This is a genomic window from Streptomyces sp. NPDC041108, from assembly GCF_055592645.1.
Map to the genome: position 1 here is coordinate 1 of NZ_JBVIYK010000012.1, position 115,343 is coordinate 115,343.

The window sequence follows — 115,343 nt, forward strand, 5'->3', positions numbered from 1 at the left end:
TGCGTTTCCGACTCTATCAGACCGTTTCCCGATCCGATTTCCTCGGTGCTTTCCAGGTTTCCGCTTTCGCGTTTCCCTTTCCGGCGGTTCCGACTTTATCAGAAGTTCTGAGTCGGAATTTCCACCCGGTCCGGGCGGCTCCTGACGCGTAGTTGCGTCGGGTTCCCCCCTGGGCGGAGCCGTAAACGTACTGGAGCGGGGCGCCCCGATGCAAATCGAGGGGCCCCGCCCCGGTCGAGCACTGACGGAGGGTCAGACCTCAACCACCACAGGCAGGATCATCGGCCTGCGCCGGTAGGTGTCGGAGACCCACTTGCCGAGGGTCCGGCGGATGAGCTGCTGCAGCTGGTGGGGCTCGACGACACCGTCCTGGGCCGAACGCTCCAGGACCTCGGTGATCCGCGGGACGACCGCGCCGAACGCGGAGTCATCGATACCGGAGCCACGGGCCTGGATGTGCGGACCCCCGGTGATCTTGCCGGTGGAGGAGTCCACGACGAGGAAGACCGAGATGATGCCCTCGTCGCCCAGGATCTTCCGGTCCTTGAGGGCGGGTTCGCCCACATCGCCGACCGAGAGGCCGTCCACGTAGACGTAACCGGCCTGGACCTTGCCGGAGATCCTGGCCTTGCCCTCGATGAGGTCGACGACCACGCCGTCCTCGGCGATGACGATGCGGTCGTGCGGTACGCCTGTCAGGGCGCCCAGTTCGGCGTTGGCACGCAGGTGCCGCCATTCGCCGTGCACCGGCATCAGGTTCTTCGGGCGGCAGATGTTGTAGAAGTACAGCAGCTCGCCGGCCGAGGCGTGTCCGGAGACATGGACCTTGGCGTTGCCCTTGTGGACGACGTTGGCGCCCCAGCGGGTCAGCCCGTTGATGACGCGGTAGACCGCGTTCTCGTTGCCGGGGATCAGGGACGAGGCCAGGATCACCGTGTCGCCCTGGACGATGCGGATCTGGTGGTCCCGGTTGGCCATGCGGGACAGGGCGGCCATCGGTTCGCCCTGCGAGCCGGTGCAGACGAGGACGATCTCGTGCTGCGGCAGGTCGTCCAGCGTCTTGACGTCCACGACCAGGCCCGGCGGAACCTTGAGATAGCCGAGGTCCCTGGCGATGCCCATGTTCCGGACCATCGAGCGGCCGACGAAGGCGACCCGGCGGCCGTACTCGTGGGCGGCGTCGAGGATCTGCTGGATGCGGTGGATGTGGCTGGCGAAGCTGGCCACGATGATCCGCTTGCTGGCGCCCGCGAAGACCTGGCGCAACACGTTGGAGATGTCGCGCTCGGGCGGAACGAACCCCGGCACCTCCGCGTTCGTGGAGTCGGAGAGGAGGAGATCGATGCCTTCCTCGCTCAGCCGGGCGAACGCGTGTAGATCCGTGAGGCGGTTGTCCAGCGGGAGCTGGTCCATCTTGAAGTCGCCCGTGTGGACGACCATGCCCGCGGGCGTGCGGATGGCCACGGCCAGGGCGTCCGGGATGGAGTGGTTGACCGCGACGAACTCGCAGTCGAAGGGGCCGATACGCTCGCGGTTCCCCTCGGCCACCTCAAGGGTGTACGGACGGATGCGGTGCTCCTGGAGCTTGGCCTCGATGAGCGCGAGGGTCAGCTTGGAGCCGATCAGCGGGATGTCGGGCTTCTCGCGGAGCAGGTACGGGACCGCGCCGATGTGGTCCTCGTGGCCGTGCGTGAGGACGATGCCCTCGATGTCGTCGAGGCGGTCCCTGATGGACGAGAAGTCCGGCAGGATCAGGTCGATTCCGGGCTGCTCCTCCTCGGGGAAGAGCACCCCGCAGTCCACGATGAGCAGTCGGCCGCCGTACTCGAAGACGGTCATGTTCCGGCCGATCTCGCCGAGGCCGCCGAGCGGGGTGACCCGCAGGCCGCCCTCCGGGAGCGCCGGCGGCGGGCCGAGTTCAGGATGCGGATGACTCAAAAGACTCTCCTCACCATGCGCGCCACGTACCTGGGGCACGTGGCGCGCATGACGTTCGTGCAGAAGCAGTTGTGGATGGGAACGCAGGCGCTTTCGTCCTGCCTATTCAGTTGTGAAGTCTGGTTGTCGCGTCGTGCGCGGTGCGGTGTTAGAGCTGTACCCCGCCGGCGCCGAGATCGAGCTTGAGCTGGGCCGTCTCCTCGGGCGAGAGCTCGACCATGGGGGCGCGCAGTGGTCCGGCGGGCAGCCCCTGGAGGGCGAGCGCCGCCTTGGTGGTCATCACGCCCTGGGTGCGGAACATGCCGGTGAAGACGGGGAGCAGCTTCTGGTGGATCTCGGTGGCCTTCTGGACGTCACCGGAGACGTACGCGTCGACGAGGGCGCGCAGCTCGGGGGTGACGACGTGGCCGACGACCGAGACGAAGCCGACGGCGCCGACCGAGAGCAGCGGGAGGTTCAGCATGTCGTCGCCGGAGTACCAGGCGAGGCCGGAGCGGGCGATGGCCCAGCTGGCGCGGCCGAGGTCACCCTTGGCGTCCTTGTTGGCGACGATACGGGGGTGCTCGGCGAGCCGGACGATCGTCTCGGTGTCGATCGGCACGCCGCTGCGGCCCGGGATGTCGTACAGCATCACCGGCAGCCCGGAGGCGTCGGCGATCGCCTTGAAGTGGCGGTACAGGCCCTCCTGCGGGGGCTTGTTGTAGTACGGCGTGACGACGAGGAGGCCGTGCGCGCCGGTCTTCTCCGCGGCGCGGGCCAGCTCCATGCTGTGGCGGGTGTCGTTCGTGCCGACGCCGGCGATGACGTGGGCGCGGTCGCCGACGGCTTCGAGGACGGCTCGTACCAGGTCCGATTTCTCCGCGTCACCGGTGGTGGGGGACTCGCCGGTGGTGCCGTTGATGACCAGGCCGTCGTTGCCTGCGTCCACCAGGTGGGTGGCGAGCCGCTGCGCGCCGTCGAGGTCGAGTGCGCCGTCCGCCGTGAAGGGCGTGACCATGGCGGTGAGGACCCGCCCGAAGGGGGTCTGCGGAGTCGAGGTCGGAGCCATGGGTAACACGCTACTCGCTGCTCAGGGCACGGTCTGCCCTCGGGGGGCGGGAAAAGTCAGGACAAATGCGGAGCCCGGCACTGCCTGCTCGGGGGTTCAAGCAGTGCCGGGTCCGTTTGATCAGGCTAGATGAACTTCTCGAAATGCCGCAATACGGACACTTCGCTCGGCTGACCCGTACATCTGTGCCTGGCCGAAAGTCCACGGCCCGCTAGGGCGCGACACGGCCGTTCGCGTTGAAGGCGGCGTGGGTGAGCGGCATCAGCTTCGCCCACTCCGCCTCCATCCTCTCGCCGACCATCTCGATCTCCCGCTGGGGGAAGGACGGCACCTTCGCGAGTTCGTGCTGGGTGCGCAGACCGAGGAAGTGCATCAGCGAGCGGGCGTTGCAGGTGGCGTACATCGAGGAGAAGAGGCCGACCGGCAGCACCGCGCGCGCGACCTCCCGGGCCACTCCGGCGGCGAGCATCTCCTGGTACGCCTCGTACGCGTGGACGTAGGAGTCCTCCATGACCCGCCCGACCAGCTCCTGCTGCGCCTGTGTGCCCTCCACGAAGACGTACTTGCCGGGCCGGCCCTCCTGGACGAGCTTGCGAGCCTCGTCGGGGACGTAGAAGTGGGGCTGGAGTTCCCGGTAGCGCCCCGACTCCTCGTTGTACGAGTTGTGCACGACGATCCCGTTGGCGAGGAAGTTGTGCCAGGGGCCTTCGACGGAGAGGTCGTACGTCATCTCCTCGCCGTCCTGTTCGATGGCGACGATCCGGTCCGCAACCGCTTCGGCGATCTTGCCGCCGCGCTGGGCCAGGGCCTGTTCACCGGCGCTCTTGACCGCATGGCAGGGCTCGCACGCGGGCGCGAGGTTCCTCTCGTCGAGGGCCTGGGTCAGGTCACCAGCCACCGGAACCACGTGGTCCAGGGCGAGTTCCGTGCGGGGGAAGTCCTGACCACAGAGGTGACAGCTGTCGGTCTCCTTGATCAGTCGCTCTCGCTGCATGGACGTCCACACACCGATGCCGCGCCGCAGGCTCGGCGGGACCAGTTCCTCCGATGGACGAGGGACGCTCCCCGCCGCCATGACCGCGTCACCGACGGTCAGTTCCCCGGCCTTGCACCACCCCTCGGGCGTGAGCACCGCGTGATCGACCGTGGAGCGGAGCGTCTTCCCGGACTCCGTGGTGATCCTGATGAGTGGCTTCACCCCGGACTCGATGACATCGACGATCCTGGCCCGCTGGGCGAGCAGCGTCTCCTCGTCGTAGCAGCGCACGTGGTTGCGACGGACCGATTCGAGCTTGCGCAGGCGGGTGCTGGGGTGCAGTTCCCTGAATTCCGCCACTGCCGACTCCGCTGCCTCACGGTTCTCGTACAGGCCGAGGTAGTGGTTCTTCTCGCCGCGCCGGACCTGGGCCATCCACTTTCCGGCCCTGCCGTGCCACGTCACTCCCCCGGCGGAATGCGGAAGCCGGTCCTCGACGCCGAGGTGCCAGAGCTTGTACAGCTCCGCGATGGTGCGCCGACGGAGCTGGCCGGCCTCGCTCTCCAGGGTGATCTCGGTGTCGCCGGCGATGCACCAGCCGACCCGGTGCCGCATGAACTCGCGGAAGACGAAGATGGGGGCGCTGATGAAGAAGGTCATCGAGTTGTGCTCGAAGGGGCTGCCGTGCCGGTCCCGCATGAGGTAGTTGATGAGGCCCTTGGAGCGCTCGGGGTCCTTCTGCAGTTCCTCCAGGGACTGTTCGCCGGCGGTGGAGACTCGGGCGGCCCACAGCACGTCCGAGTCGGCCGCGCTGTGCTTCACCAGGTCGACGGTGACATCACTGCGGAAGCTGGGCTTGAGATCGTCGGCGGGAGTGTCGGTCACGGCTCGGAGGGTCCTTCCCATGGCTGCTCTCGGGCGGCGCCCACTCTACGGCCCGAGATCGATGAGACGCCGGATGCCCCGAGTTGCGCCCATTGTGCCCCTGTTGGACCCCCGAAAGTGGTGGGCAGGAGGCCGGCTCGGTAGCCTCACCCGGCGAAACCTGTGCGTGGATCGAGTGAGGACCAGCCGTGCCCCTGCCCTTCCTGACCGCCGACCGCGCCTTCGACCAGGTGGCGGACGAAGCGCTGCCGTTCGAGGACCGCGACCGCTGGCGGCGCCCCTACCGGCCCGGCCCCTGGCGGGTCGGCGCGGCCGCGCTCCTGCTGCTGCTCACCTCGTACATGCTGGTGGCGGCGGTCATCATCGCGGTGGCCGAGACACCGCGGGCCGGTGCGATCTGCTTCGGGGCGGCCCTGCTGGTCATCGCCTGCGCCCTGCGGCTGCTGCGGGTCGGCATCTGGGTGAGTGCGCGGGGAGTGCGTCAGGTGGGGTTCTTCCGCACGCGTACGGCGTCCTGGGAGCCCAGCGTCTCGGTGCGCACCGTGCAGCAGCCGGTGCGGTGGCTCGGGCTGCCCCGGTCCGTGCAGGGGCAGGCGCTGCTCCTCGTCCGCACGGACCGTGTGCAGGAGTACGTGACACCGCTGATGACCACGCACAACGCCGATTTCCTGGCGCGTACGGAAGCCTTCGACCGGGCGGCCGACCGGATCGAGGCGTGGGCCGCGGAGCACCGGCGCGCCGCGTAGCGAACATACGTCTGAGGGGCCGGTCCGCGGGTGCGGGCCGGCCCCTCGGACGTGCGCGTCCGTCGTGCCTCGCCGTGTGCGGGCGGCGGGAAGGTCAGGCGGTCGGTGCCGGTCTGCCGTCGTGCAGGGCGATCGCGTGTTGCATGGCCTTGCGGGCCCGGGGGGTGTCGCGGGCGTCGTGGTAGGCGACGGCGAGACGGAACCAGGTGCGCCAGTCGTCGGGGGCGTCCTCGGTCTCCTCCTTGCGCCGCGCGAAGACCTCGTCGGCCGAGTCGCGATCGATGCGTCCGCTCGGGGTCCGCTTCAACTCGTCGACGGGGAGGCCCCCTTCGGCGTCGAGTTCGGCGGCGAGCTGGTTGGCCCTGCGGACGAACTGGGTGTTCTTCCAGAGGAACCAGAGGCCGATCGCGGGCAGCACGAGCACGGCGACACCGAAGGCGACCGTGATCGGTGTGCCGGTCTCAATGAGCAGGATCCCGCGGCTGCCGACCAGGACGAAGTAGACGACCAGGACGGCTGCCGTGACGGCGTAGGTGAGCTTGGCGCGCATGACGTCTCCCGGCCCGATCAGCCCAGGTCGAGGAAGTGTTCGAGGCCGAAGGTGAGACCCGGGGTCGTTACCACCCGTCGGGCCCCGAGCAGGATGCCCGGCATGAAGCTGCTGTGGTGGAGGGAGTCGTGGCGGATGGTGAGGGTCTCGCCCTCGCCTCCGAGGAGGACCTCCTGGTGGGCCAGCAGGCCGCGCAGGCGGACGGAGTGGACGGGGACGCCGTCGACGTCCGCGCCGCGCGCGCCGTCCAGAGCCGTCTCCGTGGCGTCCGGAGCCTGGGCCGTGCCTGCCGCGCGCCGCGCCTCGGCGATGAGCTGGGCCGTGCGTGTGGCGGTGCCCGAGGGGGCGTCGACCTTCTTCGGGTGGTGCAGCTCGACGACCTCCACCGACTCGAAGTAGGGGGCGGCGAGTTGCGCGAACCTCATGTTCAGGACGGCTCCGATGGAGAAGTTGGGCGCGATGAGCACGCCCGTCTCCGGGGACCGTGCCAGCCAGCCGTTGAGCAGCGCGAGGCGCTCGTCGGTCCAGCCCGTCGTACCGACGACCGCGTGGATGCCGTGGCGTACGCAGTAGTCCAGGTTCTCCATGACCGAGGCGGGGGTGGTCAGTTCGACGGCGACCTGGGCGCCGGTCTCGGCCAGGGTCTCCAGCTTGTCGCCCCGGCTCAGGGCGGCGACCAGCTCCATGTCCTCGGCGGCCTCGACGGCCCGTACGGCCTCGGAGCCGATACGGCCCCGGGCACCGATGACCGCCACGCGCAGCTTGCTCATTGCTTGGTTCCTTAACTGGGGTGTCAGGCGACGGCTTCGTGGAGACGGGACGCCTGTTTGTCCTTGAGCGGGCCTATCACCGACAGGGAGGGGCGTCGGCCCAGGACCTCGCGGGCCACCTCACGGACTTCGTCCGGGGTCACCATCGCCATACGGGTCAGCATCTCGTCGACGGACATCTGTTCGCCCCAGCACAGCTCGCTCTTGCCGATGCGGTTCATGATCGCGCCGGTGTCCTCCAGGCCGAGGACCGTGGAGCCGCGGAGCTGGCCGATGGCGCGCTCGATCTCGTCGTCCGGCAGCCCGTGCTGGGCGACCTGGTCGAGTTCGTCGCGGCAGATCTTCAGTACGTCGTGCACCTGGGACGGGCGGCAGCCGGCGTAGACACCGAAGAGGCCGCAGTCGGCGAAGCCGGAGGTGTACGAGTACACGCTGTAGGCGAGACCGCGTTTCTCCCGGACCTCCTGGAAGAGGCGGGAGGACATGCCGCCGCCGAGGGCGGTGTTGAGGACGCCGAGGGCCCAGCGGCGTTCGTCGGTGCGGGCGAGGCCGGGCATGCCGAGGACGACGTGCGCCTGCTCGGTCCGGCGGCCGATCAGCTCGACCCGGCCGGCCGTACGCAGGCCGCGGCGTCCTTCGCGCGGGGCGATCGGGGTGGCGTCGGCGCGGGTCAGGGCGCCGGCTTTCTCGAAGGCCGCGCGGACCTGCCGGACGACCTTGTTGTGGTCGACGTTCCCCGCGCAGGCGACCACGAGGTGGGTCGGATCGTAGTGCTTGCGGTAGAAGCGGCGGATGCGGTCGGCGGTGAGGGCGTTGACGGTGTCGACCGTGCCGAGGACGGGGCGGCCGAGCGGGGTGTCGCCGAACATGGTGTGAGCGAACAGGTCGTGCACACAGTCGCCCGGGTCGTCCTCGGTCATCGCGATCTCTTCGAGGATGGCGCCGCGCTCCACGTCGACGTCCTCCTCGCGGATGAGGGAGCCGGTGAGCATGTCGCAGACCGTGTCGATGGCGAGCGGCAGGTCGGTGTCGAGCACGCGCGCGTAGTAGCACGTGTACTCCTTCGCCGTGAACGCGTTCATCTCGCCGCCGACCGCGTCGATCGCGGAGGAGATGTCGAGCGCGCTGCGGCGGGTGGTGCCCTTGAAGAGCAGGTGCTCCAGGTAGTGGGTGGCGCCGTTCAGCGCGGGAGTCTCGTCGCGGGAGCCGACGTGCGCCCAGATGCCGAAGGTGGCGGAGCGCACGGACGGCAGGGTCTCGGTGACGATGCGCAGCCCGCCCGGGAGGGTGGTCTTGCGGACCGTACCGATGCCGTCTCTGCCCTTGATCAGGGTTTGGGTACGGGCGACGGCCCGCGCCTCCGTGGAGGTGCGGGCCGTCGCCTTGGAGCTACGGGACGTCACTTGTCGCCGTCGTCCTTCTTGTCCTCGGAACCGTCTTCGCCCTCGATCACGGGGATGAGGGAGAGCTTCCCGCGGGAGTCGATCTCGGCGATCTCGACCTGGACCTTGGAGCCCACGCCGACGACGTCCTCGACGTTCTCCACGCGCTTGCCACCGGCGAGCTTGCGGATCTGCGAGATGTGCAGCAGACCGTCCTTGCCCGGGAGCAGCGACACGAACGCGCCGAAGGTCGTCGTCTTCACGACGGTGCCCAGGTAGCGCTCGCCGACCTCCGGCATGGTCGGGTTGGCGATGCCGTTGATCGTGGCGCGGGCGGCCTCGGCCTGCGAGCCCTGCTGGGCACCGATGTAGATGGTGCCGTCGTCCTCGATCGTGATCTCGGCGCCGGTGTCCTCCTGGATCTGGTTGATCATCTTGCCCTTCGGGCCGATGACCTCACCGATCTTGTCCACGGGGATCTTGACGGTGATGATCCGCGGGGCGTTGGGGGACATCTCGTCCGGCGTGTCGATCGCTTCCATCATCACGTCGAGGATGTGGAGGCGGGCGTCACGGGCCTGCTTGAGGGCGGCGGCCAGGACGGAGGCGGGGATGCCGTCCAGCTTGGTGTCGAGCTGGAGGGCGGTGACGAACTCCTTGGTGCCTGCGACCTTGAAGTCCATGTCGCCGAAGGCGTCCTCCGCACCGAGGATGTCGGTGAGGGCGACGTAGTGCGTCTCGCCGTTGATCTCCTGCGAGATCAGGCCCATGGCGATACCGGCGACGGGGGCCTTCAGCGGCACACCGGCGTTCAGCAGCGACATGGTGGAGGCGCAGACCGAGCCCATGGACGTCGAGCCGTTGGAGCCGAGGGCCTCGGACACCTGACGGATCGCGTAGGGGAACTCCTCGCGCGTCGGCAGGACCGGCACGATCGCGCGCTCGGCGAGCGCGCCGTGGCCGATCTCGCGGCGCTTGGGGGAGCCGACGCGGCCGGTCTCGCCGACGGAGTACGGCGGGAAGTTGTAGTTGTGCATGTAGCGCTTGCGGGTCACCGGGGAGAGGGTGTCCAGCTGCTGCTCCATCCGGAGCATGTTGAGGGTGGTGACGCCCAGGATCTGGGTCTCGCCACGCTCGAACAGCGCCGAGCCGTGCACGCGCGGGATGGCCTCGACCTCGGCGGCCAGCGTACGGATGTCCGTGACGCCGCGGCCGTCGATGCGGACCTTGTCCTTGATGACGCGCTCACGGACCAGGGACTTGGTCAGCGAGCGGTACGCGGCGGAGATCTCCTTCTCGCGGCCCTCGAACTGCGGGAGCAGCTTCTCGGCGGCCAGACCCTTGACGCGGTCCAGCTCGGCCTCGCGCTCCTGCTTGCCCGCGATGGTGAGGGCCTGCGTCAGCTCGTCCTTGACCGCGGCGGTGAGCGCCTCCAGGACGTCGTCCTGGTAGTCGAGGAAGACCGGGAACTCGCCGGTCGGCTTGGCGGCCTTCGACGCGAGGTCGGCCTGGGCCTTGCAGAGGACCTTGATGAAGGGCTTCGCGGCGTCCAGACCGGCGGCGACGACCTCCTCGGTCGGCGCCTCGGCGCCGCCCTGGACCAGCTGGATCGTCTTCTCGGTGGCCTCGGCCTCGACCATCATGATCGCGACGTCGCCGTCCTCCAGGACACGGCCGGCGACGACCATGTCGAAGACGGCGTCCTCCAGCTCGGTGTGCGTCGGGAAGGCCACCCACTGGTTGTTGATCAGCGCGACGCGGACGCCGCCGATCGGACCGGAGAAGGGCAGACCGGCCAGCTGCGTGGACGCGGACGCGGCGTTGATCGCGACGACGTCGTACAGGTGGTCGGGGTTGAGCGCCATGATCGTGGCGACGACCTGGATCTCGTTGCGCAGGCCCTTCTTGAAGGACGGGCGCAGCGGGCGGTCGATCAGGCGGCAGGTGAGGATGGCGTCCTCGGAGGGACGGCCCTCACGGCGGAAGAAGCTGCCGGGGATCTTGCCGGCGGCGTACATCCGCTCCTCGACGTCCACCGTGAGGGGGAAGAAGTCGAGCTGGTCCTTGGGGTTCTTGGAAGCCGTGGTGGCCGACAGCACCATGGTGTCGTCGTCCAGGTAGGCCACGGCGGAGCCGGCGGCCTGGCGGGCCAGACGGCCCGTCTCGAAACGGATGGTGCGGGTGCCGAAGGAGCCGTTGTCGATGACGGCCTCGGCGTAGTGGGTCTCGTTCTCCACTAGCAAATTCTCCGATACTTTTCGTCTTTCGTCCCTGGGCCTGCCCGTGTGGCAGGGGGACGGTGGCGGAGAAGCGCGCCGTCTGGTGCGGGCCGGTCTTCGATCGAAGCCCTCGGGTTCGCAATCTCCCGGGGGCCACTACCGAGGACCGGCGGCGGCGAGGTGCGCTTCTCCTCGTACGTGTGCGTGCGTCGCCCTCCGGGCGCCTCACGCTGTGTCGTGCCTCTTGCGTTGTGCTACCACACTACAAAGGGGTGGTGACACTCCGCACGTTTCCACCCGTACGTCCCGCGTGCGTCGGGGCCGCGCGCCCCCCTCCAGGGGGCCGGCGGCGGTCCGGTGCGCGGTCGTGCCGGTGCCTACAGCAAAGGGAGCGGTCCCCCGATCTCCCGGGAACCGCTCCCCTCACGGCGTCCTACTTGGCGCCCGCCGCACCGCGGCGGATGCCGAGGCGGTCGACCAGCGCACGGAAGCGCTGGATGTCCTTCTTGGCGAGGTACTGCAGCAGGCGGCGACGCTGACCGACCAGGATCAGCAGACCACGGCGGGAGTGGTGGTCGTGCTTGTGGGTCTTGAGGTGCTCGGTCAGGTCCGAGATACGGCGGGAGAGCATCGCGACCTGGACCTCGGGGGAGCCGGTGTCGCCCTCCTTGGTACCGAACTCGGTGATGATCTGCTTCTTCGTAGCGGCGTCGAGCGACACGCGATACTCCTCATGAGTCTCGTTGATGCCACCGAGTGCCCCTGGTCTGCGTCTCAGGGGGGCTTCTGTGACTCGGGTGGCGGGGTCCGCTGGGGGCTACCTCCGGAGTCCGGGGGTGCGCACACAAACGGCCACGGGACAGAGTACCAGCCTGGAGGGATACGTCCGACCGCGCCCGGTGACGCGGGAGGAGAAACCTTCATCCCGAAGGGGCGGGCGGAAATCGGCCGGACGCGGGTCCGCGTGAGCCTCGATGCCGCGATGTGTGGACATCGGCAAACCCCTGACCAGGGCGAACAAGGACAAGTAGGGTGACCTGACAGCTTGTTGACACGAAGCTCGTCGACATGACGCAGCTCGTCGGCACGGACGAAGGGACCCAGCCGCGATGGCCGAGGACAAGGAACTCAAGGCGCGCAAGGAGCGGGAGAGGGACGAGCTGTACGCCCTCGACATCTCCGGCGTCGAGTGGCACAGCGCGCCGGGGACCGAGGATCAGGAGGAGCGGGTCGAGATCGCCTACCTCCCGGAGGGTGCGGTCGCCATGAGGTCCTCGCTCGACCCCGACACCGTGCTGCGGTACACGGAGGGGGAATGGCGGGCCTTCGTGCTGGGGGCGCGCGACGGGGAGTTCGATCTGGAGCCGGCTCCGGGGGGCGCCGGGTCGGATGCGTAGAGGGCCGGGCGTGTAGTCGGGCACGTCGGTCGGATGCGTGGCCGGACGTGTGGCCGGACGCATGGCCACAGGCACGCCCCGAGGCATCGGGTCGGGCGCGCCGCTCCGGCGGTGCTGTGAGGGGCAGGAGCCGGGACCGGCTGCCTGCCCCTTGTATTTCACGGGCCGCGCGTCCGCAGATGTCGATGGGCCCCGTCGACCGTCGGACAAGCCGGCGCCGAAGATCCATTGTGGGAAACATGCCCAAGTTTCTTCTCTTTCAGGGTGGTTGGGCGCTTCGTCTCCGCCGGTCGGGAGAGACGGGCCTGCCGGGCCCGGGGTGGTGATGATTAGGCTGGGGTGCAGCACGTCGCGAGTTGCCCGCACGCGGGTGGTACGGGCTGTGTGACTTGGCCCGGGGCCCGAGGGGGGACCAGCCCGGCGACATCGGACGACAGCAACGGTCGCCCCAGCACGCCATGAGGGTGCTCGACCACACCAGGAGGAACTGTGAGCAGCGATCGGGACGGGACACGCGGGGGCTGGGCCACACCCGACGATGACCAGCCCGACGCGGAGTCCGCCATCGAGATGACGGGCGAGTTCACCATCGACTACGCGCCGCCTGCCTGGTACACGCAGAACGCCTCTTCGGGAGCCGGGTGGGTGCCGGGCGCGGGTACGGGTACGGACGCGGGTTCGGGTTCTGGTGCGGGTACGGACGCTGGTGCTGGTGCTGCCGCGGGGGGCGCTCCTCCGGCCGGCGGTTCCGTGACGCCGCCGCCCGGGCTGCCGTTCGCGCCGCCCGTCGGTGCCCCTCTCGACATGTCCGGCGTGCCCGGGTCGTATCCGCCTCCCTGGCCTCCGTCGACCGCCGCGCCCGCGCCCGCGGCTGACGCCGAGGGCGGGGGCGCAGGCGAGGGCGACATCGAGAGCGGGGCGACCATGCGGATCTCCGCCGCCGCGATGAAGCGTGAGATCGGGGACGCCGCTCCTGTCCAGGGTGCCGCCGGGGCCGGGGCTGGTGAGAGGGCCGGACCGAGTGCGGATGCCGGTGCTGCGGCCGGTGCCGGACCGGACGCAGGTACCGCTCCTGGTGCAGCCGGTGCCGGTGACTTCCCGTTGCACGCGCCGCAGGCCGCGGCCGGGGAGCCGGAGGGTGCCGCGTCCTCCGACACCGGGGTCGCCGCCGGTGGTGGCGAGGGCGACGGTGGCGGGGTGCCTGCCGCCGTAGACGTGAGTGCGTCCGGTACGGCCGCGCAGGCGGGGCCCCAGGTGGTGGGCGGCGCCGATGCGGTTGCAGAAGGTTCGGTTGCAGCCGGTGTCGGTGACGCCGGTGGTGCTGGTGACTCCGGTGGTGCTGGTGATCCCGGTGTCGCGCAGCCCGCCGAGGCCGTGGTGTCGCCCGCCGAGGGGCAGAACGCCCAGGGTGGAGAAGGCGATGGCGGTGCGGGCGTCGAGGCTTCGGCCGCCGCGGATGCGTCCGGCGAGGCCGGGGCCACCGAGGCCGGTGTCGTAGAGGCTGACGTCGTGGCGGCCGGAGCCGCTGCCGGTGCGGCCGGTGTCGATGCCGCCGGGGGTGATCAGCCCGGCGGTGCCCTGCGCCCCGATGTCGTGCCCGGCGGGGCCGAGACGGCTGATGTCGTCGAGCACGGTGCCGTGTCGCCGGGTTCCGCCCCGCAGGATGCTCCCGCTCAGGGCGCCGCCCCCCAGTCAGCCGCTCCGCATGACCTCGCTGCACAGGGCCTCCCTCCGCAGTCAACAGCTCCACAGGACCTCGCTCCACAGAACGCTGGTTCTCACGGCGCCGCCCCCGTCGAACCCGCCGACGGCTCCCCCGACACCGCCGGGTTCCAGGCCCCGGCGTCGCAGCCCGCCGGGCCCCGGGCCGCCGCACCTCAGCCGGTTGCGCCTCAGGCCGCCGCGCCCGCAGCGGGCGCCCCCGGTGACGCTCCGCAGACACCTCCCTCCTGGACGCCTCCGGCGCCGCAGGGTGCGCTTCCTCCGCTGCCGCCCGCGTATCAGCCGGCCGCACCGTCAGCGCCTGGCGCGGGAGCTCAGTGGCCGCCGGTCGCGCCGGCAGCGTCGGCGGCGGCGTCGGAACAGCCCGAGGTGCCCGCTCGGCAGCCCGCAGCAGCGCAGGGCGAGCCGCCCGTGCCGTCGCAGCAGCCCTTCCCCCCGCAGGTACCGCAAGGCGCGCCGCCCGCGGCCTGGGGCACCCCGGTGACTGCTTCGTCCGGCGCTTCCGATGGGCCCGGCGCACCTGTCGCACCCGGTACGCCCGCTCCCCCCGAGGTCCCCTTGTCCTCCGGTGAGCCCAGCACCCCTTGCGCCTCCGTGCCACCGGTCCCCCATGCCCCCGGCACGCCGGTCGCCCCGGGCACGCCCCTGGCCCCCGACAACCCCGGCGCTTCCGGCTTCCCCGCAGCTCCCGGCACCCCTGACGCTCCCGGCGCACCCGTGCCACTCGGCGCCCCTCATGCTTTCGGCCCACCGGTCACCCCCGGTGCACCCCTGCCTCCCCACCACCCCGGCGCTTCCGGCTTCCCCACGGCTCCCGGCACCCCTGACGCTCCCGGCGCACCCGTGGCACCCGGTACCCCGGGCGCCTCCGCCACGCCGGTATCTCCGGCCCCGGTGCCCGCCCCCCACCAGCAGCCGCCGGCCCCGACGCCCGCACCCGCACCTGACCAGCAGCAGCCGGCTCCCCAGGCCCCCAACCTCCCTCCCGCCCCCGCCGGTTACGGCTTCCCCCAGACTCCTGGTGCGCCCGTCCCGCCACAGGCGCCCGTCCCTCAGCAAGGCGGCTACGGCTTCCCCCAGCAGGCGGCGTCACCGGCTCAGCAGCCCGGGGGTCAGCCCGGCGGCCCCGCGCCCACCCCGCCGCCGGCCCAGCCCGCCCCGGGTTACGGTTTCCCGCAGCCCGGCGCGTCCGTACCCCCGCAGGCACCCGTCCCGCCGCAGGCCGGCTACGGCTTCCCCCAGCAGCCGGAGCGGCCGGGGCCGCCGGCCGAACAGCACGCACCTCAGCCCGGCTACGGCTTCCCGCCAGGCGCCCCGGCCCCCCAGGGCCCGCCCGACGCCCCCACTCCCCCGAGCGGGTACGGCTTCCCCCAGCCCGGCCAGCCGGAGCACACCGGCCACCCCGGTGGGCAGGTTCACCCCTCCGCCCCCGTGGACCCCCGCACGGGCACGGCCTGGCCGCAGCCCGTGCAGCACGACCAGCGGCAGCCCACCAACCCCGGTGTGGCGCCCCTCGGTTACACGGCCGCGGTGGAGCTGTCGTCCGACCGGCTGCTGAACAGCAAGAAGCAGAAGACGAAGAGTTCCCGCCCGGCGTCCGGGGGCGGGCGGTTCAGGCTGGGCGGGAAGAAGGAGGAGGCCGAGCGGCAGCGGAAGCTGGAGCTGATCAGGACGCCGGTGCTGTCCTGCTACCGCATCGCGGTCATCAGCCTCAAGGGCGGCGTCGGCAAGACGACGACCACCACCGCCCTCGGCTCGACACTCGCCACCGAGCGGCAGGACAAGATCCTCGCGATCGACGCCAACCCGGACGCCGGAACGCTCGGCCGCCGTGTGCGGCGCGAGACCGGGGCGACCATCCGTGACCTCGTCCAGGCGATCCCGTACCTCAACTCGTACATGGACATCCGGCGGTTCACCTCGCAGGCGGCCTCCGGGCTGGAGATCATCGCCAACGACGTCGACCCCGCCGTCTCCACGACGTTCAACGACGAGGACTACCGTCGCGCGATCGACATCCTCGGCAAGCAGTACCCGATCATCCTCACCGACTCCGGTACCGGTCTGCTCTACAGCGCCATGCGCGGGGTGCTCGACCTCGCGGACCAGCTCATCATCATCTCGACACCGTCCGTGGACGGGGCGAGCAGCGCCAGTACGACGCTGGACTGGCTGTCCGCGCACGGCTACCAGGACCTGGTGGCGCGTTCCCTGACGGTCATCTCGGGGGTGCGCGAGACCGGAAAGATGATCAAGGTGGACGACATCGTCTCCCACTTCGAGACGCGCTGCCGCGGTGTGGTGGTCGTGCCCTTCGACGAACACCTGTCGGCCGGCGCCGAGTTGGACCTCGACATGATGCGGCCGAAGGTGCGGGAGGCGTACTTCACGCTCGCCGCGATGGTCGCCGAGGACATCGCCAGGCACCAGCAGTCGCACGGCCTGTGGACATCGGACGGCAACCCGCCGCCGGTGGTCGCCCCGCCCCTGCCCGGTCAGCAGATCCCCGGTCAGCAGCCGTACCCGCCGCAGCAGGGCCAGCCCTACCCGGGTCAGCCCTACCCGGGTCAGCCCTACCCGGGTCAGCCGGCCCCCGGCCAGGCCCCGCAGCCCTACGGCCACCCGTATCCGCCTCAACAACCACAGCAGCCGCAGCCGGGCCAGCCCTACCCGCCGGCTCCGCCGCAGCAGTAGACGCGGCAGTCGGGCAAGCGAGAGGGCCCGTACCGTTCACGATCCACGAACGGTACGGGCCCTCTGTCCGCCTGCTCCGGCTTCAGCTCCTGACAGCCGGTCCGGCTACTTCGGCCGGTACGAGCCGATCAGTTCCCGGCACCTCTTCACGTCCTCGCCCATCGCCACGAGCAGCGCGTCCAGCGAGTCGAACTTCGCCTGGCCGCGCACGAAGGAGAGGAAGTCGACGGCGACGTGGAGGCCGTAGAGGTCGAGTCCGACGCGGTCGATGGCGTACGCCTCGACCGTGCGCTCGGTCCCGTCGAACTGCGGGTTCGTGCCGACGGAGATCGCGGCGGGCATGGCCTCGCCGTCGACGTGCAGCCAGCCGGCGTAGACGCCGTCGGCCGGGATCGCGGTGTGCGGGAGCGTCTCCACATTGGCCGTGGGGAAGCCCAGTTCGCGACCGCGCTGCGCACCGCGTACGACGACGCCCTCGACGCGGTGGGGGCGGCCGAGGATCTCGTGCGCCCCCTCGACGTCGCCCTCGGCGACCAGTCGCCGGGTCAGGGTCGAGGAGAACGGCTGTCCGCCGCCCGCCTCGCCGCTGACGAACAGGTCGACGACCTCGACGTCGAAGTCGTAGGTCTTGCCCTGCTCGGCCAGGAACGCCACGTCTCCGGCGGCCTTGTGGCCGAAGCGGAAGTTGGGACCCTCGACGACGGCCTTGGCGTGCAGCTTGTCGACCAGGACCTTGACGACGAAGTCGGCCGGGGACAGCCGCGAGAACTCGGTCGTGAACGGCAGGACCAGCACCGCGTCCACGCCCAGGTCGGCCATGAGTTCGGCACGGCGGTGGTGCGGGGCGAGCAGCGGAGGGTGGGAGCCGGGCCGCACGACCTCGCTGGGGTGCGGGTCGAAGGTCACGGCGACGACGGGAACGCCCCGTTCACGGGCGCGTTCCACGGCGTGCCGGAGGATCAGCTGGTGCCCACGGTGCACCCCGTCGTAGGAACCGATGGTGACGACGCTGCGCCCCCAGTCCTCGGGGATGTCCTCCAAGCCACGCCAGCGCTGCACTGTGACCGCTCCTCGTCGAACCCGTGTCCGTATTGATGCCTGTCCCTTACGCAGGTCTAAGGGTGCCATGCCCGGTGCCCTCGCCCCGCATCGGCATCCTGGCTGTGACCTGGAGCACGGGAAGCCGTGATCCGGACCACAGGTGGACGGACCGGTTCACGCGGGCACCCGCACCCCCCGTACCCCCGCCAGATTCTCGATCATCCGGCGGGTGCTCGGTCCGACCACCGCCGCCCACTCCTGGGGTGTGCCGTTGAGCCAGCCGGCCACGAGCCCCGCGAAACCGGGCACATGACGGGCCAGGTCGACGAGCGCCCAGTCGAACCGGGTTGCCCCTTCCGGTGTACGGACGAGCAGCATCCCGACCTGGTGGACCAGCGAACGGGTGGCCGCGACGTCCCCCGTCACCTCCGTGCCCTGCGTATCCGTGGTCACGCCGCGCGAGGCGGCCGCCCGCAGGAGGGCGTCGAGGACGGACGGGTCCCGCTCGGTCGCCATCACCAGGTCGAGCAGTTCGCGCCGCAACGGGCCGGAGGCAGGGGTGCCCGGCTCGGCGAAGACCGCCGCGAGGGCCGCGCGGACCTGTACGGGCCCGTCGACGATCAGACCGCTCACCAGCGGGAACAGTGCGGCGCGGGTGCCCGGACCGTGCTCCAGCCTGCGGTCGACGTACGCGGCCACGTGCCCGGCCACCTCCGGACGCAGTTCGACGACCTCGCGCACCAGGACGGTGACGCGGCGCGCGAGGCCGGGTGTGGTGACCTCGGCGAGGGTGCGCAGGGCCTCCCCGTCCGAGCCCTCGGCACCCGGAGTCCGCAGCCGGGTGCGGAAGGCGTCGAGCACCGTCTCCGGGTGGGTGGCGAGCGCGCCGACCAGGGCACTCGCGGGCAGTTGCGGGTCCCCGGCCGCGAAACGCTCCAGCGCCTGCGGCAGATACCGCGGCCTGGTCAGCGGGTCCCGTACGAGCAGGGCGAGGGCGCCGCTGTGCAGGGTGACGTCGGCGGGGCGTCCCAGCAGGGCGAGCGCCGCGTGGCGGAGCAGCCCGCGGTCGGCCTCGGTGCGCACGTGCGCGGCGGTCCGCAGCCCGTAGGCGAGTCCGGCGACCCGGCGAGCCGGGCGGTCGTCGTGCGCCCAGCGGTTGACGGCCCGGCAGACCGCCGAGGGCTCCTCCTCGGACAGCACGGCGAGCAGTTCGTCGCCGCGCCGGTGCGCGCTGTCGACCAGTGCCTCGGTGAGGTCGTCCAGGGCGCACCGCCGATGCGTGTGGAGCAGCGCCTGCGCGGCCGTCGCCACGGTGGCGTCGGGGGTCGCGACCAGCGGGGTGTCGTCGAGGAACCAGCGGGTGAGCAGCGGCTGTACGGCGGCGGGGCGGGCCGCGAGGAGCCGGGAGACCACGTCGAGATAGCGGGGCCCCTCGCCGGTGGCAGGGTCGGCGACGACCAGGCGACGCAGCAGGTCGAACCGTTCCGCCTCGGGCAGCGGCAGCTCCGCCCAGAAGTCCGGCCCGAACTCCCCCGGTACGCCCCGGCCCTGGGCACGCCAGGCCCCGATCCGCTCGGTGAGAAAACGCAGCACCCGGGTGTAGGGCGTCGCGTCGGGCACCCGGAGCAGCACCTCGGACAGGAGGCGGGCGGCCCACCAGGTGGGGTCGTCGGGGGCGTGGGCACCGGGCGGCAGTAGTGCGTCCAGGGCGTCGAGCAGCTCCTCCAGGCGTCCGGCGAGTTCGGTGGCGCCCTGCTGCCGGCCGAGGAGGAGCAGGGCGTGGACGACGGGGCCCACGCGGTGGCGGGGCACGGGGAGGTTGCGGGTGGCCCGGCGGGCGTGGCGGCGGACACGGGCCTGGGACGGCATCGTGGCCCAGCCGCGCCGTGCCTCGTCCTGCGCGATCCAGCCCCGGTGCACCAGCGCGTGCAGAGCCGCGTCGAGGTCCAGGTGGGCGCCCTGGATCCAGTCGGCCAGCTCCTCGTGGGCGAAGCGGTAGCCGTCGCCCGCCGGGACGAGCAGCCCCTCGGTGAGCACGGCGGAGGCCCAGCCGGTGGTGCCGCCGAGTCGCCTGCCCGGCACCGGGCCCCAGGGGAACACCGCCTCGAACGCCGCCCGGTCCAGCTCTCCCTGCCCGGGGCCCAGACACCGCCGGGCCGCTTCGTGCACCTGCCCGGAGACCTGTGCCGCGAGCCGCCGCACGGCCGTCCCCCGGACGCCGTTCACCGCGGCGAGCCGCACGGCGACGCGCAGACACATCAGATCCAGGTAGGCACCCAGCACCTCGTCCCGGCCGGGCCGCCCCGAGGAGGCGAAGGAGGCCCACGGGCCCGAGGAGGGTGCCGTCGAACCGGCGGAGGACGCCCCCGCGTCGGGCGGTCCGGCGGAGGCGCCATCCTCGCCGGGCCGCCCGCCCGGGGTGTCCGGCAGCGCCGCCCGTACCTCGGCCAGGAGCCGCAGGGTGAGCGGATGCCGGGCGTCGGGCCGGGCCAGCGCGTCCTCGGGGAGCCCGTACCGGAACCGGGCCCGCCGGGCCTCGTCCTGCGTCAGGTCACCCAGCCGTACGCAGGCGGGCAGCGCCTGCCCCTCCGCGCCGGACGCCTCTCCGTGCAGCAGTTCCGCCGGGAAGTGCGCCCCGGCCCGCTCCCAGTACTCGGCACGGCAGGCGACCACGAGCCGGGCCCCGTTCTCCCGCAGCCACTGAGCCGTCCCGGCGGTCCACTCGGCCAGCCGGTGCGCGAGCGCCGGCGGCATCTCCTCGGGCCCGTCGAGAAGCAGTAGCAGGGGCCGCCCCCGCGCCGCGGCGAGCCGGGCGAGCCGCTCGGGACGGATGTCCCCCAGCTCACCGCCGTACCGGCCGGAGGGAGAGCGCTCCGCCTCGACGGACCGGCCGTCCGGAACACCTGAAGCGCCCGCCGTCCCGGGTGTCCCCGACGGCGCCGAAGCCCCGGCCCCGTCCGACCTCTCGGCCGACGCCGACGCCGACGCCGCCACGATCCGCCCCGCCCGTTCCAGCGCGCGTCGCGCCGCGTCCGCCACGGAGTCGTCCTCGGAGAGGAGATCGGCGCCGCGCAGCCAGAGCGTGGGCGCGGGCTCGGGGCCCCGGCCGCGTCGGGCGGCGAGGGCGGCCAGCTCGGTCGTACGGCCGCTGCCGGGGGCGCCGACGAGGCCGAGGACCCTGGCCGGGCCGTCGACGAAGGCGGTGAACTCCCGCACGACACCGACGCGTTCGACAGGGTCGGCGCCGGTCGCCGCGACGGCCCCGGCACTCGCCCCCGGCCCGTCCGACCCCACGGTGGTGGCCGTCAGCTCCAGTACCCCGGCCAGATTCAGATCGGTGCCGTACGCGGCCACGGTCGCCGCGTTGCGTGCGAGCAGTTCGGCCAGGGGCCGCTCGGAGCGCCAGTCGCGCAGGGGCACGGCGAAGCCGGCGGTCCGGTGCGCCGCCTCCAGTGCCGTGCCGAGCACGCCCACCACGGTTCCGGTGCTCGCGTCGAGGACCGGTCCGCCGGCCGCGCCCCCGCCCAGCCGCAGCGCCTCGCTCCCGGCCGTGCCGATCGCCAGCTCCAGGGCGCCGCGCAGCAGATGGAAACCGTCGGTCGCCGTGTACGTGACGTCCGCGGTGCCCAGCACCCGTGCCTCGCGCCAGCCGCCGGCCGCGATGCGGACGTACGCGCCCGTCGCGACCTCGTCCCGCAGGGCGAAGGGCAGCGGGTCCACGCACAGCCCCTCGGTGCGGATGAGCGCGAGATCGAGGGCGGGCAACGCGGTCACCGCGTCGGAGCTCACCACGCAGACGCGGTCGCCGGTGGCGTGCACCACGATGCGGGCCAGTCCGTCCACCGCCTCGTGGCTGGTGACGACCGTGCCGTGGTGATCGGCCACGAAGCCCGTGCCGCGTGGTCGTCCCGCCAGATCGCCGACCCGCACGAGGACTTCGTCCCGCGCCGCAGGGCGGCCGTCGTCTGTCGCCCGACGGCCCCGTACCGCCATGTCCTGACCTCCCCGTCGTACCTGTGTTCCGACGGTAGGCACGTGAAGATCAGCGGAACAGATCGCATGGCGAACGCGCCCCCTTCCGCTCCCTCGGTTCACTCCGAGCGCCTGCACGAAGGGGTGAATAACCCCGGGTGGATGGATACACCTCTGGGTGGGGGAACCGAGGGGGGACCGTGGAGCGGCGGGAACGGCAGTCCCCGTGACCGCCGCTCCACGTTTCGCCGGCCGTTCCCCGTCCCCCTCGGGGGCCGTCCGTCAGCCGAAGACGGCGAGGCTCCTGGCCTTGCCCTTCTGGCTCTCCACCAGGGCCAGGAAGCGGCCGGCGGGGTCGAAGACGGCGACGGCCCCGCGCTCGGCGTACTCCTCGGGCATCTCCAGCCGCACCCCGTTCAGCAAAAGTCGCGCCCGCTTGTCGTCCACGTCCCAGCGGGGGAACGCGGCATCGGCGGCCTCGGCCACCGGCATCACGGTCAGCTCCTGCTGGAGCTGGTCCAGGGTCCGCGCGGAGTCCAGCTTGTACGGCCCCACACGGGTCCGGCGCAGCGCGGTGAGGTGGCCGCCGACGCCGAGTCCGGCGCCCAGGTCGCGGGCGAGGGCGCGGATGTACGTCCCGGAGGAGCACACCACCGACACCACCAGGTCGAGAACGGGGGTGCCGTCCTCGGCGACGGCCTCACGGACGTCGTACACGGCGAAGGAGGAGATGGTGACGGGCCGGGCGGGAATCTCGAAGTCCTCGCCGTCCCGGGCCCGCTTGTACGACCGCACGCCGTCGATCTTGATGGCGCTGACCTTGGACGGCACCTGCATGATCCGGCCGGTCAGCTCGGCCACACCGGCGTCGACCGCGTCCCGGGTGACCTTCGACGCGTCGACCGACGCCGTGATCTCGCCCTCGGCGTCGTCGGTGAGTGTGGTCTGCCCGAGCCGGACGGTCCCGAGGTACTCCTTCTCGGTGAGCGCGAGGTGACCGAGCAGCTTGGTCGCCTTCTCCACCCCCAGGACGAGCACTCCGGTGGCCATGGGGTCGAGCGTCCCCGCGTGCCCGACCCGGCGGGTCCGGGCGATGCCGCGCATCTTCGCGACGACGTCGTGCGAAGTGAAGCCCGACGGCTTGTCGACGATGACAAGGCCGTCGGGCGTGGTGTTCTTCTGGCGCTGCTCAGTCATTCGGCGGCGGCGTCCTCGTCGGCGTCGTCATCGGCGTCCTCGTCCGGCTTGCGGTACGGGTCGGCCTCACCGGCGTACTTCGCGCCCGACGCGGTCTCACGCACCTGTGCGTCCGAGGCCCGCGCCTTGTCGAGGAGGTCGTCGATGGTCTTGGCGGTGTCCGGGAGGGCGTCGGCCACGAAGGTGAGGGTCGGCGTGAACTTCACACCGGCGGCACGGCCGACCTCGGAGCGGAGGATGCCCTTGGCGCTCTCCAGCCCCGCGGCGGCGGCGGCCCGCTCCTCGTCGTCCCCGTACACCGTGTAGAAGACGGTCGCCTCCCGCAGGTCACCGGTCACCCGGGTGTCCGTGATGGTGACGTGTGAGCCGAGCCGCGGGTCCTTGATCCCGCGCAGCAGCTTCTGGGCCACCACCTCTCGGATGAGGTCCGCCAGCCTCTTGGCACGCGCGTTGTCGGCCACTGGTCCGTCTCCTAGCTCGTTCTGCGTTACTGCTGGTTGTCGAATTGTCTGTGCGACCGCGACCGTTCAGTCGTCGTCACCGTGCAACCGCCGTCTGACCGAGAGCAGTTCGACCTCGGGACGCCCCGCGACCAGCCGCTCGCACCGGTCGAGTACGTCCGTCAGGTGCCCCGTGTCACCCGACACCACCGCCAGCCCGATCACGGCCCGGCGGTGCAGATCCATATGGTCGACCTCCGCCACGCTCACCGCGAACCTGCGGTGCAGCTCGGCCACGATCGGACGGACGACGGAGCGCTTCTCCTTCAGCGACCGTACGTCGCCGAGCAGGAGATCGAAGGACAGAGTCCCCACGTACATGTGTGTGTCCGGTTCACCCGCCGGTACGGGATAGACGGCCTGCCCCTGTGTCGGGCAGGAACATCAGAACCGTACATCGAAAGGCGGACACCCTCGACGGGATTGTTCGCCGGGGCCGGGGCCCGGGGGCAAAGCCCCCAGGAACGGCCACACCGGCCGGGGGTGAACAGGTCACCCCCGGCCGGCATGGACCACCGCTGGTTACGACCGCGGCTTCTCGCGCATCTCGTACGTCGCGATGACGTCGTCGACCTTGATGTCGTTGAAGTTGCCGAGGTTGATACCGCCCTCGAACCCTTCGCGGATCTCGGTGACGTCGTCCTTGAAGCGACGCAGACCGGAGATGGTGAGGTTCTCCGCGATGACCTTGCCGTCGCGGACGAGTCGAGCCTTCGTGTTGCGCTTGACCTCGCCCGAGCGGACCAGGACACCGGCGATGTTGCCGAGCTTGGACGACTTGAAGACCTCGCGGATCTCCGCCGTGCCGAGCTCGACCTCCTCGTACTCCGGCTTGAGCATGCCCTTGAGGGCCGCCTCGATCTCCTCGATGGCCTGGTAGATCACCGAGTAGTACCGGACGTCGACGCCCTCGCGCTCCGCCATCTGCTGTGCGCGGCCCGCGGCGCGGACGTTGAAGCCGATGACGATGGCGTCGGAGCCGGTCGCCAGGTCGATGTCCGACTCGGTGACCGCACCCACGCCGCGGTGCAGGACGCGGATGTCGACCTCTTCGCCGACGTCGAGCTGGAGCAGCGAGGACTCGAGGGCCTCCACCGAACCGGACGCGTCGCCCTTGATGATGAGGTTGAGTTCCTGCACCAGACCGGCCTTGAGGGCCTCGTCCAGGTTCTCCAGGGAGAACCGGACGCCCCGGCGGGCGAAGTTGGCGTTCCGCTCGCGGGCGGCACGCTTCTCGGCGATCTGACGGGCCGTACGGTCCTCGTCGACGACGAGGAAGTTGTCGCCGGCGCCGGGGACGTTGGTGAGACCCAGGACCAGGACGGGGGTCGAGGGACCCGCTTCCTCGACGTTGTTGCCGTTGTCGTCGAGCATCGCCCGGACACGGCCGTACGCGTCGCCGACCACCATCGTGTCGCCGATGCGCAGCGTGCCGCGCTGGACCAGGACGGTCGAGACCGCACCGCGGCCGCGGTCGAGGTGGGACTCGATCGCGATGCCCTGCGCGTCCTGCTGGGGGTTGGCCCGCAGGTCGAGCGAGGCATCCGCGGTCAGGACCACGGCCTCCAGCAGGGAGTCGATGTTCAGACCCTGCTTGGCGGAGATGTCGACGAACATCGTGTCGCCGCCGTACTCCTCGGCCACCAGACCGAACTCGGTGAGCTGACCGCGCACCTTGGTCGGGTCGGCGCCCTCGACGTCGATCTTGTTGACCGCGACCACGATCGGCACGTCGGCCGCCTTGGCGTGGTTCAGCGCCTCGATCGTCTGGGGCATCACACCGTCGTTGGCCGCCACCACGAGGATCGCGATGTCGGTCGACTTCGCACCACGGGCACGCATGGCGGTGAACGCCTCGTGACCCGGGGTGTCGATGAAGGTGATCCTGCGCTCTTCGTCGTTGACCTGGGTCGCGACCTGGTACGCGCCGATGTGCTGCGTGATGCCGCCGGCCTCGCCCGCGACGACGTTCGTCTTGCGGATGGTGTCGAGCAGGCGGGTCTTACCGTGGTCGACGTGACCCATGACGGTCACGACCGGCGGACGCGCGACGAGGAACTCCTCGCCACCCTCGTCCTCGCCGAACTCGATGTCGAAGGACTCGAGCAGCTCGCGGTCCTCCTCCTCCGGGCTGACGATCTCGACGACGTAGTTCATCTCGCCGGCGAGCAGCTGGAGGGTCTCGTCGGAGACGGACTGCGTGGCGGTGACCATCTCGCCGAGGTTCATCATCACCGCGACGAGCGACGCCGGGTTGGCGCCGATCTTCTCGGCGAAGTCGGTGAGCGACGCACCGCGCGACAGGCGGACGGACTGTCCGTTGCCGCGAGGCAGCATCACGCCGCCGACCGACGGGGCCTGCATGGCCTCGTACTCCTGGCGCCTCTGCCGCTTCGACTTGCGACCGCGACGCGCGGGACCGCCGGGACGGCCGAAGGCGCCCTGCGTGCCACCACGGGCACCGGGACCGCCGGGACGGCCACCGAAACCGGGACGACCGCCGCCGCCACCGGGACCTCCGGGACGGCCGGCGAAGCCGCCACCGCCACCGGCGCCACCGGGACCGCCCGGACGACCGGCGAAGCCGCCGCCGCCACCGGGACGACCGGCGAAGCCGCCGCCACCGGGACGACCGGCGCCGCCACCGGGGCCACCCGGACGACCGCCGCCACCGGGACCGCGGCCACCGGGGCCACCGCCGCCGGGACGCGGGCCGGCAGCCGGACGCTGCGGCATCATGCCGGGGTTGGGACGGTTGCCGCCGGGGCCGCCGCCGGGACGGGGCGCCTGCGGACGGGGCATGCCGCCCGGAGTGGGACGGGCACCGCCCGGACCGCCCTGGGGACGCGGAGCGCCACCGGGACCGCCCTGCGGACGGGGAGCCTGGCCGGGGGCCTGCGGACGCGGACCGCCGCCCTGGGCGCCGCCGGGGCCGCCGGGACGAGGCGCGCCGCCGCCGGGACGGGGCGCCTGCGGGCGTCCCATGCCGGTGGAGCCGCCGGAGGTGAAGGGGTTGTTGCCCGGACGCGGACCGGCCGGACGGGCACCGCCCGGCTTGGGCGCGCCGGCGCCACCGGGGCGCTCGGAACGCTGGCCGCCGGGACGCGGACCCTGGCCGCGGTCGCCGCGGTCCTGGCCGGGACCACCCGGACGCTGACCACCGGGACGCGGCGCGGCCGGGCCGGGACGGGCGCCCGGACGCGGTGCGGACGGGGCGGAGGAGGCGGCCGGAGCCGACGGGGGTGCCTGGAACTCGGGCACGCTCGGGGCCGGGGAGGCCGGAGCGGGCTTCGGCGTCGGCGGCTTGGGACCGGGCGTCGGGCGCGGACCCGGGGCCGGGGCGGCGGGCCGCTCGGCGACGGGCGGCTTCGGCGCGGCCGGGCCGGGACGGGGCGCGGCCGGACGTGCGGCCTGCGCGGGAGAGGGGGCCGCCGGACGCGCCGGGCCGGCCTTGCGCGGGGCGGGCTTGCCGCCACCGCTGCCCTGCTGGAGGGCGTCTGTCAGTTTGCGTACAACGGGCGCCTCGATCGTCGAGGACGCCGAACGGACGAATTCACCGAGCTCTTGGAGCTTGGCCATGACGACCTTGCTCTCAACCCCGAACTCCTTGGCGAGTTCGTATACCCGGACCTTAGCCACTTCGCTCCTTTTTAGGTCCGGGTGCGTCCGGACCGTCGCTACTTCATGGGCGTACTCATCGCGTGCTCATCGAGTGCTCATCGCAATCTCGACCTACTTCCAACTCGCGGGGTACCAGGGCCGTACGGAGGTTCCGTACGACGCGTCTTACGGTGTCGCCTGTTCGGCAACTGTCGTCTGCTCCACGTATCGGCGCAACGCCTTTGTGTCGAGCGCTCCCGGGGCACGCAGCGCCCGCGTGAACGCCCGGCGGCGTACCGCCAGGTCGAGACAGACCTGGGCGGGGTGCAGATACGCACCCCGGCCGGGCAGCGTACCGCGAGGATCGGGGACGCATTCGTCCTCGATCGCCACGACCCGCAGCAGTTCGGTCTTCGCCGTTCGCTGCCTGCACCCCACACAGGTGCGTTCAGGGCATGCGCGGGCACGCGTCCGGCCAGACACTGTTAAGTCTACCTCCCCGCACCGACCTCACCCCTTCGGGGCAAGAATCGAACGGTTGTTGTCGTGATCCAAACGACGTGCGGCTTGGATCTATTCCCCGGCCGCCGGGACGAGCCCGGACGACTCGTTCGGACGACCTGTTCGGACGTCCGATCGGGTGATCACTCCGACGGCTGCTCGGTGTCCGGGCGGATGTCGATCCGCCAGCCGGTGAGGCGGGCGGCGAGGCGGGCGTTCTGGCCCTCCTTGCCGATCGCCAGTGACAGCTGGTAGTCGGGCACCGTCACCCGCGCGGAGCGGGCCGCGAGGTCCACCACCTCGACCTTGGAGACCCGGGCCGGGGAGAGCGCGTTCGCCACCATCTCGGCCGGGTCGTCCGACCAGTCGACGATGTCGATCTTCTCGCCGTTCAGCTCGCCCATGACGTTGCGCACCCGGCCGCCCATCGGGCCGATGCAGGCGCCCTTGGCGTTCAGGCCGCTGCGGGTGGAGCGGACGGCGATCTTCGTGCGGTGGCCGGCCTCACGCGCGATGGCGGCGATCTCGACGGACCCGTCGGCGATCTCCGGCACCTCCAGCGCGAAGAGCTTCTTCACCAGGCTGGGGTGGGTGCGGGAGAGCGTCACGGAGGGACCGCGCACCCCCTTCGCCACCCGCACGACGTACGAGCGCAGCCGCATGCCGTGCTGGTACGCCTCGCCCGGGACCTGTTCCTGCACGGGCAGGATGGCCTCCAGCTTGCCGATGTCGACGAGGACGTTCTTCGGGTCGCGGCCCTGCTGGACCACGCCGGTGACGATGTCGCCCTCGCGCCCCGCGTACTCGCCGAGCGTCGCGTCGTCCTCCGCGTCCCGCAGGCGCTGCAGGATCACCTGTTTGGCGGTGGTGGCGGCGATCCGCCCGAAGTCCGACGGGGTGTCGTCGAACGCGCGCGCCTCCTGCCCCTCCTCCAGGTCCTCGGGGTCCTCCTTCGCCCACACGGTCACATGGCCGGTCTCCCGGTTGAGCTCCACGCGCGCGTGCCGGCGGCTTCCCTCGGTGCGGTGGTAGGCGATGAGGAGGGCCGCCTCGATCGCCTCGACGAGCAGGTCGAAGGAGATCTCCTTCTCCCGTACCAAGCCCCGCAGGGCGCTCATGTCGATGTCCACGGCTACGCCTCCTCCTCTTGCGTCATGTCCTTCTTGTCCTTGCGGTTGAACTCGACCTGGACACGGGCCCTGTCGATCTGGTCGAAGGCGAGCCGGCGGGTGGTGGCCTTGCGGCCCTTCACGCCGGGCACTTCGAGATCGAGGCCGTCGTCGTCCACGGTCAGGATTCTGGCGATCAGTTCCCCGTCCTCATGGAGCGCGAACTTCACCAGTCGGTCCACGGCGCGCCGGTAGTGGCGCTGCTCGGTGAGGGCGCGCTCGGCACCCGGCGTCCCGACCTCCAGGGTGTACTCCGACTGGCCCATCGCGTCCGTCTCGTCCAGCTTGGCCGAGAGCGCGCGGCTGACGTCGGCGACCGCGTCCAGATCCGCGCCCTCGTCCGAGTCGACCACCACGCGCAGCACCCGCCTGCGTCCGACCGAGTCCACTGCGATCTCTTCGAGATCGAGGCCCTGGGAGCGTACGAGCGGTTCCAGCAGTTCTCGCAGCCTCTCGCTCTGGGTGGTGCTCATCCGGGTGACTCCTCGGCCGCGTGTGCTGTTGTGGGTAGGGCGCGTGTCAGGTCAAAGGGTAGCCGCTCCGCTGGGGTGTTGCCGTCCGCCTCCGCGCTCGGACGGCCGTCGCGGAACGGCGGACACGGGTGGTGCGCGGCTCGCCGCGCGGTTCCCCGCGCCGCTTCGGGGCGCGGTGGTGGCGGCCTTGGATCACCTGCGCGGGTACCGTGATCGCACCGCTTCTTTGTTCGTACGACCTCTCTAGGACGTCTGCTGTGTCGTTCAGCCTGCCGTCGCGTGCCCGGTCGGGGCCGCGCAGAAGGAGTTTGCTCGTCGGGGCCGCCGGCGCGGGCCTGCTCGCGGGGTGCTCGTCCGGGGGTGAGGGTTCGGACGTCGCCGGGGGCGGCCCGTCGGCCGTGGAGCGGGCACGCGCGCGTGCCGCCCGGGACAGCGAGGCGCTCGTCGAGCGGTACGACGCCGTCATCGCCGGGCATCCCGGTCTGGCCGTGCTGCTGACCCCGCTGCGGGCGGAGGTCGTCCGGCACGCCGAGGCGTTCGGGGGCGGGAAGGCGGCGCACGCCGGGAGGAGCGGCGCGAACAGGGCCTCCGCGTCGCCGTCCGTCTCTCCTTCGGGCTCGCCCTCCGCGTCGGCGTCCCCCTCCCCCGTGCCGGACAGCCCCGAGGCCGCCCTCGGCGAGCTGGCCGCCGCCGAACGGAAGCTCGCCGACCGGCGGGCCAAGGCACTGCTGGAGGTGCCGGGCGAGGTGGCGCGGCTGATGGCTTCGGTGGCGGCGGCGGGGGCCGGGCACGCGTACATGCTGACGGAGGGTGCGAAGTGAGCAGCGGTGAGCTGCAGGCGGTCCAGGCGGCGCTCGGGGCCGAGCACGCCGCCGTGTACGGGTACGGCGTCGTGGGCGGGAAGATCGGCGAGGCACGGCAGAGCGAGGCACGCACGGCGTACGACGCGCACCGGGCCCGCCGGGACCAGCTCGTCCGGGCCGTGCGCGATCTGGGCGGCGAGCCCGCCGCGGCGGCGGCCGGATACGCGCTGCCCTTCCAGGTGACCGATGCAGGCTCCGCCGAACGGCTCGCCGCCGAGCTGGAGGAGCGGGTGGCCGGCGTGTACTCCGACCTCGTCCGGGCATCCGAGGGTGACCGGCGCGGCGCGGCGGCCGAGGCACTGCGGGAAGCGGCGGTGCGTGCGGTGCGGTGGCGGGGCGAAAGCGTAGCCTTCCCTGGTCTCGCCGAGCGGACGGCCGCCGCCGGCCCGTCGGCGACACCGCACACCTGATCACGGTCCGGAAGGGAACGACTCGCACATGGCGCGCAGGGTTTTCGAGGACTTCGAACCGCCGCGGCGGCTGGTGCGAGCGCTCGCCGAGACCCGACGGCCGGACGGCGGTGACGGGATCGGCGATTGGCTGGAAATGCTCCCCGAGCTGCTGCAACAGGCCGTCGATCTACGCGAGTTGACCGTCGAGCGGGTGCAGGCTCCCGGCGGCCGCAGCAGTCTGGTGCTCCTCGTCCGGCTGATCGACGACACCCCCGCCGTGCTCAAGGTGGCGCCCGAGCGGGCCCGGCCGGAGAGCGAGCGGGCGGCCCTCGCGCACTGGGACGGACGGGGCGCGGTGCAGCTGCTCGACCCCGGCGCCGGGCACGGCGTGCTGCTGCTGGAGCGGCTGCGGCCCGATCTGTCGGTGCGGTCGCTGCCCGAGGCGAAGGCGTCGCTGGAGGCCGCGGCGACCCTGCGGCGGCTGTGGGTCGAACCGCCCGCGGCGCATGTCTTCGAGACCGTGGCGGAACGGACGCAGCGGCAGGCCGGGCTGATGCGTTCCGGCTCCGAAGGCGACGGGGAGACCGGAGCTCTGGTCGACGCCGCTCTCGCCGTGCGGGAGGAGCTGCTCGCGGACGCGCCCGAGGAACGGTTGCTGCACGGGACGTTCCGGCAGAGCAAGGTGCTGGCCGGGGAGCGGTTGCCGTGGCTGGCGGTGGGGCCGGACCCGGTGGTGGGTGAGTGCGCGTTCGACCTGGCCCGGCTGGTGCGGGACCGGGTGGAGGATCTGATCGCCTCGCCGTCGGGGGCGGCGATCACCCGGCGGCGGATCAGGAAACTGGCCGAGTCGCTGGATGTGGATCAGGAGCGGCTGCGGGGGTGGACGCTGTTCCGGGCAGTCGAGTCGGGGGTGCGGGCGCTGCGCGTGGGGCGGCCGAGGGACGCGGAGCTGCTGCTCGAGTTCGCCGGCTGGCTCTGACCGGCCCGGACGCCGAGCTGTCGGCGCGGTGACGTGGCACAGGCTCGTACCGAGGGCGTGCGGGTCCGGGGTGACAGCCGGGCGCCCGTGCGGGATCCCGCGTCGGCACCGGCTCACAACGACGCCTCGACCGTTCCCGTCCCGCGGTGACGTTCGGTCACGCCCTACGGTCGGGGAACGGTCGGATGCGGCTCAGGCGCCGGTCAGGCGGTCAGGCGGTCAGACGGGCGATCGCCTCGTCGACCGTCAGCTCCTCGCGCTCACCGGTACGGCGGTCCTTCAGCTCCAGGACGCCCTCGGCGGAGCGGCGGCCGGCGACCAGGATCTTCGGTACGCCGATCAGCTCGGAGTCGGTGAACTTCACGCCCGGGGAGACCCCGGCACGGTCGTCGACCAGCACGCGCAGACCGGCGGCCCGCAGCTTCTCGGAGACGTCGAGGGCGAGTTCGGTCTGCAGGGCCTTGCCGGCGGCGACGACGTGCACGTCGGCCGGGGCGACCTCGGCGGGCCAGCACAGGCCCTTGTCGTCGGCGCTCTGCTCGGCGAGGGCGGCGACCGCGCGGGAGACGCCGATGCCGTAGGAGCCCATGGTGACGCGGACGGGCTTGCCGTGCCGGCCGAGGACGTCGAGCTTGAGAGCGTCGGCGTACTTGCGGCCGAGCTGGAAGATGTGGCCGATCTCGATGGCGCGGTCCAGCTTCAGGCCGGTGCCGCAGTTCGGGCAGGGGTCGCCCTCCTGGACGACCACGACGTCGACGTACTCGCCGACCTCGAAGTCACGGCCCGCGACGACGTTCTTCGCGTGGGTGCCCGGCTTGTTGGCGCCGGTGATCCAGGCGGTGCCCGGCGCGACGCGCGGGTCGGCGACGTAGGTGACCTTCTCGCCGAGGCCCTGCGGGCCGACATAGCCGCGGACCAGGTCGGGGCGGCCCGCGAAGTCCGCCTCGGTGACCATCTCGACGACCGCCGGGGCGAAGTGCGCCTCGACCTTGCCCATGTCGACCTCGCGGTCGCCGGGGACACCGACGGCGACGATCTCGCCGTCGACCTTGACGAGGAGGTTCTTCAGGGTGGCGGAGGCCTCGACGCCGAGGTACGCGGCGAGGGTCTCGATCGTCGGGGTGTCCGGGGTCGGGATCTCTTCGAGGGCGGGCACATCACCGGCGTCCACCGGCTTCAGCTCGAAGGTGATCGCCTCGGTGTTCGCCGCGAAGTCGCAGGCGGGACAGTCCGCGAAGGTGTCCTCGCCGGCGCCCGCCGGGGCCAGGAACTCCTCCGACTTGGAGCCGCCCATCGCGCCCGCCGTGGCGGCGCAGATGCGGTAGTCGAGGCCCAGACGCTCGAACACCTTCTGGTACGCCTCGCGGTGCAGGGCGTACGACTGGGCGAGACCCTCGTCCTCGGTGTCGAAGGAGTACGAGTCCTTCATCAGGAACTCGCGGCCGCGCAGGATGCCGGCACGGGGGCGGGCCTCGTCCCGGAACTTCGTCTGGATCTGGTAGAGGATCACCGGCAGGTCCTTGTAGGAGGACGCCTGGTCCTTCACGATCAGCGTGAAGATCTCCTCGTGGGTGGGGCCGAGGAGGTAGTCGCCGCCCTTGCGGTCCTTCAGCCGGAACAGCTCGGGGCCGTACTCGTCCCAGCGCCCGGTCGCCTCGTACGGCTCCTTCGGCAGCAGGGCGGGGAGCAGCACCTCCTGGGCGCCGATCGCGTCCATCTCCTCGCGGACGATGCGCTCCACGTTGGCGAGGACCTTCTTGCCGAGCGGCAGCCAGGTCCACACGCCGGCCGCCGTGCGGCGGACGTACCCGGCGCGGACGAGGAGCTTGTGGCTGAGCACCTCGGCGTCCGCCGGGTCGTCGCGCAGCGTCTTCGCCATCAACTGGGACATGCGCTGGACCGGTGGGTTCGCCATGATTCTCGTACTCCTGCTGCGGATCGGGTGATGGCAGGAGGTTAGCGGGGGTACACGGGCCCGTGGAAATCCGGCGGCGGGGGCGGGGCGCTACCTGCGGCGCAGGGGCAGGGGGGCGCCCATCACCGCGTACGGCTTGGGGGCGCTGGGGAAGACGACCCGGCGGGCGAGGTCCGTGTAGCCGAGGGAGCGGTACAGGCCGCGGGCCGGGCTGTCGACGTCGATCGCGGAGAGGATCGAGCGGGGTTCGGCCGCGCTGTCGGTGATGGCGGTGATGAGGGCGCGGCCGACGCCGTGGTTCTGGTGGTGGGGGTGGACGTGCAGTTCGGTGATCACGAAGGAGTCGTCGAGCCAGTGCTCGTGGTGCAGGGCGCGGAGGTAGGGCTCGACGACGGTGGACCACCAGTGGGAGCGGTCGTTGGGCATGCCGTAGACGAAGCCCACGAGCCGTCCGGCGGTGGTGGCACCGAGGGCACGGGCGCCGGGGTACGTCATGTGGCGGAGGACGATCTGGCGGCGGACGGCCACCTCGTCGGGGGCGAGGCCGAATGCGATCGCCTGGACGGCCAGGGCCTCGTCTACGTGGGCTGAGAGGTCCAGGGGGCCGATGACGAGGCTCATGTTGCGGATGCTACAGGGGGGTTCGGGTCCGCTGCGGGGCGCGGGGCGGATGTGGCCGGCGGCGTGCCCGGGCCGGGCCCGGCGGCTTCTCAGAACAGCACGCTCATGAAGGCGCCCACCTCTTGGAAGCCCACCCTCTGGTAGGTGCGCCTCGCCGCCGTGTTGAAGTCGTTGACGTAGAGGCTGACCACGGGGGCCACGTCGGCCAGGGCGTAGCGGAGGACCGCTGCCATGCCGGGGGCGGCCAGGCCCTGGCCCCGGAACTCGGGGGCCACCCAGACGCCCTGGATCTGGCAGGCCCGGGCGGTCGCCGCGCCGATCTCGGCCTTGAACAGGACGCGGCCGTCCGGGGCGAGGCGGGCGAAGGAGCGGCCGGAGCCCACGAGTTCGGCGACCCGGGCCTGGTAGAGGAGGCCGCCGTCGCCGGCCAGCGGGGAGACACCGACCTCCTCGGTGAACATCGCCACGCACGCCGGCATGATCGTGTCCATCTCGTCCTTGCGGATGCGGCGGACGTACGGGTCGGGGACGACGTCGGCGGGGTCGGGGAGCCGGTCGGTGACCATGAGGGGCTGGTGGGAGCGGACCTCACGGGCCGGACCCCAGCTGGGTTCGAGCAGCCGCCACAGCTGAGCGGTGGGTTCGGCGGGGCCGACGACCGAGGAGCAGCGGCGGCCGGCCCGGCGGGCGCGGTCGGCGAAGGCGCGCACGGCGCGGGGGGTGGCGCAGATGGGGACGAGGTTGGCGCCGGCGTAGCAGAGGGAGGTCAGGGCGCCTTCCTCGTACCAGCCCCACATCTCGCCGCCGAGCCGCCACGGGTCCAGCCCGGCGACCTGGACGCGGGACGTCACGAAGGCGTTCGCGACGGGGTCTCGGTCCAGGACGGCGAGTGCGGCGTCCAGGTCACTCGGTTCGAGGACCCTGGTGGTGGTCTGGGTCAACACGTGGGGGGGCCTCACCCTGGGGTCTGCGCTGGTCTCCGCACGATACCTTGCCGGGCTGTGCCGGTCGCCCTGTGGCTGCGCCACGGCCGAGCGCCCAGTGACTCGGGGGGCCTGTGCGTTGACGGGTGCGGGTGCGTCGTGGCTCGTCGCGCAGTTCCCCGCGCCCCTGAGGACGGCCCTGCCGGGCCAGTCCTCGGAAGACACCGAGTCCTCCTCAGCCCGCCACCGCCACGGTGGGTTCGCCCGAGGTGATGCCGTCCGCCTCCATCTGTTCGGCGATCTTCATCGCCTCCTCGATGAGGGTCTCGACGATCTTGGATTCGGGGACGGTCTTGATGACCTCGCCCTTGACGAAGATCTGGCCCTTGCCGTTGCCGGAGGCGACGCCGAGGTCGGCCTCGCGGGCCTCGCCGGGGCCGTTGACGACGCAGCCCATGACGGCGACGCGGAGGGGCACCTCCATGCCGGTGAGGCCGGCGGTGACTTCCTCGGCGAGCTTGTAGACGTCGACCTGGGCGCGGCCGCAGGAGGGGCAGGAGACGATCTCGAGGCGGCGCGGCTTCAGGTTCAGCGACTCCAGGATCTGGTTGCCGACCTTGATCTCCTCGACCGGCGGGGCCGAGAGGGAGACACGGATCGTGTCGCCGATGCCCTCGGAGAGCAGCGCGCCGAAGGCGACGGCCGACTTGATGGTGCCCTGGAAGGCGGGGCCGGCCTCGGTGACGCCGAGGTGGAGGGGGTAGTCGCACTGGGCGGCGAGCTGCCGGTAGGCGTTGACCATGACGACCGGGTCGTTGTGCTTGACCGAGATCTTGATGTCCCGGAAGCCGTGCTCCTCGAAGAGGGACGCTTCCCAGAGGGCGGACTCGACCAGGGCCTCGGGGGTGGCCTTGCCGTACTTCTGCAGGAGGCGGCGGTCCAGGGAGCCGGCGTTGACGCCGATGCGGATCGGGGTGCCGTGGTCGTTCGCCGCCTGGGCGATCTCCTTGACCTTGTCGTCGAACTGCTTGATGTTGCCCGGGTTGACGCGGACGGCGGCGCAGCCGGCCTCGATCGCCGCGAAGACGTACTTCGGCTGGAAGTGGATGTCGGCGATGACCGGGATCTGCGACTTCCTGGCGATCACCGGGAGGGCGTCGGCGTCGTCCTGCGTGGGGCAGGCGACCCGGACGATCTGGCAGCCGGACGCCGTCAGCTCGGCGATCTGCTGCAGCGTGGCGCCGATGTCCGACGTGCGCGTGGTGGTCATCGACTGGACCGACACCGGGGCGTCTCCGCCGACCGCCACGGACCCGACCTGGATCTGCCGGCTCTTCCGGCGCTCGGCGAGCTTGGTCGGAACGGACGGCATGCCGAGAGAAATCGCAGTAGTCATCTGCTGTGCAACCCCAAGTTGTGGATCAGGATCGGGTCCCGGTACGCGCGGGCTCCGGGCTTCGAGATTACGGCACGGGCACGAGCCGGGGCACATCACGGTCCGTAAACCCACCCGTTGGGGATGCTCGCCGCGATGTTCGGGGGCAGGTGACCGGTTTCGTACACGGACGACGGCGGCCGGGCCCACTCGGTGAGTGTGCCCGGCCGCCGTGAACCGCGGGTGACTACGAGATGCGTACCGGGTTCACGAGGTCCGCGATCAGCACCAGGAGCGTGAAGCAGACGAAGATGCCGGCCACCACGTACGCGACGGGCATCAGCTTGGCCACGTCGAACGGGCCGGGGTCGGGCCGACGCAGCACCTTGGCCGCGTTGCGGCGCAGCGACTCCCACAGGGCGCCCGCGATGTGCCCGCCGTCGAGCGGGAGCAGCGGGAGCATGTTGAACAGGAACAGGGAGAGGTTGAAGCCGGCCAGCAGGATCAGGAAGCTGGCGAGCTGCTGGGTGGCGGGGATGTCCATGGTGAAGATCTCGCCGCCGACCCGGGCCGCGCCGACCACGCCCATGGGCGAGTCGGCCTCGCGCTCGCCGTCGCCGAAGGTGGCGTCCCACAGGGCGGGGACCTTGGCGGGCAGGGAGAGCAGGGACTCGACGCCGTTCTCCATCATGTCGCCCATGCGGTCCACGGACTGGCCGAAGGAGAGCGGGAGGATGTCGGAGGCGGGGGTGAAGCCAAGCCAGCCGGCGTACACGTACTTGTCCTTGACGTAGCCGCCCTGGCCGTCGGTCTGGCTGACCTTGTTCTTGATGAGGGTGGGGGTCAGGTCGACCTTCTCGCCTCCCCGGTCCACGGTGAGCGTGACCTGCTTGCCGGGGTTGTCGCGGATGTCGGCCTGCAGGGCGGACCAGTCCTCGACGGGGGTGCCGTCGAAGGCGACGATCTTGTCGCCGGGCTTCAGGCCCGCCGCCTTGGCGGGGGCCTCCTTGTCGCTGTCCTTGCACTTCGAGCGGTTCTCACTGGCGGAGATGACGCAGTCCGAGACCTTGCTGACCGTGGTCGTCGAGGTCTGGGCGCCGAAGGTCATCATCACGCCGAGGAAGATCACGAAGGCCAGGATCAGGTTCATGAAGGGCCCGGCGAACATCACGATGACCCGCTTCCACGGCTTGCGCGTGTAGAAGAGACGGTCCTCGTCGCCGGGCTGGAGCTCCTCGAAGGAGGCCGCGCGGGCGTCCTCGATCATGACGCGCCACGGGGAGGTCGAGCGGCTCTCGATCCGGCCGTCCGGGCCGGGCGGGATCATGCCGATCATGCGGATGTAGCCGCCGAGCGGGATCGCCTTGACGCCGTACTCGGTCTCGCCCTTCCTCTTCGACCAGATGGTCGGGCCGAAGCCCACCATGAACTGGGGCACGCGGACGCCGAAGAGCTTGGCGGTCGAGAAGTGGCCCAGCTCGTGCCACGCGATCGAGAACGCGAGACCGATCACGAAGACCACTATGCCGAGGATGAACATCAGGGTCGTCATGCACGGGCCTCCGCGGTCGTCCGCTCGGTGGGTTTGCCGGTCGAGGTGGTCGAGGTGGTCAGTTCGCGGGCCCTGGCACGGGCCCAGGTCTCCGCTTCGAGGACGTCCGCCACGGTCAGGGAAGTTCCCGAGGCGGGGGTGCCGTGCTCCTCGACCACCCGTGTGACGGTCTCCATGATCGCGTCGAACCGGAGACCCCCGTACAGGAACGCGTCGACGCACTCCTCGTTCGCCGCATTGAACACCGCCGGGGCGGTGCCCGCGAGCTGCCCCACGTGCCGGGCGAGCCCGACCGACGGGAACGCGTCGTCGTCGAGGGGGAAGAACTCCCAGCTGGACGCCTTGGTCCAGTCGAAGGCGGGCGCGGCGTCCGGGACGCGCTGCGGCCAGCCGAGGCCGATGGCGATGGGCCCGCGCATGTCGGGGGGCGTCGCCTGGGCCATCGTCGATCCGTCCGTGAACTCAACCATCGAGTGGACATACGACTGGGGGTGCACGACGACCTCAATGCGGTCGAAGGGAATGTCGTAGAGCAGGTGCGCCTCGATGACCTCCAGGCCCTTGTTGACCAGGGTCGCGGAGTTCACGGTGATGACCGGGCCCATGGCCCAGGTGGGGTGCGCGAGGGCGTCGGCGGGCGTCACGTCCGCCAGCTCCGCCTTCGTACGGCCGCGGAACGGGCCGCCGGAGGCGGTGACGACGAGCTTGCGCACGTCGGCCCGGGTGCCGGAGGCGAGGGCCTGGAAGAGGGCGGCGTGCTCGGAGTCGACCGGGATGATCTGGCCGGGCTTCGCCACCGCCTTCACCAGCGGGCCGCCGACGATGAGCGACTCCTTGTTGGCGAGCGCGAGGGTGCGGCCCGCCTCCAGGGCGGCGAGGGTCGGGGCGAGGCCGATGGAGCCGGTGATGCCGTTCAGCACCGTGTGGCAGTCGGAGGCGGCCAGGGCCGTGGCCGCGTCGGGGCCGGCCAGGATCTCGGGGAGGGCCTCCCCGGCACCGTAGGTTTCGGCCAGGGCCTCGCGCAGGGCCGGTACGACGTCCTCGCGGGCGACGGCGACGGTCCGCACGCGCAGCCGGTGCGCCTGCTCGGCCAGGAGCTGCACCCGCCCTCCGGCGGCGGAGAGCCCGGTGACGCGGAAGCGGTCCGGGTTGCGCAGGACGAGGTCGATGGCCTGGGTGCCGATCGAGCCGGTCGATCCGAGGATCACTACGTCCCGTGCGCCGTCGACCGGGTCGAAGACGAGATGCGGATCGGCGAGAGGGGCTGGACTGTCGCTCATCCCTCCATTGTGGCCGCATCCGGTGTCCGGCAGGACCGCGCGCCCCCTGGTTGACCCACTTCGTGCCGTGTGCGGTTGACGAGCGCATTTCTCCGTTTGTGAAGCACACGTGAAGGCGGGAGTGATATGACTTCTCCCTTGCTGATCCGATTGTCGTATCAGTCGATCATGGACGAGGATCCTGGGGGGATTCATGCGCAAGCCCATACGCGCCGCCGTGCCCGCGCTCGCCGGAGCGGTTGCCCTGACCGGCACCCTGCTGAGCAGCCCGGCCGAGGCCGCGGGGGGTGTGGTCATCTACCGCGTGTACTTCGACAGCCCCGGCAAGGACACGCGGACGAACGCGCAGTACAACGCGGAGTGGGTGCAGATCAAGAACACGAGCTCGTCGGCGATCTCGCTGAAGGGCTGGGTGCTGAAGGACCTCGACAACCACAAGTACACGTTCCCGAACATCAAGATCGGGGCGAAGAAGTACATCAAGGTCCGCACGGGGTCGGGCACGGACACCACCGCCACCAAGTACCAGAACCGCAGGGCGTACGTCTGGAACAACACCAGCGACACGGCGAAGCTGACGAAGGCGGACGGTTCGAAGGTGGACTCCTGCTCCTGGACCACTCGGGACGCCAGCGACAAGTACTGCTAGCGGGATCACGCACGCCCGCGCCCCCGGACAACCGGGGGCGCGGGTGCTGCGGCGAAGCTCAGCGGACGCGGCGGTGGACGTTCTCCTTCTCGCTCGGGCCCGGGGTCGCGTCCGCGATCCAGGGGCCCTCGCCGGACGGGTCGATCACACCCTGCTCCAGCCACTCGTAGGCGCCGCCGAGGACGCCCTTGACCACCTTGCGGTCGAGGTCGTCGGTGTTGCTCCAGAGTCGGCCGAAGAGTTCCTCGACCCGGATGCGGGACTGACGGCAGAACACGTCGGCGAGCTGGTAGGCCTCACGGCCGTGATCGCCCTGGGAACGGAGCAGTTCGGCGCGGACGACGGCCGCGCTCATGGCGAACAGTTCGGCGCCGATGTCCACGATCCGGCCCAGGAAGCCCTGCTTGGTCTCCATCCGGCCCTGCCAGCGGGACATGGCGTAGAAGGTGGAGCGGGCGAGCTTGCGGGCGCTGCGTTCCACGTAGCGCAGGTGGGTGGAGAGGTCGGGGTGGCCCGCCGGGTGGAAGTCGCCGTAGGTGCGCGGGAGTTGGCCGGGACCCGCGACCAGCTTGGGCAGCCACTTGGCGTAGAAGACGCCCGCGTTCGCGCCCGCCTTCGCCTTGTCGGAGAGGGACTTCTCCGGGTCGATGAGGTCGCCGGCCACCGTGAGGTGGGCGTCGACGGCCTCGCGGGCGATCAGCAGGTGCATGATCTCCGTGGAACCCTCGAAGATCCGGTTGATGCGCAGGTCGCGCAGCATCTGCTCGGCGGGGACGGCCCGTTCGCCGCGCGCCCGGAGCGAGTCCGCGGTCTCGAAGCCCCGGCCGCCGCGGATCTGGACCAGTTCGTCGGCGATCCTCCAGCCCATCTCGGAGGCGAAGAGTTTCGCGAGGGCGCCTTCGATACGGATGTCGTTGCGGTCCTCGTCGGCCATCTGCGAGGACAGGTCGAGCACCGCTTCGAGGGCGAAGGTGGTGGCGGCGATGAAGGAGATCTTCTGCCCCACCGCCTCGTGGTGGGCGACCGGCTTGCCCCACTGCTCACGCGCGGCCGACCACTCACGGGCGATCTTCAGGCACCACTTGCCGGCGGCCACGCAGGACGCCGGGAGCGAGAGGCGGCCGGTGTTGAGGGTGGTGAGCGCGATCTTCAGGCCCGCGCCCTCGGGGCCGATGCGGTTGGCCGCGGGGACCCGGACCTGGTGGAGGCGGGTGACGCCGTTCTCGATGCCGCGCAGTCCCATGAAGGCGTTGCGGTTCTCGACGGTGACACCGGGCGAGTCGGTCTCCACGACGAAGGCGGTGATACCGCCCTTGTGCCCCTCGGACTTCGGCACCCGCGCCATGACGACGAGGAGGTCGGCGACCACGCCGTTCGTCGTCCAGAGCTTCACGCCGTCGAGGAGGTAGTCGTCCCCGTCGGGGACGGCGGTGGTGGCGAGGCGGGCCGGGTCGGAGCCGACGTCGGGCTCGGTGAGGAGGAAGGCGCTGATGTCGGTGCGGGCGCAGCGCGGCAGGAACTTCTCCTTCTGCTCGGGGGTGCCGAACAGCTTGAGCGGCTGCGGTACGCCGATCGACTGATGCGCCGAGAGCAGGACGCCGATGGCCGGGCTGGCGGAGCCGACCAGGGCCAGCGCCTTGTTGTAGTACACCTGGGTGAGGCCGAGACCGCCGTACTTCGGGTCGATCTTCATACCGAGGGCGCCGAGTTCCTTGAGGCCGTCGATGACCTCGTCGGGGATGCGGGCCTCGCGCTCGATCAGCGCGCCGTCGACCTTCGTCTCGCAGAAGGCGCGGAGCTTGGTCAGGAACTGCTCGCCGCGCCGGACGGCCTCGTCCGTGGGCAGGGGGTGGGGGTGGATGAGGTCGAGGCGGAACCGGCCGAGGAACAGTTCCTTGGCGAAGCTGGGCTTGCGCCAGGCCTGCTCCCGGGCGGCCTCCGCCACCTGGCGGGCCTCACGTTCTGTGACGACGGGCTTCTTGAGGGGTGGGGCGGACATGAGGCTCACCTCGCCGCGAATCGGGATCTCGTACCGGATGGGTACCTGAATGGTTACCGATGGGTGCTACTCGATCGTTGGTACCCGATTCGGGGTGACCCCGCCACCCCTCGCGTGCGCCGTCGGCCGCTTCGGCCGGGTCGTGCGGGGTGGAGCCGTCGGAGACCGGCCGGTTCTAGACTGTGGCCGACGAGAGCGCCCACCGGCGCGCGGGGAGCCGCGCGAGAAGCCCCACGGACCCGCGGCCGCACCCCACACACCCCCACCTCTCCCTCGGGTGCCCGACGAATTATCGAAGCGCTTCGACAACCTATGGACACCCATCCGGCGCCGGGCTACTGTCGAGCCACCCTCACACGCCTTTGTTCCGCAACAGTGCGCTGTCGAAGCGCTTAAACACGCTTGGAGAGCCGGATGGTCACCCTCGCCGAGGTCGCCCAGCACGCCGGAGTCTCGGCGAGCACGGTGAGCTATGTCCTCAGCGGCAAGCGGTCCATCTCCGCGGGCACCCGGCAGCGGGTGGAGCGGAGCATCCAGGAGCTCGGCTACCACCCGAACGCGGGGGCCCGTGCCCTGGCGAGCAGCAGGTCGAACATCGTCGCCCTGATGGTCCCGCTGCGCACCGACATGTACGTCCCGGTGATGATGGAGATCGCCATCGCCGTGGCCACCACGGCCCGCACCTACGGCTACGACGTGCTGCTGCTCACCGGCGAGGAGGGTCCGGACGCGGTGCGCCGGGTCACCGGCAGCGGGCTCGCCGACGCGATGATCCTGATGGACGTGGAGCTGGACGACGAGCGGCTGCCGCTGCTGCGCGGCACCGACCAGCCCTCGGTGCTCATCGGGCTGCCGGCCGACACCAGCGGCCTGACCTGCGTCGACCTCGACTTCGGGGCCACGGGGGCGCTGTGCGTGGAGCATCTGGCGATGCTCGGCCACCGTGACATCGCGGTCGTCGGCGAGGCGCCCGCGGTGTACGAACGGCACACCGGTTTCGCCGAGCGCACCCTCGACGGACTCCGCGGCCGGGCACGGGAGCTGGGGCTGCGTGTGCTGCACCGCCCCTGTGAGGGCGGCTACGACGCGATGGCCGCGACCCTGGCCCGGATCTTCGACGAGCGGCCGGGCACCACGGGGATCGTCGTGCAGAACGAGTCTGCGGTGGAGCCGCTGCTCGCGCTGCTGCGGCAGCAGGGGCGCGCGGTCCCGGAGGACGTCTCGGTGATCGCGGTCTGCCCGGACCAGGTCGCCGTGCAGGCCTCGGTACGGCTGACGTCCGTCGCCATCCCCGCCCAGGAGATGGGCCGTCGGGCGGTGGAGCAGCTGATCGCCAAGCTGGAGGGCCGGGACGCCGACGAAGTGGTGCTCCTCGCCCCCGAGTTGACGGTCCGGGCGAGCACGGGACCGCTGTCCACGACCGGCTGAGGCGGTCGGCTCGCCGCACCCGCCCTCGACGGTCCCTCTCCCCCCTCACCCTGTCCTGCGCACACCGACCGCCGTGCCCTACGGAAGCCCCGTACGGCCCTCTCTCCTCCCCACCGCCCGCGCCCGCCGGAGCCGAGCCGGGTGTGCCGCCACTCCTCCCTTCCAGGAGATCCCGTGAATCTGTCTGCCGAGAACCAGACCCCGACGGGCGCGGTCAGCCTCGCCCAGTCCTCCCCCACCGTCGGCACGTTCCGTGAGCGGGACGGCGCCCTGGAGTGGAGCGGGCGCCAGGAGACCCTGCGGATCGAGCCCTGGGGCCCGGACGCGGTCCGGGTCCGCGCCCGCCTGGGCGGCCCGGTCCTCGACGGGCTGCCGGGCGCCCTGCTCGACGAGGCGGAGAGCACCGAGAGCACCGTCAAGATCGAGGACGGGCTGGGGCGGCTGACCGTCGGCGCGCTCACCGTCGAGGTCGACTCCGAGGGCCTGGTCCGGTACACGCGCACCGCCGACGGCACCGAACTGCTGTCGGAGGCCCGCGCCCACTTCTGGTGGCCCGGCTCCCGTCTCTACACGGCCGTCGGCAACGGCCACCACCGCCTGGAACAGCGCTTCGCCGCGTACGACGACGAGAAGCTGTACGGCCTGGGTCAGCACCAGCACGGGCGGCTCGACCAGAAGGGGCTGGTGCTCGACCTGGTGCAGCGCAACGCGGAGGTCGGCATCCCGGTGCTCACCTCCAGCCGCGGCTACACCCTGCTGTGGAACAACCCGGCGATCGGCCGCGTCGAGCTGGCGGGCAACGGCACGCGCTGGGTCGCGGACTCGGCCCGGCAGATCGACTACTGGATCACCGCCGGCGAGCCGGCCGACGCGCAGCGCCGCTACAGCGCGGCGACGGGCCGTGCGCCGATGCTGCCCGAGTGGGCGGCCGGGTTCTGGCAGTGCAAGCTGCGCTACCGCACGCAGGACGAACTCCTGGCCGTGGCACGGGAGTACAAGCGGCGGGGCCTGCCCATCGACGTCATCGTGTGCGACTTCTTCCACTGGACGCACCTCGGCGAGTGGAAGTTCGACCCCGCCGAGTGGCCCGACCCGGCGGCGATGGTCCGGGAGCTGGAGGAGCTGGGCATCAGGCTGGTGGTGTCCGTGTGGCCGTCGGTGTCGCCGCTGAGCGAGAACCACCACCTGATGGAACAGCGCGGCTACTTCATCGGCACCCAGTACGGCCCGATGGCGCACGCCGACTGGCCGGACAAGGAGGTCGCCTCGACGGTTCAGGTCGCCTTCTACGACGCGACGAACCCGGAGGCCCGGGAGTTCGTGTGGTCGCGGGTGCGGGAGAACTATCTGGAGCCGTACGGCATCAAGGCGTTCTGGCTGGACGCCTGCGAGCCGGAGATCAAGCCGGGCTTCCAGGAGAACCTGCGCTACTGGGCGGGTCCCGGCCTGGAGGTCGGCAACATCTACCCGGCCGAGGTCGCCCGCACCTTCTACGAGGGGCTGCGGGCGGCCGGTGAGGAGGAGATCGTCTCCCTCAACCGTTCGGCGTGGGCGGGCAGTCAGCGGTGGGGGGCCGCGCTGTGGTCCGGTGACATCGGGACCGATTTCCCGACCCTGCGGCGGCAGATCGCGGCGGGCCTCAACACCGCGCTGTCCGGCATCCCCTGGTGGAACACCGACATCGGCGGCTTCCACGGCGGTGACCCGGACGATCCGGCCTACCGCGAGGTGATGGTGCGCTGGTTCCAGTTCGGGACGTTCTCGCCGCTGATGCGGCTGCACGGGTTCCGTGAGCCCGGGATGCCGCTGGGGCCGGCCATGACCGGCGGGCCCAACGAGGTGTGGTCGTACGGGGAGGAGGCGGGGGCGATCCTGGAGGACTGCCTGCGGCTGCGGGAGCGGTTGAAGCCGTATGTGCTGCGGGTGATGCGCGAGGCCCATGAGGAGGGGCTGCCGGTGATGCGGCCGCTGTTCCTGGAGTTCCCCGGCGACGAGCGGGCCTGGTCGGTGGACGACGCGTACCTGTTCGGGCGGGACCTGCTGGTCGCGCCGGTGCTGGAGGCGGGGGTGACGCGCTGGAGCACCTATCTGCCGGCGGGGGCGCGGTGGACCGACGCGTGGACCGGCCGGACGTACGAGGGAGGCCGGTCGGTGACGGTGGACGCGCCGCTGGAGCGGATTCCGGTCTTCCTGCGGGACGGGGCCTCGGTGCCGGTCGCCGGGTAGGCGCCCGTCGCCCGCCCGTCGGCCGGGTCTACGCTGTGGCGCCACGGCCATCCCATGATCCTCAGGGGTGCGCGCGACCTTGAGTGAGTGGAGATGGCGAGGATGAACAGCCGTACGGGAGACTCCCGCGCAGTGCGCGGGGGACGGCCGGGCCGGGGCGGCGGGTCCGCACGCAGACCTGTCCACCGGACGCGCACGACGATACGCACCACCGGCGGGTATGCGGTGGCGCCGAGGGCGGCCGTGCCGTCGGGCGAGGACGCTCCCCGGGGTTTCCTGCCGGGGCCCGCGCGGCACATCGCCGTGTGGAGCGCGCTCACGCTGCTGGTGACCGGTGTCGTCTACGTGGGCGTGTGGGTCTGCGTGACGTTCCAGACGGCGGTCACGCCGGTGCTGATCGCCCTGCTGGGTACGGCGCTGCTCGGCCCGTTCTACCGGCGGCTGGTCGCGATGAGGTTCAACAAGTCCCTTGCCGCCGGGCTCACCTGTGCCGCCGTGGTGGTGGTGATGGGCGGGGCCGCGTACATCGTGGTGGCCGCGCTGATCGACACCGGTGACCAGATCATCTCCTCGCTCCGGCAGGCGGCGAAGTCGCTCAGCGACGAGTTCGGGCTGGCCGGGACGTCGCTGGACGACCTCGCGAAGAACGCGAGGGAGCTGCTGCCGAAGTTCGGCGGCACGGCGGCCTCCGGGGTGCTCACCGGCGTCAGCGCGGTCAGCGAGTTCCTCGCGGCGGCCGTGCTGGCGATGCTGCTGATGTTCTTCTTCCTGCGCGACTCCGACCGGGCGGTCGCGTCCCTGCACTCGCTCGCGCCGCGCGGCACCGGCGACACCCTGGAGGTGATGGCCCGGCGCGCGTTCCGGGCGATCGAGGGCTATATGCGGGGCACGACGCTCATCGCCTTCATCGACGGCGTCTGTATCGCCGTCGGTCTGCTGATACTCCAGGTTCCGGGGGCCGTCGGCCTCGGCGCGCTCGTCTTCGTCGGCGCGTACATCCCGTATCTGGGCGCGTTCCTGTCGGGTGCGGTGGCGATCCTCGTCGCGTTCGCGGACCGCGGTCTGGTGACCGCGCTGTGGGCGGTCGGCGTCGTCTTCGCGGTGCAGCTCCTCGAAGGCAACGTGCTCCAGCCGATGATCCACAGCCGGACCGTGCAGATGCATCCGGCGGCGATCCTGCTGGCCCTCACGGCGGGCGCCTCCCTCGCCGGCATCCTCGGCATGCTCCTCGCGGTGCCGCTGACGGCTGCGGTCTCGGGTGTGCTGTCGGAGCTGCGGTCGCGGTACGGGGACGGGGCGGACCCGGTCGAACCCCCGGCGGCGCGGGAGATCGCCCGCGCGGGAGGATGATCACCGGCGGCCGCTCCACCCGGACGGCCGCCGGGGCAGGCGCCCGGACCGGGATCGCGCCCGGAACCGGACCGGCGCCCGCCCTCACCCGTCCGCACCGAAGGGAAGTCCCGTGATGGCGTCCACTCCCCTGCCCCTCACCCTGGCCAACCTGTTACTCCGGCCCACGCTCGGCTCCCGTCGCGACCCGGACCGGGTCTTCGACCGGATCGTCGCCGGGGCCGGAGGGGCGGACGGGGACGAGGAGTTCGCCGAGAACTTCCGGTTCCTGCTGCGGGAGTGGGCGAAGGACGAGGATCTCGGGCCGGTGGGCTGGCAGTCCGCGCAGGCGCACGTCCGCCGGCATCTCACCAACCGGGCCCGGATCAGGCGGCTGATCGCCGAGAACCCGGCCATCGGTCAGGAGCCCGTCGAGAAACCGGTGTTCGTGGTCGGCCTGCCGCGCACGGCGAGCACGCTCACCCACGGGGTGCTCTCCGTCTCGGACGACCACCGCTGTCCGCTGCTGTGGGAGCTGCTGGCTCCCGGCCTCGAACCGTCGCCCCGGGAACGGCGGAAGCGGGTCACCGCCGCGCGCCGCGTCCTGGACGCGAGCCATCTGCTCAGCCCGCGCTTCCGCGACATCCACCCCATGGCCGCCGAGGGCCCCGAGGAGTGCACGTTCCTCCTGCCGCACGCCCTGGTGCCGCTCGCCCAGGCCCGCATACCCGCCTATCACGCCTGGCACTTCGAGCACGACTTCACCCCCGACTACCGTCACCTCAGGCAGGCCCTGCAGGTCCTGCAGTACGGCCGGCCGCGCCGCCGCTGGATCCTGAAGTCCCCCTTCCACACCGGGAACCTGGACGCGCTGGCCAAGGTCTTCCCCGACGCCACGCTCGTGTGGACCCACCGCGACCCGGCCGCCGCCGTCGCCTCCTTCTGCAGCCTGGTCGAGGTCGGCATGGTCACCTCGCTGCGCCGGTTCGATCCGCGTGAGCTGGGCGCCACCTGGCTCGACCTGCTGAGCCGGTCGGTCCGGCGCGGCCTCGCGGCCCGGACCGGCATCGCCCCCGAGGCGCTGGTGGACGTGCCCTACTCCTCGCTCGGCTCCGACCCGGCCGCCGGCGCCCCGAAGCTCTACGACGCCGTCGGCGCCCGCTGGACCGAGGCCGACGCCGCCCGGCTTCCCAAGGCCGCCGCCCACGCCCGGGGTGGCCGGCCCCACCGCTACGACCTGGCCCGCTACGGGCTGACCCCGGCGGACGTCGAGTCCGCGTTCGCCGACTACAACGCCCTGCGCGCCGAGGTCGACCGGGCCTGACGGGGCTCGGAACGCCCCGGACCCCGGTCACCGGCGGGCGTGCCGGTGACCGTCGTCCGTCGTCCGTCGTCCGGTACGGCCTAGCCGACGACCCGGCCCACCTCGATCCGGTCGATGTTCGGCGCCCAGGCGCCGGCGTTGCCGATGGTCACCTTGTTGGCGCCCTTCCTCAGGTCGACCGGGACGCCGACGGTCCAGTAGTCGTCCCAGCCCCAGGTGTTCTTGAAGGTGACCGTGCGCGGCCCGGCCGTCCCGACCGTGATGTCCGCCGTACGGGACATGATGTCGGTGTTGTAGGCGTGGCCGTTGTCGCGGCGGTCGTTGTGCGCGTAGTGGACGACCAGGATGTGGCGGCCCGCGGTCGGAGCGTTCACCGTGAACTCGGCGGTGCTGTCGGCGCTGTTGCCGAGCCGTCCGATGTAGGAGCCGGACGGGGCGTGCGCGGAGTCGACGAGCCCGGCTCCGCCGGTGAGCGTGGCCGCGGCGCCCTCGTAGGAGAGGGTGCCGGTGGTCGATCCGGCGCCGGTGACGTCGAGGGAGCGCAGGCCGGTGTGCCTGGCGGTCGCGGTGATCCGGTTGTTGCCCGCCACCAGGTACAGCCGCAGCGGCCGGTCGGGCACGGCGGCCACCGACTGCCCGTGCAGGGCGAGCGTCACCGGCGCCGACGCCCGGGGGACGACCCGGTAGTAGCCGTCGCGGGGTGCGTACACGTCGAAGACGGCCCTGTCCCCGGAGCGCAGCACCAGCTCGCCGGTGCCGACGCCCTTCGAGGAGGAGTAGTCGTACGACGGCCTGCCGCTGATGTCGGCGAGGGTGGCCTCGTAGGAGGCGGCGGGCTCGCCGGTGCGGGCGGTGAGGTCGATCCGGTCGAGGGTGACCTCGGCATCCCCCTTGGCGAGGGTCAGCCGGTGTGTTCCGGCCGTGAGCCGGACGGTGAGGTCCTTCTTGGCGCGGTAGGTCCAGTTCTCGGTGGACGGGTAGGTGACGGTGACCGGGTGGCCGTCGTCGACCGTCAGCTTCTGGGTGGCCGGGGTCCCGGACTGGTTGCCGTACAGGATCGCCAGGTCGTAGGTGCCGTCCTTCGGGACCGAGACCGTGAAGTCGACCTTGCTGCCGGGCTGGTTGAGGGAGCCGACGTCCTTGGTGCCGGAGGCGGCGTAGCCGTTGGCGTTGCTCACCGTGCCCTGGGTGTAGACCTTGCCGTCGGTGATCGCCGCGTCCTCGGCCTCGTAGGAGGCGGTCCAGGGGACGGACGGGGTGGTGGGGGTGCCGTGGCCGCCCGGGGTGAGGACGATGCGGTAGGCCGACATGCGGTGCAGGCCGCGCAGCGGGACGGTCACCGTGCCGTCGTCCGCGATGCGTGTCCTGGTCCGGGACAGGACGCGCGGGGCGGCGTGCTGACCCTCGTAGCCGGACCAGGCGGCCTCCGCGACGGTCGCGGTGACCGTGCGCCCGAAGAGGGAGCGGGGGATCTTCCGGACCACGACGTCGGTGTCGCCGTCGGAGCCGCCGAGCAGTACCTGGGCCTGGCGGCGCGAGGTGTCGAGGGAGGCGAGGCCCTGGAGGGTGTCGACGGTGTCGGCCTGCGGCGGGGTGACCTCGACGGTGTCTCCGGTCAGGCCCGCGTACCAGCGGAAGAACCACCAGCCGCCGTTGGGGATGTTGGAGCGGACGACGTTGCCGTCCATGTTGCCGGCCGCGTCCCAGTAGGCCTGGTTGGCGTACACCTTGTTCCGCTCGAACATCGAGACCCACTGGACGAGCTGACCGGGGACGGAGAGATCGCGGCGGTTGGCGTACTCGTCGATGTTGATCTTCAGCGGGGCTATGCCCGCCGCCCGCTCCAGGGCGCGGTAGTCGTCGTGGTGGGCCTGGAAGTCCCTGAGGGAGCCGGAGCCCAGCTCGTGCCAGGTCATCACCTGGGGCAGGACGTTCTCGCGCTTGGCGAAGGCGAGGAAGTCCCGCAGCAGACGGGTGTGGTAGGCGGCCTCGTTGGGGCCGGCGATCCGCGCGTCGGGGTCGATGGCGCGGATGCGCCGGTAGACCGTCTTCCAGTCGCGGAAGAAGCGGTCGCGGTTGATCTCGTACTGGGCCTGGTCGGCGACGTCGAGCTCGTACCAGATCTGGTCCGGCTCGTTGAACGGGATGTAGACGAAGCGGTCGCCGTTCGGGTCGGCCGAGACCTCCTTGACGATCTTGTCGACCTTGGGGAGGTAGTCGTCGATGCCGAGGTCCTCGTAGGGCCACTTGGCATAGATGTCCTGCATCATCACGTTGATCTCGCCGCCGCCGTTGCGGAAGAACGACCTGGAGACGGTGAGGGCGTCGCCGTTGGGGTGCTGGGCGCCGCCCTCCGGCTTCTGCGAGATGCTGGTGATCTTCAGGGGGGCGAGGGCCGCGTCGCTGGGCACCCCGTCGTCGCTCAGCCCGTAGAGCGCGCCGTTGGCGCCGAGCATCACCGGGCCCTCGGAGGCGGAGAGGTCGACGGAGAGGCGCCGCGGGGCGGCTGCCGTGGCCGTTCCGGTGGCGGGGAGGGGGCTGCCTGCCATGGCGGTGACTCCTAGCACTGCTGTGACCAGGGCGGTTCTGGGGCGGGATCGCATGGGGGTGCTCGTACCGGTGGGGGGGGCTCACGCTGCTGGACCTCCGGTCATGTGACGGCTCCACTGGTGATTCCGGACACGATCTTTCGCCGGCCGCCGAGGACGACGGCGACCATCGGCAGGCTCGTCACCACGACGTCGGCGGCGACGAGATGCCAGGTGTTGGGGCGGGGCGCTGAGCGCTCGCGACCTCGGGGAAGCCCAGCGGGGGGAGGCCGGTTCTGTCCGGGGCGGCGCTCGCCTCGGCCTGGAACCGGAACAGAGGTGCGCGTCCGGGTGGGCGAGGCCTTCAGCGGCTGTCCGGCGGTGGGCCCGCGCTCTCCCGCACCACCAGTTCGGGCACGGAGACGCGGTGCGGGGCGATCTGCGCGGACTGCTCCACGACCCCGTGCAGCAGGGCGAACGCGGCCCGCCCGAGGCCGGTGAAGTCCAGGCGTACGGTCGTCAGCGACGGGGTCAGATAGGCGGAGTGCGGGGCGTCGTCGAACCCGGCGACGCTCACCTCCCCGGGCACGGACCGCCCGGCCTCGTGCAGCGCGCGCAGCACGCCGAGCGCGAGGTCGTCGTTGCCGCAGAGGACCGCGGTGACCGACGGGTCCCCCGCCAGCCTGAGCCCGGCCGCGTGACCGCCCGCCGGGCCCCAGTTCCCTTGCAGCGGACGGGGTACCGGCGCCCCGGCGTCCTTGAGCGCCTGCCGCCAGCCGGTGGTCCGGGCCGCGCCGCCGCGCCGGGTGCTGGACGGGATGGCGACGTAGTGCACGGTCTCGTGGCCGAGGGAGAGCAGATGACGGGTGGCCTCGTAGGCGGCCTCGCGGTCGTCGGTCCACACCCAGGGGCGGTCGCCGCCGGGCGGGGTCGCGGGGGTCTCGACGACGCCGACGACCGGCAGCGCGGCGGGGACCGCGCCGAGGGCCGCCACACCGGGCGGATCGTAGGCGATCACGATGAGGCCGCCGCCGGCGTCCGCCGCCCGCCGCACCTCGGCGGCGACCGCGGCCTCGTCCGCCGACTCCAGGACAGCGATCCCGACCGTGTAGGACGCCGCCCGCGCCGCCTCCTCGATGCCCTGGAGGATCGAGGCGTAGCCGTAGTGCGTGGTGTTGGCGGTCAGCACGGTCACGGCCCGGGTGCGCCCGCTGGCCAGCGCGTGCGCGGTGGCGTTCCGCCGGAAGCCCAGTTCGTCGATGGCCGCCTGCACCCGCTCCCGCGTGGTGTGCTTGACGCTGGGGTGGTTGTTGATCACCCGGGAGACGGTCTGGTACGAGACCCCGGCAGCTGTCGCGACGTCCCGGATACTCGCCGGGCGCCTTGTCTGACCGGCCACATTCATGCCTGAATTGTGACCGGTCACACTGGAGTCGTCAAGAGAAAGGCAGAGTCCGCGCCGGCCGCCGGCGGAACGCCGCGGCTGCTCCGGCTCGGCCCGTTCGGCGACACCGCCGAACCCGGTGCCGCGCTTCACCGGTACGGCGTTCGGTACGCGGCGCCGGGGTGCGCGGCGCCGCCGGTGACGGTCCACGCACCCCGGGGTGCCGCTGATCCGGCTGACGCCGGAGGGCCGGGCCGGGGCCCAGGACGGCCCGGGCCGGTGCCGCGCGAGGGTGCGGCACCGGCCCGGGCTCGTCCGCGGATCAGTGGCGGCGGTGCGTCAACTGCTGCTGACCGTCAGGTTGTTGGCGGTGAAGTTCAGACCGCCGGAGGACGAGGTGACCTCGAAACCGAACTGCACGTCGCCGATGGTCTCGTTGCCCATCCAGCCCTTGGTGTCCTTGATCCACTTGAGGACGGGGAGGATCTGGACCGTGCCGGAGGTCGAGTCCGAGGTGCGCAGGAAGGAGATGACGTCCCAGTACGTGCCGTCGGACCGGTAGGCCCGGCCCTTGTAGACGTTCCAGTTGTGGCCGCCGACCGACACGCTCTGCTGGAAGCTGCCGAGGGCGCCGACGGCCCCGTTGTAGTTGACCCAGAGCATGATCTCGTAGTCGTGGTCCGTGTCCCAGACGTCGTACGAGGTGTTGTACGCGCCCGAGGACGGGACGGTGACGTTGTAGCTGCTGTTGAGCGAACCGAGCGAGGTGATCGACTTGTTGATCACCTTCTTGGAGTTGGGGTACGACTTGATGCCGCCGGTGTTGGGGTGGTTGGCCCAGACCCCCCAGTTGGTACCGGAGTTGGCCCAGACGCACTGGCTGCCGGCGCCGGAACCCCAGATGTTGTTGTAGAGGGTGTAGCCGTTGAGGCTCGTGTTGCCCCACTGGTCGCAGGTGTTCCAGACGGCGGCCGAGGCGGGGGCGGAGGCGAGGCCGACGGTGGCGCCGAGGGCGAGGGCGGGGGCCAGCAGGCCCTTGCCGATCCGGCCCAGGGTGCGCGAGCGGGTGCGGGTGCGTGTTGCCATGGGTGTCGTTCCTTCCATGGGTGGGGGGGATGGGGTGGGGAGCCACCGCGCCCCCGGGGTGAGGACGCGGTCTTCTCCGGCGACGAGGTCGATCGCCACGCATGTTCCGGCGCCGGAGGAAGTCCGGGTTACCTCAGCACCGCCACGCCGTACCGGCCGAGGGACAGCGTGCCGGTGACGACCGCCCCCGTGAGCAGGTCGCGGGGGGTGCCCGGCACCTCGACGGTGACCGCGTCGCGGCCGTGGTTCAGCACGAAGAGCACATCGCCGCGCCGGACCGCCTCGACCCCGTCGGGCAGCCCGTCCAGCACGGGCCGCACCCCGGCGTCGGCCGCGGCGCGCGCCAACAGGTCCCGCAGCGCGGCCGGTTCGGGCAGCGTGGAGACGTACCAGGCCCGTCCCCTGCGCAACACCGCCGGGTGGCCGTCGAGTTCACCGCCCTTGTAGGCGAAGGTCTCGTCCGCGTCCGCCGCCTCGATCTCCTCGGACCACAGCGTCCCCCGGAACACCCCCCGGGGGCCCTCGCACCCGACCTCCTCCCCGGCGTCCAGCGGCCACCACTCGTGCAGGGTGCGGATGCCGAAGAGGTCGCGGAGCCGCGCGTCCATGCCGCCGGGGCGTACGCGGTCGTCCTCGTCGGCGATGCCGGTCAGGAAGCCGCTGACGAGGGTGCCGCCGCCCCGTACGTACGTGAGGAGGTTCTCGACGGCCGTGTCGGTGAGCAGGTAGAGCTGCGGCACGACGACCAGCCGGTAGGCGGAGAGGTCGTGCTCGGGGTGGGCGAAGGCGGTCGTGAGGTTCGACTCCCACAGGGCGCGGTGCCAGGACCGGACGACCTGGGCGAGGTCGACCTCGGACGACAGCCGGCCGTCGTGGGCACCGGCCCACCAGGAGTGCCAGTCGAACAGGATCGCCACCTCGGCGTGGAGGGGCCGGCCCGCCACCGCCGCTCCCACGGCCGCCAGTTCGGCCCCGATCCGCTTGACCTCCTGGAACGTGCGCCCCTGTTCGCCCGCGTGGCTCACCATGCCGGAGTGGAACTTCTCGGCGCCCTGCCTGGACTGCCGCCACTGGAAGTAGCAGACGGCGTCCGCGCCCCGGGCGACGGCCTGAAGGGACCACAGCCGGTTGAGGCCACGTGGCTTGGGGTGGTTGACACCGCGCCAGTTGACCGGGCCGGCCGCCTGCTCCATGAGCATCCACGGGCCGCCGCCCGCCTGGGAGCGCGTCATGTCCTGGACCAGCGCCCCGTCCTGCGCGCCGAGCGGGTCCCTCGGGTCCGGGTAGATGTCGACCGAGACGACGTCCTCCTCCTCGGCCCAGCGCCACGCGTCCTGGCCCGCCCACATCGGCATGAAATTGGTGGTGACCGGGATGTGCGGGGTGTGCCGGCGGACGATGTCGCGCTCGATGGCGTAGCACTCCAGGAGCATGTCGCTCGTGAAGCGCTTGAAGTCGAGCAGGTGCGTGGGGTTGCGCAGGTAGTGGGCGCGGCGCGGGGGGATGATCTCGTGCCAGCCGTCGTAGCCCTGGCTCCAGAAGGCCGTGCCCCAGGCCCGGTTGAGCGCGTCGAGGGTGCCGTACCTGCGCCGGAGCCAGGCACGGAAGGCGGCCGCCGCCTCGTCGCCCCAGTCGTAGGTGCAGTACTCGTTGTTGATGTGCCACAGGGTGAGGGCCGGGTGGCCGCCGTAGCGGGCGGCGAGGTCCTCGGTGATCGCGGCGGCGTAGCGGCGGTAGGTGGCGGAGGAGTGGGAGAAGTGCTGGCGGGAGCCCCACCACTCGACCTGCCCGTTCTCGTCGCGCGGGAGGGTCTCGGGGTGGAGGCGGCCCATCCACGGCGGCGGGGAGGAGGTGGGGGTGGCCAGGACGACGCCGATGCCGTTCGCGTGCATCAGGTCCATCAGCGTGTCCAGCCAGCCGAACTCCCGTGCTCCCGGCCGGGGTTCGAGCTTCGCCCAGGAGAAGACGCCGAGGGTGACGGTGGTGACGCCGGCCTCCCGCATGAGGCGGACGTCCTCGTGCCACACCTCCTCGGGCCACTGCTCGGGGTTGTAGTCGCCGCCGAACAGGACCCGTCCGCGTGTGACGTCGGCCAGGGACGGCCGTGTCGCCCCGGACATCAGACCGGGTCCCCGTACTGGATGCCGCGCCCGTTCGTGGCCAGGTACACACGGCCGTACACACGCGGATCGCCGGTGACGACCTCGCCGGTCCAGCCCCACTGGTGGGCGTCGTCGTTGATGCGGGTCCAGGTCTTCGCGCCGTCGTCGGAGCGGTGGACGGCGGTGCCGGCATCCGTGGTGCCGACCAGGTAGATCGCCGGGTACCGGACGCCCTTGGCGGCCTTGCCGAAGCCGAGGGTGTACGCGGCCCGGCAGCTGTCGACCTTCGCGAAGGTCACCCCGCCGTCGGTGGAGCGGTGCAGCCCGTACCCCTTCACGCTCAGCCACAGGTCGCCGGAGCGTCCGGGGGCCGCGACCAGCTCGAACTGGCTGTCCCCCTGCGGCAGTCCGGTCGCGCGCGCCACGAACGAACGGCCGCTGTCGGTGCTGGCGTACAGCGTTCCCGCATCGGTGTCGTAGGCGTAGAAGAGGGCCGGGTCGGCCGGGTCGGCGACCGGCGTGGCGCCCTTGGGGAAGGAGGGGACCTCGCTCCAGGTGGCGCCGTTGTCGGCGGAGCGGTGGGCGGCGTACTTCGTGCCGTCCCAGTGCACGAAGGACCACAGCAGCGCGGTGCCGTCGGTGTTGGTGGTGATCGGCCCCGGTGCGTCCTTGGCGATGGCGGGCTGGGCCGCGAAGGGGGCCCAGGTCCGCCCGCCGTCGCGGGAGTAGGCACCGTTGCCGTGGTCGCCCCAGCCGGTGCGGACCACGTACGACGGCTTCGCCGCGGCCTGCGCGAGTCCCGTCGCCGACCCGAACACCGGGTTGGACGCCATGCCGCGCGAGGGGGACGCCGTGAGCCGCTCGTGGTACATCGTGCCGATGTCCCCGCTGCCGCTGATCAGGTGCGCCTCGCCGGTCGGCGGCGAGATCAGCTGGCGTACGGACGTCTCCTCCAGGCCACGGATCTGCGGCGCCCAGCGCTTCAGGTCGCGGGTGCCGTAGAGGGTCGCGCCGGTGCCGTACACGAGGTGCTCGGAGTCGTACGGGTCGAGGGCGAGCGCCTGGATCCACCAGCCGAACTTCGGTTTGTCGGCGCCCCACTTGAGATAGGGGGTCTCGGACACGTCGAGGACGGCGGAGTCCTTCAGGGACGTCCAGGTGCGGCCGCCGTCGGTGGACCGGAACACGGTGTCGATCTCGGCCCAGCGGTTGTTGGTCGACACGACCACCGTGCCGGGGCGCCGGGCGTCGACGGCGACCCCGCCGTAGGCGAAGGAGTCGGTGCCGCCGTCGCTCGTGGTGCCGCCCGGCTCCACCGGGGTCACGTCGGTCCATGTGCCGGTGGTGGTGCGGAGCTTGTGCACACTGCCGTCGGACTGGCCGTTGGGGCCGGGCGCGTCGGCGTACGTCACGTACAGCTCGCGGGAGTGCCGGTCGTAGGCGGCGCGGATCGGGACCTTGGCGGAGGTGCCGGCGGGGCGGCCGGGGACGGCTTCCCAGGTGGTGCCGTCGCCGGTCCGGTAGAGGTTGGCGGTGCCGTCGCCGTCGCCCCAGCCGGCGTAGACGGTGCGTCCGGCGGCGACGAGCAGGGTGACGCCCTGGCCGGAGGCGCTGGGGGTCGCCGGGAAGCCGGTCGCCGGCGCCCAGGTGGCGCCCCGGTCGGTCGACCTGAGCAGACCGTCGTGCCGGGTGCCCAGCCACAGGGTGTCGCTGTCGCGGGGGTCGACGAGCAGGCGCTCGCCCGTGCCCCGGCCGTCCTCGTTGGCCCCGAGTCGGACGGTGAGGTCGGTACGGGCCCAGGTGGCGCCGCGGTCCTCGGAGCGCAGGACGGCGCCGTTGCCGGCCCAGGACTGGGTGTAGGTGCCGAGGGCGAGGTAGAGGCGGTCCGGATGGGCGGGGTCGACGGCGATGGCCTCCACGCCGAGGAGGTTCCAGTCGTCCCAGCCGAGGTGGTCGGTCAGGGGGGTCCAGCGGGCCTTGTGGTCGTCCCAGCGGTAGGCGCCGCCGATGTCGGTGCGGGCGTAGGCGAGGCCGCGCATCGCCGGGTGGAAGAGGACGCCGGTGACGAAGCCGGTGCCGCCGATGACGGCGGTGCGCCAGCGGTAGCGTCCGGCGGTCGGGCCGGTCCGGGCCCCGGTGGCGTGGGCCGGGGTGCCCAGGGCGGGGAGGGCGGGGAGGGCTGCTGCGGCTGCCGTCCCGGCGAGTACGGTGCGGCGGCTCGGCTGTGGGGTGCGCATGGCATACCTCGTTTTGCGGGGAGGGGTGGTGAGTGGGCGCCTGAGGGCTTGGGGGTTCGGTGTGTCGTCGGGTGCGGGTGAGCGGGGCCGGTCGCGCGGTTCCCGGCGCCCATGAGAAGCAGGGGCTGCGCCCCGTGCTCTTTGAGAGGCGAAGGGCCGTAGGCCCTTGAGAGGGCGCGGGGAACTGCGCGACCCGCCCCCACACCACCCTCAGCCGCCGACGGACCCGCGCCCCCGAGCCCTCGGGCGCCCCGGTCAGCCCTTGACCGCGCCCGTGAGCATCCCCTTCTTGAAGTGCTTCTGGACGAAGGGGGACAGGACGGCGACGGGGAGCAGGGCCATGACCATGACCGCCATCTGGATGGCCAGCCCCGACAGCTGGCCGGTCCTGATGGCCTGGCTCAGTCCGACCGGGGCTTCCTGCTTCTGCACGAGCTGGATCATGACGTTCTGCAGCGGCATCATGTCCTGTTCGTTCAGGTAGATCGACGCGTTGAACCAGGCGCTCCAGTACCCGACGGCGTAGAACAGCGTGATCACGGCGAGGACCGCCCGGGACAGCGGCATGACGATCTGCCAGAGGATCCGGAAGTCACCGGCGCCGTCGATGCGCGCGCTGTCGATGAGTTCCTGCGAGATCCCCATGAAGAAGCCGCGCAGCACCAGGATGTTGAAGATGCTCACCGCACTCGGCAGGATCAGCGCGAGGTAGCTGTCCATCAGACCGAGGGACTGCACCAGCAGATAGGTGGGGATGAGCCCCGCGCTGAAGAACATGGTCGCCAGCAGCGTCATCAGGATCCAGCGGTGGCCGAAGGATCCGGTGCGCGACAGGCCGTAGGCGCACAGGACGGACACCGCCATGGAGAACAGCGTGCCGACCAGGGTGATGAGGACGCTGATGACCGCGGCACGGGTGACCTGGCCGCCGCTGAGCAGTTCCGTGTAGGCGATGAAGGTGATGCCCTTGGGCACGATCACCAGGCCGCCCGCCTCGTCGATGGTCTTCCGCGGCGACAGACTGGTGACGATCACGATCCACAGCGGGAAGAGGACCGCCAGACAGGCGAACGACAGGGCGATCCCCTTGCCCGCCAGGCCGGCCTTCGAGGGGGGCTCCTCCCAGGACGGCCGGGGCGGGGCCTGCCACCAGCGGGGCGTCCTCTCCCGCCGGTCCGGCCCGGTGTCCTGACGCGGCTGAGCCATCACGGATGTCATTTCTTGTACACCCCCGCTTCGCCCATGAGATGGGCCACCTTGTTCGCGGCGAGGACCAGGCCGATGCTGACCACGCCCTTGACGAGACCGGCGGCGGCCGCGTATCCGAAGTCCTGGTTGCGCACGCCGTTCCACCACACGAAGGTGTCGAGGACCTCCCCCGCGCCCGGTCCGACGCCGTCGCGTTGCAGCAGGATCTGTTCGAACCCGACGGTCAGGGCGTCGCCGACGCGCAGCACGAGAAGAAGAGCGATCACCGGACGCAGGGCGGGCAGCGTGACGTGCCACATACGGCGCCATCGTCCGGCGCCGTCCATCGCGGCGGCCTCGTAGTGGTCCGAGGGCACCGAGGCCAGTGCGGCGAGGAAGACGATGATCCCCCACCCGGCGTCCTTCCACACGCTCTGCGCGGTGATCAGGAACGGGAAGGTGTCCGGGTTGGTCATGATGTCGAGGCCGTCGTACCCGTTCTGACGCAACAACTGGGACAGCATGCCCGCGCCGCCGAACATCTGCTGGAAGACGGCGATGACGAGCACCCAGGAGAAGAAGTGCGGCAGGTAGAGCACGGCCTGTGCGACGGCCCGCACCCGGGGCCGGACCACGCTGTTGATGAGCAGCGCGAGCAGGATCGGGATCGGGAAGAACAGCACGAGCTGGACGATGAACAGCACCAGGGTGTTCTGGACGGCGTTCCAGAAGGCCGAGTCCTCGAAGATCCGCTGGAAGTTCTCCAGGCCCGTGAAGGGACTGTTCAGCATGGACACGATGCCGTTGTCGCTGATGTAGGGGTCGTAGTCCTGGAAGGCGACGATGTTGCCGAGGACCGGCAGGTAGTTGAAGACCAGGACCAGCACGACGGCCGGCAGCGTCATCAGGAGCAGGACGCGGTCGCGTCGGAACCTGAGCCGCCGGCTCAGCTGCTCCGGGGGGCGTTTCCCGGGCGAGCCGGAGGGGCCGCCGGACGCCACCCGGGTCTTCTCCGGCGTGCTGGCCTCGGCTCTGCTGCGAGGCACCGTGCTGTGGGACACAGCCGTTCTCCTTGCCTCAGGGCCTGGTCAGCTCGCCGCCGAGCCGTTCTCGTCGAGGAGCTTCTTGTACCAGTCGCGCAGCTTGTCGCCGCCCTTGCTCTTCCAGTCGGACACGGCCTGCTGCATGTCGCCGATCTTCTTGTGCCCGCGGATGATGTCGTCCTCGAGCTGCTCGAAGTCGTTGGCGAGGTTGGTGTAGCGGGAGGGCTCGGTGATCTGCAGGCCCCAGAAGGGCGTCTTCGTGGTGAAGGCGCCCATCCGCTGCTCCCACTCGACCATGGCCTTGGTGTAGTCCGGCATGTCGGGGTGGGCGGTGGTCGCGGCGGGGCTCGCCACCATGACGTAGGCGTTGAGAACCTCGTTGTTGCCCTTGTCGTTCTTGACGGGCACGCCGTCCTTGATCGTGTAGTGCGTGCCCTCGACGCCGTAGTTGGTCATCATCCACTCCTTGGTGCCGTACGGCGCCGCGGTGACGTTGGCGATCGCCAGCGCGTCCCGGATGACGGACTCGGATGCCTTCTTGCTGACGAAGGAGAAGATGCCGGCCGGGTTCACGGCGTACAGCACCGGATCACCGCCGTCGTGACCCCAGATGTCCATGCCCCAGATCTTGAAGTCGGGGTTCTGGGTGATCTGGGACGCCTGCTGGCCGTACCAGTTGACGATGTTGTTGTTCCAGATCAGGAACTCGCCGGCGGCGAACTTGGGTGCAGGGTCGGCGATCTGGCTCTTGCCCAGCTTGAAGTTGGGATGGACGACCCCTGCGGCGAACAGCTTGCGCGTCCACTCGATGGCTTCCAGGTACTCCGGGGTCTCGATGCGGTTGATCAGCTTGCCGTCGACCATGTTCCACCAGAGCGGCTTCTCCCCGCCCCCGATCACCCCGAAGTTGTTCATCGCGGTCCACTTCATGTCACCGCACGCCCACCGCTTGGCCCGGGCGTTGGTGATGTCCTTGCACAGGGCCATGAACTCCTCGGCGGACCGCGGGACTTCGTAGCCCTCCTCGTCGAAGATGTCCTGGCGGTAGAGGGGCACGATGTTCGGGACGGACGGGGCGGGCATCGGCAGGCCCATCAGCTTGCCGCCGAAGATGGAGCGCTGCCAGGCGCCGCTGGGGATCGCCGCGAGGTTGGGGTACTCCTCGGCCTTGTCCCCGGAGAGGTACGGGCCGAGGTCGGCGAACTTGCCGATGATGGCGCTGGGTATCTTGCCCATCATGTTCCAGCCGGGGATGACGACCATGTCCGGGACGTCGCTGGAGGCGAGGACCGCGCCGAGCTTCTGGTCGTAGGTGTTGCCGTCCTGGTTCCGCCACTGGACGTCCACGCCGATCAGGTCGTTCATCGCCGTGTAGTAGGAGTTGTCGCCCTTCGGCGGCGAGCCCCAGAACGGCGACATGACGGTGACCTTGCCGCCCTTGCCGAGCTTCTTGGCGACCGAGGTCTGGAGCGCGGCGCCGTCGAGCGGGGCGGTGAAGCCCATCGACGAACCGTACTTCGCCGGGATGTCCGGCTTCACCACGTTGCTGGCCACGTACGCCGGAAGGATCTTCTTGGCGTCCTTGCCCGAGGTGGTGCCCTCACGCGAGCCGCTGTCCGAGCCGCCGCAGGCGGACAGCAGCGGCAGCCCCCCGGCCACCGCTGCGGTGGCGACCGCCGTGGAAGCGAGGAAGCTTCTCCGGCTGGGGGAGGAGGGGGCGGAGTTCGGCGTCATTGCGTCAACCCTTCATGGCGCACACCAGGACACCCGGCGGTGGCCGTCGGCTGCGGTGTCTTCGACAGAACTGGCTGTGCAGAAGCGATGCGCGTCGCAGGGAGAGGGAGCGCGAGAAGCGGTGCTCTCCACAGTCGAAGCGCTTCGATGTTGCTGCGAGGTTAAGTGAACGACCGGGGGTGCACAAGGGTCGATTCGCAGATTCCTCGGAGGTGCCGGGGACTGGAGCACCCCCTTCCGATCTTCGCTCTCCACGGCCTGAATGACGGTGGGGATACGGATCTGTTGCGCCTCGGTCTCTTGACACCCACCCCACCGTCGAACCAGCATCGAAGCGCTTCGAAAGCGCCTCGTCGCTCCATCGCAAAGGGATCCCCACGTGACCGTAGAGACGACTCCCACGCCACCTTTCCGCGATCCGCAGCTGCCGGTCGCGAAGCGCATCGACGATCTGCTCCAGCGGCTCACCCCGGACGAGAGGATCGCGTTCCTGCACCAGTTCGCGCCCGCCGTCGACCGTCTCGGGGTGGCCGCGTTCCGTACCGGCCAGGAGGCGCTGCACGGGGTGGCATGGATGGGGCCGGCGACGGTGTTCCCGCAGGCCGTCGGCCTCGGCGCGACCTGGAACGAGGACCTCGTGCGCCGTGTCGGCGAGGCCGTGTCCAGCGAGGTCCGCGCGATGCGGGCCCGTGACGACCGGGTCGGCCTCAACGTCTGGTCCCCCACGGTCAACCTGCTGCGCCACCCCCTGTGGGGCCGCAACGAGGAGGGCTACTCCGAGGACCCGCGGCTGACCTCGGCGATCGCGACCGCGTACACCCGCGGCCTGCGCGGCGACCACCCCACGTACTGGCGCACGGCCCCGGTCCTCAAGCACTGGCTGGCGCACAACAACGAGACCGACCGCTCCACCACCTCCTCCTCGGTCCGCCCCCGGGTCCTGCACGAGTACGACCTGCGCGCCTTCCGCGAGACCGTCGAGGCGGGCGCGGTGGCCGGCGTGATGCCCGCCTACAACCTGGTCAACGGTCGCCCCAACCACGTCTCGCCCCTGCTGGCCGAGCAGCTGCGGACCTGGACCGACGAGCCTCTGCTGGTCTGCTCGGACGCGGGCGCGCCGTCGAACCTGGTCGACTCCGAGCACTACTTCGACACCCACGAGGAGGCGACCGCCGCCTCGTTGCGCGCCGGCGTCGACAGCTTCACCGACCACGGCACCGACGGTTCGACGATCACCGGACGCGTCCGGGACGCCCTGACCCGGTCGCTGCTGACCATGGACGACATCGACGAGGCGGTCCGCCGCCAGCTCTCCGTCCGCTTCCGCCTCGGGGAGTTCGACCCCGGCCGCGACCCGTACGCCGACGTCAAGGACTTCGACACCCCGGCCCACCGCGCTCTCGCCCAGGAGGCCGCGGAACAGGCGGTCGTCCTGCTCAGGAACGAGGGCGGCCTGCTGCCGCTCGCGGCCGACACCCGCCTCGCCGTCGTCGGTCCGCTCGCCGACGAGTGCAAGCTCGACTGGTACAGCGGCACCCTGCTGCACCGCTCCACCCCGCTCGAAGGTCTGTACGACCGCTTCGGCGCGGAGCGCGTGACGTTCGCGGAGGGCGTGGACCGCGTACGCCTGCGTGCGCACTCCACCGGCGCGTTCGTGTCCGTCCCCGAGGCCCCGGAGGCCGCCGACGAGGTGCGCGGCGCGCAGGGGGCGCTCGACCCGGCGCTGCTGGCCGGCCGCACCGACCTGTCGCCGCTGACCACGGACCCGGACGGCAGCGAACTGGCCCTCGTCGACTGGGGCGAGGGCGTGCTCACCCTCCGCGCGCCGGACGGCCGCTATCTCTCGGTCGCCGACGACGGATTCCTGCGCGCCTCCGCCGACCAGCCGGGGGGCTGGTTCGTCCAGGAGACGTTCCGCCTGGAGCCCTGCGAACCCCACGGAACGGGCCACCTCCTCAAACACCTGGGAACAGGCCGGTACGTCACTGTCGGCGCCGACGGAGTGAAGGTTGCCGACGGTGATCCGGAAACCTTCGACGTGGTCGTGACCGAACGCGGCGAGGCCGCCGTCGCGCGGGTGGCCGCCGAGGCCGACGTCGTCCTCGTGGTCGCGGGCAACGACCCGCACATCAACGGCCGCGAGACCGAGGACCGTACGACCCTCGCCCTCCCCGCCCACCAGGAACGGCTGCTGCGCGCGGCCCGCACGGCCAACCCGAACACGGCCCTGGTCCTGGTCTCGGCCTATCCCTACGCCGTCGACCTCACCGGTGTGCCCGCCGCCCTGTGGACCGCGCACGGCGGCCAGGCCGCGGGCACCGCCCTGGCCCGGGTCCTCGCCGGCGACGTCTCCCCCGCGGGCCGCCTCCCGCAGACCTGGTACGCGGCCGACGCCGACCTCCCCGACCTCCTCGACTACGACGTGGTCGGCTCCCGCCAGACGTACCTCTACTTCGAGGGCACCCCGCTGTTCCCGTTCGGCCACGGCCTGTCCTACGCGGAGTTCGCCTACGGGAACCTGACCGCCCGCGTGGACGACGGCTGCCTGACGGTCTCCTTCACCGTCACCAACACGGGCGCGGTGAGCGCCGACGAGGTCGCCCAGCTCTACGTCCGTGCCGAGGAGCCGTCGGTCCCGCGCCCGCGCCGCGAGCTGGCCGGCCACCGCCGCGTCACCCTCGCCCCCGGCGCCTCCACGGAGCTGACGTTCCGGCTCCCGCTCTCCGTACTGGAGTTCTGGGACGTGGCCCACGGCGCCTGGCATCGGGAGCCGGGCGCCTACGAACTGCTGGCCGGCGCGTCCAGCGAGGACATCCGCCTCCGCACGACCGTCACCGTCGACGGAGACCCGCTCGCCCCGCGCCCGGTCCCGACCCACGGCCTGGACGCGGCGGACTTCGACGAACAGCGCGGCACGGAGATCGTCGACCGCACCAGGGTGTCCGGCGACGCGGTGACGCCGGCGGGCGACGGCCCCGGTGAACTGCTGTACCGCGCCTGCGACTTCGGGGCGGGGGTCACCGAGGTGACGGTCGAGGTGGCGGGCACGGGGAGTGTCGAGTTCGCGCTCGTCGACGGCCCGGAGCCGGTGACCCTGACGCTCGACCGGCCCACCGCGGGCCCGTACGCGTACACGACCCTGCGCGCCGCCGTCTCGGCGGCGGGGACGCACGACGTCCGGCTGGTGCTGCGCGGCCCGCTGCGGCTGGCGCACGTCGGCTTCTCCGGTTGAGGGTCCGGAGCGAGCCGGCACACAGAAGGGGCCCGGCACCGGAAGGCATCGGTGCCGGGCCCCTTCGTCCCGGGATCTGACCCGAGACTACATGAAAATGATTGTCACAAGCTAGGGGTGGCCGGGGATTGCGGGCCGCCCGGCCGTTCCGAGGGCGCTCAGAGCTGGAGCCCCGTCAGCACCATCACCCGCTCGTAGGTGTAGTCGTCCATGGCGAAGCGCACACCCTCCCGCCCGACGCCGGACTGCTTCACCCCGCCGTACGGCATCTGGTCGGCGCGGTAGGACGGCACGTCACCGATGACCACGCCGCCCACCTCCAGCGTGCGGTGGGCGCGGAAGGCGGTCTGCAGGTCGTGGGTGAAGACACCCGCCTGCAGGCCGTACTTGGAGTCGTTGACGGCGGCGAAGGCCGCGGCCTCCCCCTCCACCTTCCGTACGGTGAGGACGGGCCCGAAGACCTCCTCGCAGGCGACGCTCACGTCGGCGGGCACGTCGGCGAGGACGGTCGGCGCGTACGAGGCGCCGTCGCGCTTGCCGCCGGTGAGCAGCGTGGCGCCGGCGTCGACCGCCTCCTGGACCCATGCCTCGACCCGCTCGGCTGCGTCCTCGCTGACCAGCGGTCCCACATCGGTCGCCCCGTCGGACGGGTCGCCGGTGACCTGCGCCTCGACCGCGGCGACGATGCGCGGCAGCAGCCGGTCGTACACGGACGCGTCCGCAATCACCCGCTGCACGGAGATGCAGGACTGGCCGCCCTGGTAGTTCGAGAAGGTCGCGATGCGGCCGGCGGCCCAGTCGAGGTCCTCGTCGCTCGCGTAGTCGGCGAGCACGACCGCCGCGCCGTTGCCGCCCAGCTCCAGGGTGCAGTGCTTGCGCGGCGCCGAGTCCATGATCGCGTAGCCGACCTTCTCGGACCCGGTGAAGGAGATCACGGGCAGCCGCTCGTCCTGGACGAGGGCGGGCATACGGTCGTTCGCGACCGGCAGGATGCTCCAGGACCCGGCGGGGAGCGCGGTGGCCGCGTCCGCGAGCAGGTCACCGATGATCAGCCCGGACAGGGGGGTGGCCGGCGCCGGCTTCAGGATGATCGGCACACCCGCCGCGATCGCCGGGGCGATCTTGTGGGCGCAGAGGTTGAGCGGGAAGTTGAAGGGCGCGATCCCGAGGACGACACCCTTGGGGAAACGGCGCGTGAGGGCGAGCCGCCCCTGTCCGCCCAGGTCGGTGTCGAGCCGCTGCGCCTCACCGCCGTTGAACCGCCGGGCCTCCTCGGCGGCGAACCGGAACACCGAGACCGCCCGGCCGACCTCGCCGCGCGCCCACTTGATCGGCTTGCCGTTCTCGGCGGAGATCAGCTGCGCGATCTCCTCGGTCCGCTCGACGAGACTCCTGCTGACATGGTCGAGCACGGCGGCCCGCACATGCGCGGGCGTCGCCGCGAACTCGTCGCGTACGGCGTAGGCGGCGGCCACGGCCTCTTCGACCTGCTCGTCCGTCGGCACGCTCACCGTGCCGACCAGACGGCCGTCCCAGGGCGACGTCACATCGAACGTGGTCGCACCGGTGGCCCGACGGCCGGCGAGCCAGAAGGCGTGAGTGGCGGTCATAGTCGATCCCGGCCCTTCGGTGGGTACACATGTCGTCTTCCGGCACCACGGTAGGCCCGCGACGCCAGCGGGTGGCTTGTCCGGCACGTATGAGTACGGCCGGGGGGTGTGCCGGATTGGAGGGGTGGGGCGGGTGTGGGTGCGTGGGGCTGGTCGCGCAGTTCCCCGCATCCCCGGAAGACCATGCCCCCGAGGCCCTGAAAGCGGCCGGTACCGGCCTGGAAAGCAGTGGGCGCGACCCCTGCTTCTCAGGGGCGCGGGGAACTGCCCCTTCTCAGGGGCGCGGGGAACTGCGCGAGAAGCCCCACCGGACCCGCGGCCGGGGGGCGCAGGGGCGCAGCCCCTGGAGGAGGGACGGGTAAGGGCAGCGGGGGCGAAAAGGACCCCCTACTCCCCCGCGGCAGCGGTCGCCTTCAACGCCAGCCACAGCTCCATCCGCACATCGGGATCGTCCAGCGACCGCCCCACGATCTCCTCCACCCTCCGCATCCGGTACCGCAACGTATGCCGATGCACCCCCAGATCGGCGGCAGCCGCATCCCACTGCCCGTGCCGGGACAACCACGCCCGCAACGAGGCCACGAGATCCCCCCGCCCGGTCGCGTCGTGCTCGCGCAGCGGCCGGAGCAGACTGTCCGCGAACGCCCGCACCGCGTCGTCACCGAGCAGCGGCAGCACGGACCCCGCGGCCAGCTCCTCGTGCTCGACGAGACACCGCCCGCGCCGCCGGGCCACGGACAGCGCCTGCTCGGCCTGCTTGTACGCGGAGGCGGCCGCGATCGGCCCGGCGGGCGCGGACAACCCGACGACGAGTTCCTCCTCCTCCACGGAGACGGGGACGGGGACACCGGCTGAGACGGAGCCGCCGGCCCCGGCCCCCGGATCCCGCCCGTCCGCCCGAGCCGTCTCCAACGCCACCGCGAACGCCCCGCACGCCGCGACCGCCGCACCTCCGTCCACGGCGAGCACCACCAGCCGCTCCCCGTCCGGCACGACGAGCACGGACTCCCCGGCCCGCGCGGCGGCGGCCTCCACCACCTCGACGAGCTGTCCGAGCAGATCACCGCCCGCCCGCCGGGCCCCGGCCTCGCCCGCCGCCCCCTCCACCCGTGCCCGCGCCGCCGACGCGGACTCCGCGAGGATCAACCGGAACGGGGCGTCCAGCAGCCCTCCGTACAGATCCCCGGCGACGGCGCGCGCGTGGTCGCACTCCCCGGCCAGCAGCATGCGCAACACCGCCGCGCCGATCCGCTGCTCGGCGGCGTGCAGCGAGCGCGAGCGTTCCGTGGTGAGCGTCAGCAGGGCGATCGCGGAGTGGACGGCGTACCGCTCGGCCGTGCCGAGGGCCGCCGCCGTGCCGACGGCGAGGGCGGCACGGGCCCGGCGCCCGGTGCCGAGGGAGTGCAGTTCGACGCGGTCCTCGCCGCCGACGACCGCGCTGGCCGGCGCGGGCCGGTCGCGCAGCCGTTCGACGTCGGCGGTGAGCCGGCCGGCCCGCCGCTCCGCCCACTCGGGCGCCACCGCGACGACCGCGCCGGAGGCGTCGTACAGGGCGGCCCACCCGTCGACCTGCCCGGCGAGCGCGCCGAGCAGCCCCTCGGGACCGTCGGTCAGCGCCTGCCGGGTGAGTTCCCGCTGGGCGGCGAACCCCGCCGTCACCGCCCGGTACTGCTCGGCGGCGATGGCCGCCGACACCGCCTTGCTGATGGCGAGGAAGGGCGTACGCCGGGGCACCTCCAGCAGGGGCAGCCCCTCTCCCCGGGCCGCGGCGACGAGGGCCTCGGGGACGTCCTCGTAGTGCACCCCGACGGCGAACCCGAGCCCGACGACGCCCGCGCCCACCAGTCGCCGTACATAGCGCCGCATCGCCTCCGGATCCTCCGCGTCCAGTTTCAGCGCGGTGATCAGCAGCAGCTCCCCGCCCTCCATGTACGGCACGGGATCGGCCAGCTCGCTGGCGTGCGCCCAGCGCACGGGCACGTCCAGGCGGTCCTCGCCCGCCCGCACGGTCAGCTTGAGCGTGGAGTGGTGGACGAGCGAGGCGAGCGTGGGGGGCATGAGACCTTCAGGTCGACGTGGGCTTGCGGCCACCGGAGTGACCTTTTGGCCGCGGTGTATGAACGACCTGTCCCGATTCTGCCTCACCGTACGGTCACAGGCCCCCCACACCGCCCACCGAATGGCTCGAACTGAGCGGCCCCGGGCCCCGCCGCTCAGCCGCGCAGATCCACCAGCAGCGGGGGCGCGTGCTCGCCCCGCACGGTCGTCAGCGACAGCACCGCGTGACCCGGCGGCACGCCGTGCGCGAGCTCGGAGGCGGACCAGCGTTCCCGTTCGACCTGGCGCACGGTCACGGCCCGTGCGGTGGGCGCGTGGCCGGTGATCATCCGGCGCAGCGCGTGCCAGGCCTTCCCGGCCGGGGAGTCGGCGATGATCTGCCGGTCGGTGACGTCCCGCGCCTCGGTCCACTCCTTGCCCCAGACCTCGGCGAAGTCCTGCCCGTCCCACGGGGTGAGCCCGGACAGCGCCATCCGGCAGCCGGTGGCGCCGAGGAGCGGCCCGCGCAGCGGCCGGGGCACGTCGTCGAGGGTGCGCAGGGTGAGGACGGCGCCCGCGTTGGTCGAGCGCAGCCGCTGGATCCCGCGGACGGCCTCCGGTGTGACGACCCCGGTCGCGTCGTCCAGCACGAGGCAGGCGAACAGCGACCGGTCGTCCCGTACGGCGACGCTCGCCGTGAACTGCGCGAGCACCAGCCGGGCCAGGATGCGCGAGGCGTCGGCGTGGCCGCGTTCGGGAAGGTCGATACGGACCCGTACCGGGTGGTCGAGGGCGCGCAGGGAGAAGGGCCGGGACTGGCCCGAGGTGTCGAAGAACGTGGCGAAGGCGGGCCGGTCGAGGAGGGCGACCCGGTCGGCCAGCACCCCGCCGACATCGCCGGGATGCCCGAGCTGGCGCTCCCGCGCGTCCAGTTCCCGCAGCAGGGACTCCTGCCCGGCGTCCTGGAGGGCCCGGCGCAGCTCGCCCAGCGGACCCGGCGAGCCGTCCAGCAGCTGGCGCAGCTGCGGCACCGACGGGAACCGCCCGTGCACCGCCCGGTACGGGCCGAGCAGCTGGGCGAGGACGGTGGTGGAGCGCCGGCTGTCGCCGCCGGGGTGCGGGTCGGCCAGGTCGCCGACGAGCGCCTCCGCGAGGACGGCGGCGGCCTCGTCGGGGTCCGTGGTCCCCCCGTAGAGGTCGAGATCGTAGACGGACTCAGGGTTCCCGATGCGCACGACGACGTCGTAGGCGTCGGCGGGTCCGAGTCCCGCCCCGGCCGCCCCCACGACCACCACCGCGGCCCGCCCGGCGAGCGCGTGCAGGCACAGCGACTCGGCGACGGGCCAGACCACGCTGCCGGTCTTGCCCGATCCGGCGGGTCCGACGGCCAGCAGGGACGTGCCGAGCAGGTCGGGGCCCAGGGCGAGGCCCGTGCCCCGGTAGGCGTAGGGGTTGCGAGGGTCGTCGACGGTGCCGCCCAGTCGGACCTGGCCGGTGACCAGGTCGTGCCGGGCGAGCCGGGCAGGCAGGTCCCGCTCCCCGGAGGGGTGCAGACACGCCGCCGCGCCGTCCTTCAGCACCGCGCCGGTGAACGTCGCCAGACTGTGCCGCCCGCTGCGCACGCCCTGCCACGCCCGCATGATCCGCGCGTGGTCCACGTCCCGCATGAGCCCGGCTGCGGCCTCCGCCACGAGCCGCTCTGCGGCATCCCCGGCCCCGGCCTCGCGGAGCGGGTTCCATCGGGCGGGGTCGTCCTGGGCGGCAGGGACCGCTTCCTCCGGTGACCGACCGCGAAGACGGGGGCCGACGAAACGGCGCCAGACCTCGCCCCAGCGGCCCAGTCTGGCCACTGCGACAAGGATCAACAGGGCCACGAGCAGCTCATAGCCCCGGTACAGAATGAACGTGCCGACCTGACCACCCTCGCCGGATCCGCCCTGCCAGGAGTCGGGAGCGATCAGATCGAGCGGGATCCACCACCAGTAACCGAGGTAACCGTTCTGCAGCAATGACCAGACGAGCCAGCCCACCAGGAAGGCGATGAGGGCCCCGCCGATGAGCTGACGTTTGGGAATCTCCTCGGGTTCTTCGTCAGGGCGGGGTGTGTGCCCGTACCGCCACACGCCTGGTGCCGCGTCCGGCCGCGGCACCCGCAGCCAGGCGAGAAAGGAAGACCCGTCCGGCATCGGCGGAACCCCTGGTGTGTGCGCGGGGCGAGGGGGCGTCAAGGGCCCCTCGGGTGGCCCCGCCGGGCGCGGCACAGGATTCGCATGCGTGCCCCGCACGTCCCGCGTCCCGTCGCTGTCCATCGCGCTTGCCCCCTGACCAGCCGTTCCGTCCACCATCAGCGAGCCAATCTAACGCCCTCGCAAGGGGAGTTCACCGCTTACGCGGCCGGGCGGGCCGTGAAGCGGCCCGTCCGTGACCCTCGGCCGCCGATTCACCCCCGGCGACGCGCCATGTCCATCAAGGACAAGCCGTGCCGTCAACAACGCCCACATGGAGCATGCCCAGTGTTCCTTCCCGGTCCTAGCCTGCGAGTAAAAGAAGACAAGCGTCCGCAAGAGCCCCAGGAGCCCCACATGAGCGCACTTCCCCAGGAGCGCCGCGTAGTCACCGCCATCCCCGGACCGAAGTCCCAGGAACTGCAGGCTCGTCGTGTCGCCGCCGTCGCGGCGGGCGTGGGGTCCGTGCTGCCCGTGTTCACCGCGCGCGCGGGCGGCGGCATCATCGAGGACGTCGACGGCAACCGGCTGATCGACTTCGGTTCGGGTATCGCCGTCACCAGCGTCGGCGCCAGCGCCGAGGCCGTCGTCCGCCGGGCCACCGCCCAGCTCCAGGACTTCACGCACACCTGTTTCATGGTCACCCCGTACGAGGGCTACGTCGCCGTCGCCGAGGCCCTCGCCGAGCTGACCCCGGGCGACCACGCCAAGAAGTCCGCGTTGTTCAACAGCGGCGCCGAGGCCGTCGAGAACGCGGTGAAGATCGCCCGGTCGTACACCAAGCGACAGGCCGTGGTCGTGTTCGACCACGGCTACCACGGCCGCACCAACCTCACGATGGCGCTGACCGCCAAGAACATGCCGTACAAGCACGGCTTCGGCCCGTTCGCGCCCGAGGTGTACCGCGTGCCCGTCGCGTACGGCTACCGCTGGCCGACCGGCCCGGAGAACGCCGGCCCCGAGGCCGCCGCGCAGGCCGTCGACCAGATCGCCAAGCAGGTCGGCGCCGAGAACGTGGCCGCGATCATCATCGAGCCGGTGCTCGGCGAGGGCGGCTTCATCGAGCCGGCCAAGGGCTTCCTTCCCGCGATCCGGAAGTTCGCCGCCGACAACGGCATCGTCTTCGTCGCCGACGAGATCCAGTCGGGCTTCTGCCGCACCGGCCAGTGGTTCGCCTGCGAGGACGAGGGCATCGTCCCGGACCTGATCACCACCGCCAAGGGCATCGCCGGCGGCCTCCCGCTCGCCGCCGTCACCGGCCGCGCGGAGATCATGGACGCGGCGCACGCGGGCGGCCTGGGCGGCACCTACGGCGGCAACCCCGTCGCCTGCGCGGGCGCCCTCGGCTCGATCGAGACGATGAAGGAGCTGGACCTCAACGCCCGGGCGAAGAGCATCGAGGCGACGATGAAGGCCCGCCTCAGCGCGATGGCCGAGAAGTTCGACATCATCGGCGACATCCGCGGCCGCGGCGCCATGATCGCCGTCGAGCTGGTCAAGGACCGTGCGACGAAGGAGCCGAACCCGGAGGCGACCGCCGCGCTGGCGAAGGCCTGCCACCAGGAGGGTCTGCTCGTCCTGACCTGCGGCACCTACGGCAACGTGCTGCGTTTCCTGCCGCCGCTCGTCATCGGCGAGGACCTGCTGAACGAGGGCCTCGACATCATCGAGCAGGCGTTCGCCGGCGTCTGACGCACCCCAGGACGGCGCCGCCACGGACGGCGCCGTCCGCGCATGGCGCCGTCCGTGCACGGCATCACCCGCGTCCGGCGCCGTCCGTGCCGGCGCACCGTGCCCGGGCGCCCCTGCATGTGGGGCGCCCGCATACGGAAATCCCCCACCCGCCTCCGACGTCCCACGCTTCCCGGAACCGGAATCCGATGCCGGGGCCGATCCGGATTCCGGTCCCTGTGGACAGGCGTCGGAGCGCGTGAAGAAGGTGTGCAAGGTGCATGAGGGGTCGCGATTCCGGCTGTCCCGGCCGCATTCCCTGCCGTAGGTTCTTGTGCAGATGAGAGATACACCCCGCCCACAGGGGACTGTGGGTGACACCGGGTCGGGGCCTCCCCAGCTTCGCCCTGGTCGTGCCCTCGCGCACACACACGGAGCTTCCGGCTCCGGATCTCCTCACGGATCGGACGGCCGCCCGCCCCAAACCCCCCGGGGCGTGCGGCACACCGATCCGGACGGCCGTCCTCGAACCACCCCCCCTGTTCGAGGACGGCCGATCATCCTCTCCGGCCGGCCCGCCGCCCTCCTCCTTCTCGGCGCCCCGGCCCTCCTCTTCACGCTGATCACCTGGCAGGTCCTCGCGCACGGCCCGCTGGCCCGCGCGGACGAACGCCTCAGCGACCTGCTCGTCCACCGGGGCGCGCCCACCCAGTTCCTCGCCGACCTCGGCAGCGTCTCGGTCGCCGTCCCGGTCCTCGCCCTCGTGCTGCTGTACGTCGCGTGGCGCGCGCGGGCCGACGGCCGGCGGTACGCGTGGCGGCCGTCCGCCGCGGCGGCGCTCCTCCTGGCCGCCGTGCCGCTCTGGGTGATCCCGCTGAAGGAGCTGATCGCCCGGCCGGGTCCGCCGGTCATGGGTCCGGGCACGGGTTTCTACCCCTCCGGCCACACCGCGACGGCCTGCGTCGCGTACGGCGCCGCCGTCCTGCTCCTGCTGCCCCTGCTGCGCGGCGCCCCCGCGCGCCGCGCGGTCGTGGTGCTCGCGGTCGTGCTGAACCTCGGGGTCGGCTTCGGTCTGGTGCGCCAGGGGTATCACTGGCCGCTCGACGTGGTGGCGAGCTGGTGCGTGTGCGTTCTGCTGCTGTCCTCGCCGTGGTCGCGAGGACTCCGGAGCCCTCGCGGGTGACGTCCGCGTCGGCCGCACGGGCGGCCGACGAGAGCGCGAAGCGGCCGGGGAGGGCCGCCGTCACCACATCCGGACGGCCGGGGGACGGCCGCCGTCGGCTGTGGTCCTCAGCTCCCCGACTGCCGGTCCTCGTCCCTGGCCAGGCTCGCCGCCGCCTCGTGCATCGCCAGTTCGAGCAGGGCCGGATCGGTGAGGGTGCCGCTGCCGTCCGGCGGGATCAGCCAGCGGACTCCGCCGGTCTGCCGTCCCGGGTACGGCACCACGATCCAGGTGCCGCCGCCCGCGCTGCGCACCCCCGTGCCGAGCCACCGCGACGCCGTGCCCGGCGGTACGAAGAAACCCATGCGGTCGTCGCCGAAGTCGGCGAGCACGGGTCCGGGCCGGTCGATGATGCGGGTGAGGACATCGAGTGTGGGATAGCCGAGCAGGCCCGGCAGGATCAGCACGTCCCAGGCCCTGCCCGCCGGAAGCAGGGCGACCCCCAGGGGGTTGCGCTCCCACTCCCGGCGACAGGCCTCGGGATCCGGTGATACGGATGCCAGCCACTCGGCCGCCGTCTTGGCCCCAGTCATGACAGGGACCTTCCTCTCTCTAGAGCTCCGTCGGACGCGGTTTTCGCGTCAGGAGCACAGACAGAGGTTCCGGCCGGGCATTACGCGGGTTCCGACCACTTCTTGGTGGTGAATGGAGTAGCCCGCCACAGCGGGGCGTACGCCTGTTGATCACGCGCGCGCCGTCACGCCCCGCCGACCGCCGGATTCCGGTCCCGGTGCCTCAGCTGTCGAAGCCCAGTCCCAGCCGGTCCATGGCCTTCAGCCACAGGTTGCGGCGCCCCGCATGGGAGTCGGCGCGGGCCAGGGACCACTTGGTGAGGGCGATACCGGTCCAGGCGAACGGCTCCGGCGGGAACGGCAGCGGCTTCCTGCGGACCATCTCCAGTGCCGTGCGCTCCGTGCGCTCGCCCGCGAGCAGGTCGAGCATGACGTCGGCACCGAACCGGGTGGCGCCCACCCCCAGCCCCGTATAGCCGGCCGCGTAGGCGACTCTGGCCTGGTGGGCGGTGCCGAAGAACGCCGAGAAGCGGGAGCAGGTGTCGATCGCGCCGCCCCAGGCATGGGTGAAGCGCAGGCCCTCCAGCTGCGGGAAGCAGGTGAAGAAGTGTCCGGCGAGTTTGGCGTACGTCTCCGGCCGGTCGTCGTACTCGGCGCGCACCCGGCCGCCGTAGGGGTACACCGCGTCGTAGCCGCCCCAGAGGATGCGGTTGTCGGCGCTGAGCCGGAAGTAGTGGAACTGGTTGGCCGAGTCCCCGAGCCCCTGCCGGTTCTTCCAGCCGACCGACGCCAGCTGGTCGGCGGTGAGCGGCTCGGTCATCAGGGCGTAGTCGTAGACGGGGACGGTGTACGCGCGGACGCGCCGGACCAGGCTGGGGAAGATGTTCGTGCCGAGCGCCACCTGCCGGGTACGGACCTGGCCGTAGGGGGTGCGGACGGCCATGCCGGCGCCGCACGCCTTGAGGTTCAGCGCGGGGGTGTGCTCGTGGACGCGGACGCCGAGGGCCAGGCACGCCCGCTTGAGACCCCAGGCGAGCTTGGCCGGGTGCAGCATGGCGACGCCCCGGCGGTCGTGCAGGCCCGCCCGGAAGGTCGGTGAGGCGACCTGGTCGCGGACGGCCTCGGCGTCCAGGAACTCGATGCCGTCGGCGAGGCCCTTGCCGGCGATCTCGTCGTACCACTCACGCAGTTCCCGGGCCTGGTAGGTCTCGGTGGCGACGTCGATCTCGCCGGTGCGTTCGAAGTCGCAGTCCAGGCCGTGGCGGGCGACCGCCGCCTCGATCTCGTCGAGGTTGCGGGCGCCCAGCTCCTCCAGTGTGTGGATCTCGTCCGGCCAGCGGGCGAGGCCGTTGGCCAGGCCGTGGGTGAGCGAGGCGGCGCAGAAGCCGCCGTTGCGGCCGGAGGCGGCCCAGCCCACCTCACGGCCTTCCAGCAGGACCACGTCCCGCCCCGGGTCGCGCTCCTTGGCGTTCAGCGCGGTCCACAGCCCGCTGTAGCCACCGCCGACGACCAGCAGGTCGCAGGTCTCGGCGCCGGTGAGCGCGGGCTCGGGGTGGGGTTTGCCCGGGTCTTCGAGCCAGTACGGGACCGGCCGGGCTTCGGAGAGCGACTTCGTCCAACGGCTCATGGCGCTCGGGGCCATGATTTCAACTCCCTACGGAAGGTGCGCGAAAGGCTTATGCCTTCTGCTTGTTTCGGCGGTTGCCGATGACCATGGAGACCAGCACCAGCAGGACGGCGACCAGGAACATGGCCGTACCGATGACATTGATCTGGACGGGCGTCCCGCGCTGCGCCGAACCCCAGACGAACATGGGAAAGGTGACGGTCGAGCCCGCGTTGAAATTGGTGATGATGAAATCGTCGAAGGAGAGCGCGAAGGCGAGCATCGCTCCCGCGGCGATTCCGGGGGCGGCGATCGGCAGGGTGACCCTGATGAAGGTCTGGAAGGGCCCGGCGTAGAGGTCCTGGGCGGCCTGTTCCAGGCGCGGGTCCATCGACATCACGCGCGCCTTGACCGCCGTGACGACGAAGCTGAGGCAGAACATGATGTGCGCGATGAGGACGGTCCAGAAGCCCAGCTGGGCGCCCATGTTGAGGAACAGGGTGAGCAGCGAGGCCGCCATGACGACCTCGGGCATCGCCATCGGCAGGAAGATCAGCGAGTTCACGGCGCCGCGGGCCCGGAAGCGGTAGCGGACCAGCGCGAAGGCGATCATCGTGCCGAGGACGGTCGCGCCGATCGTCGCCCAGAACGCGATCTGGAGGCTGATGGAGAGCGAGCCGCACATGCCGGCGACCCCGCAGGGGTCCTGCCAGGCGTCCGTGGAGAACTGCTGCCACTGGTAGTTGAAGCGGCCCTTCGGTTTGTTGAAGGAGAACACCGTGACGACGACGTTCGGCAGCAGCAGATAACCGAGCGTGCACAGTCCCGCGATGACGACGAGATGGCGCTTGAGCCAGTTGACGAAGGCCATTTAAACCAGATCCTCCGTCCCGGACCTGCGGATGTAGAGCGTGACCATGAAGAGAATCGCGGCCATCAGGATGAAGGAGAGGGCCGCGGCCGTCGGGTAGTCCAGGATGCGCAGGAACTGTGTCTGGATCACGTTTCCGACCATGCGTGTGTCCGTGGATCCCAGCAGGTCCGCGTTGACGTAGTCACCGGCCGCCGGGATGAAGGTCAGCAGCGTGCCGGAGACCACGCCCGGCATCGACAGCGGGAAGGTCACCTTGCGGAAGGTGGTGACCGGCTTGGCGTACAGGTCGCCCGCGGCCTCGTGCAGCCGTCCGTCGATGCGCTCCAGGGAGGTGTAGAGCGGCAGGATCATGAACGGCAGGAAGTTGTAGGTCAGACCGCAGACCACCGCGAGCGGGGTGGCCAGCACGCGGTCGCCGGCCGTCCAGCCGAGCCAGTTGGTGACGTCCAGGACGTGCAGGGTGTTGAGGGCGCCGACGACCGGGCCGCCGTCCGCGAGGATCGTCTTCCAGGCGAGGGTGCGGATCAGGAAGCTGGTGAAGAACGGCGCGATCACCAGGATCATGATCAGGTTCCGCCAGCGTCCCGCGCGGAACGCGATGAGGTACGCGAGCGGGTAGCCGAGGACGAGGCACAGGATCGTGGCGGCGCCGGCGTACAGGATCGAGCGCAGGAACTGCGGCCAGTACTCGGACAGCGCGTCCCAGTAGGTGGCGAAGTGCCAGGTGACCTTGTAGCCCTCCTCCAGGGAGCCCGTCTGCACGGACGTGGAGGCCTGGTAGATCATCGGCAGCGCGAAGAAGACGACCAGCCAGAGGATGCCGGGCAGCAGCAGCCAGTACGGCGTGAGGCGGCCCCGCCTGCGTGGCGGCTTCTTCTCGGGCGCGGTCGGGGTCAGAGGCGGCGGCGCCTCGGTGAGCGTCGCCATCAGAGCGTCGCCTCTTCCTGGATGCCGGCGTCGATGTCCTGGGCGGCGTCCAGGCCGAAGGTGTGGGCCGGGTTCCAGTGCAGGACGACCTCGGCGCCGGGCACCAGCCGGTCGTCACGGTCGATGTTCTGCGCGTAGACCTCGAACTCGGGACAGACGGGGCTGTCGATGACGTACTGCGTGGAGACGCCGATGAAGGAGGAGTCGGCGATCCTGCCGGTGATCCGGTTGCGGCCCACGGGTATCTCGCCCGCCTCGTCGGCGTGGGTGAGGGAGATCTTCTCGGGGCGGACGCCGACCAGCACCCTGCCGCCGGTCGCGGTCGGCCCGGAGTACCGCGCCTCGGGCAGCACCAGTTTGCCGCCGCCCGCCTTCAGCACGATCTCGCCGCCGCTGCGGGAGTCGACCTCGGCCTCGATGAGGTTGGAGGTGCCGAGGAAGTTGGCGACGAAGGTGGTCTGCGGGTTCTCGTACAGGTCGGTCGGCGAGCCGAGCTGCTCGACCCTTCCGCCGTTCATCACGGCGACCGTGTCGGCCATGGTCATGGCCTCCTCCTGGTCGTGCGTGACGTGCACGAAGGTGATGCCGACCTCGGTCTGGATGCGCTTGAGCTCCAGCTGCATCTGGCGGCGCAGCTTGAGGTCGAGGGCGCCGAGCGGTTCGTCCAGGAGCAGCACCTTGGGCGTGTTGATCAGCGCCCGGGCGACGGCGACGCGCTGCTGCTGGCCACCGGAGAGCTGGTGCGGCTTCTTGCGCGCCTGCTCCCCCAGCTGCACCAGCTCCAGCATGTCCTCGACCTGCTTCTTCACCGACTTGATGCCGCGCCGGCGCAGCCCGAAGGCGACGTTCTCGAAGATGTCCAGGTGCGGAAAGAGGGCGTACGACTGGAAGACGGTGTTCACCGGCCGCTTGTAGGGCGGCAGCCGGGTGACCTCCTGGTCGCCCAGGTGCACGGTGCCCGTGGTGGGCTCCTCCAGGCCGGCGATCATGCGCAGGGTGGTCGTCTTGCCGCAACCGGAGGCGCCGAGCAGGGCGAAGAAGGAGCCCTGGGGCACGGTCAGGTCCAGCGGGTGTACGGCGGTGAAGCCGTTGTCGTACGTCTTGCTGATGCCGGAGAGGCGGACGTCCCCGCTGTGGTCGGTGGTCTTGTTCGTCACGGTGATCACGCCCCCGTCAGCTTCGCGAACTTCTGCTCGAATGCCGTCTCTTCCTTCGCGCTCAGCGAGCGGAAGGCGTGCGACTTCGCGGCCATGGCCTTGTCGGGGATGATCAGCGGGTTGTTCGCCGCATCCGGGTCGATCTTCTCCAGCTCGGGCTTCACCCCGTCGACGGGCGACACGTAGTTGATGTACGCGGCGAGCTCGGCGGCCGGCCGGGGCCGGTAGTAGAAGTCGATCAACCGCTCGGCGTTCGTCTTGTGACGGGCCTTGTTGGGGATCAGCACGTTGTCGGTCGACGTCATGTATCCGCTCTCGGGGATGATGAAGTCGATGTCCGGGCTGTCCGCCTTCAGCTGGACGACGTCACCGGCCCAGGCCACACAGGCCGCGAAGTCGCCGCTGGTCAGGTCGGAGGTGTAGTCGTTGCCGGTGAAGCGGCGGATCTGCCCCTTGTCGACGGCCTTCTGGAGCCGCGCGATCGCCGCGTCGTAGTCGTCGGCGGTGAAGTTCGCCGGGTCCTTGCCCATGTCGAGCAGGGTCATGCCGATGCTGTCGCGCATCTCCGACAGGAAGCCGACCCGGCCCTTGAGCTTGTCGTTGTCGAGCAGGTCGGAGATCGACTTCACCTCCTGGCCGTCGAGGGCCTTCTTGTTGTAGGCGATGACGGTCGAGATGCCCTGCCAGACATAGGAGTAGGCCCGCCCCGGGTCCCAGTCCGGGTCGCGGAACTGCGCGGACAGGTTGGCGTAGGCGTGCGGCAGGTTGGAGGCGTCCAGTTTCTGGACCCATCCGAGGCGGATGAGCCTGGCGGCGAGCCAGTCGGTGAGGACGATGATGTCGCGCCCGGTGTCCTGCCCTGCGGCCAGCTGCGGCTTGATCTTCCCGAAGAACTCGACGTTGTCGTTGATGTCCTCGGTGTACTTGACCGAGATACCGGTCTGCTTCTTGAACTGGTCGAGCGTGGGGTGGTGCTTCTCGCTCTCGTCCACGTCGATGTACTCGGTCCAGTTGGAGAAGTTGACGGTCTTCTCCTCGGCCGAGTGGTCCTCCGCGGAGACGCCGCCCCGGGTGGTGCCGGCCGCGGGGATGCCGCAGGCGCTCAGCGTCCCGAGGCCGCCGACCGCGAGCGCGCCGCTCGCGGAGGCGCGCAACAGGGACCGCCGTGTCATGGCGGCCCGGCCGTTGCGGAAGCTGCGCCGCACGGCGGCCACTTGGGCCGGCGACAGGCGGTCGGGCTCGTACTGCTCCATGCGCTGATGCCCTTTCGGGAAGGTGGGCGGCCGCGGGTCGGACGGCCTGAGATCGGCTAGCGGTCCCCGAAGATCGTGCGGTGCCAGTCCTTCCTGGCGATCGCCGTATTGTCGAACATGACGTGCTTGAGCTGGGTGTACTCCTCGAACGAGTACGCGGACATGTCCTTGCCGAAGCCGGATGCCTTGTAGCCGCCGTGCGGCATTTCGCTGATGATCGGGATGTGGTCGTTGACCCACACGCACCCGGCCCGGATCTCCCGGGTCGCGCGGCCCGCCCGGTACACGTCCCGGCTCCAGGCGGAGGCGGCGAGCCCGTACGGAGTGTCGTTCGCGAGCCGGATGCCCTCGTCGTCGCTGTCGAAGGGCAGGACCACGAGCACCGGTCCGAAGATCTCGGACTGGACGATCTCGCTGTCCTGGGCCGCGTCCACCACGAGCGTGGGCCGATAGTACGCACCGTTCCCCAGCTCGCCCCGGGGCGCCTCGCCTCCGGTGACCACGCGCGCGTACCCGCGTGCCCGCTCGACGAAGGCGGCCACCCGGTCACGCTGGACGTGCGAGACCAGCGGCCCGAGATCGGTGCCCGGGGCGAACGGGTCACCGAGCCGGACGGTCTCCATGAGAGCGGCGGTTCGCTCCACGAACGCCTCGTACAGCGGCCGCTGCACGTACGCGCGCGTGGCGGCCGTGCAGTCCTGGCCGGTGTTGATGAGCGCGCCCGCGACCGCGCCGTTGGCGGCGGCCTCCAGGTCGGCGTCGTCGAAGACCACGAACGGGGCCTTGCCGCCCAGCTCCAGGTGCAGGCGCTTGACGGTGGCCGTGGCGATCTCGGCCACGCGCCTGCCGACGGCCGTGGACCCGGTGAAGGAGGTCATGACCACGTCGGGGTGTCCGACGAGGTGCTCACCGGCCTCCCTGCCGGTCCCGGAGACGATGTTGATCACACCGTCGGGGATGCCGGCGTCCGTGGCGGCCTGCGCGAAGAGCAGCGAGGTGAGCGGGGTCGTCTCGGCGGGCTTGAGGACGATCGTGTTGCCCGCCGCGACCGCCGGGAGGATCTTCCAGGCAGCCATCTGGAGCGGATAGTTCCAGGGCGCGACGGACCCCACCACTCCGATGGGCTCGCGGCGTACGTAGGAGGTGTGGTCGCCCGAGTACTCGCCGGCCGACTGGCCCTGGAGGTGCCGCGCGGCGCCCGCGAAGAACGCGATGTTGTCGATGGTCCCGGGCACGTCGAACTCGCGCGTCAGTTTGAGCGGCTTCCCGCACTGCAGGGACTCGGCCCGTGCGAACTCCTCCGCCCGGTCGGCCACCACCGCGGCGAAGCGGTGCAGCGCGTCCGACCGCTCGCCGGGCGTGGTGGCGGCCCAGCCCGGAAAGGCGGCACGGGCGGCGGCCACGGCCGCGTCCACGTCGTGGGTGCCGGCCGGCTCGTAGGTGAGGACCTCGTCGCCGGTCGCGGGGTCGACGACCGCCTGGGTGCGGCCCGATGTGCCCTTCGTCAGGCGGCCGGCGACGTACTGCGCGCCGACCGCGAAGCGGTCCTGTGCGGGGAACCGGTCCGGGGTCGCGGTGCCCGGGTTCTGCATGTCGCTCTCCTCCGCCTGCGCCCCCTCTGTCCACGGGGGTGGGTGGCGTAGCTCCAGCTCGATTTGAGTGCCGATCCTGACAGAGCGATGCGGCACCAACAAGTGATTCCGTTGTTGCCTTTTGGTTACGCGACGGAATCTGTCGACCAGGTGTCGAGTCAGCACGGAAAATCGAGGACGGAATGTCCGTGGCGGCTGCCAGACTCGTCGCCATGGAGAAGATCGATTCCTGGGACACGCTGACGGAAGCGGTCCGCGCGGGGGCGAGGATCAGGTACCTGCACTTCTGGGGACACCGGCCACGGCCCGACGGGCGGGTCGGCGCGAGCTGTCTGAGTCAGTGGTGGCCCTCGCCGTTCACGGTGGACGGGGTGGAGTACGCGACGGCCGAGCACTGGATGATGGCGTCGAAGGCCAGGCTGTTCGGGGACGCGGAGGCGGAGCGCAGGGCCGTCGCGGCGGCGGGCCCCGCCCAGGCCAAGAAGATCGGGCGGCTCGTGCGGGGCTTCGACGAGGCGCTGTGGGAGCGGGAGCGCTTCGCGATCGTCGCCGAGGGCAGCTTCCACAAGTTCGCCGCCCACCCCGACCTTGCGGCGTTCCTGCTGGGCACGGGCAACCGCGTCCTGGTCGAGGCGAGCCCCCTCGACCGCGTCTGGGGCATCGGCCTCGCGGCGGACGACGAACGCGCCATGGACCCCGCGCGATGGCGGGGACCCAATCTGCTGGGCTTCGCGCTGATGGCGGCCCGTGAGCGCTTGCTGAGCGGGGTCGACGCCTGAGCGCTCCGGGACCCCGCGCCGGGCGGGCACGGGGTGCGGGCACGTGACGGCGTCCTAGCGGGTGCGGTGCGAAGCCCCGCCGGTGGTGGAGGAGGTGCCGTGGGCCTCGGTCGGCTGCGCCGGGGAGAGCGAGGTGGAGTAGCCGTCGTCGATCGGGGCGGGGCCCGGGTCGAAGTCGCCGCTGCCAGGGGCCACGATGAGCAGGATGATGATGCCGATGCCGAGCAGGATGCCGGCCACTCCGCAGATGATCCCGGCCAGGGCGTGCCCCGGGTTCGTCGCCTCGCCCCGGCTGGCCTTGACCCGGCCGATGGATCCGAAGATCACGGCCATGATCCCGAGCAGGATCGCCAGCGGCCACAGACAGAACAGCGCGGCGGCGCAGATACCGAGCACCATCGCCGCGATGCCCATCCCGTTGCTCGGCGGCGGCGCCGTCACGGGCCAGAGGTACCCCGCGCCGGGCGCGGGATAGCCGAATCCGGGGTGGGTGTGGCCGGTCGGGTACGCCGTCGGGTACTGCGGATGGCCGTACGGGGGCTGCCCCGGCCCGTCCGGACCGAGCGGCGGGGGCGGTACGGGGGCGTAGGGCACGCCCGCAGCGGGCGTCGGGTAGGACACATGGGGCGCGGGCGGGGCGAACGGGGCGGAGGGCGCGCCGGGCCACGGGCCGCCCGGTGGCGCGAACGGGCCGGAACCTGCCGAGGGCGCCGGTGCCGCGGGGACCCCGGCAGGCGTCGGCCCACCGGCACCGGCCGGTGCCGGGGGGCCGCGCGGCTCCGCACCCGGCACGGACACGACCGTCATCCCGTCGTGCACCGGGGCAGGAGTGGGCACGGACCCCGTGGCGGGCGCGGCCGGCTTGTCCAGCACGACCCCGGCCGCCGGCGTCGTGTCCTCGGGCCGGGCCGGTGGCGGTGCCGGAATCAGGTCCTGCGGGGGCGCCCACGGGTCCGGCCGCGTGTCGGCCGGTGTCTTCGGGATCGGTGCCTCGTCGGACGGCATGAGCGGTTCCCCCTGTTGTCACGTTCGTACCGACCGCGTCGCCTTCTCCCTCGTACGCGATCGGCTGTACGTTCGGTCATGCTAAAGCCCGGGGTCAGCGCGGGGAATCGCCGCCTACGATGATCCCGAGTCATCGATCAGCCGATCACCCGCGTCCCCCGGCGCAGACCAGGGTCCGGGGCGGACGCCGTTCCGGGGAGGAACCTTGACCGACCACCGCACCGCCCAGGGCGTGCCCGTGACCCCCGCCGCTCCCGGCGCTTGCGACAGCCGCGATCTGCCCGCCTTCATCGCCGGTCTGCCCAAGGCCGAACTGCACGTGCACCACGTCGGCTCCGCCTCCCCCCGTATCGTCTCGGAACTGGCCGCCCGCCACCCCGACTCCAAGGTGCCGACGGACCCCGAGGCGCTCGCGGACTTCTTCACGTTCACGGACTTCGCGCACTTCGTCCAGGTGTACCTCTCCGTCGTCGACCTCATCCGCACCCCGGAGGACGTCCGGCTGCTGACGTTCGAGGTGGCGCGGGACCTCGCCCGGCAACAGGTCCGGTACGCCGAGCTGACCGTCACACCGTTCTCCTCCACGCGGCGCGGGATCGACGAGCTGGCCTTCATGGCGGCGATCGAGGACGCGCGCAAGGCGGCGGAGGCGGAGTTCGGGACCGTACTGCGGTGGTGCTTCGACATCCCCGGCGAGGCCGGGCTCGAAGCCGCCGAGGAGACGGCACGGCTCGCGACCGAGGACCGGGTGCGCCCCGAGGGACTGGTGTCGTTCGGGCTCGGCGGGCCCGAGATCGGCGTACCGCGACCGCAGTTCAAGCCGTACTTCGACCGGGCGATCGCGGCCGGCCTGCACTCCGTGCCGCACGCCGGCGAGACGACCGGCCCCGAGACCATCTGGGACGCGCTGGTCGAGCTCCGCGCGGAACGCATCGGGCACGGCACCAGCGCGGCGGGCGATCCGAAGCTGCTCGCCCACCTCGCCGAGCACCGGATCGCCCTGGAGGTCTGCCCGACCTCGAACATCGCCACGCGCGCGGTCCGCACCCTCGACGAACACCCCGTCAAGGAATTCGTACGCGCCGGGGTGCAGGTCACCATCAACTCCGACGACCCGCCGATGTTCGGCACCGACCTCAACACCGAGTACGCGGTGACCGCGCGCCTGCTGGACCTCGACGAGCGGGGGCTGGCCGCGCTCGCGAAGAACGCCGTGGAGGCGTCCTTCCTCGACGCGCCCGGCAAGGCCCGGCTGTCCGCCGAGATCGACACCTACACCTCGGCCTGGCTGACCCCCTGACCCGATCGGGACCACCATCACCCCCATGCGCACCGTCACAGCCGTCGCCCACCGCGGCGCCCCCTACCGCCACCGTGAGAACACGCTCGACTCCCTGCGAGCCGGGCTCGAACTGGGCGCGGACGCCGTCGAGTTCGACGTACGCACGACCCGCGACGGCGTGCCCGTCCTGCTCCACGACTCCACGCTGAACCGGCTGTGGGAGGTGGAACGGCCGCTGTCCGCGCTCTCCGCCGCGGAGCTGCGCGGGCTGACGGGCGGCGGGATACCGACGCTGGCCGACGCGCTGCTCGCCACCGGGGACAGCCGGGTGATGGTGGACCTGCCGGGCGCGGTGAACCGGCGGGCGGTGCGCCGGGTCCTCGACGTCGTGGAGGAACACGGGGCCGAGGAGCGGGTCTACTACAGCGCCGACCCGCCCACTCTGCTGGCGGTCCGGGACGCCGCGCCCACCGCCGAGCTGGCCCTCACGTGGAAGACACTCGCCCCACCCCGCCCCGCCCTCCTCGCCGCGATCCGCCCCCGGTGGCTCAACTACCGCTTCGGCCTCGTCACCGGCCTCCTGGTGGACCGCGTCCACCGGGACGGCTACCTGCTGTCGGTCTGGACCCCGGACACCCGGCGCTCCATGCGCCGGCTGATGGAGCTGGGCGTCGACTCGATCACCACCAACAGAGTGGACGCGCTGTGCGCACTGCAGCGGCGGATGTGACGCGAGGTCAGGGCGAGCGCCCCGCCACGACCGCCCTTGCCCTGCGCCCTACACCCGCGACCGCTGCGGCACCGTCGCGGCGTCCGTGGGCGTCCCCCGTGTGACGTACTGCGGTACGGGGGCCGAGTCCTCGCCGTCGTCGCGGACCAGGCCGTAGCGGAGAGCGCCGCGGTCGGGTCCGAGGGTGATGTCGTCGGTGACGGCGGCCCAGGTGGTGGGGGCGACGGTGATGCCGTAGTCGGCGCCGCGTTCGTTCTGGGTGAGGGTGACGGTGCCGTCGAGGTGGAAGTACTCGTTCTGCCACATCTGCTGGGTGCCGTCGGGCAGGACGGTGTAACCGGTGGCGGGGCCGCCCATGCCGGAGACCCGGCCGTCGGCGGAGACCGGGTCGTCCATCCGCCGGCCGCCGCCCGAGGCGACGTGGAAGAGCTTGCCCCTCAGGCCGGTCCAGGACGGCATGACCAGCCCGCCCGGCCGGTACTGGGGTGAGATCTGCCAGCGGACCAGGAGATAGCCCTCGCCCGTGAAGGTCACGTGGTCGCCGCGGTGGTTCATCACGGTCCGCGGGCCACCGCTGCTGGTGAGGCCGGACTCGGGCCTGTGCGGCAGGGCGGCGGGCGGGGTGTCCGGGTCCGGTGCCCGGTCCACCGCGTCGACGACGGTGCCGTACAGGCCGGGATCCCGGGCCGCGGGCGGGGAGACCGAGGGGGACGGGCTCGGGGAGGGCGACCGTGACGCGACGGGCGCGGGGGCCTTGGGCGCGGCGGCCATCGGTGCGCGGGCCGTACTCAGGGCGGTCGGCGCGGCCGGCGGGGTCCGGTCGCCCGGGGGCTGTGTGACGACGTACGCGCCCCCGGCGACGATCGTCGCGCCCGCCGTCACCGCGAGGGCGGGCTTGGTGAGGACGCCGAGCACCTTGACGGACCAGCCCGCCGAGGCGGTGGCGGCGCTCGCGGCCACGGCGGTCTTCCCGCCGAACGCCAGCGACAGGGTGAAGCCCGCGGGGACGGGCACCAGGGCGAGGCCCACAAGGAGGCGTTCGGCGGGGACGACGATCGCGTCGGGGCCGTCGGCGCAACGGGCGCAGTCGCGGATGTGCCGGGCGATGCGCTTGCGCCACACCGAGTCGGGCCGCCCGCCCCAGCGGGCGGTGACGCGGCCCAGGTCGGAGCAGGAGGAGTCGAGGGCGCGGACGATGCCGCGCGCGGTCTCCAGACGGGCTTTCATCCGCTGCACCCGTACGGCGGCGTGCTGTCTGCTGATGCCGACGGCGGCGGCGAGTTCGCGCCGGGTGAGTTCGCCGGCGACCTCCAGCCACCACAGCGACAGCAGTTGGCGGTCCTCGTCGTCCAGCCAGCGGACCGCTTCCGCGACCTCCTTGCGCTGCCCCTCCAACTGCAGCCGCAGCACGGTCAGTCCGGCGAAGTCGGCGGCGCCGTGGGCGTCGGGGTCGTCGAGCCGGTCGGTGGTGCGGCGGCGCGCGCGGTCCCGTATCTGCCGCATCGCGATCGCGACCAGCCAGGAACGGAAGCTGTCCGGATCACGCAGGGTGCCGAGGTTGTCGACCGCGCGGAGCATGGTCTCCTGCACGACGTCGTCGACGTCGGCGTGACCGTCCAGGGCCCGGCCGACGATGTTGTAGACGAGCGGCAGCCAGCCCGCGACCAGCTCGTCGAGGGCCCGCCGGTCCCCGGCCTGCGCGGCCGCGATGGTGGAACGCCACTGCCGCCCGTCCACGTACGTTCCCTCCGGTCCCGCCGGCCTCACCCTGTTCACGCGGCCGCGGTCCGAACCTTCTCAGCCGTCACGAGGACATGGGGAACCTCCGAGACGGAGATCACACTGCTCATGGCTTCGCTCCTGCGCGGGGGAGATCAGGGGTCCCTACGGGGACGGTGCGGAGGCGGCCGGGATAACGGTTTTCCCTCCGTCGTCGTCCGTGCCTGCCGCCCCGCCACCGTCCCAACGGCCGGTGAGCGCCTCCAGCCGCTTGATCCGTCGGCGAACGGCGTACAGCGGGATCACCCCGAACACACCGAACGACATGTCGATCACCGTCCACCAGAAGGGGATGCCACGGATCGGCCCGCAGATCAGGGCCAGCGGGACGATTCCCGCGCAGGCGATCATGCCGAACTCGACGACCCAGACGTTGCGGACCGGGTCGCGGTAGGGCCCGTAGAAGGCCACCGCGATCACCAGGTGCGCGAAGGCCAGCCAGTCGGTGCCGTACAGGAGGAACGGATACGCAGCGTCGGCCTCGTCGAGTCCCGCCCGTACGCGCTCGATCCATTCCATGAGGGCCGGCAGGCGGTCCCCGACGGACAACGACCGCAGCAACTCCTCGGTCCACCGCAGCTCATGGACCAGTGGGAACGCGGTGGCGCCGCTCAGTACCAGACAGACGACGAAGAAGACCAGCCACGCACGGATGCCCTTCAACAGGGCAGCTCTGTCGCTCATACGGGGAGCGTACGCCCCTCCTTGAACGCGTTCAAAAGTGGGGGCCCGGCAGTGACTGCCGGGCCCCGCGGGAACACGACCGGACGTCAGCCCCCGGGGATCGAGCGGATCACGGCGAGGTCGAACTGCAGGCGCACCTTCTCGCTCACCATGGCGCCGCCCTCCGCGAGCCGCTGGTTGTAGGTGAGGCCCCATTCGGAACGGTTGATGGTGGTCGTCCCGTCGAAACCGACCCGCTCATATCCGAACGGGTCCAGCACGTGTCCTATATAGGTGAGTTCGAGATCCACGGGACGGGTGACATTCTTGATCGTGAGTTCTCCGGCCATGCGGTAGACATCGTTGCCCACGGGGCGGACCGCGGTACTCACGAAACGCATGCGCGGATAGGCCGCGGCGTCCAGGAAGTCGCGGCCCATGAGATGGGCGTCGCGTTGTTGCACTCCGGTGTCGACGGACGAGGTGGACAGAACGATCTCGGCCCGCGAACGCGCCGGATCACGACCGTCGAAGTAGAGCCGGCTCTGGTACTCGGTGAACGCCCCGCGCACGGTCGTCACCAGGGCGTGCCGGACGGAGAAGCCGATACGGCTGTGCGCCGCGTCGATCATCCATTCGCCGGTCAGCATGGCCAGGCCGGAGTCGGACGGGTCGGTGGAAGGGAATGCCCGCGACTCGTGGGGGAGTTGCGAGGCTGTGGGGGATGCCGGGCGGCGCAGGGACGCAGCACGGGTGAACAGGTTCATGGTTCACGTAACTACGGCACGACGGAATACGCCGCAACCCTTCGGCAGGCGATCTGTCGATTCCGAATCGGCGCCGAAAGGCTGATAAAACGCCACCGCGCGACCGGCGATCGCACGATCTCCACAGCATCGTCACGAATTACCCGCGGCCGTTCGCCTTGCGGTGACCGGAATCAGACCCCGACATCAGTTTCGTCGGCCGGGCCCCGGCCATGGTCGCGGATCCGTCGAAAGGGCTCTCAAGTCCCACGATTGCGTTCCACCGCCGCGCGAACTCGCGGCGGTGGAACGGAGGTGACGTACCGCGGGCCGACGAGCCGGGTGCGCAGGGCGTCGCCGGGGAGGATCAGGGGCCCCTGCGAGGGCGGCGGCGCGAACGCCCGTCCGGACCGGAGAGCGGGGTGACCCGCCCTGTGAGGTCGTCCGCCCACTTCCCGGTGCTTGTAGGCGATGACGGGATCCCCGACCACCAGGGCACGGTGAATCCACAGCCGGGGTCGACGTCGGGCGAACACAGCCGGCCGGTATGCCGGTGCTTTCTCGGCGCCGGAACGATCCTGCGGAGGAGCACGTCGAACACCCCCCAGCGTCGCCCGCCGCGAGGCGTCCTCCTCGCGGTGCCGATGCTGAGCGGCCCCTTCGGCCCGCTCAGCCGCTGGTCAACGGGCGAGATACCGAGCGCCGCCCCCGTACCGAGCGCCGCCCCCGCACCGAGGGCGCGCAGGAGGGAACGGCGGGTGGGCGGCCAGTGACGCGCGGGGCGCCCTGCGGACGGCATGCCGCCGCGGGCCGCCCCGCCCCGGGGGCCCCAGGGGCGGGGAAGGTCCGACGAGCCGCGTCGCGCGCGGCTCGTCGGCCGGAACCTCAGCCCAGTGACGTCATCACGTGCTTGATCCGCGTGTAGTCGTCGAACCCGTAGCCCGAGAGGTCCTTGCCGTACCCGGACTTCTTGAACCCGCCGTGGGGCATCTCCGCGACCAGCGGGATGTGCGTGTTGATCCACACGCAGCCGAAGTCCAGCGCCTTGGACATCCGCATGGCGCGCGCGTGGTCCTTCGTCCACACCGACGACGCGAGCGCGTACTCGACCCCGTTCGCCCAGCCGACGGCCTGTGCCTCGTCCGTGAACGACTGCACCGTGATGACCGGCCCGAAGACCTCGTTCTGGATGATCTCGTCGTCCTGCCGCAGCCCGGAGACGACGGTGGGGGCGTAGAAGTACCCCTTGTCGCCGACCCTCTGGCCGCCGGCCTCGACCTTGGCGTGGGCCGGCAGCCGCTCGATGAACCCGGAGACCTGCTTGAGCTGGTTGGGGTTGTTGAGCGGGCCGAACAGCACGTCCTCGTCGTCCGGCTGTCCGGTCTTCGTCTCGGCGGCGGTCTTCGCCAGCGCGGCCACGAACTCGTCGTGGATCGACTCCTGCACCAGCACGCGGGTGGCGGCCGTGCAGTCCTGCCCGGCGTTGAAGAAGCCGGCCACGGAGATGTCCTCGACGGCCTTGGCGATGTCGGTGTCGGAGAAGACGACGACCGGCGCCTTGCCGCCCAGCTCCAGGTGGACGCGCTTGACGTCCTTGGCCGCGGACTCGGCGACGGACATGCCGGCCCGCACGGAGCCGGTGATGGACGCCATCGCCGGGACGGGGTGCTCGACCATCAGCCGACCGGTGTCACGGTCACCCGTGATCACGTTGAAGACGCCCTTGGGCAGGATCGCCCCGATGATCTCCGCCATGAGGACGGTCGAGGCCGGCGTGGTGTCCGAGGGCTTGAGCACCACCGTGTTGCCGGCGGCGATCGCCGGCGCGAACTTCCACACCGCCATCATCATCGGGTAGTTCCACGGCGCGACCTGGGCGCAGACACCGACCGGCTCACGGCGGACGATCGAGGTCATCCCCTCCATGTACTCACCGGCCGACCGGCCCTCCAGCATCCGCGCGGCACCCGCGAAGAACCGGATCTGGTCCACCATCGGCGGGATCTCCTCGGAACGGGTCAGCCCGATCGGCTTGCCCGTGTTCTCGACCTCCGTCGCGATGAGTTCCTCGGCCCGCTCCTCGAACGCGTCCGCGATCTTCAGCAGGGCCTTCTGACGCTCGGCCGGGGTGGTGTCACGCCACGCCGGGAACGCCGCCGCCGCCGCGGCCATCGCCGCGTCGACATCGGCCTGACCTGACAGGGGCGCGGTCGCGTAGGCCTCGCCCGTCGCGGGGTTGACCACCTCGGTGGTCCGTCCGTCGACGGCGTCACGGAATTCCCCGTCGATGTAGTTACGCAGACGACGCAGCTCGGTGCTCACTGCCGGCCCTCCAGATGTGGGTGTCCATTCCTTGAGACACCACCCTAATCGGCTGCCCCACGTTTTCAACACCCCCAACCCGCCGCTCGCTGCGAAATCCGCAAGCTACGTGCCCGTAAACAACGAATTTCATCGATCCAGCCTTGCGGAACTGTCGATACGTCGTGCACAGTGACCCCGTGGCCAGTCGAAGCTCAGACCAGAAGGACCCCAGGGAGCCCAGGAACGGCACTCCGCAGCTGGACGCCGTCTCCCTCGCCATCGTCGAACAGCTGCAGGAGGACGGCAGACGGCCGTACGCCGCGATCGGCAAGGCCGTCGGCCTGTCCGAGGCGGCCGTGCGCCAGCGCGTCCAGAAGCTGCTCGACCAGGGCGTGATGCAGATCGTCGCCGTCACGGACCCGCTCACCGTGGGCTTCCGCCGGCAGGCGATGCTCGGCATCAACGTCGACGGCGACCTGGATCCGGTCGCGGATGCGCTGACGGCCATGTCGGAGGTCGAGTACATCGTGATCACCGCCGGCTCCTTCGACCTGATGGCGGAGGTCGTCTGCGAGGACGACGACCACCTCCTGGAGGTCATCAACAAGCGCATCCGGACGCTGCCCGGCGTCCGTTCGACCGAGAGCTTCGTCTATCTCAAGCTCAAGAAGCAGACCTACATGTGGGGAACCCGATAACCGTGAGGACGCGATACCCGTGAGCCCCAAGGATCTCAGCCAGACCGCGTACGACCACCTGTGGATGCACTTCACCCGCATGTCCTCGTACGAGAACTCCCCGGTACCCACCATCGTCCGGGGCGAGGGCACGTACATCTACGACGACAAGGGCAGGCGGTACCTCGACGGTCTCGCCGGTCTCTTCGTCGTCCAGGCGGGCCACGGCCGCACCGAGCTGGCGGAGACCGCGTTCAAGCAGGCGCAGGAGCTGGCGTTCTTCCCGGTGTGGTCCTACGCCCACCCGAAGGCCGTCGAACTGGCGGAACGCATCGCCTCCTACGCTCCCGGCGACCTGAACAAGGTCTTCTTCACCACCGGCGGCGGCGAGGCGGTCGAGACCGCCTGGAAGCTCGCCAAGCAGTACTTCAAGCTCAAGGGCAAGCCGACCAAGTACAAGGTCATCTCCCGCGCGGTCGCGTACCACGGCACCCCGCAGGGCGCCCTGTCCATCACCGGCCTGCCGGCCCTGAAGGCCCCCTTCGAGCCGCTGGTGCCGGGCGCGCACAAGGTCCCCAACACCAACATCTACCGCGCTCCGCTCTTCGGCGACGACCCCGAGGCCTTCGGCCGCTGGGCCGCCGACCAGATCGAGCAGCAGATCCTCTTCGAGGGCCCGGAGACGGTCGCGGCGGTCTTCCTGGAGCCGGTGCAGAACGCGGGCGGCTGTTTCCCGCCGCCGCCCGGCTACTTCCAGCGGGTCCGCGAGATCTGCGACCAGTACGACGTGCTGCTGGTGTCGGACGAGGTCATCTGCGCCTTCGGCCGGCTCGGCACGATGTTCGCCTGCGACAAGTTCGGCTACGTCCCGGACATGATCACCTGCGCCAAGGGCATGACCTCGGGCTACTCGCCGATCGGCGCCTGTGTCATCTCGGACCGCATAGCCGAGCCCTTCTACAAGGGTGACAACACCTTCCTGCACGGTTACACCTTCGGCGGCCACCCGGTCTCCGCGGCCGTCGGCGTCGCCAACCTCGACCTGTTCGAGCGCGAGGGGCTCAACCAGCACGTCCTCGACAACGAGGACGCGTTCCGGTCCACGCTGGAGAAGCTGTACGACCTGCCGATCGTCGGGGACGTCCGCGGCAACGGCTTCTTCTACGGGATCGAGCTGGTCAAGGACAAGGCGACGAAGGAGAGCTTCGACGACGACGAGACCGAGCGGATCCTGTACGGCTTCCTGTCGAAGAAGCTGTTCGAGAACGGCCTCTACTGCCGTGCCGACGACCGCGGCGACCCGGTCGTCCAGCTCGCGCCGCCGCTGATCTCCGACCAGTCGACCTTCGACGAGATCGAGCAGATCCTGCGCGCGACGCTCACGGAGGCGTGGACGCTGCTGTAGCCCCCCGGCGGGCCGGCGCCGACAGGCGCGGGCCCGCCGGCGCCACGCGCCCGCCGAACGGCCCGGGACACCCCCGTACGAGTGAGATGGGGGCGTCCCGGGCCGTGTGCTGTCCTGCCCCCGGCGCCCCGACTCCCTAGCGTGCCCCTGTAACCGATCGGCCCTGCCTTCGTTCCCCGGACGGGGGGCTCCCCCGGCAATCCTGATCCGAACCGAGGTGTACGCCCATGGTGGCCCCGCCGGACAACGACGTGCTCTGGGCACGTGGTCTGACCTACGCGCACGACGGCTCGCCCGCCCTGCAAGGCGTGTCGCTGGGTGTCCGGGAGGGCGAGATCCTCGCCGTCACCGGCCCGCGCGGCAGCGGGAAGACCACGCTCCTGCGATGCCTGTCCGGCCAGCTGCGCGTGCAGCGCGGGGAGGTGTGGTTCAACAGCGTCCCCGTGCACACCATGGGTCCGCTCGCCCGGGAACGGCTGCGTCTCGACCGTTTCGCCTGGATCGACCCCGAGCCGGTCCTGGTCCCCGAGCTGAACGCCTGGGAGAACACCGCCCTGCCGCTGATGCTGCGCGGCACCGGCCGCCGGGCCGCCAAGGCCGCCGCCCTGGAGTGGCTGGAGCGCCTCGACATCCGCGACGCGGCCCGCAAGCGGCCGCACGCCCTCCTCCAGTCCGAGCGTCAGCGGGTGGTCGTGGCCCGGGCCCTGGTCGCCGGCCCGACGGTGCTCTTCGCGGACGAGCCGACCGCCGCGCTGCACCGCGCCGAGCACGGCCATGTCCTGCGCACCCTCACCACGGCCGCCCGCTCGCACGACATCACGGTCGTCCTGGCCACCCACGACCCCGAGACGGCGTCCCTCGCGGACCGCACGCTGACCCTGCTGGACGGCCGCCGGGTGAACACCGTCCACCTGCCCCCGACCCCGAAGGCCGAGGGCGGCCGCCGACGGCCCGACCGACAGACACCCCGGCCCGATACCGAGCGGAACCACCGGCCGACGGCCGAGCGGGGCCGCCCCCGGCCCGCCGCCGCGGCGGAACGCCCGCCCGCCGCCGCGACCGAAGACCGCTCGCCCGCCGGGCAGACGGCGCGGCCCGCCGAGGGAGGGGGCCGGCCCGCCGAAGGAACGAGTCGGCCCGCCGAGGGAAGGGGTCGGCCCGCCGAGGGATTGGAGCGGCCCGCCGCAGAGGAGGCAGGTGAGGCCGTGGCTCAGGAGGGAGGGGAGGCGGTGACTCGACAGGCAGGCGCGGCGGTGTCCCAGCAGGCCGACGAGACCGTGGCCCGGCAAGGAAGCCAGGCCGTCACTCGACGGGCAGGCGAGTCCTCGGCCGAAGGGGACCCGCCGGGCGTCCCGGACGCGGAGGACCGCGCCGCAGCCGACGGGGAAGGCCGGGCCGCGTGCTCGCTCTCCGCCTAGCCCGCCGGGCCCACCCCGTCGTCCAGCTCCGCCGGCTCCTGGTCGCCGCGGCCGCCGGCGGTACGGGATTTCTGCTGCTCTGCGCCCTCGGGCACGCCATGGCCCACCCGCACGCCCCGGCCGGCTCGGTGCTGCGGCTGGCCTGGTGCCTCGCACCCGCCGCCGCGACCGTGTACTTCGCGGTGACGGTGGCCCGCACCGACCCCGGCACCCGGCCCCGCCCCGGTCTGTCGGCGATCGGCCTCGGCCCCGGCCGGCTGATGGCCGTCTCGGCGGTCACCACGGCCCTGTCCACCGTGCTCGGCTCGCTGCTCGCCCTGCTGTTCTTCCTCCACCTGCGCGGCGACCTCACCGGCATGCCCTTCGACGGCGCCGCCGCCGACGTCCTCGCCGCCGGACGCCCCCTGCCCCTCCCGGCGGCCCTCACCCTCCTCGCCCTCGTACCGGCCGCCGCCTCCGTCGCGACCGCCCTCGTCCTGCGCCCGGCGCACACCGGCGCCCGGCCCACCGGCCTCCGGACGCGCTTCATGGCGTACGACACCTTCGCCATCGGCCGGCGCGCCGCGGCCTCGGCGGGCGCCACCCGGTACGAGGAGGAGCCCGCCGACGCGGAGGACGCGCCCACGGCCCCTCACCGGCCAGCCGAACCGACCGCTCCACGCCCCGCCCCCGGTGGCCTCCCCTGGGGCATCACCGTGCTCGCCGTCGGCCTCGCCGTCGAGACGTACGCGGGACAGTCCGGCGACGGCTCCGGTCTCTCCCTCCCCGGCGGCTTCGCGCACAGCCCCGCCGACGTGCTCGGCGGCTGGCTGCTCACCGCCCTGGGGCTGGTCCTCACCGGGCCGGGGCTCACCCATCTCACCGGGCGCCTTCTCCAGTCCGCCCGCCCCGGCGCACTGCGCCTCCTGTCCGGGCGCGTGCTCCAGGAAGAGGCGCGGCGCATCGGGCGCCCGCTCGGGGTGCTGTGCGCGGTGGCATCCGGGGCGTACGCCATGGTGACGCTGTCCTCCGGCGTGCGCCCCGCGGTCGGCCCGCTCACCACGCTGGGCGCGCTCGTGGTGGCCGGCTGTGCCGTGCTCACTCTCGCGACGGCCGCCGTGGAGGCCCGGAGGGCGCACGCGGACACCACGGCCGCGCTGGTGCGGCTGGGGGCGCCGAGCGCCCTGCCCCGGCAGGCGGCCCTGCTCCGCGCGGGAGCCCTGCTCGCCGTGTTCGGCCCCCTGACCTGGACGGTCGCCCAGCTGGCCGCGCTCCCCCTGGCCGGCTGAGAACCCGTACTGAAAACTCGTACGAAATAGTTCGCACGCGCCGATGAGTTCCGCGGGGGTCCCCGGTCTACCCCTGCGAACGGACCGAATCCGACGGAACGGAAGAGACCTCGCCATGTACCAGCAGATGATCTTCATCAACCTGCCCGTGAACGACCTCGACGCCTCGAAGAAGTTCTTCACGGAGCTGGGGTACACGCTCAACCCCCAGTTCAGCGACGAGAACGCGGCCTCCGTCGTGATCAGCGACACCATCGTGGCGATGCTGCTCACCAAGCCGTTCTACTCGTCCTTCACCAAGAAGGAGATCGCGGACGCCACCCGCACCAGCGAGGTGCTGCTCTGTCTGAGCGCCGAGAGCCGCGAGAAGGTGGACGAGCTGGTCGAGAAGGCGGTCGCCGCCGGCGGCACGGCGTCGGAGAAGGTCCAGGAGATGGACTTCATGTACGGCCGCGCCTTCGACGACCTCGACGGCCACACCTGGGAGGTCGTCTGGATGGACCCGGCCGCGATCGAGGGCTGAGCTCGCCCCTCCACCGTCCTGGACGGCCGCGCCCCGCAAGGGGCGCGGGGAACCGCGCGAGCAACCACCCGCCCACCCACGGCCGTCCACGCACAGTCGCCCCCCCAGGCACCCGTCCCGCCCCGGCGGAGCGCCCTAGCATGGGCGGGTGCAGACGATGCCCGCCCACGCGGCCCACCACGACGACCACGAGATCGAGACGATCGAGGAGTTCGACGCGATCGTCTCGGCACGTGGCACCCTCTCCGGATTCCGCGTCCAGGCGGTCGACCTGACGGACCGTACGCGCGAACTGCTCACCACCGGCGCGGCCGGAGCCGTCTTCCTCGGCTGCCCGATGCGCGAGGAGGCCGCGGCGAAGGTCCGCACGGACGGTGCCCTGGTCTTCCCGCCCGTCCCCGGCCTGCCCTTCGACCCGTACCGCGGCCTGCTCTACTCCCCCGACGAGCTGTTCGCGTCCCTGGCGGACGACGGCTACGAGGCCACGCCCGACGCCCTCGCCTACGCCTGGTTCCAGCGCACCAAGGCCGACCGGGACGTCTACGCCTCCCTGCTGCGCGCCGTCCACGACGACTCCGTCTCGGACGCCCTCGACGAACTCCTGACCGGCGCCCGGGTGGTGGGCGTGATGGGCGGCCACGCGATGGCTCGCGGCACGGAGGCGTACGAGGGCGCCGCCCGGCTCGGCCGCACCCTGGCCCGCTCGGGTCTCACCGTCGCCACCGGCGGCGGTCCCGGCGCGATGGAGGCCGCGAACCTGGGCGCCTACGCGGCCCCGTACGACGACGAGATGCTCGCCGAGTCCCTGCGACTCCTGGCCAAGGCACCGAAGTTCACGCCCTCCGTCACCGCGTGGGCGAGCGCCGCCTTCGAGGTACGCGCCCGCTGGCCGAAGGGCGGCACCTCCGTCGGCATCCCCACCTGGTTCTACGGCCACGAGCCGCCGAACCCCTTCGCCTCCCACATCGCCAAGTACTTCGCCAACGCCACCCGCGAGGACGGCCTCCTCGCCCGCTCCACCGCCGGCATAGTCTTCCTGCCCGGCGCCGCCGGAACCGTCCAGGAGGTCTTCGACAACGCGACCCCCAACTACTACGAGTCCCGCGGCGAACCGACCCCCATGGTCCTCGTCGACCGTGCCCACTGGACGGAGAGGCTGCCGGCCTGGCCGTTGCTCCGGTCGCTGGCACAGGGGCGCTCGATGGAGAACCGGATCGCGTTGGTGGACCGGATCGAGGAGGCCCCGGACGCGCTGGCGCGTCTCGGGGCGTGAGGCACGAGCCGCCACCGGGAGCGTCGACGCTGTGGAGGTTTCGTCGGCACTGCGGAGGGCTCGTCGACACCGTGGACGGTTCGTCGCGGGCCGAACCGAACCGCTCAAACAATTCTTCGGATTGACAGTACTTACGGCCCGCTTATAAACCTGTGAGGCACATGGGGAAGCCGCCCGTCCGGCGGCCCTCCGTCACCCCCACCCCCTGTGCTTCCCGTGAAGGGCAAAAGTGTCCATATCTCTCCGCACCGCGCGAACTTCGCGCTATGTCGGTATTGCTTTCGCGTCCGCCGCGCTGGTGTTCGGCGCCGCGGGCAACGCCATGGCCTGCAGCATCAAGGACTTCTCCGCCGTCGCCGAGTGCGACGGTGACAAGGGCGTCATCCGCGTGACCGACGTGGACCCTCTGGGCGTCGAGGCCGAGGTCACCGTCTATCTGGAGAACAACGGGGCCGACCTGCGTCAGGTGGGCAGCAGAACGATCGAGGACTCCACCGCCGACGGTGTCACCATCACCTTCGAGGAGGACTGGGAGCCGAAGGCCGAGTACCGCATCCACGTCACGGCGGAGAACTACGTGGACGCGGACATCAAGCCGAACCTGATCACCCCCGCCAAGGCCTGCGGGGCCGGGGCGGACACCCCGCCGGCCGCCTCGAAGGGCCCGGGCAAGTCCTCGGAGGACAAGGGCGAGAACAAGGGCAACGGCAACGGCAACGGCAACGGCAACGGCAACGGCAACGGCAACGGCAAGAACGACGACGAGGACGAGCCCTCCGAGACCAGGACGTCCCCCACGCCGTCCGCGTCCGAGGGCATCACCCCCGCCGACTCGAACGACAACAACGCCCCCTCCCCGGAGGGCGACTCCAGCCTCACCGAGACCGGCGGCGGCTCCAACCTCGCCGAGACCGGCGCCGACTCGAACACCGGCCCGATCGCCGGTGCCGCGGCGGCCCTGGTCGCCCTCGGCGCCGGTGCCGTGTACTACAGCATGCGGCGGCGTGGGGCCTCCACACGCTGATCACCGCTCCTCAGGGCTGTGGCCCGTGCCCCTCGCGGAGGGGCACGGGCCACACGCCCGTCCGGGGCGACTCCCCCGCTCGCGACCGTACGGTCAGGTCGAACTCCGCGCGGCCGTGGTCGTGCCGGGCCAGGGCTCGCGCGTGAGCGGCGGCCCGGCACCGCACCCTACGCGGCCGGGCCGGCTCCCAGTACGACGATCTCGGCCGCGTCGAAGCCCACGCCCACCCGGGCCCCGGGCTCCGGCGCGTCCCGCAGCGCGCACGCCGCCTCCAGGCGCGGCGCGCCCTCGGGCTGGAGGTGCACGGTGACATGGGTGCCCCGGAAGGTGCGCGCGGCGACCGTGCAGCGCAGCCCGTCGGCCGCATCGACCAGGCGCACTCCCGCGGGCCGCACGAGCAGCGCGCACGCCCCCTGCGGCGATCCCTCCGGCACCGGCACCTTGCCCCATGCCGTGTCCGCTGCCGCCCCGGTCACGGTGGCCTCGACCACGTTGTCGAAGCCGAGGAAACGGGCCACGAACTCGTCCACCGGCCGCTGCCACACGTCGAGAGGCGTACCGGACTGGGCGATCCTCCCGTCCTGCATCACCACGACCCGGTCGGCCAGCGCGAACGCCTCACCCTGGTCGTGCGTGACCGCCAGCACGGTCGTCCCCAACTCCGCGAACAGCTCCCGCAGTTCGACGACCAGCCGCTCCCGCAACGACCGGTCCAGCTGACCGAGGGGCTCGTCGAGCATCAGCAGCCGGGGGCGCGGGGCGAGGGCCCGGGCCAGCGCGACCCGCTGCTGCTCACCGCCGGACAGCTCCCCGACCCGCCGCCGGGCCGCTCCGGGCAGTCCGACCAGATCCAGCAACTCCCGTACCCGTACCGCCCGTTCGGCCTTCGCCGCGCCGTGCATCCGGGGACCGAAGGCGACGTTTCCGGCCACGTCCCGCTGCGGGAAGAGCTGATGGTCCTGGAACATCAGACCGACACCGCGCTTGTGCGCGGGCACGCCCGCCTGGTCGTTCCCGGCGAGGAGCACCCGCCCGCCGTCGAGCGGCTGGAGACCGGCGACCACCCGCAGCAGCGTCGACTTGCCGCTGCCGCTGGGCCCCAGCACACACACGATCTCGTGCTCGGCGACCTCCAGATCGACGGCGTCGAGCACGGGCCGCCCGTCGAACCGTACGGTCGCTCCCTCAAGCCCGAGCAGCATCAGAACTCCCCCGTGCGATCGGTACGCAGGCGCTCCAGCACCAGCAGGGCCACCGCGCACACCACCATCAGAATCGTCGAAAGGGCCATCGCCTGGCCGTAGTTGAGGTCACCGGGGCGTCCGAGCAGTCGGGCCACGGCGACCGGGAGCGTGGGGTTGTCGGCGCGTGCGATGAACACGGTCGCCCCGAACTCCCCGAGCGAGACGGCGAAGGCGAACCCGGCCGCGATCAGCAGGGCCCGTCGCACCATCGGCAGGTCGACCTCGCGCCACACCCGCCACGGCGAGGCCCCGAGCACGGCCGCCGCCTCCCGCAGCCGTTCGTCCACCGCCCGCAGCACGGGCAGCATGGTCCGGACGACGAAGGGGACGCCCACCAGGGCCTGGGCGAGCGGCACCAGGATCCAGGACGACCTCAGGTCCAGCGGCGGCTCGTCCAGCGCGATCAGGAACCCGAAGCCGACGGTCACCGCGGACACCCCGAGCGGCAGCATGAGCAGCGCGTCGAAGCCCCGGACGAGGCGGTTGGCCCGCCTGGTGAGCGCGGCGGCGGCGAGGCCGCCGACCAGCAGGGCGATTCCGGTGGCGGCGAGCGCGTACTGGAGCGAGTTGCCGATCGCCTCGATCGGCGCCACCAGGAAGATTCCGCTGTCGTCCCTGGTCAACGCCTTGTAGTAGCCGAATCCGGGCGCGTCCAGGGATCTCTCCACCAGCACGCCCGACGGCAGCAGGATCAGCACGACGACGGTGCCGAGCACCCCGCCGAGCAGCGCCCACTGCCCGGCCCCACGCGGCCGCCGGGCCGTGAGCGACGGGTCGACCAGCCGCAGCGCGCTCTCCCGCCGCCGTACGGTCCACGCGTGGACGGCGAGGATCAGCCCGACGGCGACGAACTGCACGAGCGTCAGCACGGCGGCCGCCGACAGGTCGAAGATCTCCGAGGTCTGCCGGTAGATCTCCACTTCGAGCGTCGAGAAGGTCGGCCCACCGAGGATCTGCACCACCCCGAAGGAGGTGAAGGTGAAGAGGAAGACCATCAGCGTCGCGGCGGCCACGGCGGGCGCGAGCGCCGGGAGCGTCACCCTCCGCCAGGCCGCCAGAGGGGACGCTCCGAGCATCCGCGCGGCCTCCTCCTGCCGCGGGTCCAGCTGCGACCACAGACCGCCCACGGTCCTGACGACGACCGCGTAGTTGAAGAAGACATGCGCGAGCAGGATCGCCCAGACCGTGGTGTCCAGCCGTACGCCCCACAGCTCGTCGAGCAGCCCGCCCCGCCCGACCAGGGCCAGGAACGCCGTACCGACGACCACGGTGGGCAGCACGAACGGCACGGTCACGACCGCCCGCAGCACGTCCTTGCCCCTGAAATCGAAGCGCGCGAACACATACGCGCCGGGGAGCGCGATCAGCAGGGTGAGCGCGGTCGAGACGAGCGCCTGCCAGGTGGTGAACCACAGCACGTGCCGGATCCCGGAGTCCCCCAGCACCTCCCCGATCCGCCCGAGGTCCCAGCTCCCGTCGGCCTTCAGCCCCCGTACGACGATCGCGGCGACGGGATAGGCGAAGAACACCCCGAAGAACGCGACGGGCAGGGCCATCAGCCCGAGCCGCGCCGCGCTCCCCGTACTCCCCCTACGGGCCTCCCGCGGGGGCACGGCGGCCGCCGGCCCGGGAGGCTCCTTCGCTACTTCAGTACGAGCGAGGTCCATGACTTGACCCACTCGTCACGCTTCTCGGCGATCTTCGCCGGCGCCATGGTCTCCGGGTCCTTCGCGGCCGGTCCGTACTCGGTGAACTCCGCGGGCACGGAGGCACCCTCGACGACCGGGTACACGAACATGTTGAGCGGCATGTCCTCCTGGAACCTCTTCGAGATCAGGAAGTCGATGAGCGCCTTGCCGCCCTCGGCGTTCCGCGCGTTGTTCAGCAGTCCCGCGAACTCGATCTGCCGGAAGCAGGTACCGGTGGCGACCCCGGTGGGCGCGGCCTTGGGACGAGGCTCGGCGTAGATGACCTCGGCGGGCGGCGAGGAGGCGTAGGACACGACGAGGGGCCGGTCGCCCCCCGCCTTCTTGCCGTCCGTCGACCCGGAGAACTCCTGGTAGTACGCCTGCTCCCAGCCGTCCACGACCTTGACGCCGTTGGCCTTGAGCTTCTTCCAGTAGCCCTCCCACCCCCCGTCGCCGTACTTCGCGGCCGTGCCGAGGACGAACCCGAGGCCCGGCGAGGAGGTGGAGGCGTTCTCGGTGACGAGGAGGTCCTTGTACTCGGGCTTGATCAGGTCGTCGAACGTCTGCGGCGGCTCGATCTTCTTCTCGCCGAAGTACGCTTTGTCGTAGTTGACACAGATGTCACCGGAGTCGATGGGCGTGACCCGGTGCTCGGCCTTGTCCAGCTGGTACGCGGCACCGACCTTGTCGAGCCCCTTCGCCTCGTACGGCTGGAAGAGGCCGTTGTCGAGCGCGCGGGACAGCAGGGTGTTGTCGACGCCGAAGAAGACGTCGCCCTGCGGATTGTCCTTGGTCAGGATGGCCTGGTTGACGGCCTGGCCCGCGTCCCCGCTCTTGAGGACCTTGACCTTGTAGCCCGACTCCTTCTCGAACGCCTTCAGCACGTCCTTGGAGTAGGCGAAGGAGCCGTGGCTGACGAGCGTGACGGTCTTGGAGCCGGCCCCCGACCCGCTGTCGTCGGAGGACGACGACCCGCACGCGGACAGCGTGACGAGCCCGAGGCCGACGGCCGCGGCGACGACTGATCTGATGTGCACTGATGTCCTCCTGGAAGTGACCAGGAAGAGACGCGGCCCTGCCCCGGCTCCTCGACGGATCCCGGGCAGGGCGCAACAGCTCGAGTGAAGACCGAACTTCCTACCCAGAATGACCTGGGCGAGGTTCAGAGGGTCTGCGGCCCGCTTGCCGCACTCTCAGCGCTGTGGCGCTCCCCTGTCGGAATATGAAGATGTGTACGGGGTCAGACTACCCCGTGGCCGGTTCACGACTCCTGCCGGTGGCCACGAGCCGACCCTGGCCCCGGTCCCCTCAACGGTCTACCGCTGGGTGGCCGCCAGCTGCCCGCACGCACCGTCGATCTCCTGCCCCCGGGTGTCCCGGACGGTCACCGGCACCCCGTGGGCGGCGATGGCCTCGACGAACGCCTTCTCGTCCTCGGGCCGGGAGGCGGTCCACTTGGACCCAGGAGTGGGGTTCAGCGGAATCAGGTTCACGTGCACCGGCTTGCCCTTGAGCAGCCGGCCCAGCCGGTCACCGCGCCACGCCTGGTCGTTGATGTCCCGGATCAGCGCGTACTCGATCGACAGCCGGCGTCCGGACCTGGCCGTGTACTCCCACCCGGCGTCGAGGACCTCACGCACCTTCCACCGCGTGTTCACGGGGACGAGGGTGTCGCGCAGTTCGTCGTCCGGCGCGTGCAGGGAGATGGCGAGCCGGCACTTGAACCCCTCATCGGCGAACCGGTGGATGGCGGGCACCAGCCCCACCGTCGACACGGTGATCCCGCGCTGCGAGAGCCCCAGCCCGTCCGGCTCCGGATCGGTGAGCCGGCGGATGGCGCCGACGACCCGGTTGTAGTTGGCGAGCGGCTCGCCCATCCCCATGAAGACGATGTTGGACAGCCGGGCGGGCCCTCCGGGAATCTCACCGTCCCTGAGCGCCCTCATCCCGTCCACGATCTGGTGGACGATCTCGGCGGTGGACAGATTCCGGTCGAGCCCGGCCTGTCCGGTCGCGCAGAACGGGCAGTTCATCCCGCACCCGGCCTGCGAGCTGATGCACATCGTCACCCGGTCCGGGTACCGCATCAGCACCGACTCGACGAGTGTCCCGTCGAACAGCCGCCACAGCGTCTTGCGCGTGGTGTCCTGGTCGGTCGACAGATGCCGCACGACCGTCATCAGCTCCGGAAGCAGCGCCTCCCGCAGCTTCGAGCGCGCGCCCGCGGGGATGTCGGTCCACTGCTCCGGGTCGTGCGCGTACCGCGCGAAGTAGTGCTGAGAGAGCTGCTTGGCGCGAAACGGCTTCTCCCCGATCGCGGCAACAGCCTCCTTCCGCTCGGCAGGCGAAAGATCAGCAAGATGCCGCGGCGGCTTCTTGGCTCCGCGGGGGGCGACGAATGTGAGTTCTCCGGGCTTCGGCATAACCCTCCCAGTGTCGCAGATCAACTCGGGGAGCCCAGGCCAGAGCGGGGTGGGGGTGGTCACCCGTGGGTGCCGACTGTCAGCGTTGGCCGACCTCGGACGGCCCAGGGACGGCCCAGGGTGCAGGGCACGCCGAAGGCCTCACTCCCAGCAAGGGGGGAGGAGGCCTCCGATACGATCACGGCGAGATGGTGCGGGCTGGGGCTGCGGATTGCCGTCCTGTGCTGGCCTCAGCCCCCACTCATCCCTGCGGCGGGTACGGGTCGTCCCCGTACGTGTACTCCTTCTCGATCGAGCCGTCCGCGTTGTGGATGATCAGCTGGCTCGGCGGGTTGGCGCGCGCAATGCGCTGCCCCGACTCGACCGCCTGGTACTTGTAGTTGTGGTCCGACAGCCGCGTCTGCTCGCGGCGGAGCTGCCACATGCTTCCGTTCGGCACAACCCGGTATCGCGTGCGGGCCATAGCGTCCTCACTTCTCCTTACGTACGCCCTTGAAGGGCTTGCTGTCGCTCTTGCCATTCAGGAACTTGCCGGTCAGCGCGTCCCGCAGGGTCCACGCTCCCGTCCGGGTGTTCAGAGCCTGACTTCGGCCCCGTACAGCCCCTCGCCGGTAGCTGGCTCCCGTGTTCTTTGCCACGACTTCCTCCTTTCGGCAGGCGGCACATGCGTGTTGCGTGCACCGCTCACTCACCGCTGTCATGATCGCGGTGCGCTTACAGGAGAAACGCTACGCACACCCACAAGCGCCCGTCAAGGCGCGTCAGCCACACTGACATCAGTGGCGTTACCTACCAGTAACGTTTGTGAGGTAAACCTATGTCCTGTTAGAGTTGGTAGATTCACCGCAGGGAGTGGGCATGCCGCAGCCAGACGACCCCCAGGTCGATCGTTTCTACGTACGCGTGGGGGATCGCATCCGCGACGCCAGGTCCGCCGCACGGCTGACCCAAGCCGAGCTGGCCGCACCCCTCGGCCTGGCCCGCTCATCGATTGCGAACATCGAGGGCGGGCGACAGCGGCTTCCACTGCACATGTTCGCCCTGATTGCGGAAACGCTAAATATCAACGCCACCGAACTACTGCCAGACATCACCGAGAACCAAGCCGCACCCGAGTTGAGCAATATCGATGAACGGCTCCAAGACGCAGACGAAAGCAGTCGAGACTTCGTCGAGAGCACACTCGCTCAACTGATCGGAAAGCCGGAGCCGAAGGAGTGAACGTGTCCATCGCCACCAAGGCCGCACAGTCTCTCCTGCAAAAGTATGCCGTCGACATTTTCCCTGTCCCAATTGAATCGATCGCTCGCGCCGAAGGTGTGATCGTTACCCGAAAAGCCTTCGACGGCACACAGTCTGGGTTCGCCCTTAGGGACGGACAAACTAGGATTATTGGCATCAATTCGGCAACCAGCCCTAGGCGCCAACGCTTCACGATCGCTCACGAAATGGGCCATCTCGATCTCCATGAAGGAAAACCACTCATTGTAGATCATGCAATGAGAATTGACTGGCGTGACGACGTGTCCAGTCTTGGGACAAACGAGGAAGAGATCGAAGCCAATGCTTTCGCTGCCGAAATTCTCATGCCTGCACGAATGATCCGGTCTCAAGTGGTCTCTTACGCACAAGATGGCATTACCAGAGACCGCCTGATCGTGAAGTTGGCCAGAGATTTTGACGTAAGTGCTGAAGCTATGGGATACCGCTTGATTAATCTCGGCATCCTTGCTTCCTAAAGCCCGCCACTCGGCTCCGACTCCCTCAACCCACCACTCGCCCCAGCTCCCATCCCGTCTGCCGTCGACCCACACACCGTGGAGCGGGCGTGGTTCCTGGCGTCCAGGTGGAGCGCGCCACTGTACGAACGACCTGGACGCCAGGAGCCGCGTCTGCTCGGCTCTGCCTGGGTCGACGGCAGACGGGATGGGAGCTCCCCGCGCACACCACAAACGGCCGGCACTCGCGAACGGCGCCCCCGCCATCTCGGAGCCTGAGCGCCCCCGCCGGAGGCATGTCTTGGACCCGCGGGTGACTTCCTCGCTTCTGCCCGCATGCACGTAGCGCGCCGCCGGGCGCGGCCAGCCGGGGCGCAGACAGCAGGCAGGCCGCGCCGCAGAGGCGGCGCGCGCCCGCGCCGTGCGCGGGCTCTTGATGATGTAGGGAAAGTTGTACCGCACCATGATCGAAAGCCGTTCGATCGAGGCTGTCGGCTCACCACACGTCTCCGCTACGGTTCCATACATGCCTTCTGCACTGGACACGCCCCAGGGAGCAGCGGAGCTCGCTGAGTCCCTGCTTCCTCCGCTCGGGAACCGTTGGTTGCACACTCAGGCTGTGGCCGCTCGGGCTCAGGAAGCCACTGCGGCTGTGTCCAAGAATGAGCGGGACCTGTTGGTTGCCGCCGCATGGCTGCATGACATCGGCTACGCGCCTGAGCTACGCGATACAGGGTTCCATCCTCTTGATGGCGCTCGTCATCTTGAGTCCGCGGGTGCGCCGGCACGACTCGTGCGGCTGGTCGCTCATCACTCCGGGGCTGTGTATGAGGCGGAGCAGCGAGGGTTGTCGGCGGAGCTGGCCGTCTATGAACGGGAAGACTCGCCGGTCCTTGATGCTCTGATCTTTGCTGACATGACGACTGGTCCTGCTGGGCAGTCCTTCGATTTTGATACCCGGATCGACGAGATCTTGGTCCGCTACGAACCGGGCAGTGAAGTCCACAACGCGATCAGCAAGGCGCGTCCCTACCTTGGCGCTGCGGTGGGTCGGACGAAGCGTCGCGTAGCGGCTTTCACCTCGCTGCCGCCCAGCCAGCGGGCGATCATTGATGGAAGCGGTTGGTGGCCGCCGACGCTCTTTGCAGCGGAGCATCAGGATGTGGAGTTGTTGGCCCGGCTGCTTGACGCAGGTGCGGACCCTGACGAGGGCAACGCCGTGACGCCGCTGACACACGCGGTTGGGACGGAGGGCGACGTGGCCTTGCAGAGTGGTGAACCGCTCGCCGTGGCAACGACTGCCGTGCTCCTGGCCTACGGCGCTGACCCGGCTCTGCCGGATTCAACGGGTGCGACACCCTTGCAGGTAGCCGAGTACTACAACCACGCCCCGGCGCTCCGGTTGCTGCGTCGGCATCTGTTGACTGACCGGCCGGGACATTCTCAGCCGATGTAGGGCTCTGCCCGGTCGGCCAAGCCATGCTCGATACGCATCCGCATGGACGGGTGGATGTTCAACTCGTCCAGCCTGCTGGGGTCGACGAACGCCACTTCCTTGCTCTCGCTGCTGGTCCGCAGCTTGCCCCCGGTGATCCGGGCCGTGAAGCAGATCGAGAACTGTTGGCGTACTTCGCCGTCGTCGTACGCCATGACGTGGCCTGGGTTGGTGTAGAGGCCGACCAGGCCCGTCACTTCGACGTCGAAGCCGGTCTCTTCCTTCGTCTCGCGCACCGCTGCGTTCGCCACCGACTCGCCGACGTCGACGCCGCCACCTGGCAGGGCCCACAGGTCGTTGTCGGTCTTATGGATAAGCAGGACCTCGCCCGCCTCGTTGCGCGCAACGGCGGTGACCGAGGGGACGATGCTGTTCGCCTTCGGAGCGTTGGGATCGTTGATGTAGTCGACGCGGGCCATGACTCCAGCCTCGCACGATCGGCTCACAGTCGAACTATGCGGTTCGCCCGCGCCCCCGGACGAGGTCGAGATCCTCAAGCTCACCGTTCCGCAGCCGGGCGTCTCTGAGGACCTGGCCATGGGCACCCCGGTCGCGCTGACGGGCCTGGTCGCCTCGGCGTGGGAGAACGAGTTCAACGGTCAGAAGCGCCACGGCATCGCCTTCCGCGCGGTCGCCGTCACCTCGCTGGCCGCCGCTGCCTCGAAGCCGAAGGCTGCCTGATCATGACCTGGTTCACGGTCGCTCTGGTGCTGGTCGTCGCTGCCGCAGTGATCCTGCGGTGGCGGCGCCCCGCCTGGTACTGGCTGACCTTCGGGGCCACCCTCGCCACCCTGCGGGTCCTGGTCCGCTACGCCTCGGTCATGGACGCCTGCGGCCTGACCGTCCCGCCTTCCCGCTGGCGTCTGGCCCTGGCCCGGGTCGCCAACCGGGAGCTCCCGCAGTCCCGCCCGCCGCGCATCCTGCGGATACGGCCCACCCGCACCGGCCTGGTCCTGCGCCTGGGCCTGCGCCCCGGACAGGACGCGTTCGATGTCGCGGCGTCCGCCGACCGGCTTCGCCACTCCTTCGGCGTGTACGGCGTCACCTCGCGTGAGTTGCGCTCGGGTGTGGTCGAGGTACGGATGACCGGCTACGACGTCCTCAGGCGGGTACAGATGCCCGCCAGGATCGACGCCCGCCCGATGCGGGTCCCGGTGGCCCTGCGGGAGGACGGCTCGGTGCACTACCGCGACTACCGCACCGTCCCGCACGGCCTCACCCTCGGCGCCACGGAATCCGGCAAGTCCGTCTACCAGCGCAACCTGGTCGCCGGGCTGGCCCCACTGGATGTCGCGCTGGTGGGCATCGACTGCAAGCAAGGGGTGGAACTCTTCCCGCTGGCTCGCAGGTTCTCCGCGCTCGCCGACAACCCTGACACTGCCCTCGCCCTGCTCGAAGCGCTCGTCACGCACATGGAGGAGGTCTACCAGCTGATCCGGGCCAACCAGCGGATCACAGTGAACGTCCCGGATGCGGAGATCGCCGCCGACATCTGGGACCTGCCCGCCGACCTGCGCCCGGTCCCGGTCGTGGTCCTGGTCGACGAGGTCGCCGAACTCGCCCTCTACGCCACCAAGGACGACGAGAAACGACGCGACCGCATCATCACCGCCCTGGTCCGCCTCGCCCAGCTCGGCCGCGCCGCCGGCATCTACCTGGAGATCTGCGGGCAGCGCTTCGGCTCCGAACTCGGCAAGGGCATCACCATGCTCCGTGCCCAGCTCACCGGCCGCACCGCCCACCGCGTCAACGACGAATCCTCGGCGAACATGGCCTTTGGCGACATCGCGCCGGACGCCGTCCTCGCCGCCATCCAGATCCCCACCGACACCCCCGGCATCGCCGTCACGGGCGACGCCTCCGGCGGCTGGGCCCGCATCCGCGCCCCGCACACCTCGCTGCGTGAGGCCGTGAACATCTGCAACAAGCACGCCGACCGCACCCCGGACCTGCCCGCCCTGGCCCCGTTCCGCCCCGCGCTCGCCCCGGCACCCTCGGCCCCGGTGCCGCTGTCCAAGACAGCCCCCGCCACGGCCTGACCCTCCCGCTTCCCCGGCTCGGCGCGACCGCTTCGCGCCACGTCCCTACCCCCTCCATGCCTCCAGACAGGAAGGAGCACCCTCGTGTTCTGCGAGCACTGCGGCGACGTCGACGGCGACGAGACCGGCATCGACCACGACGAGCGTGACTGCCCCTGGTACGACACCGACAACGGCACGGTGACCATCGACCCCGACCAACTGACCATCACCCTCCAGACCAGCGCCGACGGCTCCCCGGCCCTGCGCGCCGCGATCAACCTCCTCATCGACCACGGCCTGTGGATCAAGCGCCTGGCGGAGCGGCCCAGCCTGCTCCTGATCGACTACTCCGGGCCCGACCCTGCCCCCTACGGCGTCGACTGGCTCAAGGTCGTCGAAGCCCTGGCCGCGAAGGAACTGCCCGCCTCCAGCGGGGAACTGCGCATCCTGGCCCTCGCCGCCTCGCTCGCCGACACCACCGCCCGCATCCCGCTCGGCGACGCCGTCACCGGCCTCGACACCACCAACCTCGCCTTCGTCCTGAAGGCCATCGTCACGGCCAACGGCCGAACCGTGGCGGGGTGACCGTGATGGCCTCGCGACTGCGCATCGACGCCGTGCTCGTCCAGGCGGTCATTGCCGGGGCGCTGTCCTTCGCCCACCTGCACGACCTCGCCGCCGCTGCCGGACAGGACGGCTGGAAAGCCTGGGCCTACCCGGTCTCAGTTGACCTGCTCCTGGTCGCCGCCTGGCGACGCCTGCGCACCGACGGCCCGTCCCGGCTGGCCTGGTGCTGGTTCGTGATAGCGCTCGTGGCCTCCCTCGGCGCCAACGTCGCCACCGCCGGACTCCTCGACCTCGACAACGTCCCCGCCTGGCTCCGCATCCTCGTCGCCGCCTGGCCCGCACTGGCCTTCATGGGCGGCACCCTCCTCGCCCACTCCGCCGAAGACCGGGCACCGGATCCGCCGGCACCCCCGCTCCACCTCGACCCCGACCCCGACCCCGAACCGGACACCGAAGCACCGAAGTTGGACGCCTCGACCTCCCTGCCGCCTGCGGTCGAGGAAACTCCGGCCCTTCCCGCACCCGAGCCCGTCCCGGCTCCGCCCGCGGTCACCGCTCCGCCGGTCCCGGCCGCGCTGGTCGACCACGCCCGCAAGGTCGCCAACGACCACCAGGCCCGGACCGGATCGCCGATCGACACCGACACCCTGCGCGCCCGCCTCGGCGTCCCGCCGCAGCTGGCCGACGCCATCGCCGCCCAACTCGCCTGACCCGAAGGGACAACCACCGACATGCCTGCCCGCGATCACTTCCACTCCGTCATGCGGATCGGCCCCGTGCAGATCGGCACCCACCGCGACCGCAACGGCCGCACCAAGCACGCCGCCGTGTGCACCAACGACCGCTGCGGCTGGTCCGCCGACTACTCCAGCCAGACCGCCGCCCAGCTCGCCGCCCGCACCCACCGCTGCACCGCCCGATAGGAGGCCACCACCCATGGAAGTCCCGCTCTGGTTCGCCCTCGCCGCCATCGGCTACCTCGGCATCAAGCTCATCCGCCCGCCCCTCTGGCTGGTCCTGGTCCTCCTCCTCGGCGGCTACCTCATCGCCGACAGCCTCCTCGCCCCCGTCATCGACACCACGATCAAGTAGGGAGATCCGCTGATGTTCCGCCCGAAGATTCCCACCATGCCCACCCCGACCGGGCTCGCCTCCCCGCCCGCCGTCGTCGAGCCGACCACCGTCATCCAGCACACCCCCACCCCGACTGTTCCGGCTCCGTCGTCCCGGCCCACGGTGCAGCTCACCCCTGGGTCCGTGCTCGCCCTGGTCGGTGGCGGCACCGCCGTGGTCCTGGTCGTCGGCACCGTCCTCGTCTCCATGCTCCTCGCGGTCGCCGTCACGGCCGCCTCGGTCGCCATCTGCGCCTTGGTCATCCGCTCGCTCGTCTCCTCCCCGCACCGCCGCTGAACGGACCCGGGGGCGACGCACAAGCCGCCAAGCACGCCGCCGCCTCTGGGACCGCGTTCCGTCCGTCAACCGCCATCGCCAAGGAGAACGCCATGGACGTGCACATAGCCGCAAGCATCCTGCCGTTACTCGGCTGGGCTGTGCACGGCGGCATCCTCGCCCGCCGCCTCGCCTCCGCCCGCCGCGACCCCCTCACAGGACTGCACACCCGTGCCGGATGGACCGCCCGCGCCGAAGACCTCATCCGCCGGCACCCGCGCGCGGCCGTCCTCCTGGTCGACCTCGACCACTTCAAGACCCTTAACGACACCTACGGCCACGCCGCCGGGGACGCCGCGCTCGCCGAGACCGCCGTCCGGCTACACACATGGTGCGGACGCAACGGCACCGCTGGCCGCCTGGGCGGAGACGAATTCGTCGCGGTCGTACGGGAGTTGGCCGCTGTCGATCTCGACGCGCTCACCGCGGCACTCCACCGGCCGCTGCTCTGCGACGGCATCCCGCTGCCGCTGGCCGCCTCGGTCGGTGTCTGCCCCATCGCCGAGCTTCCGGTGCCGACCTTGACCGACGCGCTCGCCGCCGCTGACGCGGCCATGTACGCCGCGAAAGGCCGTGGCCGTCGCGGTTCCCGCGCCTCTCGCTAACCGGCCACCGGGTGGCGCACAAGCCGCCAAGCACGCCGCCACCCGGGGCCGTTCCTTCCAACCGCAATCGAAAGGAACCATCATCATGGCCCACCACGCCCCGCACCCGCTGAGGATCTGCCCGGCCTGCGACGGCTTCGCCTCCGTCGCTATCACTCTCGGAGGCCGTGACGCCCGCGGCTACCTGCGCACCGTCACCGCGCACTGCCCCGCTTGCCAGGGCACCGGCACCGCCCGCACCCGCAGCACTCGGGAGGGCGCCCGTGCCTGACCTGCTGCTCGACCCGACCACCCTCGGCGACCTGCTGAGGGTGGCTTCGGCGTCCGACTACGACCGCTGGCACGAGCAGATCCGCCGCACCGGCGGCTGCGCCGACCCCATCCACCTCACCGGCTGGACGATCGCCAAGGACAAGGTCACCGGGGAGACGCTGCACCACTACTCCACCGAGAACGAGCCGGGCGGACGCCTCCGCCTCGCCTGCGGAAACCGCCGTGCCTCCCGCTGCCCCTCCTGCGCCTGGACCTACGCGGGCGACACCTACCACCTCATCCGCGCGGGCCTCGCTGGTGACGACCGCCGCGACATCCCCGCCACCGTCCGCGACCACCCACGCGTCTTCGCCACCTTCACCGCCCCCTCCTTCGGCCGCGTCCACAACCGCCCCGACCGTGGCGCCTGCCGCTGCGGCACCCACCACTCCGCCGACGATCCCGTCCTCGGCACCGCCCTTGACCCGGCCACCTACGACTACGCGGGCGCCGTCCTCTTCAACAACCACGCGGGCCAGCTGTGGCAGCGCTTCACCAACCGGCTCCGCCGCGAGGTCGCCGCCCGCGCGGGCCTGACACAGCGAGAACTCAAGGAAGCGGCCCGCCTGTCGTACGGCAAGGTCGCAGAGTTCCAGAAACGCGGCGCCCTGCACTTCCACGCCGTGATCCGCATCGACGGCCCCGAAGGCCCCGACACCCCACCGCCGTCCTGGGCAACGGTCGGTCTCCTCGCTGATGCGATCCGCGACGCCGCCGCGCACTCCTACACCTCGGTCTCGGTCCCCGCCGCCGACGACCAGCCCGCTCGCACCTTCCGCTGGGGCACCCAGCTCGACGTACGCCCCGTCAAAGCCTTCGGCGACGGCTCCGACATCACCGAACAGGCCGTCGCCTCCTACGTCGCCAAGTACGCCACCAAGGCGGCCGAGAACACGGGCACCCTCGACCGCCGCATCGGCGAACTCTCCGAACTCGACCGCCATCACGTCCCCGACCACACCCGCCGCCTCATCGAAGCCTGCAAGCGGCTCGACCCCCTGTACCCCGACCGCCGTCTGTGGGCCTGGGCTCACATGCTCGGCTTCCGCGGCCACTTCTCCTCCAAATCCCGCCGCTACTCCACCACCCTCGGCGCCCTCCGCCAGACACGCGCCGACTACCGCGCCACCCAAGAGCGCGAAGCCCTCGGCCTGGACGACCGCGAACCGGACACCGTCCTCGTCCTCGCCGACTGGCAATACGCCGGACACGGCCACACCCCCGGCGAATCCGCCCTCGCCGCCACCATCGCCCGCGACCTCCAACTCAACCGCGAAACCGCCCGCGAAGCCCTACGCGACCAGCTCGCCGACGAAAGGGAGTGCTGACCATGGCCGCAGAGCTGCCGAACCGGTTCCTGACTCCCGAGGACCTGGTCGAGATGTTCGAACTTCCCAGCGTCGAGACGGTCTACCAGTGGCGTCGCAAGCGCACTGGCCCCCGCGGCTTCCGAGTCGGCCGGCACCTTCGCTTCGACCCGAGCGACATACGGGCCTGGGTGGATTCCCAGCTTGGGGAGGCTGCCTGATGGCTGGCCACATCCAAGACCGCTGGTACAAGACCGAATCGGGTCCGAACGGCAAGCCGATCAAGGTCAAGACCGACCGCTACGGGAACGGACTCCGCTACCGGGCCCGGTACGTCGGACCGGACGGCACCGAGAAGAGCAAGTCCTTCCCCGACCGCCAGAAGCGTCGCGCCGAAGAGTGGTTGGCCGAGACTGCAGCCGACATGTCCCGTGGTCAGTACGTCGACCCCAAGGCTGCCCGGATGACCTTCCAGCAGTACGCGGAACGCTGGCTCGCCGGGCTGACGACCGACCTCAATACACGCATCGGAACGGAGTACCGTCTTCGGCTGCACGCCTTCCCGCGACTCGGGGCGCGCCCTCTCGGATCTTTCCGACCGGTCCACATCCGCGAGTTCGTGCGCGACCTGGAGAATGACTCCATCGGCGGCACTTACGCCCGCAACATCTACGCCAACGTCCGCGCGGTGCTCTCGGCCGCCGTGGATGACGGCCACCTCGCCCGGAACCCTTGCTCGGCCGCGTCGGTCCGCCCGCCCGCTGTCTCCTCCGCCCGGGTCGCGCCCTGGCTCCCCTCCCAGGTGCGTGCGGTCCGCGATGCCCTGCCCGAACGCTACCGAGCCATGGTCGACGTCGGCAGCGGCTGCGGCCTTCGTCAGGGCGAGATCATCGGGTTGGCCGAAGACACCTTGCAGCTCGACAGCGACACCCTTCGGGTCACCACTCAGGTCAAGCTCATCCGGGGCGTCGCCGTCTTCGCTCCCCCCAAGGGCAACAAGGAGCGGGACGTACCGCTCCCCTCCTCGGTCGCCTCCGCCCTGCGTCAGCACATGAAGAGTCACCCGCCCGTGGCGATCAAGCTGCCGTGGATGCGACCGGACGGCCCGCTCACCGAACGGCGTCTGATCTTCACCAACACAGCCGACGGGGTCGTCTGGCGCAGCAACTTCAACGCCTACGAGTGGAAGCGCGCCCTGGCCGCCGCCGGCCTTATCCCGTCCCCCGAACCCGGCAAGCGGCACGCGTCCGCCCGCCACCACGGAATGCATGCCCTGCGTCACTTCTACGCCTCGGTCCTCCTGGACGCGGGCGAGAGCATCAAGGCCGTGAGCGAGTACCTCGGCCACTCCGACCCGGCGATGACGCTGCGCGTGTACGCCCACCTGATGCCCACCAGCAGCGAGCGTGCCCGCCGGGCCCTGGATGGCGTCTTCAACACGGCCCAGGAGCCCTGACGGCCCAGAGACGGCCCAGCGGGCACAAGACAGCCCCCTACTGGCGAGAACATCGCTGGTGGGGGGCTTCTTCGTACCCGGCGTACATCAGTTCTCCGGGTGCAGGCATAACCCACCCAGTGTCGCAGATCCACGGGAGTGACCCGGCGCGCCGGGTACGGTCCGCAGGGCGAACCGTGACGCCCGGCGGCGGACGTGCCTGCGGCCCGGGGTGGGTCGCAGGCACGAGGGTCGGGTCAGGAGCGGACCGTGTACCTCTCCGAGCACTTCGAGAAGTCGCCCTTCACCACGCACACCCACATCGTGTACCCGGTGTCCTCGGGCAGGTCGCCCGTGACGGTCACCGCGTAGGGAGAGGCGTGGCCGCGCGTGGTCGCGACGCGGCCGGTGCTGAGGTGGGCCTCGATGCCGTAGCCGTCCGCGAGGACGTCGTAGGCGCTCAGGGCGTCACCCGGCTCACCGCCGCTGGGGTCCTTCTGCCAGGTGGCGTTTCCCGCCGATTCGCCCCAGGTGTTGTTCCTGACCGAGATGACGGCGTCGCCCGAGGTGTTCGTCGAGTAGCCGAAGCTGAAGCTGTCGGCGGCCGTCGCCGTGCCGGCCCCGCCGACCACCGTCGTGGTCGCGACGGCCAGCGTCGCGGCGAGCGCGCCGAGCCGTGCCTTCGTATGGGTGCTCACGATCAGGCCTTGACGCCGATCTTCGCGGAGCACTTCGAGAAGGAGCCCTTCACCACGCACACCCACAGCTGCCAGGTGGTGCCCTCGGTGAGGTTGCCGGAGGTCTCGTCGGAGTAGTTGGCGCTGTGCCCGCGCGTGGTCGCGATACGGCCGTCGCTGAGGTGGGCCTCGATGCCGTACCCGTCCGGCAGGATGTCGTCGGCGATCAGCGTGTCACCGGTGGAGCCCCCGCTCGGGTCGGCCCGCCAGATGCCGTGACCCGCGGCCTCGCTCCAGGTGTTGTTGTTGACGGTGATGACGTAGTCCTTGGAACCGGTGATGTCGGCGTAGCTGAAGCTGAAGCTGTCCTCGGCGGCCGCCGGGCCCGCCCCGGCCACCATCGTGGTGGCCACGACGGCCAGTGCGCCCGCGAACGCTCCCGCCCTGGCCTGCATACGTGTCCGCATCTGTGCCCTCCCGTTGTCGTTCTGCACTTGATCTTGGGACTCACACATACTGCAATGCTCAGGCCAGAACCTTGAGGGCATTTTCAGTCATCTGGGGCGAGAAACGTCCGGACACGGATGAGGCCCGCTGTCTCTCGGACAGCGGGCCTCATCGGGTGACGGCACGTCGGCGACCTACGAAGTCTCGGTCAGCCGGACCCCACG

93 protein-coding genes and 6 pseudogenes (1 of these 99 running past the window's edge) are annotated in these 115,343 nt (G+C 71.2%); 40 read left to right on the forward strand and 59 right to left on the reverse strand.

From position 1 onward, the window contains the following. Window positions 1-252: 252 nt before the first annotated feature. The 5 genes and pseudogenes from ACZ6BB_RS29145 to ACZ6BB_RS29165 all read right to left on the reverse strand — a co-directional run. Window positions 253-1,938, reverse strand: coding sequence for a ribonuclease J (locus ACZ6BB_RS29145; RefSeq protein WP_471618123.1), 1,686 nt, complete (start codon window positions 1,936-1,938; stop codon window positions 253-255). Between the two features lie 148 nt (window positions 1,939-2,086). Next, complete coding sequence (gene dapA / locus ACZ6BB_RS29150) at window positions 2,087-2,986, reverse strand: 4-hydroxy-tetrahydrodipicolinate synthase (protein ID WP_318809635.1); 900 nt, start codon at window positions 2,984-2,986, stop codon at window positions 2,087-2,089. 211 nt (window positions 2,987-3,197) lie between these two features. Continuing rightward, window positions 3,198-3,647 (reverse strand): annotated as a pseudogene (gene thyX, locus ACZ6BB_RS29155) (FAD-dependent thymidylate synthase); the annotation flags it as partial. Window positions 3,648-3,650: 3 nt separating this feature from the next. After that, window positions 3,651-4,577, reverse strand: a pseudogene (locus ACZ6BB_RS29160) (HNH endonuclease); the annotation flags it as partial. Further along, window positions 4,557-4,847, reverse strand: a pseudogene (locus ACZ6BB_RS29165) (FAD-dependent thymidylate synthase); the annotation flags it as partial. The pseudogenes ACZ6BB_RS29165 and ACZ6BB_RS29160, both read right to left, overlap by 21 nt. Window positions 4,848-5,035: 188 nt before the next feature. Between ACZ6BB_RS29165 and ACZ6BB_RS29170 the strand changes: the two are divergent. Beyond that, entirely contained in the window at window positions 5,036-5,593 is a 558-nt protein-coding gene (locus tag ACZ6BB_RS29170; protein WP_471618124.1) for a hypothetical protein, read from the forward strand. Window positions 5,594-5,687: 94 nt separating this feature from the next. Here ACZ6BB_RS29170 and ACZ6BB_RS29175 read toward each other — a convergent pair whose 3' ends face one another. From ACZ6BB_RS29175 to rpsO, 5 genes are all read right to left on the reverse strand, one after another. Further along, entirely contained in the window at window positions 5,688-6,143 is a 456-nt protein-coding gene (locus ACZ6BB_RS29175) for a hypothetical protein (protein WP_471618125.1), read from the reverse strand. A 17-nt stretch (window positions 6,144-6,160) separates the two neighbouring features. Next, window positions 6,161-6,913, reverse strand: coding sequence for a 4-hydroxy-tetrahydrodipicolinate reductase (gene dapB, locus ACZ6BB_RS29180; protein ID WP_471618126.1), 753 nt, complete (start codon window positions 6,911-6,913; stop codon window positions 6,161-6,163). Between the two features lie 23 nt (window positions 6,914-6,936). After that, the gene (locus ACZ6BB_RS29185) at window positions 6,937-8,316 is read right to left on the reverse strand and encodes a M16 family metallopeptidase (RefSeq protein ID WP_471618127.1); all 1,380 of its coding nucleotides are present in this window, start codon (window positions 8,314-8,316) and stop codon (window positions 6,937-6,939) included. Continuing rightward, entirely contained in the window at window positions 8,313-10,532 is a 2,220-nt protein-coding gene (locus ACZ6BB_RS29190) for a polyribonucleotide nucleotidyltransferase (RefSeq protein ID WP_046913578.1), read from the reverse strand. Before ACZ6BB_RS29190 ends, ACZ6BB_RS29185 begins: the two co-directional genes overlap by 4 nt. Before the next feature lie 415 nt (window positions 10,533-10,947). Further along, window positions 10,948-11,235, reverse strand: coding sequence for a 30S ribosomal protein S15 (gene rpsO, locus ACZ6BB_RS29195; RefSeq protein WP_005479656.1), 288 nt, complete (start codon window positions 11,233-11,235; stop codon window positions 10,948-10,950). Between the two features lie 388 nt (window positions 11,236-11,623). On the opposite strand from rpsO, the gene ACZ6BB_RS29200 reads away from it, so the two are divergent. From ACZ6BB_RS29200 to ACZ6BB_RS29210, 3 genes and pseudogenes are all read left to right on the forward strand, one after another. Then, window positions 11,624-11,911 carry a DUF397 domain-containing protein gene (locus ACZ6BB_RS29200; RefSeq protein WP_471618128.1) on the forward strand — a complete coding sequence of 96 codons (288 nt, stop codon included), beginning with the start codon at window positions 11,624-11,626 and terminating at the stop codon, window positions 11,909-11,911. Between the two features lie 489 nt (window positions 11,912-12,400). Beyond that, window positions 12,401-12,484, forward strand: a pseudogene (locus ACZ6BB_RS29205) (SCO5717 family growth-regulating ATPase); the annotation flags it as partial. A 2,079-nt stretch (window positions 12,485-14,563) separates the two neighbouring features. Continuing rightward, a pseudogene (locus ACZ6BB_RS29210) lies at window positions 14,564-16,327 on the forward strand (MinD/ParA family ATP-binding protein); the annotation flags it as partial. Window positions 16,328-16,432: 105 nt separating this feature from the next. Here ACZ6BB_RS29210 and ACZ6BB_RS29215 read toward each other — a convergent pair. From ACZ6BB_RS29215 to rimP, 9 genes are all read right to left on the reverse strand, one after another. Then, window positions 16,433-17,386, reverse strand: coding sequence for a bifunctional riboflavin kinase/FAD synthetase (locus tag ACZ6BB_RS29215; protein ID WP_471618129.1), 954 nt, complete (start codon window positions 17,384-17,386; stop codon window positions 16,433-16,435). A 156-nt stretch (window positions 17,387-17,542) separates the two neighbouring features. Further along, complete coding sequence (locus ACZ6BB_RS29220) at window positions 17,543-21,361, reverse strand: trypsin-like peptidase domain-containing protein (RefSeq protein ID WP_471618130.1); 3,819 nt, start codon at window positions 21,359-21,361, stop codon at window positions 17,543-17,545. A 261-nt stretch (window positions 21,362-21,622) separates the two neighbouring features. After that, window positions 21,623-22,537 (reverse strand): tRNA pseudouridine(55) synthase TruB, encoded by a 915-nt coding sequence (gene truB / locus ACZ6BB_RS29225; RefSeq protein ID WP_471618131.1) that lies wholly within the window; start codon window positions 22,535-22,537, stop codon window positions 21,623-21,625. Further along, window positions 22,534-22,998, reverse strand: coding sequence for a 30S ribosome-binding factor RbfA (gene rbfA, locus ACZ6BB_RS29230; protein ID WP_471618132.1), 465 nt, complete (start codon window positions 22,996-22,998; stop codon window positions 22,534-22,536). The genes truB and rbfA overlap by 4 nt, the downstream gene beginning before the upstream one ends. A gap of 66 nt (window positions 22,999-23,064) precedes the next feature. After that, window positions 23,065-23,358 carry a DUF503 domain-containing protein gene (locus ACZ6BB_RS29235; protein ID WP_086762067.1) on the reverse strand — a complete coding sequence of 98 codons (294 nt, stop codon included), beginning with the start codon at window positions 23,356-23,358 and terminating at the stop codon, window positions 23,065-23,067. 201 nt (window positions 23,359-23,559) lie between these two features. After that, window positions 23,560-26,676, reverse strand: coding sequence for a translation initiation factor IF-2 (infB, locus tag ACZ6BB_RS29240; protein ID WP_471618133.1), 3,117 nt, complete (start codon window positions 26,674-26,676; stop codon window positions 23,560-23,562). Between the two features lie 147 nt (window positions 26,677-26,823). Continuing rightward, window positions 26,824-27,120, reverse strand: coding sequence for a YlxR family protein (locus tag ACZ6BB_RS29245; RefSeq protein WP_471618134.1), 297 nt, complete (start codon window positions 27,118-27,120; stop codon window positions 26,824-26,826). Between the two features lie 161 nt (window positions 27,121-27,281). Next, window positions 27,282-28,268 carry a transcription termination factor NusA gene (gene nusA / locus ACZ6BB_RS29250; RefSeq protein WP_471618135.1) on the reverse strand — a complete coding sequence of 329 codons (987 nt, stop codon included), beginning with the start codon at window positions 28,266-28,268 and terminating at the stop codon, window positions 27,282-27,284. Between the two features lie 2 nt (window positions 28,269-28,270). Continuing rightward, window positions 28,271-28,780 (reverse strand): ribosome maturation factor RimP, encoded by a 510-nt coding sequence (gene rimP, locus ACZ6BB_RS29255; protein WP_471618136.1) that lies wholly within the window; start codon window positions 28,778-28,780, stop codon window positions 28,271-28,273. Window positions 28,781-29,088: 308 nt separating this feature from the next. Between rimP and ACZ6BB_RS29260 the strand changes: the two genes are divergently transcribed. The 3 genes from ACZ6BB_RS29260 to ACZ6BB_RS29270 are packed head-to-tail and all read left to right on the forward strand — an operon-like array spanning window position 29,089 to window position 31,014. After that, the gene (locus ACZ6BB_RS29260; RefSeq protein ID WP_471618137.1) at window positions 29,089-29,601 is read left to right on the forward strand and encodes a hypothetical protein; all 513 of its coding nucleotides are present in this window, start codon (window positions 29,089-29,091) and stop codon (window positions 29,599-29,601) included. Beyond that, window positions 29,598-30,053 carry a ferritin-like domain-containing protein gene (locus ACZ6BB_RS29265; RefSeq protein ID WP_471618138.1) on the forward strand — a complete coding sequence of 152 codons (456 nt, stop codon included), beginning with the start codon at window positions 29,598-29,600 and terminating at the stop codon, window positions 30,051-30,053. The genes ACZ6BB_RS29260 and ACZ6BB_RS29265 overlap by 4 nt, the downstream gene beginning before the upstream one ends. A gap of 28 nt (window positions 30,054-30,081) precedes the next feature. After that, on the forward strand, window positions 30,082-31,014 hold the full coding sequence (locus tag ACZ6BB_RS29270; protein WP_471618139.1) for an aminoglycoside phosphotransferase family protein: 933 nt from the start codon (window positions 30,082-30,084) through the stop codon (window positions 31,012-31,014). Between the two features lie 211 nt (window positions 31,015-31,225). Here the strand turns inward: ACZ6BB_RS29270 and ACZ6BB_RS29275 are convergent, their stop codons facing one another. The 6 genes from ACZ6BB_RS29275 to dxr form a co-directional block, all read right to left on the reverse strand. Beyond that, window positions 31,226-32,929, reverse strand: coding sequence for a proline--tRNA ligase (locus ACZ6BB_RS29275; RefSeq protein WP_471618140.1), 1,704 nt, complete (start codon window positions 32,927-32,929; stop codon window positions 31,226-31,228). A 90-nt stretch (window positions 32,930-33,019) separates the two neighbouring features. Then, complete coding sequence (locus ACZ6BB_RS29280) at window positions 33,020-33,550, reverse strand: GNAT family N-acetyltransferase (protein ID WP_471618141.1); 531 nt, start codon at window positions 33,548-33,550, stop codon at window positions 33,020-33,022. An 89-nt stretch (window positions 33,551-33,639) separates the two neighbouring features. Further along, window positions 33,640-34,494, reverse strand: a complete 855-nt coding sequence (locus tag ACZ6BB_RS29285; RefSeq protein WP_471618142.1) for a GNAT family N-acetyltransferase — start codon at window positions 34,492-34,494, stop codon at window positions 33,640-33,642. A gap of 214 nt (window positions 34,495-34,708) precedes the next feature. Further along, window positions 34,709-35,845 (reverse strand): flavodoxin-dependent (E)-4-hydroxy-3-methylbut-2-enyl-diphosphate synthase, encoded by a 1,137-nt coding sequence (gene ispG / locus ACZ6BB_RS29290; RefSeq protein ID WP_005479680.1) that lies wholly within the window; start codon window positions 35,843-35,845, stop codon window positions 34,709-34,711. 250 nt (window positions 35,846-36,095) lie between these two features. Then, entirely contained in the window at window positions 36,096-37,400 is a 1,305-nt protein-coding gene (locus tag ACZ6BB_RS29295; RefSeq protein ID WP_471618143.1) for a M50 family metallopeptidase, read from the reverse strand. After that, window positions 37,397-38,680, reverse strand: a complete 1,284-nt coding sequence (gene dxr / locus ACZ6BB_RS29300; protein WP_471618144.1) for a 1-deoxy-D-xylulose-5-phosphate reductoisomerase — start codon at window positions 38,678-38,680, stop codon at window positions 37,397-37,399. The genes ACZ6BB_RS29295 and dxr overlap by 4 nt, the downstream gene beginning before the upstream one ends. Window positions 38,681-38,873: 193 nt before the next feature. On the opposite strand from dxr, the gene ACZ6BB_RS29305 reads away from it, so the two are divergent. Then, window positions 38,874-39,329, forward strand: coding sequence for a lamin tail domain-containing protein (locus ACZ6BB_RS29305; protein WP_471618145.1), 456 nt, complete (start codon window positions 38,874-38,876; stop codon window positions 39,327-39,329). Window positions 39,330-39,387: 58 nt separating this feature from the next. Here ACZ6BB_RS29305 and ACZ6BB_RS29310 read toward each other — a convergent pair whose 3' ends face one another. Further along, window positions 39,388-41,328, reverse strand: coding sequence for an acyl-CoA dehydrogenase family protein (locus tag ACZ6BB_RS29310; protein ID WP_471618146.1), 1,941 nt, complete (start codon window positions 41,326-41,328; stop codon window positions 39,388-39,390). Window positions 41,329-41,742: 414 nt separating this feature from the next. Here ACZ6BB_RS29310 and ACZ6BB_RS29315 point away from each other — a divergent pair, with 414 nt between their 5' ends. From ACZ6BB_RS29315 to ACZ6BB_RS29330, 4 genes are all read left to right on the forward strand, one after another. Further along, entirely contained in the window at window positions 41,743-42,756 is a 1,014-nt protein-coding gene (locus tag ACZ6BB_RS29315) for a LacI family DNA-binding transcriptional regulator (protein ID WP_471618147.1), read from the forward strand. Window positions 42,757-42,930: 174 nt separating this feature from the next. Further along, window positions 42,931-44,982, forward strand: a complete 2,052-nt coding sequence (locus ACZ6BB_RS29320; RefSeq protein ID WP_471618148.1) for a glycoside hydrolase family 31 protein — start codon at window positions 42,931-42,933, stop codon at window positions 44,980-44,982. A 303-nt stretch (window positions 44,983-45,285) separates the two neighbouring features. Next, the gene (locus ACZ6BB_RS29325; RefSeq protein WP_471618317.1) at window positions 45,286-46,332 is read left to right on the forward strand and encodes an AI-2E family transporter; all 1,047 of its coding nucleotides are present in this window, start codon (window positions 45,286-45,288) and stop codon (window positions 46,330-46,332) included. 115 nt (window positions 46,333-46,447) lie between these two features. After that, window positions 46,448-47,635, forward strand: coding sequence for a sulfotransferase family protein (locus ACZ6BB_RS29330; RefSeq protein ID WP_471618149.1), 1,188 nt, complete (start codon window positions 46,448-46,450; stop codon window positions 47,633-47,635). Between the two features lie 80 nt (window positions 47,636-47,715). Here ACZ6BB_RS29330 and ACZ6BB_RS29335 read toward each other — a convergent pair whose 3' ends face one another. The 8 genes from ACZ6BB_RS29335 to ACZ6BB_RS29370 form a co-directional block, all read right to left on the reverse strand. Beyond that, window positions 47,716-50,184, reverse strand: coding sequence for a carbohydrate-binding protein (locus tag ACZ6BB_RS29335; RefSeq protein ID WP_471618150.1), 2,469 nt, complete (start codon window positions 50,182-50,184; stop codon window positions 47,716-47,718). A gap of 343 nt (window positions 50,185-50,527) precedes the next feature. After that, entirely contained in the window at window positions 50,528-51,568 is a 1,041-nt protein-coding gene (locus ACZ6BB_RS29340) for a LacI family DNA-binding transcriptional regulator (protein ID WP_471618151.1), read from the reverse strand. A gap of 318 nt (window positions 51,569-51,886) precedes the next feature. Further along, window positions 51,887-52,633: a glycoside hydrolase family 12 protein gene (locus ACZ6BB_RS29345; protein ID WP_471618152.1), complete on the reverse strand. Its 747-nt coding sequence runs from the start codon at window positions 52,631-52,633 to the stop codon at window positions 51,887-51,889. 128 nt (window positions 52,634-52,761) lie between these two features. Further along, on the reverse strand, window positions 52,762-54,753 hold the full coding sequence (locus ACZ6BB_RS29350; protein WP_471618153.1) for a beta-galactosidase: 1,992 nt from the start codon (window positions 54,751-54,753) through the stop codon (window positions 52,762-52,764). Next, on the reverse strand, window positions 54,753-56,972 hold the full coding sequence (locus tag ACZ6BB_RS29355) for a 1,4-beta-glucanase (protein ID WP_471618154.1): 2,220 nt from the start codon (window positions 56,970-56,972) through the stop codon (window positions 54,753-54,755). The genes ACZ6BB_RS29350 and ACZ6BB_RS29355 overlap by 1 nt, the downstream gene beginning before the upstream one ends. Before the next feature lie 255 nt (window positions 56,973-57,227). After that, on the reverse strand, window positions 57,228-58,190 hold the full coding sequence (locus tag ACZ6BB_RS29360; RefSeq protein ID WP_471618155.1) for a carbohydrate ABC transporter permease: 963 nt from the start codon (window positions 58,188-58,190) through the stop codon (window positions 57,228-57,230). Then, window positions 58,187-59,221: an ABC transporter permease gene (locus tag ACZ6BB_RS29365; protein WP_471618156.1), complete on the reverse strand. Its 1,035-nt coding sequence runs from the start codon at window positions 59,219-59,221 to the stop codon at window positions 58,187-58,189. The genes ACZ6BB_RS29360 and ACZ6BB_RS29365 overlap by 4 nt, the downstream gene beginning before the upstream one ends. A gap of 27 nt (window positions 59,222-59,248) precedes the next feature. Continuing rightward, the gene (locus ACZ6BB_RS29370; RefSeq protein ID WP_471618157.1) at window positions 59,249-60,937 is read right to left on the reverse strand and encodes an extracellular solute-binding protein; all 1,689 of its coding nucleotides are present in this window, start codon (window positions 60,935-60,937) and stop codon (window positions 59,249-59,251) included. Between the two features lie 379 nt (window positions 60,938-61,316). Between ACZ6BB_RS29370 and ACZ6BB_RS29375 the strand changes: the two genes are divergently transcribed. After that, window positions 61,317-64,169 (forward strand): glycoside hydrolase family 3 C-terminal domain-containing protein, encoded by a 2,853-nt coding sequence (locus tag ACZ6BB_RS29375; RefSeq protein ID WP_471618158.1) that lies wholly within the window; start codon window positions 61,317-61,319, stop codon window positions 64,167-64,169. Between the two features lie 158 nt (window positions 64,170-64,327). Here ACZ6BB_RS29375 and ACZ6BB_RS29380 read toward each other — a convergent pair whose 3' ends face one another. From ACZ6BB_RS29380 to ACZ6BB_RS29390, 3 genes are all read right to left on the reverse strand, one after another. After that, window positions 64,328-65,779: an aldehyde dehydrogenase family protein gene (locus tag ACZ6BB_RS29380; RefSeq protein WP_471618159.1), complete on the reverse strand. Its 1,452-nt coding sequence runs from the start codon at window positions 65,777-65,779 to the stop codon at window positions 64,328-64,330. A 387-nt stretch (window positions 65,780-66,166) separates the two neighbouring features. Continuing rightward, window positions 66,167-67,837 carry a PucR family transcriptional regulator gene (locus ACZ6BB_RS29385; RefSeq protein ID WP_471618160.1) on the reverse strand — a complete coding sequence of 557 codons (1,671 nt, stop codon included), beginning with the start codon at window positions 67,835-67,837 and terminating at the stop codon, window positions 66,167-66,169. 155 nt (window positions 67,838-67,992) lie between these two features. Next, window positions 67,993-70,125: an ATP-binding protein gene (locus ACZ6BB_RS29390; protein WP_471618161.1), complete on the reverse strand. Its 2,133-nt coding sequence runs from the start codon at window positions 70,123-70,125 to the stop codon at window positions 67,993-67,995. Window positions 70,126-70,398: 273 nt separating this feature from the next. Between ACZ6BB_RS29390 and gabT the strand changes: the two genes are divergently transcribed. Both gabT and ACZ6BB_RS29400 read left to right on the forward strand, forming a co-directional pair. Next, on the forward strand, window positions 70,399-71,733 hold the full coding sequence (gabT, locus tag ACZ6BB_RS29395; protein WP_471618162.1) for a 4-aminobutyrate--2-oxoglutarate transaminase: 1,335 nt from the start codon (window positions 70,399-70,401) through the stop codon (window positions 71,731-71,733). 475 nt (window positions 71,734-72,208) lie between these two features. After that, window positions 72,209-72,895, forward strand: a complete 687-nt coding sequence (locus ACZ6BB_RS29400; protein ID WP_471618163.1) for a phosphatase PAP2 family protein — start codon at window positions 72,209-72,211, stop codon at window positions 72,893-72,895. Window positions 72,896-73,002: 107 nt separating this feature from the next. Here the strand turns inward: ACZ6BB_RS29400 and ACZ6BB_RS29405 are convergent, their stop codons facing one another. The 7 genes from ACZ6BB_RS29405 to ACZ6BB_RS29435 form a co-directional block, all read right to left on the reverse strand. After that, window positions 73,003-73,467: a hypothetical protein gene (locus ACZ6BB_RS29405; RefSeq protein ID WP_471618164.1), complete on the reverse strand. Its 465-nt coding sequence runs from the start codon at window positions 73,465-73,467 to the stop codon at window positions 73,003-73,005. 202 nt (window positions 73,468-73,669) lie between these two features. Further along, window positions 73,670-75,088, reverse strand: coding sequence for an NAD(P)/FAD-dependent oxidoreductase (locus ACZ6BB_RS29410; protein WP_471618165.1), 1,419 nt, complete (start codon window positions 75,086-75,088; stop codon window positions 73,670-73,672). A 34-nt stretch (window positions 75,089-75,122) separates the two neighbouring features. Continuing rightward, window positions 75,123-75,923: an ABC transporter permease gene (locus tag ACZ6BB_RS29415; RefSeq protein WP_471618166.1), complete on the reverse strand. Its 801-nt coding sequence runs from the start codon at window positions 75,921-75,923 to the stop codon at window positions 75,123-75,125. Further along, window positions 75,924-76,853 carry an ABC transporter permease gene (locus ACZ6BB_RS29420; protein ID WP_471618167.1) on the reverse strand — a complete coding sequence of 310 codons (930 nt, stop codon included), beginning with the start codon at window positions 76,851-76,853 and terminating at the stop codon, window positions 75,924-75,926. Continuing rightward, window positions 76,853-78,019 (reverse strand): ABC transporter ATP-binding protein, encoded by a 1,167-nt coding sequence (locus tag ACZ6BB_RS29425; protein ID WP_471618168.1) that lies wholly within the window; start codon window positions 78,017-78,019, stop codon window positions 76,853-76,855. The genes ACZ6BB_RS29420 and ACZ6BB_RS29425 overlap by 1 nt, the downstream gene beginning before the upstream one ends. Continuing rightward, entirely contained in the window at window positions 78,016-79,263 is a 1,248-nt protein-coding gene (locus ACZ6BB_RS29430; RefSeq protein ID WP_471618169.1) for an ABC transporter substrate-binding protein, read from the reverse strand. The genes ACZ6BB_RS29425 and ACZ6BB_RS29430 overlap by 4 nt, the downstream gene beginning before the upstream one ends. 56 nt (window positions 79,264-79,319) lie before the next feature. Continuing rightward, a complete protein-coding gene (locus ACZ6BB_RS29435; RefSeq protein WP_471618170.1) occupies window positions 79,320-80,855 on the reverse strand; it encodes a gamma-aminobutyraldehyde dehydrogenase in 1,536 nt (511 codons plus the stop codon). A 182-nt stretch (window positions 80,856-81,037) separates the two neighbouring features. On the opposite strand from ACZ6BB_RS29435, the gene ACZ6BB_RS29440 reads away from it, so the two are divergent. Continuing rightward, on the forward strand, window positions 81,038-81,634 hold the full coding sequence (locus ACZ6BB_RS29440) for an NADAR family protein (RefSeq protein ID WP_471618171.1): 597 nt from the start codon (window positions 81,038-81,040) through the stop codon (window positions 81,632-81,634). Between the two features lie 54 nt (window positions 81,635-81,688). Here the strand turns inward: ACZ6BB_RS29440 and ACZ6BB_RS29445 are convergent, their stop codons facing one another. Further along, on the reverse strand, window positions 81,689-82,639 hold the full coding sequence (locus ACZ6BB_RS29445; RefSeq protein ID WP_471618172.1) for a DUF4190 domain-containing protein: 951 nt from the start codon (window positions 82,637-82,639) through the stop codon (window positions 81,689-81,691). 205 nt (window positions 82,640-82,844) lie between these two features. Between ACZ6BB_RS29445 and ACZ6BB_RS29450 the strand changes: the two genes are divergently transcribed. Both ACZ6BB_RS29450 and ACZ6BB_RS29455 read left to right on the forward strand, forming a co-directional pair. Continuing rightward, a complete protein-coding gene (locus ACZ6BB_RS29450; protein WP_471618173.1) occupies window positions 82,845-83,939 on the forward strand; it encodes an adenosine deaminase in 1,095 nt (364 codons plus the stop codon). Between the two features lie 25 nt (window positions 83,940-83,964). Beyond that, the gene (locus ACZ6BB_RS29455; RefSeq protein WP_471618174.1) at window positions 83,965-84,651 is read left to right on the forward strand and encodes a glycerophosphodiester phosphodiesterase; all 687 of its coding nucleotides are present in this window, start codon (window positions 83,965-83,967) and stop codon (window positions 84,649-84,651) included. Between the two features lie 48 nt (window positions 84,652-84,699). Here ACZ6BB_RS29455 and ACZ6BB_RS29460 read toward each other — a convergent pair whose 3' ends face one another. From ACZ6BB_RS29460 to ACZ6BB_RS29475, 4 genes are all read right to left on the reverse strand, one after another. Then, window positions 84,700-86,427 (reverse strand): RNA polymerase sigma factor, encoded by a 1,728-nt coding sequence (locus tag ACZ6BB_RS29460; RefSeq protein WP_471618175.1) that lies wholly within the window; start codon window positions 86,425-86,427, stop codon window positions 84,700-84,702. A gap of 108 nt (window positions 86,428-86,535) precedes the next feature. Next, window positions 86,536-87,114: a hypothetical protein gene (locus tag ACZ6BB_RS29465; protein WP_471618176.1), complete on the reverse strand. Its 579-nt coding sequence runs from the start codon at window positions 87,112-87,114 to the stop codon at window positions 86,536-86,538. 86 nt (window positions 87,115-87,200) lie between these two features. Then, entirely contained in the window at window positions 87,201-87,860 is a 660-nt protein-coding gene (locus ACZ6BB_RS29470; protein WP_471618177.1) for a YceI family protein, read from the reverse strand. 864 nt (window positions 87,861-88,724) lie between these two features. Then, complete coding sequence (locus tag ACZ6BB_RS29475; protein ID WP_471618178.1) at window positions 88,725-90,161, reverse strand: gamma-aminobutyraldehyde dehydrogenase; 1,437 nt, start codon at window positions 90,159-90,161, stop codon at window positions 88,725-88,727. A 164-nt stretch (window positions 90,162-90,325) separates the two neighbouring features. On the opposite strand from ACZ6BB_RS29475, the gene ACZ6BB_RS29480 reads away from it, so the two are divergent. The 7 genes and pseudogenes from ACZ6BB_RS29480 to ACZ6BB_RS29510 all read left to right on the forward strand — a co-directional run bounded on the left by ACZ6BB_RS29480 (window position 90,326) and on the right by ACZ6BB_RS29510 (window position 97,731). Next, window positions 90,326-90,841 carry an Lrp/AsnC family transcriptional regulator gene (locus ACZ6BB_RS29480; protein ID WP_471618179.1) on the forward strand — a complete coding sequence of 172 codons (516 nt, stop codon included), beginning with the start codon at window positions 90,326-90,328 and terminating at the stop codon, window positions 90,839-90,841. A 19-nt stretch (window positions 90,842-90,860) separates the two neighbouring features. Next, window positions 90,861-92,225, forward strand: a complete 1,365-nt coding sequence (locus ACZ6BB_RS29485; protein WP_471618180.1) for an aspartate aminotransferase family protein — start codon at window positions 90,861-90,863, stop codon at window positions 92,223-92,225. 311 nt (window positions 92,226-92,536) lie between these two features. Further along, window positions 92,537-93,643: pseudogene (locus tag ACZ6BB_RS29490) on the forward strand (ABC transporter ATP-binding protein); the annotation flags it as partial. Further along, window positions 93,625-94,911, forward strand: a complete 1,287-nt coding sequence (locus ACZ6BB_RS29495) for a hypothetical protein (protein ID WP_471618181.1) — start codon at window positions 93,625-93,627, stop codon at window positions 94,909-94,911. The pseudogene ACZ6BB_RS29490 and the gene ACZ6BB_RS29495, both read left to right, overlap by 19 nt. Before the next feature lie 115 nt (window positions 94,912-95,026). Continuing rightward, the gene (locus tag ACZ6BB_RS29500; protein WP_471618182.1) at window positions 95,027-95,434 is read left to right on the forward strand and encodes a VOC family protein; all 408 of its coding nucleotides are present in this window, start codon (window positions 95,027-95,029) and stop codon (window positions 95,432-95,434) included. 148 nt (window positions 95,435-95,582) lie between these two features. Next, window positions 95,583-96,707, forward strand: a complete 1,125-nt coding sequence (locus ACZ6BB_RS29505) for an LOG family protein (protein ID WP_471618183.1) — start codon at window positions 95,583-95,585, stop codon at window positions 96,705-96,707. 229 nt (window positions 96,708-96,936) lie between these two features. Beyond that, entirely contained in the window at window positions 96,937-97,731 is a 795-nt protein-coding gene (locus tag ACZ6BB_RS29510) for an LAETG motif-containing sortase-dependent surface protein (protein ID WP_471618184.1), read from the forward strand. 167 nt (window positions 97,732-97,898) lie between these two features. Here ACZ6BB_RS29510 and ACZ6BB_RS29515 read toward each other — a convergent pair whose 3' ends face one another. From ACZ6BB_RS29515 to ACZ6BB_RS29540, 6 genes are all read right to left on the reverse strand, one after another. Then, complete coding sequence (locus tag ACZ6BB_RS29515; RefSeq protein ID WP_471618185.1) at window positions 97,899-98,933, reverse strand: ABC transporter ATP-binding protein; 1,035 nt, start codon at window positions 98,931-98,933, stop codon at window positions 97,899-97,901. Continuing rightward, on the reverse strand, window positions 98,933-100,642 hold the full coding sequence (locus ACZ6BB_RS29520) for an ABC transporter permease (protein WP_471618186.1): 1,710 nt from the start codon (window positions 100,640-100,642) through the stop codon (window positions 98,933-98,935). The genes ACZ6BB_RS29515 and ACZ6BB_RS29520 overlap by 1 nt, the downstream gene beginning before the upstream one ends. Further along, window positions 100,618-101,700: a thiamine ABC transporter substrate-binding protein gene (locus ACZ6BB_RS29525; protein ID WP_471618187.1), complete on the reverse strand. Its 1,083-nt coding sequence runs from the start codon at window positions 101,698-101,700 to the stop codon at window positions 100,618-100,620. Before ACZ6BB_RS29525 ends, ACZ6BB_RS29520 begins: the two co-directional genes overlap by 25 nt. Before the next feature lie 279 nt (window positions 101,701-101,979). Then, window positions 101,980-103,086 (reverse strand): dual-specificity RNA methyltransferase RlmN, encoded by a 1,107-nt coding sequence (gene rlmN / locus ACZ6BB_RS29530; protein ID WP_471618188.1) that lies wholly within the window; start codon window positions 103,084-103,086, stop codon window positions 101,980-101,982. A 241-nt stretch (window positions 103,087-103,327) separates the two neighbouring features. Further along, window positions 103,328-103,549 carry a DUF2188 domain-containing protein gene (locus ACZ6BB_RS29535; RefSeq protein WP_471618189.1) on the reverse strand — a complete coding sequence of 74 codons (222 nt, stop codon included), beginning with the start codon at window positions 103,547-103,549 and terminating at the stop codon, window positions 103,328-103,330. A gap of 7 nt (window positions 103,550-103,556) precedes the next feature. Next, window positions 103,557-103,724, reverse strand: coding sequence for a hypothetical protein (locus ACZ6BB_RS29540; RefSeq protein WP_471618190.1), 168 nt, complete (start codon window positions 103,722-103,724; stop codon window positions 103,557-103,559). 220 nt (window positions 103,725-103,944) lie between these two features. On the opposite strand from ACZ6BB_RS29540, the gene ACZ6BB_RS29545 reads away from it, so the two are divergent. The 3 genes from ACZ6BB_RS29545 to ACZ6BB_RS29555 all read left to right on the forward strand — a co-directional run bounded on the left by ACZ6BB_RS29545 (window position 103,945) and on the right by ACZ6BB_RS29555 (window position 106,260). Continuing rightward, window positions 103,945-104,307: a helix-turn-helix domain-containing protein gene (locus ACZ6BB_RS29545; RefSeq protein ID WP_471618191.1), complete on the forward strand. Its 363-nt coding sequence runs from the start codon at window positions 103,945-103,947 to the stop codon at window positions 104,305-104,307. Window positions 104,308-104,309: 2 nt separating this feature from the next. Next, a complete protein-coding gene (locus tag ACZ6BB_RS29550) occupies window positions 104,310-104,825 on the forward strand; it encodes an ImmA/IrrE family metallo-endopeptidase (protein WP_471618192.1) in 516 nt (171 codons plus the stop codon). 505 nt (window positions 104,826-105,330) lie between these two features. Beyond that, a complete protein-coding gene (locus ACZ6BB_RS29555; protein ID WP_471618318.1) occupies window positions 105,331-106,260 on the forward strand; it encodes an HDIG domain-containing metalloprotein in 930 nt (309 codons plus the stop codon). On the opposite strand, the gene ACZ6BB_RS29560 is transcribed toward ACZ6BB_RS29555, so the two are convergent. Beyond that, on the reverse strand, window positions 106,248-106,718 hold the full coding sequence (locus tag ACZ6BB_RS29560) for an NUDIX hydrolase (RefSeq protein WP_471618193.1): 471 nt from the start codon (window positions 106,716-106,718) through the stop codon (window positions 106,248-106,250). The genes ACZ6BB_RS29555 and ACZ6BB_RS29560 overlap by 13 nt on opposite strands. On the opposite strand from ACZ6BB_RS29560, the gene ACZ6BB_RS29565 reads away from it, so the two are divergent. The 12 genes from ACZ6BB_RS29565 to ACZ6BB_RS29620 all read left to right on the forward strand — a co-directional run bounded on the left by ACZ6BB_RS29565 (window position 106,717) and on the right by ACZ6BB_RS29620 (window position 114,016). Then, window positions 106,717-106,980, forward strand: a complete 264-nt coding sequence (locus tag ACZ6BB_RS29565; RefSeq protein WP_471618194.1) for a hypothetical protein — start codon at window positions 106,717-106,719, stop codon at window positions 106,978-106,980. The genes ACZ6BB_RS29560 and ACZ6BB_RS29565 overlap by 2 nt on opposite strands. Before the next feature lie 2 nt (window positions 106,981-106,982). Next, window positions 106,983-108,338 carry an FtsK/SpoIIIE domain-containing protein gene (locus ACZ6BB_RS29570; RefSeq protein ID WP_471618195.1) on the forward strand — a complete coding sequence of 452 codons (1,356 nt, stop codon included), beginning with the start codon at window positions 106,983-106,985 and terminating at the stop codon, window positions 108,336-108,338. 84 nt (window positions 108,339-108,422) lie between these two features. Next, window positions 108,423-108,905 carry a hypothetical protein gene (locus ACZ6BB_RS29575; protein WP_471618196.1) on the forward strand — a complete coding sequence of 161 codons (483 nt, stop codon included), beginning with the start codon at window positions 108,423-108,425 and terminating at the stop codon, window positions 108,903-108,905. 5 nt (window positions 108,906-108,910) lie between these two features. Further along, window positions 108,911-109,597 (forward strand): DUF2637 domain-containing protein, encoded by a 687-nt coding sequence (locus tag ACZ6BB_RS29580; RefSeq protein ID WP_471618197.1) that lies wholly within the window; start codon window positions 108,911-108,913, stop codon window positions 109,595-109,597. A gap of 21 nt (window positions 109,598-109,618) precedes the next feature. Then, window positions 109,619-109,810: a mobile element transfer protein gene (locus ACZ6BB_RS29585; RefSeq protein WP_046704488.1), complete on the forward strand. Its 192-nt coding sequence runs from the start codon at window positions 109,619-109,621 to the stop codon at window positions 109,808-109,810. 13 nt (window positions 109,811-109,823) lie between these two features. Further along, a complete protein-coding gene (locus ACZ6BB_RS29590) occupies window positions 109,824-109,979 on the forward strand; it encodes a hypothetical protein (RefSeq protein WP_471618198.1) in 156 nt (51 codons plus the stop codon). 12 nt (window positions 109,980-109,991) lie between these two features. Further along, window positions 109,992-110,297: a SpdD-like protein gene (locus tag ACZ6BB_RS29595; protein ID WP_471618199.1), complete on the forward strand. Its 306-nt coding sequence runs from the start codon at window positions 109,992-109,994 to the stop codon at window positions 110,295-110,297. 92 nt (window positions 110,298-110,389) lie between these two features. Then, window positions 110,390-110,941: a GGDEF domain-containing protein gene (locus ACZ6BB_RS29600; protein WP_471618200.1), complete on the forward strand. Its 552-nt coding sequence runs from the start codon at window positions 110,390-110,392 to the stop codon at window positions 110,939-110,941. An 85-nt stretch (window positions 110,942-111,026) separates the two neighbouring features. Then, window positions 111,027-111,212: a hypothetical protein gene (locus ACZ6BB_RS29605; protein WP_471618201.1), complete on the forward strand. Its 186-nt coding sequence runs from the start codon at window positions 111,027-111,029 to the stop codon at window positions 111,210-111,212. Beyond that, a complete protein-coding gene (gene repSA / locus ACZ6BB_RS29610) occupies window positions 111,205-112,581 on the forward strand; it encodes a replication initiator protein RepSA (RefSeq protein ID WP_471618202.1) in 1,377 nt (458 codons plus the stop codon). Before ACZ6BB_RS29605 ends, repSA begins: the two co-directional genes overlap by 8 nt. A gap of 2 nt (window positions 112,582-112,583) precedes the next feature. Further along, complete coding sequence (locus ACZ6BB_RS29615; RefSeq protein ID WP_184899872.1) at window positions 112,584-112,781, forward strand: helix-turn-helix transcriptional regulator; 198 nt, start codon at window positions 112,584-112,586, stop codon at window positions 112,779-112,781. Further along, window positions 112,781-114,016, forward strand: a complete 1,236-nt coding sequence (locus ACZ6BB_RS29620) for a tyrosine-type recombinase/integrase (RefSeq protein ID WP_471618203.1) — start codon at window positions 112,781-112,783, stop codon at window positions 114,014-114,016. The genes ACZ6BB_RS29615 and ACZ6BB_RS29620 overlap by 1 nt, the downstream gene beginning before the upstream one ends. A 236-nt stretch (window positions 114,017-114,252) precedes the next feature. Here the strand turns inward: ACZ6BB_RS29620 and ACZ6BB_RS29625 are convergent, their stop codons facing one another. The 3 genes from ACZ6BB_RS29625 to ACZ6BB_RS29635 all read right to left on the reverse strand — a co-directional run. Beyond that, entirely contained in the window at window positions 114,253-114,693 is a 441-nt protein-coding gene (locus tag ACZ6BB_RS29625; protein WP_471618204.1) for a hypothetical protein, read from the reverse strand. Between the two features lie 2 nt (window positions 114,694-114,695). Next, a complete protein-coding gene (locus ACZ6BB_RS29630) occupies window positions 114,696-115,139 on the reverse strand; it encodes a hypothetical protein (RefSeq protein ID WP_471618205.1) in 444 nt (147 codons plus the stop codon). 188 nt (window positions 115,140-115,327) lie between these two features. Continuing rightward, window positions 115,328-115,343, reverse strand: partial view of a phosphatidate cytidylyltransferase gene (locus tag ACZ6BB_RS29635; RefSeq protein WP_471618206.1) — the 3' end only. Its footprint extends 1,112 nt past the window's final position; the window shows 16 of its 1,128 coding nt (coding positions 1,113-1,128); the start codon falls outside the window, past its right edge; its stop codon occupies window positions 115,328-115,330.

Coding starts and splice junctions, on each gene's coding strand:
- dapA (WP_318809635.1), bottom strand. CDS start 2,986: ATGGCTCCGACCTCGACTCCGCAGACCCCCTTCGGGCGGGTCCTCACC.
- ACZ6BB_RS29175 (WP_471618125.1), bottom strand. CDS start 6,143: ATGCGCGCCAAGCTCACCTACGCCGTCACGGCAGCCGTCCTGGTCGTC.
- dapB (WP_471618126.1), bottom strand. CDS start 6,913: ATGAGCAAGCTGCGCGTGGCGGTCATCGGTGCCCGGGGCCGTATCGGC.
- ACZ6BB_RS29200 (WP_471618128.1), top strand. CDS start 11,624: ATGGCCGAGGACAAGGAACTCAAGGCGCGCAAGGAGCGGGAGAGGGAC.
- ACZ6BB_RS29220 (WP_471618130.1), bottom strand. CDS start 21,361: ATGGCGGTACGGGGCCGTCGGGCGACAGACGACGGCCGCCCTGCGGCG.
- truB (WP_471618131.1), bottom strand. CDS start 22,537: ATGACTGAGCAGCGCCAGAAGAACACCACGCCCGACGGCCTTGTCATC.
- ACZ6BB_RS29235 (WP_086762067.1), bottom strand. CDS start 23,358: ATGTACGTGGGGACTCTGTCCTTCGATCTCCTGCTCGGCGACGTACGG.
- rimP (WP_471618136.1), bottom strand. CDS start 28,780: ATGAGCACCACCCAGAGCGAGAGGCTGCGAGAACTGCTGGAACCGCTC.
- ACZ6BB_RS29270 (WP_471618139.1), top strand. CDS start 30,082: ATGGCGCGCAGGGTTTTCGAGGACTTCGAACCGCCGCGGCGGCTGGTG.
- ACZ6BB_RS29275 (WP_471618140.1), bottom strand. CDS start 32,929: ATGGCGAACCCACCGGTCCAGCGCATGTCCCAGTTGATGGCGAAGACG.
- ACZ6BB_RS29280 (WP_471618141.1), bottom strand. CDS start 33,550: ATGAGCCTCGTCATCGGCCCCCTGGACCTCTCAGCCCACGTAGACGAG.
- ispG (WP_005479680.1), bottom strand. CDS start 35,845: ATGCCGTCCGTTCCGACCAAGCTCGCCGAGCGCCGGAAGAGCCGGCAG.
- ACZ6BB_RS29295 (WP_471618143.1), bottom strand. CDS start 37,400: ATGACGACCCTGATGTTCATCCTCGGCATAGTGGTCTTCGTGATCGGT.
- dxr (WP_471618144.1), bottom strand. CDS start 38,680: ATGAGCGACAGTCCAGCCCCTCTCGCCGATCCGCATCTCGTCTTCGAC.
- ACZ6BB_RS29305 (WP_471618145.1), top strand. CDS start 38,874: ATGCGCAAGCCCATACGCGCCGCCGTGCCCGCGCTCGCCGGAGCGGTT.
- ACZ6BB_RS29310 (WP_471618146.1), bottom strand. CDS start 41,328: ATGTCCGCCCCACCCCTCAAGAAGCCCGTCGTCACAGAACGTGAGGCC.
- ACZ6BB_RS29315 (WP_471618147.1), top strand. CDS start 41,743: ATGGTCACCCTCGCCGAGGTCGCCCAGCACGCCGGAGTCTCGGCGAGC.
- ACZ6BB_RS29330 (WP_471618149.1), top strand. CDS start 46,448: ATGGCGTCCACTCCCCTGCCCCTCACCCTGGCCAACCTGTTACTCCGG.
- ACZ6BB_RS29335 (WP_471618150.1), bottom strand. CDS start 50,184: ATGGCAGGCAGCCCCCTCCCCGCCACCGGAACGGCCACGGCAGCCGCC.
- ACZ6BB_RS29340 (WP_471618151.1), bottom strand. CDS start 51,568: ATGAATGTGGCCGGTCAGACAAGGCGCCCGGCGAGTATCCGGGACGTC.
- ACZ6BB_RS29345 (WP_471618152.1), bottom strand. CDS start 52,633: ATGGCAACACGCACCCGCACCCGCTCGCGCACCCTGGGCCGGATCGGC.
- ACZ6BB_RS29350 (WP_471618153.1), bottom strand. CDS start 54,753: ATGTCCGGGGCGACACGGCCGTCCCTGGCCGACGTCACACGCGGACGG.
- ACZ6BB_RS29355 (WP_471618154.1), bottom strand. CDS start 56,972: ATGCGCACCCCACAGCCGAGCCGCCGCACCGTACTCGCCGGGACGGCA.
- ACZ6BB_RS29360 (WP_471618155.1), bottom strand. CDS start 58,190: ATGACATCCGTGATGGCTCAGCCGCGTCAGGACACCGGGCCGGACCGG.
- ACZ6BB_RS29370 (WP_471618157.1), bottom strand. CDS start 60,937: ATGACGCCGAACTCCGCCCCCTCCTCCCCCAGCCGGAGAAGCTTCCTC.
- ACZ6BB_RS29380 (WP_471618159.1), bottom strand. CDS start 65,779: ATGACCGCCACTCACGCCTTCTGGCTCGCCGGCCGTCGGGCCACCGGT.
- ACZ6BB_RS29385 (WP_471618160.1), bottom strand. CDS start 67,837: ATGCCCCCCACGCTCGCCTCGCTCGTCCACCACTCCACGCTCAAGCTG.
- ACZ6BB_RS29390 (WP_471618161.1), bottom strand. CDS start 70,125: ATGGACAGCGACGGGACGCGGGACGTGCGGGGCACGCATGCGAATCCT.
- gabT (WP_471618162.1), top strand. CDS start 70,399: ATGAGCGCACTTCCCCAGGAGCGCCGCGTAGTCACCGCCATCCCCGGA.
- ACZ6BB_RS29405 (WP_471618164.1), bottom strand. CDS start 73,467: ATGACTGGGGCCAAGACGGCGGCCGAGTGGCTGGCATCCGTATCACCG.
- ACZ6BB_RS29410 (WP_471618165.1), bottom strand. CDS start 75,088: ATGGCCCCGAGCGCCATGAGCCGTTGGACGAAGTCGCTCTCCGAAGCC.
- ACZ6BB_RS29415 (WP_471618166.1), bottom strand. CDS start 75,923: ATGGCCTTCGTCAACTGGCTCAAGCGCCATCTCGTCGTCATCGCGGGA.
- ACZ6BB_RS29420 (WP_471618167.1), bottom strand. CDS start 76,853: ATGGCGACGCTCACCGAGGCGCCGCCGCCTCTGACCCCGACCGCGCCC.
- ACZ6BB_RS29430 (WP_471618169.1), bottom strand. CDS start 79,263: ATGGAGCAGTACGAGCCCGACCGCCTGTCGCCGGCCCAAGTGGCCGCC.
- ACZ6BB_RS29435 (WP_471618170.1), bottom strand. CDS start 80,855: ATGCAGAACCCGGGCACCGCGACCCCGGACCGGTTCCCCGCACAGGAC.
- ACZ6BB_RS29440 (WP_471618171.1), top strand. CDS start 81,038: ATGTCCGTGGCGGCTGCCAGACTCGTCGCCATGGAGAAGATCGATTCC.
- ACZ6BB_RS29445 (WP_471618172.1), bottom strand. CDS start 82,639: ATGCCGTCCGACGAGGCACCGATCCCGAAGACACCGGCCGACACGCGG.
- ACZ6BB_RS29455 (WP_471618174.1), top strand. CDS start 83,965: ATGCGCACCGTCACAGCCGTCGCCCACCGCGGCGCCCCCTACCGCCAC.
- ACZ6BB_RS29465 (WP_471618176.1), bottom strand. CDS start 87,114: ATGAGCGACAGAGCTGCCCTGTTGAAGGGCATCCGTGCGTGGCTGGTC.
- ACZ6BB_RS29470 (WP_471618177.1), bottom strand. CDS start 87,860: ATGAACCTGTTCACCCGTGCTGCGTCCCTGCGCCGCCCGGCATCCCCC.
- ACZ6BB_RS29500 (WP_471618182.1), top strand. CDS start 95,027: ATGTACCAGCAGATGATCTTCATCAACCTGCCCGTGAACGACCTCGAC.
- ACZ6BB_RS29515 (WP_471618185.1), bottom strand. CDS start 98,933: ATGCTGCTCGGGCTTGAGGGAGCGACCGTACGGTTCGACGGGCGGCCC.
- ACZ6BB_RS29520 (WP_471618186.1), bottom strand. CDS start 100,642: ATGGACCTCGCTCGTACTGAAGTAGCGAAGGAGCCTCCCGGGCCGGCG.
- rlmN (WP_471618188.1), bottom strand. CDS start 103,086: ATGCCGAAGCCCGGAGAACTCACATTCGTCGCCCCCCGCGGAGCCAAG.
- ACZ6BB_RS29535 (WP_471618189.1), bottom strand. CDS start 103,549: ATGGCCCGCACGCGATACCGGGTTGTGCCGAACGGAAGCATGTGGCAG.
- ACZ6BB_RS29545 (WP_471618191.1), top strand. CDS start 103,945: ATGCCGCAGCCAGACGACCCCCAGGTCGATCGTTTCTACGTACGCGTG.
- ACZ6BB_RS29555 (WP_471618318.1), top strand. CDS start 105,331: ATGCCTTCTGCACTGGACACGCCCCAGGGAGCAGCGGAGCTCGCTGAG.
- ACZ6BB_RS29565 (WP_471618194.1), top strand. CDS start 106,717: ATGACTCCAGCCTCGCACGATCGGCTCACAGTCGAACTATGCGGTTCG.
- ACZ6BB_RS29560 (WP_471618193.1), bottom strand. CDS start 106,718: ATGGCCCGCGTCGACTACATCAACGATCCCAACGCTCCGAAGGCGAAC.
- ACZ6BB_RS29570 (WP_471618195.1), top strand. CDS start 106,983: ATGACCTGGTTCACGGTCGCTCTGGTGCTGGTCGTCGCTGCCGCAGTG.
- ACZ6BB_RS29580 (WP_471618197.1), top strand. CDS start 108,911: ATGGCCTCGCGACTGCGCATCGACGCCGTGCTCGTCCAGGCGGTCATT.
- ACZ6BB_RS29585 (WP_046704488.1), top strand. CDS start 109,619: ATGCCTGCCCGCGATCACTTCCACTCCGTCATGCGGATCGGCCCCGTG.
- ACZ6BB_RS29590 (WP_471618198.1), top strand. CDS start 109,824: ATGGAAGTCCCGCTCTGGTTCGCCCTCGCCGCCATCGGCTACCTCGGC.
- ACZ6BB_RS29595 (WP_471618199.1), top strand. CDS start 109,992: ATGTTCCGCCCGAAGATTCCCACCATGCCCACCCCGACCGGGCTCGCC.
- ACZ6BB_RS29600 (WP_471618200.1), top strand. CDS start 110,390: ATGGACGTGCACATAGCCGCAAGCATCCTGCCGTTACTCGGCTGGGCT.
- ACZ6BB_RS29605 (WP_471618201.1), top strand. CDS start 111,027: ATGGCCCACCACGCCCCGCACCCGCTGAGGATCTGCCCGGCCTGCGAC.
- ACZ6BB_RS29615 (WP_184899872.1), top strand. CDS start 112,584: ATGGCCGCAGAGCTGCCGAACCGGTTCCTGACTCCCGAGGACCTGGTC.
- ACZ6BB_RS29620 (WP_471618203.1), top strand. CDS start 112,781: ATGGCTGGCCACATCCAAGACCGCTGGTACAAGACCGAATCGGGTCCG.
- ACZ6BB_RS29630 (WP_471618205.1), bottom strand. CDS start 115,139: ATGCGGACACGTATGCAGGCCAGGGCGGGAGCGTTCGCGGGCGCACTG.